Source organism: Phytomonospora sp. NPDC050363, from assembly GCF_040655735.1.
GTDB lineage: Bacteria > Actinomycetota > Actinomycetes > Mycobacteriales > Micromonosporaceae > Phytomonospora.
In genome coordinates this window covers 1-115343 of sequence record NZ_JBFAKK010000010.1, presented here as the reverse complement: position 1 = coordinate 115343, position 115343 = coordinate 1, and the positions used below count along the sequence as shown (strand labels likewise).

The following is a 115343-nucleotide window of genomic DNA, read 5'->3' as shown; positions in this document are numbered from 1 at the left end:
ACGCCATGAAGGCGAGGTCAACGGACACCGTACCAAGCCGAAGCGGCGGAATCATCCGTCGCAATACTTTCAGGGGAGGGTCGGTAGCACTAAAGACCAACTCCATCCCGACGGCAGCACGGCGCCCCGGATGCCACCGGCGAGCGAAGGCCAGCACCTGTTCGGCGACCAGCCGCCCGATCAGCAGCATGAAGAAGAAGTAAAGACACAGGTAGAGCACCTGCCAGAAGATCCCCATGGGAGGCGGCGTCCTCGTCTCAGCTCTGGTTGAAGAACTCGCCCCCAGCGATCTTGGCCTTGTCCTCTGCGGTGACCTGAACATTGGCCGGTGAGAGCAGGAACACGCGGTTGGTCACGCGCTCGAAGCTACCACGCAGCCCGAACACGAGCCCGGCGGCGAAGTCGACCAGACGCTTCGCGTCCGATTCGTCCATCTCCGACAGGTTCATGATCACCGGGACCCCGTCGCGGAAGTGCTCACCAAGGGTGCGCGCCTCGTTGTACGTGGTCGGGTGGAGGGTCGTGATCCGGTAACCGGCACTCTCCTCGGCCATCGGCGACCGCTCGGCGGTCAGCTGGGGCGCCAGCGCGAGGTTGTCCCGCGTCAGCGGTGTGACCGATCCCCCACTGCGGGGGAGCGAGCGGACGTTGCCCCGCTGCACCGGCTCGATCCGGCGCACCCGCGAGGTGCGGGTGGTCGCGACCGGCCGCTGCTGCTCGGCGTCGTCGAACTCGTCGCCGTCGTCGAAACCGTCGTCATAACGGTCGCCTGAGTAGTGGCGGTCATCCTCGTCCTCGATGAGGCCGAGCCAGACACCTGCCTTGCGCATCGCGCCCATCGGACCTTCCCTCCCGTGCCGCAGGTTGAGCCGGGGCCGTCCGGCCCCCCATGGAGGATGCGAACCACATCTGTGTAGTTCGATCCTCGCCGCCAGGCTACCTGAGATGGGAGCGGGATCCGAGCAGTATTGATCCGATCCGTACGAGTGTCGCGCCGAAACCGATCGCCTGGGGGAAATCCCCGCTCATTCCGGCCGAGATCTCGACCGCTTCGGGGACGGCGGCTCTGACCTTTTCGGACAGTGCGGCGACCTGCTCGAAGGCCCGCTCGGGCGTCCAGTCCATGGGCGCCACGGCCATGATCCCGCGCAGCGCGAGCTCGGGCCGGGAGGTGACGCTGTCCACAAGGGCGCCCAGCTCGCTCTCGGCGACTCCACCGCGGGCGGTGTCGCCGTCGACGCTGACCTGGATGAGGCAGCCGAGGGGCGACTCGCGATCCCGGGCGGCGTCGGCCAGGGCGGTGACCAGGCCGGGGCGGTCGACGGAGTGCACGAGGTGGGCGTAGGCGGCCACGGACTTGGCCTTGTTGCGCTGCATCCGGCCGATGTAGTGCCAGTGGACCTCGACGCCGGCCTCGCGCAGGGCGGCGGCCTTCGCCGCGGCCTCCTGGTCGCGGTTCTCACCGATCTCGGTGATGCCGAGCCCGGCCAGCGACATGACGTCGCCGGCCGGGAAGGTCTTGGTGACCGCGATCAGCCTCACCGTGTCCGGTGCGCGTCCCGCCTGCGCGCAGGCGTGCTCGATGCGCTCCCGTACGTCGGCGAGGTTGGCGGCCAGTTCCGACCGCCTCGCCTCACCCCGCTCGTCGGCGGTGGTCATGCCCCGTTCTTCAGGAAGTCGGGGACGTCGACGTCGTCGAAGAGGACCTTCGACGGCTGGGTCGGCGGGTGGTGACGGACGGGCTCGACGGGCTGCTCGACCCGCTCGGCCGGGATCGGCCTGGTCGCTTCGACGGGCTTGTAGGTCGGCTCGCCGCTGTCGAACCCGGCGGCTATGACGGTGACGCGCACCTCGTCACCCAAAGCGTCGTCGATGACCGCACCGAAGATGATGTTGGCGTCGGAGTGGGCGGCGTCGGTGACCAGCTGGGCGGCGTCGTTGATCTCGAAGAGACCGAGGTCCGATCCACCCGCGATGGACAGCAGGACCCCCCGGGCCCCGTCCATGCTCTGCTCCAGCAGCGGGCTGGAGATCGCGGCCTGGGCGGCCTCGACGGCACGGCTCTCGCCACGGGCGCTGCCGATGCCCATGAGGGCCGAACCGGCACCGCTCATCACGCTCTTGACGTCGGCGAAGTCCAGGTTGATCAGGCCAGGGGTGGTGATCAGGTCGGTGATGCCCTGGACACCCGACAGCAGCACCTGGTCGGCGAGCCGGAAGGCGTCCATCATGGAGATGCCCCGGTCGCCCATGTGCAGCAGTCGGTCGTTCGGGATGACGATCAAGGTGTCGCACTCGTTGCGGAGGGAGTCTATTCCCTCCTCCGCCTGCGACTGCCGCCTCTTCCCCTCGAAGGAGAAGGGGCGGGTGACCACGCCGATCGTCAGCGCGCCGATCTTGCGGGCGATGTTGGCGACCACCGGCGCGCCGCCGGTGCCCGTGCCACCGCCTTCGCCGCATGTCACGAAGACCATGTCGGCGCCCTTGAGCACCTCTTCGATCTCGTCGCGGTGGTCCTCGGCGGCCTTCTGGCCGACCTCCGGATTGGCGCCGGCGCCCAGTCCCCGGGTCAACTCGCGGCCGACGTCGAGCTTGACGTCGGCGTCGCTCATCAGCAATGCCTGGGCATCGGTGTTGATGGCGATGAACTCGACGCCTTTGAGCCCCGCCTCGATCATCCGGTTGACCGCGTTGACTCCACCGCCGCCGATGCCGACAACCTTGATGACCGCTAGGTAATTATGTGGAGGTGTCATCGGATGCCTTCCCTTCCCCTGGCCGGCCCGATGTTGAGAGGTGGGCTCGACGCGCAAGCTCTAGATCCTGGTGAGTCCCAATAGGGCGGTCATGTTCAATACGTGCCTGTCCGCAAAGTATGGTGCTCATCCCCGGCAGCCAAGGATGCGCCCCGGCGTGTCGCCGATCTTCGCACATATTCCCCTAATCGCGGACTGTCGGCACCCCGGGGGCACTGACATCGAGATGATCGGCCGACCGTGCCAATAGGACGGTCGCCACCTCCGACTTGGCCACGTTGTCCGTGGCGTCTCCCCAGAAGATAGTCCGTCCGCCCTTGAGCCGCAGCTCAATACGGGTGGGAGCGGGTGCCGAGATGGACAAGAGTTCGGCTCGCAAGCGCTCGCCCAATGAGGACAGAACACTGAGGACGCCGATCGTGGCGGGATCTTGTGGCCCGGGCGTTTTCAGTTCGACCGGCCAGATTCCCGGCGGAATCTCCTCGACCGTGCGGTACGCCACTCCAGAACTGTCCACCAGACCCACTCCCCCATCACCCGGAACGGCGAGATAGGGCGTGCGCTCGGTGATCTCCACGACAAGCGTGTGCGGCCAGTCGCGGGACACGATCGCCTCGGCGACCGGCGCGACGCCCCGTACCCGCTCGGCCACCTCATCGGTGTCGATGGCGGCGAGGGCGGTTCCCTTCGCAACGTCGGCGGCCAGCCGGATCCGGTCGGTCTCGACGAAGGTCGCGCCCTTGACCAGGACCTCGGTGACCGCGAAGGCGCTCGAACCGTAGAGGATCCAGGCCCCGGCGACGGTGAGGACCACCGCCGCCAGGATCCCGAAGCGCATGGCGCGGCTGATTCGCGGCAGTTTCGTGGCCCGGGCCAGTTTGACCAATTGCCAGTCGCGCACTCGCGCCCCCTGTGTGTCGTTGTCCTATGTGTTCGACGGACCGCCCAGCGCCGCGAGGATCACCGGCGGCATGAGCGACAGCGGTGGTGCCCCCATGGTCACCACCAGGTCGCCCGGCCGGACGCGCGAGGCGACCTCGCCGGGCACGTCGTCCCACTCGGGGACGAAGACCTTGTCCTCGTCGGGCAGCGCGACGGCCGCGTGGAGCGCCACGCCGCCCTCGCTGAGCGGCACGTCCTCGCCGGGACCGAAGACCTCCATGACCACGACCTGGTCGGCGATCGCGAGGGCCTCGGCGATCTCGGCGCGCAGGTCCCTGGTCCGGTATGCACGGTAGGGCTGGAAGACCACGATGAGGCGGCCGCCTTCGCGGATGCCGGCCAGCGTCGACAGCGCGGCCTTCATCGCCGTCGGGTGGTAGGCGTACTCGTCGTAAACGCGCGCGCCCCCGGCCTCTCCGCGCAGCTCGAAGCGGCGGCGGACCCCGCTGAACGAGGCGAGACCGGCTCGCACCTGCTCGGGTTCCAGGCCGAGGCGCAGGGCGGCCAGCAGCGCGGCGGCGCTGTTGAGGCCCAGGTGCGCGCCCGGGACGGGCAGGAAGAACTCGCCGAGCGGGGCGTCCTCGTAGGTCGCGTGGTACGACACGCCGTCGCTGGTGGAGTGCACCTTGTCGATGCGCAGGGTCGCGTCGGCGGCGGTCCCGTAGGTGGCGACGTCGCGGCCCTCCGACCGCAGCGTCTCGGCGATGCGGCGGGTGCGCTCGTCGTCGGCGCACAGGATGATCAGGCCGTCGGCGTCGGTGGCGCGCCCGAACTCCGCGAAGGCCGCCTCCAGGTTGTCGATGTCGCCGTAGTTGTTGAGGTGGTCGGCGTCGACGTTGGTGATGATCGCGATGTGGGGCCGGTACCGCAGGAAGGTCCGGTCGTGCTCGTCGGCCTCGATGACGATGAGGTCGCCGTCGCCGTGCTGACCGCTGCTCCCCGACACCGAGGCCTCGCCGCCGTTGACGTAGGACGGGTCGAGGCCGGCGCCGACGAGGATCTCGGTGGTCATCGCCGTGGTGGTGGTCTTGCCGTGCGTTCCGGCGATCACCACCGAGCGGCGGCCGGTCATCGCGGCGGCGAGCGCCTCCGAGCGGTGCATGACGCGAACGCCTCTGCGGTGGGCTTCGGCGACCTCGACGTGGGAGTCGGGGATCGCGGTGGAGCGCACCACGGTGTCGACGCCGTCGAGGTTGGCGGCCGCGTGCTCGCGGTGGATCGTCACACCGAGGGCGGCCAGCTCGGGCAGGGACGGCCAGTCGTGCAGCTCGCTGCCGCCGACCGGCAGGCCGCGGGTGGCGTAGAGGCGGGCAAGGCCGCTCATGCCGACGCCGCCGATGCCGATGAACAGGACACGGCCGAGGTCCTCGGCGGTCACGCCGTCATCTGTGGGTGAGTGCATGGGTTCGATCTTCATCCGCGGGCCACCGATTCGTACATGAACTCGCGCAAGGACTCGTCACCGTTCGTGCGGCCGAAGGCCCGCGCGCTGGCGCCCATCTGCGCCAGGCGCGAGGAGTCGAGCAGGATCGGGATCAGATCGCGCACGACGAGTTCGGGCGAGAGCTGCTCGTCCTCGACGAGCAGGCCGCCGCCGGAGTCGACGATCGGGCGGACGTTGCGGTACTGCTCCTTGTTGCCCCACGGGAGCGGCACGTAGGCGGCGGGCAGTCCGACGGCTGCCACCTCGGCGCAGGTCATCGCCCCGCCCCGGCACATGACCAGGTCGGCGGCGGCGTAGCCGAGGTGCATCTCCGACAGGAACGGCATCGTCACGTACGGCGCCGCCAGGCCCGAGGGAACCTCGACGGGATCGTCGCGGCGGGCACCGATGACGTGCAGGACCTGGATGCCGGCGTCGGTGAGGGCGCGGGCCGAACCGAGGACGGCGTTGTTGATCGAGCGGGCGCCCTGGGAGGCGCCGAACACGAACAGGGTCGGCCGGTACGGGTCGAGCCCGAAGTGCTGGCGGGCGGCGGCGCGCTGCGCGGCCCGGTCGAGCGTGGAGATGTCGCGGCGCAGCGGGACGCCGGTGACGGTGCCGCCTGCCAGCATCGGGACCGTGCGGGTCAGGTGCTCGAAGCCGATGGCGAGGTTGTTGCTGTAGCGCATGGCGAGCTTGTTGGCGAAGCCCGGCGGGTCGTTGAACTCGAAGATCACCATCGGCGTCTTGCGCGACTTCGCCGCGAGGTAGGCCGGCACCGAGACGTAGCCGCCGAAACCGACGACCACGTCGGCGGAGACCTCGTCGAGCAGTTCCCGGGTGACCTTGCGGGCGCGGGCCATGCGCGGCAGGGTCAGCACGAGATCCATGTTGACCTTGCGGGGAAGCTGGTGGGCCGGGACCATCCGCAGGTCGTAGCCGTGCTTGGGGATGATGTCGGCCTCAAGGCCCTTGGGCGTGCCGATGCAGGTGATCCTGATGTCCGGGTCATGCCGCCGAAGGCAGTCGGCGTAGGCGAGGAGAGGGTAGATGTGCCCTCCCGTCCCTCCCCCGGCGAGCACCACGGAACGGATCGGGGTCATCTGCATGCACTCCTTTTGTCGTCTCGCGCCACGAGCACGGCGAGGGGGAACGGCTACTTGGTCCGGGTCCGGGTGGGCTTCCGGTCACCCCGGTCACCGCCTCGCTGCAGCGGGGGCAGGGGTGCCCAGAGTACGCGTACCCACTTACCCGGATTGCGGGCGCGCAACGCGCTCGCGGCCTCGGGTTCGGCTCTCGCGAAGGACGCCAGCATGCCCAGCAGGACCAGCGTGACGACCAGCGCGCTGCCGCCGTCGGAGATCAACGGCAGCGGGACGCCTGTGATGGGCATGAGCCCGACCACGCCCCCGATGTTGATCACGGCCTGCCCGGCGAGCCAGAAGGTCGCCCCCGCGGCGACCAGGCGGCGGAAGGGGTCGTTGACACGGCGGGCGATGCGCAGCCCGGCGTAGGTGAGGACGGCGAACAGGGCCAGGATCACCGCGCAGCCGACGAGTCCGAGCTCCTCGGCGATCAGCGCGAAGATGAAGTCGTTGTGACCGTTGGGCAGCCACTCCCACTTCTGCTTGCTCTCGCCGAGGCCGACGCCGAACCAGCCGCCGTCGGCGATGGCGTAGTAGCCCTGGATGGCCTGGTAGCCCCAGTCGTCGGCGTAGTCCTCGGGGTTCTGGAAGGACACGAAGCGTTCCATCCGGTGGCTGGCCAGCACGACCAGGACCATGGCGCCGACGAAGCCGGCGCTGAGCATTCCGCCGAGCAACCGCAGGCGCACCCCGGCGGTCCACAGCAGGCCCATGAACATGCACAGCATGATCAGCATCGTGCCGAGGTCGCGGAAGCCGACCAGGACGAGGATGATCGCCGTCGTCGGGAACAGCGGGACGGCCAGCTCGCGCCACAGCGCGATCTTGGGGCCCTTGCGGACGAGCAGGTCGGCGCCCCACAGCAGCAGCGCGAACTTCGCCATCTCCGAGGGCTGGACCTGCACCGGCCCGAAGATGATCCACAGCTCCTCGGTGCGAAACGGGCCGGCGCTGACGTAGGGGAACACGACCAGGACGGCGAGCAGGATCGCCGAGGCGACCAGCAGGGGCCGCCCGATCCCGCGGTAGGTGCGCACCGGGAGACGCTGGGCGAACCAGAAGCCGAACAGGCCGACCACGGCCCAGGTCGCCTGCTTGGCGATGGCCGCGAAGGAGCTGCCGACCTCGGCGTAGGCCTCGACCATGGTCGCGGAGAACACCATGACCAGGCCGATGATCACGAGCAGGCCGGCCGAGGACAGCAGGAGGTAGTACGAGGCGAGGGGGCGGTCGAGCAGGCCGCGCAGGGCGGCGAGGGGCTGCGACCGTTCGCTCATCGGGTCAGACCCTCCACCGCCTCGGCGAAGGCGATGCCCCGGTGCGGATAGCCCCGGTACATGTCCTTCGAGGCCCCGACCGGCGCGAGGAGCACCGTGTCGCCGTCGTGGGCCATGCGGGCGGCGGCCGTGACGGCCTCGGTCATCGCCGGCTCCGGCGCGGTGTCGGCGATGTCGACGACCGGCACCCGCGGAGCGTGCCGCCGTACGGCGGCGGCGAGTTCGGCGCGGTCGACGCCGAGAAGCACGACCCCTTGGAGGCGGTGGGCGTGCTCGGCGACGAGTTCGTTGACGTCGACGCCCTTGAGCTGGCCGCCGGCGATCCACACGATCCGCTCGTAGGCGGCCAGCGACACGTTCGCCGCGTGCGGGCTGGTGGCCTTGCTGTCGTCGACGTACTCGACCCCGCCGACGGTGGCTATGTGCGCGATCCGGTGCGGTTCGGGACGGTAGCCGCGCAGGCCCTCGGCGATCGCGGCGGGCTTGACGCCGTGCAGCCGCGCGAGGGTCGCCGCCGCGAGGGCGTTGGCGATGTTGTGCCGCCCCGGCAGGAGGATGTCGGAGGTCCGGCACAGCTCGACGGGTTCGGGTCCGGTGTGGTCGACGAGCGTGTCGTCGATGACGCCGAAGGACCCGGCCGGCGGGTGGGACAGGGTGAAACCGACGTGCAGGCCCTTCGCCTCGGCGAGGGCCGCGGCGGTCAGCTCGTCGTCGAGGTTGCCGATGCACACCCCGGCGCGCCAGATGTTGGTCTTGGCCGAGGCGTAGGCGTCGAAGTCGCCGTGCCACTCCAGGTGGTCCTCGGCGAGGTTGAGGATCGCGCCCGCCTCAGGCGCCAGGTCGCGCGACCAGTGGAGCTGGAAACTGGACAGCTCAACGGCCAGGACGTCGTAGCCGGCGTCGACGGCGGACACCAGCGGGACGCCGAAGTTGCCGAGGGCCGCGCTGCGCAGCCCGGCAGCCGACAGGATCGAGGCGAGCATGGTGACGGTCGTGGTCTTGCCGTTCGTCCCGGTCAGCGCCAGCCACGGGGCACCGCCCTCGGGGCGGATGCGCCAGGCGAGCTCCGGTTCGCAGTAGACGTCGAGCCCTCGGTCGACCGCGGCCGTCGCCAGCGGATGGTGCGGGGCGAAGCCCGGCGACAGCACGACGTCGGTGACCTCGTCGAGGACCGCCAGCGGCGGCTCCTCACCGTGCACGACGCGGGCGCCCGCCTCATGCAGCGCTTCGAGGGCGGGTCCGTCGACGCGGTCGTAGACGGTCACCTCGGCTCCCCGTTCGAGGAGCACCCGCGCACTGGCCGTCCCGGCGATGCCGGTCCCGGCGACGAGAGCCTTCACGCTCATCCCACCACCCTGAGGAAGTCCGCGTAGAACAGGCCGAGGCCGATGGCCACACCGATCCCGGCGATGATCCAGAAGCGGATCACGATGTTGACCTCGCTCCACCCGGCGAGTTCGAAGTGGTGCTGGAGCGGCGCCATCCGGAACACGCGCCGCCCGGTGGTCTTGAAGGAGATGATCTGGATGATCACCGACATCGTGATGATCACGAAGAGCAGGCCGACGATCGGCAGCAGCAGGATCGTCTTCGTGGTCAGCGCGAGTCCGCCGATGAGTCCGCCGAGGCCCAGCGCGCCGGTGTCGCCCATGAAGATGCGCGCGGGCGAGGCGTTCCACCACAGGAAGCCGAAGCACGCCCCGGCGGCGGCCCCGGCGATCAGGGCGATCTCCAGCGGGTCGCGGACCTCGTAGCAGTAGAGGTTCGTGGCCGGCTCGCCGCACCAGTGGCGGTACTGCCAGAACGCGATGACCGCGTAGGCGGTGAGCACCATGATCGAGGCGCCGGTGGCCAGCCCGTCGAGGCCGTCGGTGAGGTTCACGCCGTTGGAGGTGGCGATGATGACGAAGACGAACAGCACGACCGCGCCGATCTTCGTCAGGTCCAGGTAGGGCATGTCCCGCACGAAGGACATGAACTGGCTGCCGACGGTCGTCTGCGGCTCGTAGTCGCTCGGGAAGTACAGCGCCAGGTAGCCGAAGAAGGCGCCCACGATGAGCTGCCCGAGGACCTTCCCGCGCTTGTTGAGGCCGCCGCTGTTGCGCCGGCGGACCTTGAGGTAGTCGTCGAGGAATCCGACCAGGCCCATGAAGAACAGCAGCCCGAGCAGCACCACACCGGTGAGGGTGTAACCGCGCGGGCGGCCCGGGACCTCCGGGATCGTCAGCAGCACCAGGTGCCCGACGACGTAGGCGATGATCGTGGCGAGGATGAAGACGACGCCGCCCATGGTGGGCGTGCCCTTCTTCGCCAGGTGCGCGGCGGGACCGTCGGTGCGGATCGGCTGACCGGCCTTGAGGCGGGTGAAGCCCTTGATCGCCAGCGGGGTACCGAACAGCGATATCCCGAACGCCACGAACGCGGCGACGATTACCGACCTCACGCGACCTCCGCCTTGGACTGGTCGTCCGCCTTGGCGCCGCGGAGTTCGTCCGCGACGATCCACGTACGGTATCGGGAACCCTTGACCAACACGACGTCGCCCGGCCGCAGCTCGCCGGACAGCTTCGCGATCGCCGCCTCCTGGTCGGGCACGTTCACCGCCTCCACACCGCGCGCAGCCGCCGCGTCACTGATCGGCGCGGCGATGTCCTGTACCGAGATCAACAGGGACACGCCCGCGTCGGCCGCCTGGTTGCCCACTGCGGTGTGACACTCGAGTTCGCCCTCGGCGAGTTCGGCCATGTAGCCCAGCACCGCGATCCGGCGCCGGCCCTCGCCGATCGCGGCCAGCGCGCGGATCGCGGCGGCCATCGAATCGGGGTTGGCGTTGTAGCTGTCGTCGATGACGGTGACGCCGTCGACGCGGTCGAAGACGTCCATCCGGCGCTCCGAGGCGACGCGCAGCTCGCCGAGCGCCACGGGCAGGTCCGCGAAGGGCATGCCGAGTTCGAGGGCGACCGCGGCCGCCGAGAGGGCGTTGCCGACCATGTGCGCGCCGCTGAGGCCCAGCCGCACCGCGGCGGTGCCCTCGGTGCCGGTCAGCTCGAAGCTCGCGCGACCGGCCCCGTCGAGGACCACGCCGACGGCGCGCAGCCCGGCGCCCTCCGACATGCCGACGGTGCGGACGCGGGCCTTGGTGCGCGGCGCCATGGCCGACACGAAGGGGTCGTCGGCGTTGAGGACGGCCAGGCCCTCGGCGGGCAGGGCCTCGATGAGCTCGCCCTTGGCCACGGCGATGTTGTCCAGCGAGCCGAAGGTGCCCATGTGGGCGATGCCGACGTTGAGGACGACGGCGACGTCGGGGGGCGCGATGCGCGAGAGGTAGGCGATGTCGCCGATCGCGCGGGCGCTGGACTCCACCACCAGGTAGCGGGTCGTCTCGTCGGCGCGCAGGACCGTGTAGGGATAGCCGAGCTCGTTGTTGAGATTGCCCTGGTTGGCGACCGTCGGTCCGAGCCGCGCGCACATCTGGGCGACGAGGTCCTTGGTGGACGTCTTGCCCTGCGAGCCGGTGATCGCCACGATCGTGAGCCCGTCGAGGCGGTCGACGACGGCGCGGGCGAGTTTCCCGAGCGCGACGACCGGGTCGTCGACCAGGATCATCGGCACGCCTTCGACACGGCGCGTCCCGAGGACCGCCAGGGCACCGTCGGCGATGGCGCCCTGGGCGAAGTCGTGGCCGTCGGAGCGCTCGCCGGTGATGGCGACGAACAGGCCGCCCTCGGCGACCTTGCGGGAGTCGTGCTCGACCGGTCCGGTGATCGTCGCCGACGGGTCGGCCGCTCCGTGGAGCTCACCGCCCACGGCGGTCGCGATCTCGGTCAGTGTCAGCGCGATCATGCCCCGGCCCTCCCGCCGTTTCGTGCCAGGACGCCGTCGAGCGCCTCGCCGAGGACCACGCGGTCGTCGAAGGGGACGACCTCCTCGGCGAGTTCCTGGCCTTGTTCGTGTCCCTTGCCCAGCACGGCGACGGTGTCCCCGTCGCGAGCCTGTGCGACGGCCGAGGCGATGGCCTCGGCGCGGTCGGCGATCTCCAGGTGCCCGCCGTCGCCGATCCCCTCGATGACCCCGCCGCGGATGGCCGCGGGGTCCTCGGTGCGGGGGTTGTCGTCGGTGACGATGACGAGGTCGGCACCGTGCGCGGCGGCCTTGCCCATGAGGACGCGCTTGCCCTGGTCGCGGTCGCCGCCGGCGCCGATGACGGCGATGACGCGGCCGGGTGTGATGGCGCGCAGCGCCTCCAGAACGGCGTGGATCGCGTCGGGCTTGTGCGCGTAGTCGACGACGCCGAGTACCGGTCCCTCACCGACGCGCTCCATGCGGCCGGGGATGCCGCGGCAGGTGGCGACGCCGTCGACGGCGACCGCCGGGTCCACCCCCGCCTCGGCGAGCATCGCGACGGCGAGCAGCGCGTTGGAGACGTTGTGGCGGCCGGGAAGCCGCACGGAGCCGGCCTTCTCGAAGCCGCCGGGGCCGCGGACGGTGAAGCGCTGGTCGAAGCCCTCGCCGGTGATGTCGGCGGCGGCCCAGTCGGCGGAGGAGGCGTCGGCCGGCTGCACGGTGTAGGTGGCGGTCGTGGGTTTGATGAGGCGGCGCGCGGACTGGTCGTCGAGGTTGACGACCTCGCTGCGGCAGCGCCCGTCGAAGAGCTTCGCCTTGGCCGCGAAGTAGTCCTCCATGTCGGCGTGGAAGTCGAGGTGATCGACGCCGAACATGGTGAAGCCGCCGACGGCGAAGGTGGTGCCGTCGGCCCGGCCCTGCGCGAGGGCGTGGCTGGAGACCTCCATGACCACGTCGGTGACGCCCTGTTCGAGGGCGTAGGCGAACAGGGCCTGGAGGTCGGGCGCCTCGGGTGTCGTGCGGACGCTGGTGAGGGTCTCGTCGCCGATCACGGTGGCGACGGTCCCGATGATGCCGACGTCGCGGCCGGCCGCGCGAAGGCCCGCCTCGATCAGGTACGCCGTCGAGGTCTTGCCGTTGGTGCCGGTGATGCCCAGGACCCGCAGGCGCGAGGTCGGGTCTCCGTAGACGCGGGCGGCCACTCCACCGAGGACCGCGCGGGGGTCCTCGATCATCAGTGCCGGAAGTCCGTGCTCGGCGGCGACCGCGGCGCCGCGCGCGTCGGTCAGGACGGCCACCGCGCCCGACGCGGCAGCGTCGGCGATGAACTCCGCCCCGTGCCGCCGCGCGCCCGGCAGGGCCGCGTACAGGTCACCCGGCCGCACCTCCTGGGAGGCGAGGGTCACGCCGGTCACCTCGACCGCTTCCGCCGGGCACGGAACGGACAGGAAGGAGGCCAGGTCGCGTAGCGGACAAGGCCGCACGGAACGGGGACGAGGGTAGCCAGACACGTCGAGACCCTACCCCGCAGAACGCGCCGAACCCGCGCCACCCCGCCAAGGCCGTCTGAGATTCCGCGAATGCCTGCGACCCGGTGACGGCCCTGCTGGAATGGGATCGAGACGATCTTCAGGAGGGGTCACCATGGGCTTCGGCGACAAGATCAAGGAAGGCTTCGACAAGGTCAAGGAGACCGTGTCGCGCCACGACGACAAGGTCGACCAGGGGATCGAGAAGGCCTCGGACTTCGTCAACGAGAAGACGAAGAACAAGCACGCCGGCCACGTCGACAAGGCCAAGGACAAGCTCCAGGGCATGACCGGCTCCGGCGACACCCAGCCCTGACACATCTGCGTTCGCGAGCCCCGCCACTGCCCGTGGCGGGGCCGCCGCGTTTCGCGGGCCCGTCAGCCGTAGATGACGAACTCCGGTTCCGGCTCGGTCGACGGCGGAACCCGGAAGTGCCCCAGCGTGAAGGCCATGATGTCGCGGAAGGCCGGACCGGCGACCGCGCCACCGCCGCCGCCGGGGGTGTAGATGAAGACCGCGACGGTGAAGCGGGGCGCGTCGGCGGGCGCGAAGCCCACGAAGCCCGCGACCTCTCCGGTGGCGTAGCCGCCGTCCTTGGCGAGCTGACCGGTGCCGGTCTTGCCGCCGATGAGGTACCCCTCAAGCCGCGCGGTGTGGCCGGTCCCGTCCGGGACCGCGATGGGCGCCTGGAGCAGGTGCCGCATCTCGTCGGAGGTCTCCTTCGAGACGATCTGCCGCGTGACCGGTGCCTGGGCAGGGGTGACGGTGCCGTCCGGCGCGATGGTCGACTTCACCAGCGACGGCTGGATCCAGGTGCCGCCGTTGGCGAGGGCGTTGTAGGCCGCGGCCATCTGCAGCGGGGTCACCGCGACGCCGAGTCCGATGGGGATGGAACCGAAGTCCGAGCCCTGCCAGGTGTCGGAGGGCCGCACGATCCCCTCGGCCTCACCGGCGACGCCGACACCGGTGGTCGCGCCCAGCCCGAACCGCTGCTGGTACTCGTAGACCTTCTCCGCGCCGAGCATGTCGGCCAGTTCGATCGTGCCGACGTTGGAGGAGTAGGCGAGGATTCCGCCGAGCGTCATCGGGCGCTCGGTGTGGTAGTGGGTGTCCTTGTAGAGGTTGTCGGCGACCTGGAGCGTCGGCGGGACCACGATCGTCTCGTCGGGCTTGATCAGGCCCTCCTCCAGGGCGGCGCTGACGATGATCGCCTTGTGCACCGACCCGGGCTCGACGACCGCGCTGGCCGCCCAGTCCTGCATCAGCTTCGCGTCGTACTTGAAGGGGTCGGCGGCGTCGTACGAGGGCGTGCTGGCCAGGCCGACGACCTCGCCGGTCTTGACGTCCATGATCACCGCGGCGCCGAAGGAGCCGTTGGCCGTCTTCATCTGATCGGTGAGGATCTGCTGTGCGCGGAACTGGAGGTCCTGGTCGATGGTCAGCTGCAGCGAGGATCCGGGACGGGCGGGGTCCTCGCGGTTGAAGCCGCCGGGGATCTCCTGCGGGTCTTCACCCGGTGTCACCTCGTAGGTGCGTTTCCCGTCGACGCCGCGCAGCAGATCGTCGTACTGGGCCTCCAGTCCGGCCAGGCCCTTGGCCTCGTCGCCGGTGAAGCCGAGGATGTTGGCGGCGAGGTCGTGGCCGGGCACCACGCGCCGTTCGTCGTGGCGGACGCGCACGGCCGGGTTCTCCAGCGCGGTGACCCGGTCGCCGACCTCGATGTCGACACCCCGCGCGAGGTACACGAAGCGGATGGCGTCGCCGCCCTCGGTCTTCTGCCGCTGGAGCTTGGGAAGCAGTTCGGAGGCGGGGATGCCGAGCAGGGGCGAGAGCTGGTCGGCGACGGCCTGGGGGTCGCTGATCATCTCCGGGTCGGCGTAGACGTAGCGGGCGTCGGCGCTGAAGGCGAGGGGGTTGCCGTCGCGGTCGAGGATCGAGCCGCGCTCGGCGGGCAGGATCTCCTCGTACAGGCGCTGGTCGAGGGCCGCGGCTGCGTAGGCGGCGGCGTCGGTGACCTGGAGTTCGACGAGCCGGCCGCCGATGACCGCGAAGACCAGCAGGACCAGGACGGTGCCGATCCGCAGGCGCTTGTTCGGGCTGGCCAGGCGCGGGAGCCGGCGCTTGGTCATGCGCCGCTTGGCGGCGGGCTGGTTTCGGTTGCGGCGGGCGGGATTGCGCGGCGGCTGCCGCTGGGTCGGCGTGCCCCTGCCGCGCACGGGAGTCTTGCGGGCCGGGGCGGCCGGCTTGCCGCCGCGGGTGCTCTTGGCGCCGCCGCCGTCGAGGAGTTGCAGCGCGGGCCGAAACGGGTCCCGGTCGACGCGGCGGACCGTGGTGCGCCTGCGGTAGGGCGGCGGATCCACGCGGGGTTCGGCGTCGTCGCGGGCACGACGACGAGCCGCGTCGCCCGCGCTTCGACGGTTCTTGTCGAGCGGGACGACGCGGCGGTCGCCGTTCTTTCCGCGGCGGGGTTTGCCGTCGTCTTGTGCCACCTGCTAGTTCCCACCCGGTTTCGGCATCGTCAGTTCACGGCCGTCGGGCAGCCGGATGTAGGTGACCTCGGCGGCGGGGACCAGTCCGAGCCGCTTCGCGGCGGCGGCCAGGTTCCCCGGGGAGGACAGTTCGGCCAGTTCGTCCTTGAGCTGCTGCTCGTGGGCGTCGAGCGCGGCGCCCTCGCCTCGCAGCTCGTGCAGCGCGAAGGCGTCCTCGCTGATCGCGGTGTTGAGCAGCAGCAGGCCGACGATCCCGGCGGCGACCAGTCCGATCAGGAACACCACGAACGGGGTCCGCGGCGTGGTGACCGGCGCCGGCGGCGCGACCGTGTCAGGGCGCCGGACCGGCCGGCGCTTGGCGGGGGCCTTCGGCTCCACCGCCGGAGGCGCGACGACCGGCTCGGCGATGGGCTCGATGATCTGCGGCTGGAGGGCGAGGGGGCCGTCGGTGACGGGCGCGGCGGAGTCGCCGGCCAGCGCACGGCGGCGCGAGTCGGCCGCTCTGGCGCGCCGGCGGGCCGCCTTGACGATCTCCTCGCGGTCGGCGCGACCCAGGTTCGTACCTTTCTTGTTCACGCTCATGACTGGTCCTCCCCCAAGTTCGCGTGCCTGTGGTGGTCGGCTCGTACACGTTCGGCGGCGCGCATGCGCGCCGAGGCCGCTCGCGGGTTGGCCGCCGTCTCCTCGTCGCCGGGTAGTTCGGCGCCGCGGGTGAGCAGCCGGAAGGTCGGTTCGGTGCCGGGCAGTTCGAACGGCAGCCCGGCGGGCGAACTCGACTTCGTCAGCGGGGCCAGGGCCCGTTTGACCATGCGGTCTTCGAGGGAGTGGTACGACAGCACCACGATCCGCCCGCCTACCGCCAGCACTCCCAGCGACGCCGGGAGAGCCCTCGCCAGGACCTCCAGTTCGGCGTTCACCTCGATCCGCAGCGCCTGGAAGGCGCGCTTGGCGGGGTGACCGCCGGTCCGGCGGGCCGCGGCGGGGATGGATTCCCGGATCAGGTCGGCGAGAAACCTCGACGAGGTGATGCGCTCTTTCGCGCGGGCGTTGACGATGGCCTTGGCGACCCTCGGCGCGAACTTCTCCTCCCCGTACTCGCGCAGGATCCGGGCCAGGTCGCGTGCCTCGTAGGTGTTGACGACCTCTTCGGCGGTGATCCCGGTCGTCGGGTCCATCCGCATGTCCAGGGGCGCGTCCTGCGCGTAGGCGAAGCCGCGGTCGGCCTCGTCCAGCTGCATGGAGGAGACCCCGAGGTCGAAGAGGATCCCGTCGACGGTCTCGACGCCCAGATCCTCGAGGACGTGCGGCATCCGGTCGTAGACGGAGTGCACGGCCCGGAAGCGCTCCCCGAAACCGGCGAGCCGCTCCGAGGCGAGCTTGAGCGCGTTGGGATCGCGGTCGAGGCCGATCACCGTCAGTTCGGGAAAGCGGGTCAGCAGGGCCTCGCTGTGGCCGCCCAGCCCGAGGGTGGCGTCCACGCAGACCTTCGGCCCGCCCTCGAGGGCGGGGCTCAGCAGCCCGAGGACAGGCTCGAGCATCACCGGCACGTGCACGGCGCGCTCCACCATGTCGACCCCCATCATCGCCGCTTCCTTGGCATCCCCGGGCGGTACATACGGCACGCGGGCCTCATCGCCCGCATCGCGGTGTGCCGTACGTGGCCGGAGGCGGCGGGTCCGTTGCCCCGCCGCTTCGCGTCATACCGCCTGGTACAGGCCGGTCCCTGGCACCGGGGAAGAAGTGCCAGGTATCGGCCTGGACCAGGCGGTACGCCGGCCCCGACGATCCCCTATGTCGCTGAGACCACTCACCGGGCCGCTTCCGCGTCCCGGTCAGCCGTGCCGCTCAATTCGTCGCCGAGACCGATCGGCGACCCGCCGGACTTCCGGCCCTGTCCGTGACCGTCGTCCACCGCGTCGCGCTGGTCCTCGCCGTATCGCTTCTGGAGAACCGACTAGAGGGCCGAGGGCAGAACCCCCTCCTCGATGTCGGCGAACGCCTCCTCGTTTTCGGCCAGGTAGGCCTCCCACGCCTGGGAGTCCCACACCTCAACTCGCGTACTCGCACCGATCACGACAAGGTCGCGGTTCAGTCCGGCGTACTCCCGAAGCCTCTGCGGGATGGTGACGCGACCCTGTTTGTCCGGGATCTCGTCGTGCGCGCTCGCGAAGAACACGCGGTTGTACGCCCTGACTGCCTTGCTCGTCAACGGTGCTTGCTGCAACTCCTCCGCGAGTCGCGTGAACTCGGTGCCCGGGAAAACGTAGAGACAGCGTTCCTGTCCTTTCGTCATCACCAGACCACCGGCCAGCTCCTCGCGGAATTTCGCCGGGAGAATCAGCCGGCCTTTCTCGTCGAGGCGCGGGGTGTGGGTCCCGAGGAACATCGGTGACCCCTTCCCCCGGTTGCGCATTGACGAGGAGGCCGGTGAGGCCTCCCGGCTCCACCAGTTCGCCCCACTGTACTCCACTTCCCTCCACTCACAAGGGCCAATTCGGCGAAATCTGCTGGGCGGTTCGGGTATCAGAGCAGGTCAGAGGGGTGGAGGGAAGTGGACTGTGATCAATAGCCCTGCTGCGGGTTGACAAGGCAGGGGTCGCCCGATCGAGTGAACGCCGCCGATGTCCGACAGCGGGAATCGCTTGCGACACAAGGGATCTGGCCCCAATGGAAGGCCGCATACGCTCGGGGAATGCCATTCGGCGGCGCTATCGGACGCCGACGGCCGCAGTGCGGGCGAGTGCGGGCGAACACCGAACGGAAGGGGGCGGGGAGGGATGTGGAGGGAAACGCGGGAGCGAAGTGGAGGGCCGGCGACGGGCTCCGTCTTCACCTCTTTACCCCCGGGATCGGCGCGCGTTCGGCGCGATCGCGGGACGACCCGGTGCACGCGGAGGGGTCGCACCGGCGGGCATGACGGGGGCGTGAAGCGGGGCCCTGCGGTGGGAAGCACCTCAAATCCCGCCATCGGAAGGCCGCCGGACGCCCGTGTGTCAGACTTCCCGTGGCATCACGACGCCTCTTCGAAGGACCGGTACCGATGACGAACCTGTCGCCCCGAGCACGACTGGCGACCGCCCTGCTGCGCACGGCCGCCACTCTCTCGCGTGTGAGCGGACGCGGCGACGGCTCCGTCATCGGCGGGCGCGTCGGCCTCAAGGTCGAGCCCCGCCTGCTGGCCCTCCTCTCGGAGAACCGGCAGGTCGCCCTGATCTCGGGCACCAACGGCAAGACCACGACGACGCGCTTCACCGCCGCCGCGCTCAGCGCGCTCGGCCCCGTCGCCACCAACAGCTTCGGCGCGAACATGCCCACCGGGCACACGACCGCGCTGGCGAAGGCGCCCGAGGCCAGCAACGCCATCCTCGAAGTCGACGAGCACTACCTCGCCCAGCTGCTCGTGGAGGCCAGGCCCCGCGTCGTGGCTCTCCTCAACCTCTCCCGCGACCAGCTCGACCGCGCGATGGAGGTCGGGATGCTCGCCGAGAAGTGGCGCACGGCCCTGACCGCGCACCCCGACATCCACGTCATCGCCAACGCCGACGACCCCATGGTCACCTGGGCCGCACAGGCCGTCCCCCGCGTCACCTGGGTCGCCGGCGGCCAGCGCTGGCAGGAGGACTCCTGGGCCTGCCCCGAATGCGGCAAGCGCCTCGACCGCTACGGCGAGTACTGGCGCTGCACCAACTGCGGCCTGACGCGCCCGTCGCCGCAGTGGTCGGTCGACGGCGACCAGGTCGTCGACCCCACCGGCCAGCGCGCGACGCTGAGCCTGCAGCTGCCGGGCCAGGTCAACCGCAACAACGCCGCCACCGCCCTGGCGATCGCCGCCGAGTTCGGCGTGCCGCTCACCGAGGCCGTGCCGCAGCTGTCGAAGGTCCGCTCCGTCGCCGGCCGTTACGCGGTGGTCCGCCGCGACGGCCGCCGCGCGCGCCTGCTGCTGGCGAAGAACCCGGCCGGCTGGCTGGAGGCCTTCGACATGCTCGACCCGGGCTGCCCGGTGACGCTGTGCCTCAACGCCCGCGAGGTGGACGGCTACGACACCTCCTGGATCTACGACGTGGACTTCTCCCCCGTCCTCGGGCGACAGGTCCTGGTCACCGGCGACCGCCGCTTCGACCTCGCCGTGCGGCTCCAGGTCAACGGGATCGACTTCACCGTCGTGGACAACTTCGCCGCCGCGCTTCGGACCGCACCGGAGGGCAACGTCGAGGTCATCGCCAACTACACCGCCTTCCAGGACATCCGATCGGAGTTCGACCGTGTCAACTAGGCCGTCGCTGAGCACCCTGCGCCTGGTCTGGCTGTACCCGGACCTGCTGTCGACCTACGGGGACCGCGGCAACCTCCAGGTCCTCGCCTACCGCGCGATCGGGCGCGGCATCGACGTCGACATCGTCGAGGTCACCAGCGACAAGCACATGCCGACCGAGGGCGACATCTACCTCATCGGCGGCGGCGAGGACGGTCCGCAGGCACTGGCCGCCGACCGGCTCCGCGCCGACGGGGGTCTCCCTCGCGCGGTGAACCGGGGCGCGGTGATCTTCTCGGTGTGCGCCGGCTACCAGATCATGGGCACGTCCTTCATGGCCAAGGGTGAGCAGCACGCCGGTCTCGGCCTGCTCGACATCCACTCCCAGCGCGGCGACAAGCGCGCCGTCGGGGAGCTCGCCGGGCAGATCGACCCGCGGCTGCACGTGCCGACGCTGACCGGTTTCGAGAACCACGGCGGCCGCACGTTCGTCGGACCGAACGCCGCGCCGCTGGCGACCGTCACGCACGGCATCGGCAACGACGGGGCCACCGAGGGCGCGTGGGCGGGCCGGATCATGGGCACCTACCTGCACGGCCCCGCACTGGCCCGCAACCCGCTGCTCGCCGACCTGCTGCTGAGCTGGGTGACCGGCACGCAGCTGGTGCCGCTGGACGACACCTGGCCCAATGCCCTGCGAAACGAACGGCTCTCGGCGATCAACCCGAAGCAGTTACCGCCCGACGCGAACAACGCGATGGAACTGATCTAGTTCGGCCGGCGCCGAAACGTCCGGCGCCTAGGGTTCGGTCCATGGAGAGCCTGACCGTCACCGATCCCGCACAGATCACCGCCGTCCTCGACGACGAGCGCTTCACCGTGGTCCCGCCCCGATCCGACGAGACCGGCGGGATGGCGTGGGTGCGCCGTACCGTCGGGCGCTTCACCGAAGGCGAGGCGCACCGCAGGCGGCGGGCGATGGCCGTCGCGGAGATCGGCGCACTCGACCCGGCGTCGCTGCGTGAGGAAGCGCGCAAGACCACCCGGACGCTCCTCGACGGTGGTGCGGGCCTCGACCGGCTCGCCGACGAGGTCCCCGTGCGTGTGCTGGCCACGGCGCTGGGCGTCACCGACGTCGACGCCTTCGCCGCCGCGGTCCCGGTCGTCGCGGCCGGATACCTCACCGGGAGCGCCCCTTCGGCCGAGGTCGACGCGGCCGTGGCGACACTGGTGTCGCTGCTCGGTCCCGGCGACGACGAGGAGGTCGCCGCGCGCGTGTCGCTGCCGCTACAGGCCCACGCCGCCACGGCGAAGATCATCCGTTCGGCGGTGTCCTCGCTCCCGGGAGCCCGGGACGCCGCCGACGCGCTCACGCGAGCCTTCCGGCACGACCCGCCGGTGCCCGCGCTGCGCCGCGTCACAAGGGAGGAGACGCCCTTCGGTGACCGGGTGCTGCCACCGGGCACACCTGTCGTCCTCGACGTCTCGGGCGGACCCGAGTTCGCGTTCGGCGCCGGCCGCAGGCCCTGCCCCGGCGAGGCGCAGGCCATGGCCATCGCCACCGGCGTCGTCGAGGAGGTGGCGGCCCGATGACCGCCTTCGCCGACCTGCACGTCCCCGGATCGCCGCTGCTGCTGCCGAACGCGTGGGACTACGCCAGCGCCGCGGTGCTCGCCGCGACCCACCCGGCGGTGGGCACCACCAGCCTCGGCGTCGCCGTCGCGGCCGGGAAGCCCGACGCCGCCGGCGTGACACGCGCCGAGAACATCGCGCTCGCCGGACTCATGGCCCGCCTGCCGGCGCACGTCACCGTCGACGTCGAGAACGGCTTTTCGGAAGACGTCGGCGAGGTCGCCGAACTGGTCGCCGAGCTCGCCGAGCTGGGCGTCGCCGGGGTCAACATCGAGGACGGCCGGGAGGACCGGCTCGTTCCGGCGGAGCACATGGCGGCGGTGGTCGCGGCGGTCAAGGCCGCCGCCCCGGAGGTCTTCGTCAACGCCCGGACCGACACGCACTGGCTGAAGCTCGCGCCGGTCGAGGAGACCCTGCGGCGGGTGCGCGCCTACGTCGACGCCGGTGCCGACGGGGTCTTCGTGCCCGCTCTCGACGACGAGCGCGAGATCGAGACGGTCGTGAAGGCGGCCGGCGTCCCGGTCAACCTCGTCTACGGCAGGCACACTCCCGCCAGGCTCGCCTCCCTGGGCGTGGCCCGGATCAGCACCGGTTCACTGCTGTTCCGGGCGACCCTGCACGCGCTCACCACGACGATGGCCGCCGTCGCCGACGGGACGGTTCAGCCGTCGGTGTTCCCGCCCTATGGCGAGGTCGCCGGCCTGGTGTGACGCGAAGGGGCCGCCCTAGCTCGTAGGGCGGCCCCTTCGCGCTCGTCAGGTCAGGCGACGATCGAGACCATGCGCCCGGCGATCACGATCACCTTGCGCGGCTCCTTGCCCTCCAGCGCGGCGGCGACCTTCTCCTCGGCCAGCGCCGCCTCGCGGACGGTGGCCTCGTCGGCGTCGGCGGCGACCTCGATCCGGCCGCGCACCTTCCCGTTGACCTGCACGGGATAGGTCACCGTCTCCACCACCAGGTAAGCCTCGTCGGCGACCGGGTAGTCGGTGTTGCCCAGCGACTCGGTGTGCCCGATGCGCTCCCACAGCTCCTCGGCGATGTGCGGCGCGATCGGCGCCGTCATCAGGATCAGCGCCTCGGCGACCGCCCGCGGCACCTCCGCCAGACCGGTCACGTGGTTGTTCAGCGTGATCAGCTTGGCGATCGCGGTGTTCAGCCGCAGGTGCTCCATGTCCTCGCGGACGCCCGCGATAGTGTGGTGCAGGATCTTCCAGGTCTCCTCGGCGGGCTCGACGTCGGCGATCAGCACCCGGCCGGTGGCCTCGTCGACGACGTTGCGCCACAGGCGCTGCAGGTAGCGCTGCGAGCCGATCACGGCACGCGTGTCCCACGGCCGCGAGGCCTCCAGCGGGCCCATCGACATCTCGTAGACGCGGAAGGTGTCGGCGCCGTACTCGTCGCACATCTCGTCGGGCGTGACGACGTTCTTCAGCGACTTGCCGATCTTGCCGTACTCGCGGTTGACCTGCTCGCCGTCGTGGTAGAAGTTCCCGTCGCGCTCCTCGACCTCGGCCGCCGGGACGTACACGCCGCGCTTGTCGGTGTATGCGTACGCCTGGATGTAGCCCTGGTTGATCAGGCGCTTGAAGGGCTCGGCGGTGGACACGTGGCCCAGGTCGAACAGGACCTTCTGCCAGAAACGCGCGTACAGCAGGTGCAGCACCGCGTGCTCCACGCCGCCGACGTACAGGTCGACGCCGCCGATGTGCCCGCCGTCGCGCGGGCCCATCCAGTACCGCTCGTTCTCCGGCGCGGCGATCGCCTCGGTGTCGGCGGGGTCGATGTAGCGGATCTCGTACCAGCTCGACCCGGCCCAGTTGGGCATCGTGTTGGTCTCGCGGCGGTACCGCTTCGGCCCGTCGCCCAGGTCCAGGGTGACGTTCACCCAGTCCGTCGCACGCCCCAGCGGGGGCTCCGGCGCGGTGTCGGCGTCGTCGGGATCGAAGGTCTTCGGGGAGAAGTCGTCGATCTCGGGCAGCTCCACCGGCAGCATCGACTCCGGCAGCGCCACCGGCATGCCGGTCTCGTCGTAGACGACCGGGAAGGGCTCGCCCCAGTACCGCTGACGGGAGAACAACCAGTCCCGCAGGCGGTAGGTGATCGCGCCGACCCCGTGGCCGTTCTCCTCCAGCCACGCGATGATGCGGGCCTTCGCCTCGACGACCCCCAGCCCGTCCAGGCTGATGCCCTCGGAGCTGGAGTTGATCGCCGGGCCCTCACCCGTGAAGGCCTTGCCGTCGAAGCCCTCCGTCGGCTGGACCGTGCGGATGATCGGCAGCTCGAAGGCCTCCGCGAAGGCCCAGTCGCGCTCGTCCTGCCCGGGGACGGCCATGATCGCGCCCGTGCCGTAGCCGGCCAGGACGTAGTCGGCGATGAACACCGGCACCTCGGTGCCCGTCACCGGGTTGACCGCGTAGGCGCCCACGAACACGCCCGTCTTGTCCTTGGCGCCCTCCTGGCGCTCCACATCGGTCTTGGCGGCGGCGAACTTCCGGTAGGCCGCGACGGCCTCCGCCGGCGTCGCGTGCCCGTTGGTCCACACCTCGTGCGTGCCCTCCGGCCACGCCGCCGGGACCAGCTCGTCGACCAGGCCGTGCTCGGGGGCCAGGACCATGTAGGTCGCGCCGAAGACGGTGTCGGGGCGCGTGGTGAACACCCGGATCGGGCCGGAGCCGGTGGCGAAGTCGATGTGCGCACCGACCGAGCGGCCGATCCAGTTGCGCTGCATCGCCTTGACCGGGTCGGGCCAGTCCACGCCGTCCAGGTCGGCCAGCAGCCGCTCGGAGTAGGCGGTGATGCGCATCTTCCACTGGCGCAGGTTGCGCGTGAACACGGGGAAGTTGCCGCGCTCGCTGCGTCCCTCGGAGGTGACCTCCTCATTGGACAGCACCGTGCCCAGGCCCGGGCACCAGTTCACCGGGGCCTCGTCGACGTAGACCAGGCGGTGCCCGTCGACGATCTCGCGCCGCTCGACGTCGCTCAGGTCAGCCCACGAACGGCCGCCGGGAACCTCGCGCGTGCCGTCGGCGAAGGACGCGATCAGCTCCGCGACCGGCCGCGCGCGGTCGGCGTCGGGGTCGTACCAGGAGTTGAAGATCTGCAGGAAGATCCACTGCGTCCACTTGTAGTAGTCCGGGTCCGAGGTGGCGAAGCTGCGCTTGGTGTCGTAGCCCATGCCCAGGCGCTTCAGCTGCACGCGGTAGCGGGCGATGTTCTCGGCGGTGATCTCGGCCGGGTGGCGGCCGGTCTGCACCGCGTAGATCTCGGTCGGCAGGCCGAAGGCGTCATAGCCCATCGGGTGCAGGACGTTGTAGCCGGTCATGCGCTTGAAGCGCGCGTAACAGTCGGTGGCGATGTAGCCCAGCGGGTGGCCGACGTGCAGCCCCGCGCCCGAAGGGTAGGGGAACATGTCCATCACGAACAGCTTCTCGGCCCCCGCCCGCGGATGGGACGGGTCGGACAGCGGTCCCGTGGGGTTCACCGCGTCGAAGGTTCCGTGCTGCGCCCAGTGCTCCTGCCAGCGCGCCTCGATCGTGTTGGCCAGGCCGGCGTCGTAACGGTGCGGGGGAATGTCGCCGGGATTGACGTCATTCATGGTCTTGTCACCTCAACAGACAGGTCGATTCAAAGGCATAAAAAAGCCCCTCACGCAGGAGGGGATGCCGTGCCGTCGCGGAAGGTCTACCTCGCGTCAGCACGGCCTACTAAGGAGCAGCCGGGCCGCCTTCATGGGTGCAGTGTAGCGCGCGGCGACCAGCGGCTCTATCCGCATTCGGGAGTGGGGCGACGGGGAGGGCAGGGGGGAGATCGCTTGGAGACGGTGGAAGCGGGTCGGGGATCGCAGGGAGGGGGTGAGCGGCTTCCGCCGGTGGGGTGAAACCGGCGCGGGCGAAGTGTCGGGCATCTGTCTTAGATGAGTACATCTCGCACGATTTCCCTCACAGTCGACGCTTAGTGACCTCGGGCGAACTCAGGGTGGGAATCGCTCCCTCTCAGACGCGCGTCCAGGCACCTGCCCGCAGCGCCGTCCCCATCCGCCGCCCGGCCACGGCCGGCTCGGCCCAGGGCGGCGCCGACCCCGCATGATCCGTCTTGGAGGGCTCCATGTCCGACCAGTTCGCCGCGCCCGACAACGCCGCGCCCGGTTCCGAGTTCGACGCGATGTTCAGCACCGCCCCGGCCACCGTCCCCGATCCCGCCGCGAGCGCGGGAACCGCAGCCGTGCCCGTCGCCTTCCAGCCCGTCAAGATCGAGGTCGCCGAGGACCCCGAGTTCCCGGGAAAGAAGGTGGAGCTCGACGCGTGTGTCGCCCAGCCGGAGAACGCCCAGCCGGGAGCGTGTCCGCTGATCGTCCTGCCGGCGCCGCTGGCGTCGGTCGGATGGCGCGCCTACGCGATGTTCCACCCCGCCCTGCAGACCGGGTTCATGGCCAACCTCGCGTCCCGGGGATACGTCGTCGTGGCCTACAGCGAGCGAGGGCTCGCCCGCTCCAGTGGCAGGATCGACGTCGCCGGCCCACGTGACCAGGCCGACGGGACGGCGGTGCTCGACTGGGCCGCCGAGAACCTTCCCGCCGCGGACATGGACCGTGTCGGCATGGGCGGCGCCTCGTACGGCGCCGGTCAGAGCCTGCTCATCGCCGCGAAGGACCCGCGGGTGAAAGCGGTCGCCGCGATGAGCGCCTGGGGCGACCTTTTCGAGTCGCTCTACGAGAACCAGACCCGGCACATGAAGGCCTTCTACGCGCTGCGGGGCCTGTTCCAGACTTGGCCGGGCGCCCCCGGCGCCACTCCGATGCCGGGGCCGAGCCGGCTGAACCCCGAGACCGAGCAGGTCTTCCAGAACATCATCGACAACGTCGACATCCCGGGTCTTCGCGCCTACGCCGACCGGCGCTCCCCTGTCCAGCCGGAGTTCCTCGACGGGCTCGACCGCGCGGACCTGGCGATCCTGCTGTGCACGTTCTGGCACGAGACGATCTTCTCCAACCGTGCCGTGGTGGATCTCTACAACAAACTGACGGCCGGCCCCAAGAAGCTCGTCGTGCAGATCGGCGACCACGGCAACGGTGAGGGCACCGGCCTCGCCGGTGGTCCGAGCAGGCCCACCAACGCCGCCATCGACTGGTTCGACCTGCACCTGCGCGGTGAGGGCACGGAGGCCGAGCCGATCGTCGTCGAGGCGATGCCTTCGGTCTTGACCCAAGCGCACCGCTACGGCACGTGGGAGGAGTTCGTCAACGCGCCCGTGCCTTTCGCCCTCGGCGAGCCCGGCGCCACCGCCGACGGAACCCTCGACAGCCAGGGCACCGAGTCGCCCTGGTCTCGCACCATCCAGGTCAAGGAGACTCCCGCCGAGATCGCCGACAGCCTCATCTTCCGCGGCGTCCGCGAACGTCTCGGCGACTTCCGCCGGTACAACACCGCCGACCTGCCCCGGCAGCACGCCGCGATCTGGAGCAGCGCACCTCTTGACAAGGACCGGCGCATCAGCGGCGAGGTGCGCCTGCGCCTGACCGTGACGCCCCCGTCCTCCGCCGCGACCATCGTCGCCTACCTCTTCGACGCCACCACCGCACACATCGCCACTCCCCCGGGCCTCAACTTCGACCGCATCATCACCAGCGCCGCCTACAGCGTCCTGGACGGCGAACCCGGCGCCGCGGTGACCGTCGACGTGCCCTTCCAGCTCACCGACTACATCATCCGGGCCGGACGACTCCTGCGGCTCGTCGTCGACACCGGTGACGAGTTCCTCGCCGACGCCAACGCCGACAACCCCGACCTCACCATCTCCAGCACCGGCGCCGAGCCCTCCCGGCTCACCATCCCGATCGCCGAACTCGACTGAGGCCGCACGACCACGGTCCCGCCGCACAGGCGACTCCGCCTCGGCTTGGGCGCACCCACGCCCGAGCCGAGGCGGTGGCCGGCCGGCGGGCGGTAGGGGCCACTGTGGCCGGTAGCGCCATGCGCCACCGCCCCCGCGTCATGGCGCCGGGGAAAGCCGCACATCTCGTCGACGCTTTCCATGAGCCGTGCGACGGTGATGTGCTCGCGAACGCGCCGAACAGCAGATCGAGCAAGGTGTTCGATGCGCCGTTGCCAGGCGCGTCGATTGCGGGGGCCACGTCACGCCGATGATCGGGTCCGGTCAACGCGGCCCGGCCGGGCGTCGGCCGGTGATATTCGACTCCATAGTGGACGATGAGGCCGCGGACGCCCGTCCGGGGTGACTCGCCACGCGCGGAAGCCCGGGAGGCGTCAAGCTGCCGGTGATGTCGTCGAGCAGGCCCCGCACCTGCCGCACGGCACCGGCGGTGTCGCTCTCGTCGCGAAAGCCGGCGGCTCGACGCGGAGGCGGCAGCGGACCGGCGCGGGATGGCGCGACCACGTCGAGGACCAGCCATGCCCGCGGCCGATCGCCACCTCTCTTCGCCCCCTTCACTCGCCGATTCACCAGCTCCGCGCCCTATTGGCCACCCTCTCCATTTCTGCCCGCCGCCGCCCCGCCCCCACTGCTTCCGGCCGCCGCCGCGTGCCCCCCAAACTCTGCGCCGCACGCGTACTGTGTCGAAAAGGGCCCGTTCGGGCCCTAGGACACTACCTAGCCCCACCTGGGATCTCACTACGAGCAACCCGTTGATCGCCACCGGTCGCGGCGGTTTGGTTGTCAACCAACTCGTTATGAACAAATGACCGCTTCGGCGTTTCATGTTCCCGGGAAGTTGCTGACATTATTCAGAGAAGTCCGTACGGGGAGGACGGCTGGCGCGATCCTGGCACGCTGCCCCCCATGGAAACGGCACGACGTCTTCCGCTGTGCGTCGCGCCCCGTGTCGAGGAGGCCGAATGACCGTTCATCCCACCAGGAGCGGCCAGTGGCAGGATCTTGGAGCACCGATGGCACTGCACGAGTTCAAAGCGGCGGCCGACTCCGTGGTCGCCAACATCGAGCGGGTCATCGAAGGCAAGAACGCCATCGTCCGGCTCTCCCTCGCCGTCCTGCTCGCCGAGGGCCATCTCCTCATCGAGGACGTGCCGGGCGTCGGCAAGACGAAGCTCGCCAAGGCCCTCGCCCGCTCCATCGACTGCACCGTCCGCCGCATCCAGTTCACTCCCGACCTGCTGCCCAGTGACGTCACCGGCGTGTCCATCTACAACCAGGACAGCCACGACTTCGAGTTCAAGCCCGGCGCGGTCTTCGCGAACCTGGTGGTCGGCGACGAGATCAACCGCGCGTCCCCCAAGACCCAGTCGGCGCTGCTGGAGTGCATGGAGGAGCGCCAGGTGACCGTGGACGGGGTGACCTACCCGCTCCAGACGCCCTTCATGGTCATCGCCACGCAGAACCCCATCGAGATGGAGGGCACCTATCCGCTCCCCGAGGCTCAGCGCGACCGGTTCACCGCGCGCGTGGCCATCGGCTACCCGGACACCAACTCCGAGCTGGAGATGCTCAACGTCCACGGTGGCGCCGACCCGCTCGACGGGCTCGGCCCGGTCGTCGACGCCAACGTGATCCGCCGGATGATCGCCACGGCCCGCCAGGTGCACGTGTCCGACGCGGTGAAGCAGTACGCCGTCGCCCTCGTCCACGCCACCCGTGAGGCGCCCGACCTGCGTTTGGGCGCGAGCCCGCGTTCGGCCCTGCAGCTGCTGCGCACCGCTCGCGCCGTCGCCGCTCTCGAAGGCCGCGAGTTCGTCCTCCCCGACGACCTCCAGGCGCTCGCCGTTCCGGTCCTGGCACACCGGATCCTGCCCACGTCGGAGGCGCAGCTCGCCCGCCGCACCACCGACGCGATCGTCGCCGACCTCGTACACCGCCTCCCGGTTCAGCGCACGGGTCACGGCAGGTAGCTCATGAGGGAGTCGCTGCGCGGTCTGACGACCCGGGGCAAGGCCTTCTTCGCCGCGGCGGCCTCGATCGGGCTGGTCGCGCTCGTCGTCGGCGAGAAGGACCTCATGCGCGTGGCGGCGCTCATCGCCGCCATGCCTCTGCTGTCGGCGTTCGCCTTGGCGCGGACCCGCTACAAACTGGTCAGCGCGCGGGTCCTCGACCCGCAGCGGACCGAGGTCGGCCACAGCGCCCGGGTGGTGCTGCGGCTGCGCAACTCCGCGCGCCTGCCGACCGGGACGCTCATGCTCGAAGACCGGCTGCCCTACGCGCTCGGTTCACGTCCCCGCCTGGTGCTGGAGCGCCTCGCGGGACTGATGGGAAGCTCGGTCTCCTACACGGTCCGCGCCGAGGCTCGCGGCCGCTACGACGTGGGGCCGCTGGTCATCCGGATGACCGACCCCTTCGGGCTGTGCGAGGTGACGCGCTCGTTCCCGACCACCGACCGGCTGACGGTCACCCCGAAGATCACCGCTCTGCCGCAGATGCGCCTGACGGGCGAGTACGCCGGCAGCGGGGAGAGCCGCACGCGTTCGGTCGCCGTGCACGGTGAGGACGACGTCGCCACCCGTGAATACCGCTACGGCGACGACCTGCGCCGGGTCCACTGGCGTTCCACGGCCCGCGCCGGCGAGCTGATGGTCCGCCGCGAGGAGCAGCCGTGGGAGAGCCGGGCGACGGTCCTGCTCGACGTGCGCGGCGCCGGGCATCGGGGCGAAGGGCCCACGTCGAGCTTCGAGTGGGCGGTCGCCGCGACGGCCAGCATCACCCTGCACCTCAAGGGCGCCGGGTACAAGCTGCGCATGGTCACCGAGACCGTCGACCTCGACGGTCAGCTCGGCGGTGAGGGCGAGATCCTCGACCACCTCGCCGAAGTGCGCCTGCGCAAGCACGGCGAGCTCGACGAGCTGGTGCACCGGGCCCGGCAGGGCGAGCACGGTGGCCTGATCATCGGTGTGATCGGGCAGCTCGACGCGCGCGAGTCGGAGCGCCTGGCGGGTCTGCGGACCTCTGGGGCGAGCTGCATCGCGCTGCTGATCGATTCGAGCACGTGGCTGCCGCTGCCTCCCCCGCAGCGGCAGACGGCCGACGACGCCTTCCAGAAGACGGTGCTGAACCTGATGCGCGCCGGCTGGAAGGTCGTGCCGGTCCGGCGCGGCGACGATCTGGCCCACCTGTGGCCGCTGGTCGGCCGCAGCGGGCAGGGCTTCGCCGTGCGGGCCGCGATGGCCGAGGCCGCCACGCACCTGGGCGGTGCGGGACAGCCCGGGGGAACCAACGCTTCTGGAGGGACCCGATGAACCGCCGCCACAACGTGGCCCTGATCGGCGGGGCGGCGACCCTGCTCTCGACGGCGCCGCTGACCCTGATCTTCGCCGGGCTGTTCGAGTGGTTCTTCCCGATCGTGTTCGCCGTGGCGGTCGTGGTCGGCACGGGCATGGGCCTGCGGACCCTGCGGGCGCCGCTGCCGGTGGTCCTGGGCGGTCAGCTGCTGGCGCTGGGGTTGTTCCTGACCTGGACGAGCGCGTCGAAGGGCGCGATCCTGGGCCTGATCCCGACGGGTGCGACGGCGACGAACTTCGCCGACCTGTTCGCCGAGGCGGGGAGGTCGGCCTCGGAGCAGAGCATCCCGGTGCAGCACTCGACGGGGCTGATCTTCGTGGCCGTCCTCGGGGTCGGGTTGATGGCGCTGCTGGTCGACCTGTTCACGATCGGGCTGCGCACGCCGGCGCTGGCGGGTCTGCCGATGCTGGTGCTCTACATCGTGCCGATGACGGTGATGATGGAGAGCGTCCCGTGGCTGGTGTTCATCCCTGGTGCGCTGGGCTACCTGTGGCTGCTGCTTACCGACAACATCCACCGGGTGCGGAGGTTCGGGCGCCGGTTCACCGGCGACGGCCGCAACATCGACGTGTGGGAGCCGTCGCCGCTGGCGAGCACGGGCCGGTGGCTGTCGGCGGTCGGAATCGTGTTCGCGCTGCTGTTCCCGGTGATCATGCCGGGGATCAACACCGCGGGGCTGCTCGACTCCTTCGGGACGGGCCCGGGCGGGTCCGGTGAAGGGACGGGTGAGGGCAACGGTGCTCGGCGGATCGACGCGATGGTCCAGCTTCGGGGCAACCTGACGCTCGACCAGACCGTGCCGATGGCGCAGATCGTGACCGACGATCCGAATCCGAACTACCTGCGGCTGTACGTGCTCGACACGCTCGACAGCGACGGCATCCGGCCTGCCCCGATCGCCGACCAGACCGCCTATCCCGTCGCGGAGGGCATTCCCAACCCCCAGTTCAACCCGGAGCTGACCTGGCAGGACTATTCCGCCCAGGTGCAGATCCTGGGAATGCTGGACAGCACGCTGCCGCTGTACGCCAACGCGACCTCGGTGGAGGTCGCGAAGTCGTGGCTGTACAACCCCAGCACGTCGACGGTGTTCTCGAACTCCAGCAACACCGAGGGGCTGTCGTACTCGTTCACGTTCCGCCGCTACAACTTCACCGCCGCGCTGCTGCGCGGTGCGCCGGCAGCCACTCAGGACACCGACTTCTACGACCTGAACACGCAGGTCGATCCGGTCGAGTCGGTGGACCGGCTGGTGGAGGAGCTGACGGCGGGCCTGGACAACGACTACGACAAGGCCATGGCCATCAACGACCACTTCTCCACCGAGAACGGCTTCACCTACCAGACGTCCACCGACGTGGGGTCGTCGGCGACGGCGATCGAGGACTTCCTGGCGAACAAGAAGGGTTTCTGCGAGCAGTACTCGGCGGCCATGACCTGGCTGCTGCGCAGCGCGGGAATCCCGGCTCGCTCGGTCATCGGGTTCACCAAGGGCAGTTCGGTGAACGACTCGCTGGTGGTCAGCAACTTCAACGCGCACGCCTGGGTCGAGGTGTGGTTCGAGGGCTTCGGCTGGGTTCCCTTCGACCCGACGCCGTCGAGCAACGTCCGGGCCGCGGTGGACTCGCCCTGGGCTCCCGACCCCAACCGGGTCGAGGACCCCAACGACCCCAACCCGAGTGACCCCAACGAGGACCCCAACGGGCCGAACGGGGGGCCGAGCGGGGGTCCGACGGACATGCTCGCCCCCGCTCTCGGTGACTTCGGCGCGGGCGCGGCCGGTGCCGACGCGGCGAAGCCGGCGATGTGGCCGTACTGGCTCGGCGGCGGGCTCGCGGCGCTGTTCGTGCTCGCGATGCCCTCACTGAACCGCGGGTCGCGCCGCAAGCGCCGGCTGCGGTCCGGTGAGGACACGGTCGGCTCGGCCCACCAGGCGTGGCTGGAGCTGCAGGACACGCTCGTGGACTACGACTTCCCCGGCGGGGCGTCGGAGACACCGCGAAGTACCGCCGAGCGGCTCATCGCGCGACCGCGGCTGACCGGCCCGGCCGCCGAGGGCGTCCGCTTCCTGGCCTCGGCCGAGGAGCAGGCGAGGTACTCGCCGAAGCCGCCGCCCGCTCAGGATCTGACGGGCGCGCTGAAGTCGGTGCGCGCCGAACTGGCCGAGCACACCGGTCGCTGGCGGAGGCTGTGGATCGTGCTCGCGCCGCCTTCGGTGCTGCGCTCCTGGCGCCAGGGCCTGTCGCGAACGATCGCGCGGACGGTCAACACGGTCGGGCGTGCTCGCACGCGTCTGGCGCGCAAGGTGTCGAGGAGTCTCGGCTCGAAACGCGGCCGGAGGTACTAGCCGCACGCTGCGGAAACGATGATGGGCGCGGAACCCGGCGGGTTCGGCGCCCATCGCGCCGTCCGGGACGAGAACCCGGCGGGATACCACCCGGCACATCCGCTGAAACAGGCGAACGAGCCCGGTTATTCAGTGAATAGAATCCGCCTTCCGGTCAACATCCCTCCGTTTACCTGGCCCTACGTGTCCAGGTTGGACCGTCCATAGCGGATCCTCCAACTTCCCCTATCCGGTAAGTGATAGCTAGATTCAGCAACCGCACGAACACGTTCCGATCCGCGCCACTTCTCACCTGGGAGGACAACCCAACGGGGGTGGCGCGTTGTCGTGTCTTCCCCCCTCGACAAGAAAGGATCCACTTCGTGACTCACCCCGAAGGGATCGAGAGGTTCGGCTACCGCCAGGAGCTTCGGCGGACAGTCGGTTTCGCCGACCTCGTCTTCTACGGTCTGATCTTCATGGTCCCGATCGCGCCGTTCGGTATTTTCGGCAGCGTCTTCCAGGCCGCGCACGGAATGGTCGCCCTGGCCTACCTCGTCGGCATGTCGGCGATGATCTTCACCGCGTGGTCCTACTCGCAGATGGTCCAGGCCTTCCCGATGGCCGGGTCGGTCTACAACTACGCCGGGCGCGGCATCAAACCGCCGGTCGGCTTCCTGGCCGGCTGGTCGATCCTGCTCGACTACATCCTCGTGCCCTCGCTGCTGTACGTGATCGCCAGCGTCGCGATGAACGGAATCGTCAGCGCGGTCCCCGTCTGGGCCTGGCTGATCGGGTTCCTCGCCCTCAACACCGTCGTCAACATCCTCGGCATCAAGCTGACCATGGGCGTCACCCGCCTGCTCCTGCTCGGCGAGCTCATCGTCCTGGCGATCTTCCTCGTGGTCGGCATCAACGGCCTCATCGAGGGCCGCGGCGAGGGCTTCTCCTGGAGCGCGTTCTACAACAGCGACACCTTCACCTGGAGCGTCGGCTTCGGGGCCGCGTCGGTGGCCGTGCTGTCCTTCCTCGGCTTCGACGGCATCTCGATGCTCGCCGAGGAGAACAAGGGCGACGCCCGCCAGATCGGCAAGGCCATGGCCGGCGCGCTCGGCCTGGCCGGGCTGCTGTTCGTCGCCCAGACCTGGGTCGCGGCGATGTACATCCCCGCCGAGAAGGCCGCCAGCATCATCTCCGAGGGCGACGCCGACGGTGTGGCGTTCTACGACGCCGCCGAACTCGCCGCGGGCGGCAAGTGGCTCGCCACGCTGACCCTCGCGGCGACCGCGATCGCCTGGGGCTTCGCCGACTCGCTCGTCGCGCAGGTCGCGACCTCGCGTCTGCTGTACGCGATGTCGCGCGACCGTCAGCTGCCGCGCTTCCTGTCGAAGGTCTCGGTGCGCCACGGCGTCCCGTCGAACTCGATCCTGCTGGTCGCCGCGGTCTCCCTCGGTGTCGGCCTGTGGGCCGTGGTGGACGCCGACAAGATCGGCGACAACATCGGGACACTGTCGGGGCTGATCAACTTCGGGGCGATGATCGCGTTCCTCGCGCTGCACGTCTCGGTGGTCTGGCACTACATCGGGCGCAAGAAGAGCAAGCGCTACTTCGCGCACCTGGTCATGCCGGTCATCGGCTTCGCGATCCTCACCGCCGTGGTGATCCACGCCAACATCGCCGCGCAGATCGTCGGCCTGATCTGGCTCGGTCTCGGCGTGCTGGTGCTGATCACGCTGTACATCATGGGCCGCGGACCGAAGCTGCCCGCGCCGATCAGCGGCGACAGCCCCGAGCCCGACAAGAAGCCCGCCTTCTCCGGAGAGAGCGCATGACCGAGGTCCACACCTACAAGCCGACCCCCGAGCAGCTCGCCTACACCTTCGGCGGACAGCGGGAGCCGGTCTTGCGGGTCAACCCCGGTGACGTGCTGCGCGTCTACACCGAGGACTGCTTCGGTGGAGCGGTGCGCGGCGTCGACGACCTGCCCACGCAGGTGTGCACGTTCCCGTACCTCAACCCGGTCTCGGGCCCGTTCTACGTCAACGGCGCCGAGCCCGGCGACACCCTTGCCCTGCACTTCGTGTCGATCACGCCCGCTCGCGACTGGGCGGTCTCGTCGACGTTCCCCCACTTCGGGGCGCTGACCGGGACCTCGCACACCGCGACGCTCCAGCCTCCGCTGGAGGAGCGGGTGTGGAAGTACGACGTCGACGTCGCCGCCGGCGTGGTGCGCTACCACGCGCGCAAGTCCGACTTCAGCGTCGAACTGCCGCTCGATCCCATGCACGGCACCGTCGGCGTCGCCCCGGGCGCCAACGAGTCGCGGATGACGATCGTGCCCGACGCGCACGGCGGCAACATGGACAGCCCGCAGCTGCGGGCCGGCGTGACCGTCTACTTCGGCGTCAACGTGGACGGTGCCCTCTTCGCCCTCGGCGACGGGCACTGCCGCCAGGGCGCCGGAGAGGTCACCGGCGTGGCCGTTGAGGCGGCGATGAACACCGTCGTCGCCGTCGACCTGATCAAGGGCGTGAGCACGCCCTGGCCGCGTTTCGAGTCCGACGCCGAACTGATGTCGACGGGCTCGGCGCGTCCGCTGGAGGACGCCTTCCGGATCAGCCAGCACGACCTCGTCGGCTGGGTCGGGGGCCTCACCGGGCTGGAGCAGCTCGACGCCTACCAGTTGATCGGGCAGGCGGGACAGGCCCCGGTAGGCAATGTGTGCGACCCCAACTACACAATGGTGGCTAGTGTCGAGAAGGCTTACCTGCCAAGCATCAGCGCCTACGAGGGCGCGCACGACCGACTACGGGGAATTGGCCGCGAGTACGGACAGGAGTAAACGGTGGACGACCGGTTGCCGGTACGCGACGAGCTGTTCCTGCTCTCACACGAAGAAGGCGGCAAGCCGCTCATCCACGTACCGTCACTGTCGGCCGGGCTCGCCGGTGCGCTGCTGATCGACCTGGCCCTGCGCGGCCTGGTCGACGGCACGCACGGCCGGATCAGCGCCTGGCAGCGGGAGCAGACCGGCGACCGGGCACCCGGACTCATCGGTGAGGGCATGGAGGGACAGGCCGTCACCGAGGTCCGGGGGGCCGTGAGCACGCGCGGCGCCTACGACTGGATCATGACGTGGCACCCGGGAATGTACGAACGGGTGTGCGCCGAGATGGTCACCGTCGGCGTGCTCATGCCGAAGACGACGCGCCGACTCGGGCTCGTGCCGGTCACCCGGCACGTCCCGACCCAGGAGGCGTACGTGTCGCGAGCGCGTGGGGCGCTCCGGCGGACCGTGACGGGCGTCGTGGCGCCCGACGCGGGCTACGCGGCCCTCTGCGGGCTGCTGTACGTCCTCCAGCTCGAAGGATCGCTGCACCTGTCGACCGGCGGGACGGCGCTGCGCAAGCAGCTGTTCGCCATCGCCGACCGGCACACGCCGACGATCCGCGAGATCCTCTCGGCGGTGGACAAGGCCGTCGGGGAACTGGCCACCTCGGCCTTCTAGAGAGCACCACACGCCGCGAGGGGCATGGACGCGGCGGACGCACCGATGGCCGCCCGGGTGGGGACCTGGGCGGCCTGGCGCGGGCCGGGGGGCCGAAAGCCGGACCGGACGAGCGCCGTGGCTCGTACGCTGGCGACGGGGGGCGATCGGACGCCGGCGTCGGCGGAACCGTCGCCGAGCGACCGAGGGGGCGGGCGATGCCGAGAGCCGACGTGATCAAGGCCGTTACCGAGTTCGCCGGGCCGCGCGGGCCGTTCCGGAACGACGGCGACCTGCTGGGCGACATCGACGTGTGGGTGGCCGGGCAGGGCCCCGGGCTCGTCGCGGCGCTCGCCGACCTGGTTCTGCGCCCACCGGCCGAGGACGAGTTGTGCGGGCTGCTGCGCGAGGATTTCGACAATGGTCTCGGCGAGCTGCTGTGCACCGCCGCCGGGCGCTGGCCGGACAGCGGCGCCCTGACTCCCCTGCTGATCGACGAGCGGAGCCGTCCCTACGCGGTGGACGCCCTGGGGTGCACGGCCGAGCCGGGGGCGCTGGCGGTCCTGCGAGGGCTGCGGGCGAGGAACGAGGGCGAGGCGGAGCGGATCACCGACGCGATCGGCGAGCTCCGGGAGCGTCTGGGGGCCTAGCCACGGACCGGAGTCATGGCGCGGCCGCGGCGTCGCCGCGGCCGGTGAACCACATTCCTCGTTTTCGCGGCCCGGACGGCGTTGGACCGGGACGGGACGCGAGCGCTTTCGTCAGCGCAGTCCGCGCCGGCGCCACCGCTCTTCGAGCCGGTCGGCGAGCGAGCCCCTGCGCGAGACCTTCCGCGAAGAGGTGCCGCCGACGGAGCGCAGGCGCCCCTTGCGGTTGCGACGCGGCGGCCGCAGGACGAACAAGGCGCCGAACATGACCACCGCGCCGGCCACTCCCAGGGGAATGAACCGGTTGACGGCGCCCAGTACCAGCAGGGCGAGCCCGGCGAGCACAATGAGGCCGGCGATGACCAGGCGGCGTTTGGCGTGATGACGTGGGTCGCTCGCGCGAACCGCGGAGGCGAATTTGGGGTCGTCGGCGAGCGACCGCTCGATCTCCTCGAACAATCGCTGCTCATGCTCAGAAAGCGGCACGGCACTCCTCCCCGGTTGCGACGTCGGCCATCCGACAGGGAACGTTGGAGCGTAGACACCTGTTGGAGTGTCCACACGCCAGTCTACGGTCGGTCACACGCATCCGGTACCCGGATGTCAATGCGACTTTACCTAGTGATCGCCCGCGGCGGGGTCGAGCAGGCTAGCCGGCCGGACAACCTTCGCGCCGAAGCGCTCACGGAGGCTGTCGACGGTCTGCTCGGCGTCGCGCCAACCGTGCTCGCGTTCGCCGAGTACAGGCTGGCGGGCGACGCTGCCGGTCTCCACGAGCCCTTCGAGGCGGACCCCGATGAGGCGCAGCGGCGCACCGCCGGAATGCTCGGTGACCAGGGCGTTGGCGAGGGTGAAAAGTTCTCGGGCGACGTCGGTGGGGGTGTGCAGCGTCCGGCTGCGGGTGATCGTCCGGAAGTCGTCGAAACGGATCTTGACGGTCACGGTGCGGCCGACATAGCCCGCGCGTCTGGCCCGCACGGCGACCTTGCCCGACAGCTCCAGCAGTGCCCTCCGCAGGACGTCGGGGTCGGATACGTCGGTGTCGAAAGTCGTCTCGGCCCCGACCGACTTCTCCTCGCGGGTGGTGTTCACCGGGCGCGGGTCGCGGCCCGAGGCGAGTTCGTGGAGGTGGAGCGCGGCGGCCTGCCCGACCGCGGCCCGCAGGCGCGCCACGGGCAGCGAGGCGACGTCTCCGACGGTATGGAGCCCCAGGCGGGCCAGGGAGGCCGCCGTGCGCTCCCCTACGCCCCACAGGTCGGTCACGGGAAGGGGGTGGAGGAAGTCCAGGACGCCCTCGGGCTCCACCACGAGGAGGCCGTCGGGTTTGGCCTTGGTCGAGGCGAGCTTGGCGATGAACTTGGTCGGGGCGACGCCGACGGTGCAGGTGATGTCGTGCTTCTCGGCGATGCGCCGTCTGATCGCCTCGGCGATCTCCCGGGGGTCGCCGAACAGGCGCCGGGCTCCCCGCACGTCGAGGAAGGCCTCGTCGACAGACAGCGGCTCGACCAGCGGGGTGACGTCGCGGAAGATCGCCATGACCGACTCCGAGACGCGCTTGTACTCGGTGAAGTCGGGTGGGAGGAAGACTCCGCGCGGGCAGCGCCGCCGGGCCAGCGCCATCGGCAGGGCGCTGTGCACGCCGTAGGCGCGGGCGGGGTAGTTCGCCGCGCTCACCACGCCGCGGGCGCCCAGCCCGCCGACGATGACCGGCCGCTCGCGCAGTTCGGGACGGCGCGCGGTCTCGCACGAGGCGAAGAACGCGTCCATGTCGACGTGCAGGATGCCGCTGGTCACCGCCGCAATCTAACCGGTGGGTGTGACGTTTCCGCGCAGCGTCAGCAGCGGGATCTCCATCTCGGCGGCGGTGATCGACCCGTGGTAGGCGCGCAGCACGCCGGTGCTCTCCATGTCGGCCTCGGGCACGTTGATGATCACCTCGCGCCCCACGCACACGGCGATCACGTCGCCGAGGCGTTCGGCGTTGGCCGGCAGGACCGGCCCGAACCAGCCTGTGTCGACGGCTTCCTCGCGGGTCATGACCAGGGCGCGCTCGCCGAGAACGGCTCGCCAGGTGTCGCGGACGTCACCGGCGGCGCCCGCCTGGACGTGGACGTATCGGACCCTCGGCTCACCGGCGATCAGGCGCACCCCCTGGCGCATCTCGGGGTGGGCGGCCACGTCGACGCGGCCGTCGGCGGGGACGTCGATCATGCCGTGGTCGGCGGTGACGATCAGCGCGGTGTCGGCGGGAAGACCGTCGGCGAGCATGGTGATCAGGCGGTCGGCCTCCGTGACGGCGCCGCGCCACTGCGGGGAGTCGACGCCGAAGTAGTGGCCGTTGGCGTCGACGTCGGGCAGATAGCCGTAGACGAAGGAGCGCTCGCCCTCGGCCAAGGCCGCGCGCATGCCCGAGGCGAGCTCGTCGGGGCCGGAGGCGCCCCGGTAGGACGCTCCGCGGAAGGCCGAGGTGGTCAGGCCGGAACCGTCGTAGTCGGGGCGGCTGACGACGCTCACCGCGACGCCGTCGGCGGCGGCCCGCTGGAAGCGCGTCTCCAGCGGCTGCCACAGCATCGGGTCGGGGTCGCCGTCCCAGCGGATGTGGTTGAGGACCCGCTCGGTCTCGGGGATGTTGAGGGTGAAGCCGACGACGCCGTGCGCGCCGGGAGGCATGCCGGTACCGAGCGTGACGAGGCTGACCGGTGTGGTCGAGGGGAACCCGGCGGTCAGCGGCCGCAGTGAGCCGAGCCGGCCGGAGGTGAACTCCGCGAGGGTCGGCGCGACGGCCGCGGCCTGGTCGAGCAGCCGGTGGCCGAGGCCGTCGACGAGCAGGACCGCGACCCGCCGGGCGCCGGCGAGGGGGCCGTCGGTGAGGCCGAGGACGTCGGGGTTGCCGGGCACGCCGAGGACGGCCAGCGCCGACGGCAGGATGTCGGCGAGGCTGGCCGACCCATAGCGCGGCGGGTAGGTGTCGAGCTCGTTCATGTGCCGTCCGCGAGCGTGAGGGGGCGGCGGGCGAGCAGGTGGAGCTGGCTGGCGATGTCGCGGTAGGGCAGCCGCGCGGCGGTGGCGAGCTCGAAGTCGCGCAGGGCGTCGGCGGTGGCGCCCTCGGTGTCGGAGCCGCCGGGAACGAGGTCGGCGATGACGCGCACGCCGTGCACCTGTTCGATCGCCAGTCCGGACTGCTCGACGAGGGCGGTGATGCCGGTGAGCTCGAAGCGCCGGGACAGCGTGTCGCGGGTGCCGGCGCGGCCGTCGGCGTCGCCGAGGATCTCCTGGGCGAGGCGCAGGTGGCCACCGAGGGCGCGGGCGAGGACGGCCGCGGCGCGGTTGGCGACCAGGACGCTGACGGCGCCACCGGGGCGCAGGACCGAGGCTACCGAGGTCATGGCCTTGTCGGGGGCGTCGACCATCTCCAGCACGTTGTGGCAGAGCACGAGGTCGGCCGACTCGGCGTCGACGACGTCGGCGAGGGCGTCGGCGTCGCCCTGCACGGCGCGGATGCGCTGGGCGACGCCGGCCTCGGTGGCGCGGCGGGTGAGGCCGGCCAGGGCGTTGGGGCTGGTGTCGACGACGGTCACGTGGTGGCCGGCTTCGGCCAGGGGCACTGCCATGCCGCCGGTGCCGCCGCCGACGTCGACGATGGTCAGCGGCTTGTCGTGCGCGGCGAGTTCCGCGTCGAGCACCGACCAGACGACCACGTTGCGCGGGGTTGTGTGCGCGAGGATGCGGTGCACTTCGGTCCCTTTCGGCGATGCGGCTGCTGCTGGGCAGCTTAGCCGTTCACCGGCGCGCCGGGCCGTGTCGCGCGCAGGTCCCCGCGCTCGCTCAGGACTCCCGGTCGGCGGCCAGCCAGCCCTCTACCTGGCGTTCGACGTCGGCGAAGAAGATCTCGAGTTCGGCCTCGGAGAGCCGCTCCTCGCGCAGGATCGCCACGGCGAGGGAGATCTGCGGGGTGATGACCTCCTCGAAGCCGAGCTCGGGGTCGAGCTCGGACTCGCCGAGGGCGACCAGGACGAGTTCCTCGGCGACGTCGGCCGACATGGTGGAGGGGTCGTGGCTGGCGACGCGGACGTCGGCGACGAAGCGGACGACGTCGGCGCGGGTGTAGTCCTCGGGGAAGCGGAGCTGGACGGCCTTGCCGAAGACGGCGAAGACGTGCCGGACCGAACCGGCCCAGCCGTCGGCGTCGAGCCGGGAGGTGGCGATGTCGATGGCCGCGTTGTCCCCCGCGACGGCGGCGCGGAAGAGTTCGGTGACGGCGGTGGGCGCGTTGGTCATCGTCCTACTCTGGCAGGTTCGGGTGGAGCGGGGCTCGCGGCCCGGGCGTTCGGCCCGGGCCGCGAGGTGTTGCGGGCGGGTGTCAGCGGTGCGAACCGGCCAGGACCTCGACGGGCGGCGGTACGGCCGTCGCCGGGGCGGTGCCCGGGGTGAGGCGCCCGAGCTTCGAGGGCCACCAGTTCGCGCGGCCCAGCAGCGTCATGATCGACGGGAGCAGGAAGATCCGCACGACGGTGGCGTCGATGAGGATCGCCACCGACAGGCCGACACCGATCTGCTTCATCTCCACCATGCTCAGGCTGGCGAACACCCCGAACACCGCGACCATGACGATCGCCGCGCTGGTGACCACGCCCGCGGTGCGGCTGATGCCGTAGGCGACGGCGTCGCGGGTCGTCATGCCCTGCTGCACGGCTTCGCGGATGCGGCTGACGACGAACACGTGGTAGTCCATCGACAGGCCGAACAGGATCACGAACAGGAACAGCGGGATCCAGGTGACCACGTGCCCGTTGGAGTTGAAGTCGAGCAGCTTCTCGGCCCAGGTCTTCTGGAACACCAGGACCAGCACCCCGAAGGCGGCCGCGGCCGAGATCATGTTGAGCACGGCGGCCACGGCGGCGACCACGATCGACTTGAAGGCCACGGCCATCATCAGGAAGGTCAGCAGCACGACGAAGCCGATGACCAGGGGCAGCGCGGCCCGCTGGTGCTCGACGTAGTCGATGTCGCCGGCGATGCCTCCGCCGACGGCGTAGTCGGCGCCGTCGACCGTCCCGACGGTTTCGGGCACGAGGATGCCGCGCAGCTCGTTGAGCGAGTCGGTGGCGCCGTCGGTCCCGGTGCTCCACACGACGGGCAACGCGAGGGTGGTCACGGTGCCGTCGGCGGAGACCTCGATGCGGGGCTCGGCCTCGGCGGCGAAGAGGTCGTCGGCGTCGGCGCGGGCGTTGAGGTCGGTGAGGGCGGCGTTGACCTCCTCGGCCTGGGAGGCGTCGGCCTTCACCATGACCCAGTGGGTGTTGCCCTCACTGGGGAAGGCGGTGGTGAGCCGGTTGTACGCCTGGATGGTGGGCATGTCCGGCGGGAAGTCCTCCAGTTCGCTGTTCTTGGGCTTCATGTCGAGGGCGAACACCGCGAGGGCCGCCATCGCCGCGAGGGCGAGCACGAGGGTGATCTTCGGGGCGCGCAGGGCGGGCTTGAGCAGGGCGGGCCACATGCGCGGCTGGTGGTCGGGGCTGTAGGCGCGGTTGGTGAGCCGCCAGACGAAGGGGACGCGGGGGCGGTCCACGGCGCGGCCGAGCTTCGACAGGGCGGCGGGGAGCACGGTCAGCGAGCCGAGCATGGCCACGGCGACCACGATGATCGCGCCGGAGCCGAGGCCGTTGAAGACCGGGTCGCCGGCGAGGTACAGGCCCGCCATGGAGACGATGACGGCGAGACCGGAGACGACCACGGAGCGGCCGGAGGTCTCGGCGGCGATGGCGACGGCGTCGAGGTGGCTGCGGCCCTTCGCCCGTTCCTCTCGCTCGCGCTTGAGGTAGAAGAGGGAGTAGTCGACGCCGACGGCCATGCCGACCAGCAGGATGACGTGCATGACCGTGCCCGGGTCGGGGAAGACCTGGGAGGCCACGGCCCACAGGCCCATCGCGGAGAACACCGCCGACAGGGCCAGGAGCAGCGGCACTCCGGCGGCGATGATCGCGCCGAAGGCGAGCAGGAGGATGCCGAGGGTCAGCGGGAGGCTGATGATCCCGGCCTTGCCGAGGTCGCTGTCGACGAGGTCGTTGATGCCCTTGTCGATGGAGGCGCCGCCGATGAGTTCGACGCGCAGGTTCGCGTGTTCTCCGGCCACGGCGGTGACGTCGGTCTGGAGCAGAGGCACGGTCTCCTCGCCGTCGACGTCCTCGCCGAAGGTGACGGGCACCAGCAGCGCCTCTCCCGTGGGCGAGGGAGTGGGGTCGCCGACCTCGGCGACCTCGGGGTGGGCGGCGAGGCGTTCGGCGACGTCCTCGGCGGCGGCGGTCGCCGCGGCCTCGTCCCAGGCGCCGTTCAGCGGTGTGATCAGGACGTTGTCGGTGTCGGGGTCGGGGAAGTCGCCGGAGTCCCTGATCTCGTCGGCGTGCTGCGACTCGCCGACGCCCAGCTCGGTCCCGGTGGCCTCCTTCGTCTCCACGACGTTGCCGAGCGCGAAGGTCGCGGCCACGAATATCAGCCACAGCCCCACCGCCCAGCCAGGGTGCCGCGCGCTCCACTGCGCCATGCGCGTGGTCACGGACCTCTTCATCGTCTTTCTCCCCTCCGAGCGTCCCCATTGGACGAACTCCGGTGTCGTGCCCAACACTCGCCGGGCCGAGAGCCCGCGTCATTGGGCTCAGGCTCCCCATCGGCGGGGGCTCAGACGCCCGATCACGAGGGGGGCTAGGCCCACCGCCGCCGATCACCGCGGACGGGAACAATGAACGACATGGAGGGAGACGCAATGGTCGAAGATCGCAAGCGGGTCGCGGGCCGATTCGAACTGCTGGGCATGTCGTTCATGCTCATGTTCACCGCCCTCGGCGGAATCGTGCTCGGAGTCCTGGTGATCGTGGCGCTCGGCCTGGTCCCCCTGTGGGTCGGGCTGCCGATACTGCTGGCACTGGCGCTTTTCACCCGGAACTTCACCGACATGCACCGGCTGTGGATCGGCCGGCGCCTCGGAATCCGGATAGAACGCCCCTATCTCCCCGACCCCGACCGCGGACTGCACGCGCGGGTGTTCGCCGCCCTCAAGGACCCCGCGACCTGGCGTGACCACGCCTGGCTGTGGGTCAACGGGACCGCCGGGGTCTCGATGATGGTGATCAACTGGACGATGTTCGTGGCCGGCCTCGGCGCGCTGACCATGCCGCTGTGGTGGCGGGCGCTGCCGGAGAACGCCGCCGTCGAGATGATCGGCGTCACCGGCTTCGTCGAGGTCCACGACAGCGGCTCGGCCGCCGTCTACGGCATCCCGATGGGCCTGATCTACCTCGGGCTGTGGTTCTGGCTCAGCCCGCTGCTCATGAAGCTCTACGGGCTGCTCTCGTCTTCGCTGCTGGGCCCGACGACCGAGACGCGGCTGGTCGACCGGGTCCGTGTGCTGACCGTCTCGCGCGCCGAGACCGTCGACACGCAGGCCGCCGAGATCCGGCGCATCGAACGGGACCTGCACGACGGCGCGCAGGCACGCCTCGTGGCGCTCGGCATGAGCCTCGGCATGGCCGAGGAGATGATGGAGCGCAACCCGAAGGCGGCGGCGAAACTGCTCGCCGAGGCCCGCGACAACAGCGTCGAGGCCCTCGTCGAGCTGCGCAACCTGGTCCGCGGCATCCACCCGCCGCTGCTCGCCGACCGCGGCCTCGACGGAGCCGTGCGGGCACTGGCGCTCAACCACTCCGGCGAGGTCGAGGTCGACATCAGCCTCAGCGGCCGCCCGCCGCAGCCGGTGGAGTCGGCGGCCTACTTCGCGATCGCCGAGCTGCTGACCAACTCCACCAAGCACGGCGGGGCACAGCGCGCCTGGGTGCGGGTCATGTACGTGCGGGGGCAGCTGGCGATCCTGGTCGGCGACAACGGCCCCGGCGGTGCCTCCATCACGCCCGGTGGCGGGCTCGACGGCGTCGCCAAGCGCCTGTCGGCCTTCGACGGGACCCTCACTGTCAAGAGCCCCGTGGGCGGTCCGACGATCGTGACCATCGAGATCCCCTGCGACCTGGACGTCGACCTGCTCCCCGACCGCGAGCCGAGATAGTCGGTGACGCCTGTGCGGCCGCCCTGACGGCGGCCGCACAGGCGTTCGGCGCGACTGGATACGCTTCGGTCCCAAGCGTCGACACCTACCGATGGAGTCTTTGTGCGAGCGGTACTGGCCGAGGACCACGCCCTGCTGCGGGACGGACTGATCCGCCTGCTGTCGGCCCACGACATCGAGGTGGTCGACGCCGTCGACAACGGCCCTTCGCTGCAACGGTCCCTGCTCACCCACCGGCCCGACGTCGCCGTCGTCGACGTGCGGCTCCCCCCGACCTTCACCGACGAGGGAGTGCGCGCGGCCATCGAGGCCCGCCAGCAGATCCCGGGCCTGCCGGTGCTGGTGCTGTCGCAGTACGTCGAGCAGCTCTACGCGCGCGAGCTGATGTCGGACCGCACCGGCGGCGTCGGCTACCTGCTCAAAGACCGTGTCTCGAACATCGCGACCTTCATCGACGCCGTGCACCGGGTCGCCTCCGGCGGCACCGTGATGGACCCCGAGGTCGTCGCTCAGCTCCTCAGCGGGCGCGGGCAGCACGCGATGGACGCGCTGACCGCCCGCGAGCGCGAGGTGCTCGGGCTGATGGCCGAGGGCCGGTCGAACGCCTCGATCGCGGCCAGCCTGTACATCACCGAGAAGGCCGTGGGCAAGCACACGGCCAACATCTTCCGCAAGCTCGACCTGCCGCAGTCGGAGGACGACAACCGGCGCGTGCTCGCGGTGCTGGCCTACCTCAACGGCTGACCGGCGCCGCCGGGGGTCGCCCTTGGTGATCTCGACGTGCCCGGCCTGTTCGAGGCGACGATGTGGTTCGACAGCAGCGAGCCGCTCACCTCGACGGGTCGCGCAGGAGCGCGACCGTGGCCGGGCAGGACGCGAGGATGGACGTCTTCGCGGCACGATCGTTCGTTCACTACGCTTGACCCATTCCCGGAAAGGAGGCCGTCCATGGACACCCCATCGGCGGACGGACGCGTCGAGCGCGGCAACCAGACCCGCCGCACGGTCCTGCGCCACACCGCCGACCTCGCCTCCGTCGAAGGGCTCAGCGGCCTCACCATCGGGCGCCTGGCCACCGAACTCTCCCTGAGCAAGAGCGGCGTCTTCGCGCTGTTCGGTTCGAAGGAGGAGCTGCAACTGGCCACGATCCGCGCGGCCCGGCGCATCTTCCTCGACCACATAGCCCTGCCCGCCATGAGCCTCGACGACGGGCTGCCGCGCCTGCGGGCGGTGTGCGCGAACTGGCTGGCGTACTCACGCGAGCGGGTCTTCCCCGGCGGCTGCTTCTTCTTCGCCGTGGCGGCCGAGTTCGACTCACGGCCGGGCCCGGTGCGCGACGCCGTCGTGGCCGCGCGGATCGAGTGGACCGCCTTCGTCGAACAGACCGCGGCCGCCGCGATCGGCAAGGGCGAACTGCCACCCGACCCCGACGGCCCGCAGCTGGCCTTCGAGCTCATCTCGATGATGGAGGGCGCCAACGGCGACTCGCTGCTGCGCGAGCCCGGCGACGCGAGGCCCTACGAATGGGCCGCGCGCGCCATCGAGCGGATGCTCGCCTAGGGCGTGTTTGCAAAGGGGTGGGATGATGGGTGGGTGATTCGTCGGTATGAGTTGTCGGATGCTGAGTGGGATGTGCTGGTGGGGTTGCTGCCGCCGGTGATGCAGGGTGGCCGGCCGCGGATGGACGACCGGCGGGTGTTGAACGGGATCGTGTGGAAGATCCGGTCGGGTGCGCCCTGGCGGGACGTCCCCGAGCGTTATGGCCCCTGGCGGAGTGTCTATGCGCGTTTTCGCAGGTGGGCGTTGGATGGGACGTTTCAGCGGCTGCTGGCCGGGCTCCAGGCCGACGCTGACGCGCGTGGCGACGTGGACTGGCTCGTCTCGATCGATTCGACGATCACGCGTGCTCATCAGCACGCGGCTGGCGCTAAAGGGGGCGGAGTGATTCGGGCGAATCGGTTCACGCCATCGGACGATCCCGTGGTGGATTAACCACGAAGATCCACCTCGCCGCCGATGGGAACGGCCGCCTTCTGGCCTTCGTGCTCTCGGCGGGCAACGTCAATGACTGCACCCGCTTCGAGCAGGTCATGGACTCGGTCAGCATCGCCCGCATCGGACCGGGGCGGCCCCGCACCCGGCCCGACCACGTCATCGCCGACAAGGGCTACTCCACCCGAGCCATCCGGCGATACCTGCGCAGGCGCGGCATCGCCCACACCATTCCCGAAAGGCGTGACCAGCAGGCAGGACGCGCCCGCCGAGGCAGCCGGGGCGGCAGACCACCCGCCTTCAACCAGCACACCTACAAACATCGCAACGTCGTCGAACGCTGCTTCAACCGATTGAAGCAATGGCGCGGCATCGCCACCCGATACGACAAGACCAGCCAGTCCTACCAGGCAGCCATCACCCTCGCCGCCATCCACCAATGGCTACCCACCTTTGCAAACACGCCCTAGCCCCTGTCCTGTGGATCATGGGAACCGGACCATGATGGCGGCGATGATGAGGCCGGCTTGGCAGAGAGATGCGCGCACCACGCTCTCCCCGCGACGAGGCGCAACCTCGACCGGAAATCCCGCGACGCCTGAACCGAACGCTCACTGCGGACATCGCCGAGCAGGCGCAGGGCACGCCCTCCCGCAGCCGAGATCGCGGTGAACGAGTGCCGCGTCGGCGTCCAGATAGTGGAGGTCGAGGAACCGCACCCACCGCGACTCCACCGGTTGGCGATCCCCGGGGCCTCGATCAGAAAACCTTGTTTCAGTTGGCCGGATTTCGCTGTGAGCACGCCGGGTGGTCAACCCTTCGTGTCGAGAATTCGGGCGATACGGATTCTGTCGGGCACGCCCTGGGGAGCCAGATCGGCGAGGTGGTCTCGAATGAGCAGATGGACGAACAGGTAGTCCTGACCCACGCGCCGAAGCAGGAGGGCTTCGCCGGCGTGGTCAAGCCATGGGCGCGCAGGATAAGCGAGGAGTCCCGCGCCTGCCAGACGCTGTCGGGTAGCTCGCTGTTCCGTCACGGCCCGGCCACCAAGGCAATGCATCATGTAGCAGAACACCGTCGAGCCGATCAGCGTGGCGAACGGCACCGCCGAGGTGAATCCGTTGAACACGCTCGCCGTGAGGCCGAACGCGAACGTGGTGACTGCACCGAACAGGGCGTGGATGAGGCCGCGCTCCCTGGCACCCCGAGCCTTCCGAGACGGTACCTCCCTGAACGACGCTCTCGGTGCCGCGTACTGGACCCACGCGCCTCTCACTGTGGCGGCGGTCAGCCAGACGGCCGCCCAGGCGATTGCTCCGCACCACAAGGCGGCGAACACACCGTGATGTACGAGGGTGACCAGCGCTGTTGTCGCGCTGAAGAACCAGCTGTATTTAATGACGCCTCGAAAGGCCCATTTCCTGAACATGAGCGCGCGATCACGTCTTAGCTCCACGCGCCCGATCCGCAAAGCCTCCAAGACTCCCCTGTGGAGGTACGAGCCTCGGATACTGGATCGGGAAGCGGCACTGAGGTCGACGGTATTGACCTTCCGGTCATTTGGGTTGAGGAACGCCAGCCCGGTGGCAACACCGAGGAGGAGTCCCAGCCAACCTGCCCACCACCAGCCGAGAAGCCCGAGCACCCCCGTGTAGCCGACAGCCCGGAGGCTTCCCGGTGACACGTTGACGCCCGACCCGGGGCGCCAAGTCGAGTCGATGGCATCGAAGGCGAACAGCGTTTGATGGGTGCGCCGCAACCGTTCGGCGATAAATGCCAGCTGGATCAGTAGCCGCTCGGATGGGAAGCGGCTACTGGTTCGCTGGGCGAGCACGCGCCTGATGTACTGGGTGAACAGTCTGCTCATCGGTTCCTCATCGCAAGCAGGCCTGTCCGGAGCATCGCGATAGGCGAGCATCAGCACACTGAGCAGTAATGGCGAGGTCACCAGGGCGCGCAACTCGGTGTCGGAGTCCAGGACTGCAATGGCGTGTCGCAACCCGTGTTTGTGCAGGAAGGCATCGACGTCCCCAGGTGTCAGCGGCTTGATGCGTACCCGACCGCGTAGGCGCAACTTCGTTTCCAGGGCGCCGTACTGCTCCTCGCGACAGCAGACTGCGATAGCCACCGTCGGATGGATCGCACGGAACTCGTTGATCGCTGCCACACACGATTCTCGCGCGCCATCGGCGACCTCGTCGAGCCCGTCCAGAAGCAGAATGAGTTCGTCACCCGTGATCCACTCCTGGACTTGAGCGGCCGGGACCTGATACCGGGAAGCTGCCTCGGCAGCCAGCCATTCGCTGAAGGACATGTTCGAGTTGCCCCATGCCGACAGGTTGATCATCAGTGGCAGGCGTTCGCCGGGATCCTGTGCCGCGTCGAGGAGCGCCACGAGGACTTCGAGCATCGTCGTGGTCTTGCCGGAGCCGGGGGCACCGACGATGAGCATCTGTTCACGAAGGTCGTCGCGGAAGATCTCGACAATGTCCGTGCCCTGTGGGACTGGTCGCGGTTCGCTGCCGGCTTCGGCGATATCGATGCCCCAAGGGTGAGGCTCAGAAAGGTCGGTATCCAGGGCGAGTTGAATGCGGGCTTCGGCGTACAGGGACCGATCGAGCAGCCCTCCGATCCAAGCCGCCCGCTGGTTTCGTGCCAGCACCTCGCGAGTCCGGCGTGGGTTGCCGCTGAGACGGACGTCCTGCATGCGTTCTGAGCGGAGGGTCAACCAAATCACCGCGCCCGTCACCAGGCAGAGGAGGACCCACGACCATCCCCGGTACGGCAGCAGTGGGGCGGGCAGCTCGGAGCTTGCCACGTTGGTTACGAGCCCGAGCGCCACCGATCCGAGCAGAATCAGGGCCACGGTCGACGAACCCGGAGAGCGACGCATCCGTCCTTTGTAGCCGATCGCATCCACTGGCGGGTCCACACGACGGTGGGCGGTGCAGCGTGCCCGGCGGATCACTGCGGGGCCCACAAGACCCACCGGACAAGCCCTAGCTGTCGAGAAAGTGCAGGACCGTGTCGACCACGCCCGGGTCGGCGAGGATCTTGTTGTGCCCCAGGCCGTTGGTGACGATGAGCCGTACCCGGTCGCCGTGGGCGGCGGCGATCCGCCGGGACTGCTCCGGCAGCACCATCGAGTCCCCGTCGTCGTGGATCAGCAGGATCGGCAGGTCGAACTCCTCGGGCCGGTGGGTCGCCGAGAAGTTGCGCCAGATGTCGGGACGGCCGGGGAACAGCCCGTCCTCGATCAGGCGCCGCAGCTCGCCGGAGACCCGGTCGCGCAGCTTCAGATGCCCGGAGAACTTCTCCAGCAGGTAGCCGAACTCGCCGACGCCGCTGACGCCGACCAGGCGGCCGGCCCTCACCTCGTCGCGCAGCGCGTAGAACGAGGCCGCCACACCGAAGGAGTGCGCGACGATGGCCTCGAAGTCGCCGTACTCGGCGTGCAGACGGCGGATGATCTCCCGGTACTCCATGATCGTGGTGCTGCGCCCGCCCGACTCGCCGTGGCCGGGCGCGTCGAAGGAGATCGGACTGTAGCCGCGGGCGAGCAGGCCGGGAACGAGGGGCGCGACGCGCGAACCCCGCGACCACCATCCGTGCACGAACAGGATCGGCCGCTCACCGCTCCCCCATCGGTAGGTTCGGACGGACTTGCCCTCGACGGTCATCGTGGCGGTCCGGGCTCCGGCGATCTGGTCGAGTTCGGCCGGGCGGAGCCGTCCCCGGCGCAGGGGGGTGCTGAACAGGGCGAAAGCGCCCCGGCCGGCCAGGCGGCGACTGGCCAGGGACGTGGTGTTCAGCGTGCCCCCGACGAGGGCGGCGGCGATGCTCATGTGGACTCTCCTCGTTCGCGGGGTGTCGGGCGAAATATTAGCACGATCGTTCGTGTAGTTTTTCGCTCCGATACCCCGCGAGACAAGGAGACCGGCGGTTCAGTGCGGGCGCAGGCCGTCGAAGACGATCGACAGCACGCGTTCCTGCAGCTCCGGGTCCCACCCGACGGCCAGCGCCGCCTGGCAGGTGCCGAGCAGGACCGCCAGCACTTCCGGCGGGCGCACGTCCTCGCGGACGCCCCCCGAAAGCTGCGCCCGGACGAGCAGCGCCTCGATCGCCTGACGCCAGGCGTTGACGGGATTGGCCGCGTTCATGCCGGAAGCGGCGTCGCCCAGCAGGTCGACGATCGCCTTCTTCCCGGCGGCCTGCTCGACCATGCCGGCGAAGAAGGCGAAGAACGCCTCCTGCGGCTCGCCCTCGGCGAGCAGGATCTGTGTCTGTTCGGCAAGGCGCAGCACGCTGGCGGTGACGATGGCCTTGAGGAGGTCCTCTTTGGTCGGGAAATGCCGGAACACGGTGCCGATGCCGACTCCGGCGAGCCGGGCGACCTCCTCGGTGGAGGCTCCGGCACCTTTCGCGGTGAACACTTCTTCGGCGGCGGCCAGGATCCTGGCTCGGTTGCGGCGGGCGTCGGCACGCATCGGTCGGTCGCCCGAGCCGGTCGGGAACTGGCCGTTTCGGCCGGGCGGCGATACCGGTGTCATGTGGCCTCCAGGAGGGGGCAGGAGGTGGGGCTGATAGGTGGCGGACACTCGGTGAGCTCACAGTGTGGACAGTGCTCAAAGGCGTTAACAATGCAGGATCCGACAGCGCACAAGGGTGACGTTGGCGTTGACAAAGCCCCTGACCAGTGCCGATAGCAGGTTGCGACCTCGCTATGACGTACATCGGACAGGCTGCCGCGGGCCTACTGGAAGTCGCGGGAGGGCCCCGGCCGCAGCGGCAGGTCGAGCGGTTCGAGGAGGTCGGCGACGAGGTTGATCACCACACCGGGCGGACGTTCGTCGCCGGGGGCGGGCTTGGTGATCTTCTTCTCGGCCATCCCCCGCACGACCACGCCCACCGCCGTGCGGGCGAGCCTGCGCTGGCGCCGCCACAGCCCCGGCGAGCAGATGACGTTGAGGATGCCGGTCTCGTCCTCCAGGCTCAGGAAGGTGATGCCGCCGGCCGTCCCCGGGCGCTGCCGGTGCGTGATCAGGCCCGCCACCCGCACGCGGGTCTTGTCCTCGATCCCGGCGAGGTCGGCGACGCGCAGGACACCGGCGGCGTCGAGGGTCTCCCGCACGAACTCCACCGGATGGGACTGCGGGGAGACCCCGGTCGCCCAGAAGTCGGCGCCGGCGAGTTCGACCTGGCTCATCGCCGGCAGCGGCGGCGCGACCAGGCCGGTCGCGGTGCCGGGGAGCGTGTCGGGGCGCTCGCGGGCTGCGGCGCCGGCCGCCCACAGGGCTTGGCGGCGGTCGAGGCCCAGGCAGGTGAAGGCGTCGGCGACGGCGAGGGCCTCCAGTTGCGCGGTGTTCAGGCCGGCGCGGCGAGCCAGGTCGGGGAGGTCGGTGTAGGGCTGGCCCTCGGCGATCCGCTCGGCGGTGGCGGTGCTTATCGCGCGCACCGAGGACAGGCCGAGCCGGATCGCCGGCTGCGGGATCGGCCGGGAGGTGAACTCGGTGAGCTGCGCGCAGGGGTCGAGAGTGTCGGCGGGGACGGGCTGCTCCCCGGCGCCGGGCAGGTCCTCCAGGACCGCGTCGGCCTCGCTGAGGTTCACGTCCGGGCGCAGGACGGTGATCCCGTGCCTGCGCGCGTCGGCGATGAGCGTGTTGGGGCTGTAGAAGCCCATCGGCTGTGAGTTGAGCAGGGAGGCGGTGAAGGCCGCCGGGAAGTGCCTCTTGAGCCAGGCGCTGGAGTACACCAGGTAGGCGAAACTGATCGCGTGGCTCTCGGGGAACCCGAAGTCGGCGAAGGCGTGCAGCTGCTGGAAGATCTCGTCGGCCTGCGCCCCCACGACGCCGTTCTTCGCCATGCCGGCGTACAGCCTCGCCTTGAGGGCGTCCATGCGTTCCTCGGAGCGCTTCGAGCCCATCGCCCGGCGCAGGGCGTCGGCCTCCTGGGCGTCGAAGTCGGCGATGTCGATGGCCATCTGCATCAGCTGCTCCTGGAACAGCGGCACCCCGCAGGTCTTGCCGAGGGTCTCGCGCAGCTTCTCGGGGACCTTGTGCTTCCACGGCTCCCCCGCGCGGCGGGCCAGGTAAGGGTGCACCGACCCGCCCTGGATCGGGCCCGGGCGGATCAGCGCGACCTCGATGGCCAGGTCGTAGAAGTTCTGGGGCCGCAGCCTCGGCAGCGTCGACATCTGCGCCCGCGACTCGACCTGGAAGACACCGACGGTGTCGGCCTCGCACAGCATCTCCATCGTCGCCGGGTCCTCCTGCGGCAGCCGCGCCAGGTCGATGTGGACGCCGTGATGGCGCGCGACCATCTCCACCGCCCGGCTCAGCGCGCTGAGCATGCCCAGCCCGAGCAGGTCGAACTTCACCAGGCCCGCCGAGGCGCAGTCGTCCTTGTCCCACTGGAGGACCGTGCGGTCGGGCATCGTGGCCGGCTCCACCGGGCACACCTGCGCGATCGGGCGGTCGCAGATGACCATCCCGCCGGGGTGGATGCCGAGGTGGCGGGGAAAGCGGCGGATCTCGTCGGCGAGGCCGCTGACCTCGGCCGGGATCTCGTCGACCTCGGACTCCCCGACGGTCCTGGCGCGGTCGAGCTGCTTGCTCCACCCCTCGGCGCGCTCGGAGGTGTGCCCGAGGGCCTTGGCGACGTCGCGGACGGCCGAGCGGGGGCGGTAGGAGATCACGTTGGCGACCATGGCTGCGTGGCTGCGGCCGTAGCGCTTGTAGACGTACTGGATGACCTCCTCGCGGCGGTCGGAGGCGATGTCGAGGTCGATGTCGGGATAGCCGTCGCGGGCCGGGGACAGGAAGCGCTCGAAGAGGAGCTTGTAGGCCACCGCGTCGACCTTGGTGATGCCCAGCGCGTAGCAGACCGCCGAGTTGGCCGCCGATCCCCGGCCCTGGCACAGGATCTTGTTGTCCCGGCAGAACTTCGCGATGTCGTCGACGATCAGGAAGTAGCCGGGGAAGCCGAGCTCCTCGATGACGGCGAGCTCGGTCTCGAGCTGCTGGTAGGCCTCCTTCACCCGGGGGGCGGCGGGTGGGCCGTAGTACTCGCGGGCTCCTTCCAGGACGCGTTTGGCCAGCCAGGACATCTCGGTGTGCCCTGGCGGGGCGAACTCCGGCAGGCGGGGCGCGATCAGTTCCAGGTCGAAGGCGCACTCGGCGGCGAACTCCGCGGCCCGTTCGACCGCGCTGGGATGGGTGGCGAAGCGCGCGTACATCTCCTCGGCGCCGCGCAGGTGCGCCCCGGCGGCGGCCGGGAGGTACCCGTCGAGGGTGTCAAGGGGGCGGCGGGCCCGGATCGCGGCGAGCGTGGCGGCGACGGGCTGGCGGGCCGGCTGGGCGTAGTGGACGTTGTTGGTCGCGACGGTGGGGACCCTGAGGCGCGCGGCGATCTCGGCGAGCGCGTCGACGCGTTCGTCGTCGTCGGGAAGGTCGTGGTCGGTGAGCTCGACGGCGACGTTCCCGCGCCCGAACAGCGCGACGAGCCGGTCGAGTTCCCGCACGGCCGCCTCGGTCCCCCCGGTCGTGAGGGCGGCGGGCAGGAAGCCCTTGCGGCAGCCGGTGAGGACGAGCCAGTCGTCGCCCGCCCCGGCGGCCAGCGATTCCAGGTCGTAGACCGGCCGTCCCTTCTGTCCGCCGCCCGACTCCTCGTAGGCGGCGCCGATCGCCGCCGACAGCTTCGCGTACCCGGCGGCGTTGCGCGCCAGGACGAGCAGGTGCCGCCCGGCGGGGTCCGGGACTCCCGTCTGGCGGGAGGGCAGCTCGAAGCTGAGCTCGGCGCCGAAGACCGTCGGCAGGCCCCGCTCGCGGGCCGCCTCGGCGAACTGGACGACCCCGTAGAAGCCGTCGTGGTCGGTCACGGCGAGGCCGCTCAAGCCGAGCCGCACGGCCTCGTCGACGAGTTCGGCGGGGGAACTGGCCCCGTCGAGGAAACTGAAGTACGAGTGGCAGTGCAGTTCGGCGTATCTCCTGCCGCGGTCAGTCATAGCTCGCCTCCAGCCACCACGCGCCCGCCTCGATCCGCACCAGCAGCGCCCGCCCGTCGGACAGGCCCAACTGGAGGCGCGCGTAGCGGCGGGCGTCGGAGCGCCACCAGCGTTCGGCGACCGGCCACGGCCCCGCCCAGGTGACGACGTCGACGGGAACCTCCCGCCCGATCCGCACGCGCTTCGGCGAGGCCGTCAGCAGGCAGCGCCCGGTCACGCCGACCTCCCCGCCCTCGGCGTCGAGCACCTCCATCGCGAAGGGCTCGGGCAGCACGACGGCCGGGTTCGGCGCCGGGAGGCTCCCCGGCCACGGCTCGCCGACCGTGTCGGGCTCACCGTCGGTGGTGTCCCAGGCGACGCGGCGGGTCCGCTCCCGCTGGCCGCGCCCGCCACCGGGCTGGGCGGTGACGACCGCGTCGGGACCGAGCAGGCCCTGGACGTGCGTGAGGGCGCGGTGGGCGCGGTCGCGACCCTCCCCCGCCTCGCCCCACAGGCCGGTCTGGGTGCCCGAGTAGGGGATCACGTCGTCGGGCATCAGCGTGATCCGCACGATCCCGCCGGTGGGCCGCGCGCCGCCGTCGCCGGTGGAGCCGCCGGTGAGCCAGCCGTCGAGCTGCCAGCGGACCCGGTCGGCGACGGCCGCCGCCGAGAGGACCCCGTCGTGCCGCCACGTCCGGGTCAGCTGCTCGCCGCCCTCGGTGGTGGCCTGCACGATGAGGCGGGTGCAGGCCAGCCCGTAGGAGGTCAGGCGGCGCTGCAACTGCTCGGCGAGGGCCCGGCCGGTGAAGGCGGCGGCGTCGAGGCGGTCGATGGGCGGGTCGCACTCGGCGTCGACGGTCAGCTCCGGAGGAGGCTTGCGCGCCACCGTCGGGCGCGGGGGCTCCCCGGCGGCCAGGCGGTGCATGTAGGCGGCGTCGAAGCCGAAGCGGTCGAGGACGTCGGAGGCGGGCAGGGCCGCGAACGCGCCGAGCGTGTAGACGCCCAGTCTCCGCAGCAGCGCGACCAGCTCCGGCCGGCCCGACGCGGCGACGTCCACGTCGGCCAGGAACGCCGCGTCTCCCCCGGGCGGGACGACCACGCCGGCGCGGGCGGCCAGCCAGCCCGCGAACAGGCCGTCGGCGATGCCCACCTGGCACTCCCGCAGGCTCACCGAGGCCGCGGAGCGCTCGCCCGCCTCGCCGTGTTCGGCGTACTCGCCGGCGAGCGAGGCGACCGCGTCGATCAGCTGCTCCGCGGCGCTCTCCTCGCTGCCGTAGAAGCGCGCCGCGCCCCTCGCCGGGCAGGCCGCGAGGCCCGGGCGAAGGATCTCCACGCCGGGGGTGACCGCGTCGAGGGCCGCCGCGACGGGTTCGAAGCTCTCCTCGGCGGGCCAGCGCGGGCACCACAGCACCATCGACCGTGTCAACGTCCGGTCTCCCTTCGGGTCAGGGGAAGTACGCGCGCGAGGGCCGCGTCGGCGACCTCGCCGTAACCGGGGAGCCGGAGCGTGACCTGCACCGGGCGGCCGCGGACCCGGGAGGCGACGACCAGGTCGCGTTCCCGCAGCCGCCCCCGCCCCACGCCGAGGCCGCGCCACTCGCCGCCCACGACGCGCAGGACCACGTCGGCGCCGGCGAGGCGGTCGGGCGGGGCCCCGTACGGGACCAGGACCGCTTTGCGTTTCCGCGCGCGCGCCGCCAGCCGCCGGGCCGTCTGCGCCGTGAGGCCCTGCGGGACGTGCACGGCGACGACGTCGAGGCCGTCCAGCAGTGCCGCCGTCACCTCCGGCCACTTCGTCCCCGGCTCGGGGACCAGGGGCAGGCGCGAGGCGTCGACCCCCGCCTCACCGATCGCCATCGCGGACAGTTCGCCCGTTCCACCGACGATCCCGCACCACGACCCCGCCGCCGAAGGACCCGCCAACAGGGCGAGGAGCAGGGAGGTCATGCCCGGCGCGTCGCCGGCGGCCACCCCCACCACCGCTCCCCGCCGCAGCCCGCCCCACGGGAGCAGGCCGCCGAGCCCGTCGACGACGGGAAGGGCGGTCTCGGTAGAGGTGGGGGCGTCGGTGTGGCGGGGGAGCTCGCTCGCACGCCGGATGGCGGGGAGAGGGGAGGTGGCGGTGGGGGCGGCGGGGTTGGGCAGGTGCGGGGCGACGAGGGCGAGCGCGCCGGCGGTGGGGTGGGGGTTGGGCGGGGAGGGCGTAAGGGGGGTGGGTGTGGGGGTGGGGCGGGGCGTGGTGAGGCCGCGAAGGGCACGGGTACGGGGCGAAGAGGGACGGCTGAGGGTGGTGGATGCGGTGGGAGGAGCCGACCCGGTCGACGCGGCGGGCGAGGCGAGCGACGGCTGCGTGCTGGTGGCGGCTTCGAGACCGGGCAGGGCGGGAGGCGCGGAGGGAACGGCGGACACGGTGGGCGAGGCGGAAACGATGGACGCGACCCCACGAAAGACACCCGGCGGAAGTGGAACGGTCTCGGACCGGGCAGGCCTGGGGGGCTCAGCCGGCGCCTTGGCGGTGGCGCGGCCATCAGCCGAGGCGAGGCCACGGCGAACACCGGCCCGGAATGGGCCGACCTCAACCGTGCCGGACCCCAGGGACTCGTCCGGCGCAGCTCCAACTCCAGCCGTGGCACGGCCACCGGCCTCGCGACCGCCGGCCAAGGCGAGACCACGCTGGATACCGGTCCGGGGTGGATCCGCCGCATCGGCATTGGCATCTGCGTCGCCGTCACTCCCGTGGCTGGTCACGGTGGACGGCGCGGCGGAAGCGAACAAGGCGCGGCCGCGAAAGTCACCAGATGGCAGCGGGGTGAGGCCGTCGTTCGCCGGAGGAACGCTGGGTGGGACGGCGGCGGTCGTAACGGTCAGGCCATCGCTCCCCCAGGCCAGGTCGGGGGTGGGTGAGGGCTGCGTGGGGTTCGGTGAGCCGGCGGTGGGGGCGGCTCGTTCTGCGCGGCGGAGACCGCGGGTGAGGACGGAGACGGTGGCGTGGGCGCCGGGCATGCGGGAGCGCAGGACGGGCGTCCTGGGTTCCTCGCCTTTTTCGACCACGGACAAAACAACCACCGAACTCGGCACGACCCCCGTCAATGAATCTCCCCCGGAGACGGCCGTCTCCCATCCGGGCGGCACTTCACCGCCCGGTCGTCACAGTTCCGGCGCGCGTCGGGGCCACCGGATCGTCGCGGTCACGGTCGTGACCGCGGCGTCTCGTCGCGGGTGGGGGACGGGCGGTGGGGTGGGACGGCGGCGCCGACTTGGCGTGAAGCGCCCCGCCGACCAGGCCACGGGCCCGGAGCCTCACGGCCCCGCGGCCTGGCACGGCCCCACCGATCCACCGGTCCACCGCCTCCCTGCCTTACCGCCTACGAGTCCCCGGGCTTCGGGGACCGGGCGGCCGAGGCAGCCCGAACGTCCGAAGCCGCCGAGGCACCGAGGCAGCTCGCACGACCCACCGCTCAGGCGGCCCGAGCCCTGGCCGGAACCAGAACCACCCTGCCGGGCTGCGACCCCCGCGAACCGCGTGAACCCGCACCCCTGAGCAGCCCCGCCGAAACCGCACCTGCCGGAGGTGCGACCCCCGCGAGCCGGCACGCCCACCTGCGGCGAGAGCGGGGCGACCGCGGGGCACTGTGGCCCCGCGTCGCCATCACCCTCGGCGCAGGCCGAGGACTTCGGCGACGACCACCGCGAAGCGGTCGGCGTCGCGGACGAGGTCGTCGGCTTCCCGTTCGGTCACGATGTGCGCGACACCCGCCTGCGCGGCGGCGCGTTTGACGGCGGTGTGCGAAAAGTAGTCGGCCCACTCCCGCAGCTCCGGGGCGACCGCGGCGAGCAGTTCCCAGACGTTCTGCGGACGACTGCGCCGGCGTGGCGCGGGGCGGGCTCTGGCGGCGAGGACCGCCGCGGCGGCACGCAGTGCGGCCAGGTGCGCGGTGGCGTACCGGAGCCCCTCGTGGGGCTCGTCCACCGCGTCGCTCAAGCCTCGCCGGGCGAGGATGAGCAACTCCAGGGGGGACCGTTGCGGTAGGGAATGAGCGGGCACGGCCAGCTCGGTGTGCGGACTGGCGTTGAGGTACGCGTCCGGGCGGTGCGTGACTGCTGTCTTCAACGGAAGATCCCCCTGTCTGAGGCTCGTGATGGGTGACAGGTGTGAACCGCCGGCGTGCCCTCGGGGTGAGACACCCGGACAGGTGTGCCTCACGTCCTTGAACGACCGGCCTGCAATGGCGGCCAGCGGCCGGATGCAACGCTTCCCCGGGGTTGTCTCTCCCCCGCTACATCCGGCCGCAGCGAGCCGCCGCTGACACGCGCGCCAGAAATGAGGCCCAGCCCGCCGGGGGTCGGTGGGAGGCGGACTGGGCCGCGATCAAGCGCCACGATCAATGCGGCGGCACGAGCATTACGGCTCGCCATTTTCTGGTGGAGCATCCCCGGGCCTCGGCCCGCGACAGCTTCTTCCCGAGGAGTGTTCGAACAACGGTTCGAACACTCTGATAGTAAACCTCGCCTCCGACGGAACCGCAAGGGACACGCGAACATTCGTTCGATGTTTTTTCGAACAGAGGGGTATGTGCGCAGGTCAACCCGTTCGAACACGGGTCTCCCGTGTCACCGAACGGGTGACTCGGGCCGCAACGGTAAGCTCACGCCCCATGCGTGTCCTCGTCACAGGCGGAGCCGGGTACGTCGGCTCGACCCTCGTCCCGATGCTCCTCGCCCGGGGGCATCACGTCCGGGTCCTCGACTCGCTGCGCTACGGCGGCCACGGCCTCCTCGCCGCCGCCACCGACGAGCGCTTCGACTTCATCCAGGGCGACATCTGCGACGACGAGGCCGTCACCCGCGCCACAGACGGCGTCGACGCGATCATCCACCTCGCGGCGATCGTCGGATACCCCGCGTGCAAGAAGGACCCGCGTCTGGCCACGCGCGTCAACGTCGAGGGCACCCACACCCTCCTGCGCGCCCGCAGACCCGACCAGAAGCTCCTCTACGCCTCGACCGGCAGCATCTACGGCCGCGTCCCGGACTACCTGTGCCACGAGGGCACGCCCCGGGCCCCCATCACGCTCTACGGCGAGACGAAGGCCGCCGCCGAGACCGCCGTCCTCGACGCGGGGAACTCCGTGGCCTTCCGCTACGCCACCGCCTTCGGCGTCTCCCCCAGGATGCGACTGGACCTGCTGCCCAACGAGTTCGCCTACCAGGCCGTCGCCAACCACAGCCTCATCGTCTACGAGCGGGGCTTCAAGCGGACCTTCCTGCACGTATCCGACCTCGCCCGGTCCATGGTGTGGGCCCTCGACCGCTGGGACGACGTCGTCGACGAGGCCTACAACGTCGGCAGCGAGGACATGAACCTCACCAAGGAGGACCTGGCCCGCCGGCTCCTCGACCACGTCGACTACTACCTGCACTTCGCCGAGGTCGGGACCGACGCCGACATGCGCGACTACGAGGTCTCCTATGCCAAGATCCGCGCGAAGGGCTTCGCGCCGCGCGTCAGCGTCGACGCCGGCCTCGCCGAGCTCGTGCGCGGTGTCCGGCTCATCGACTTCCGCAACCCCTACGGCAACGTCTGAGCGCACGAAAAGGCCCCCTCCGAGGAGGGGGCCTTTTCGTTGTCTGCCGGCGCCTCAGCCCTTGCGGGGGCGGCGCTTGCGGGCGTCGGGACGCGCGCCCGGACGCGGCGCGGAACCGGAGGTGCGCGTCGTCGGGACGCGCGAACCGGAACCGGCCAGGACCTCGTCGTCGGAGTCCGAGACGGGCCCGTCCTCCTCGGTCTCGGCGACCGCGACGGGCTCGGCCGCGGTGGCGGCCTTGCGCTCCGCGGCGCGGCGCTTCTCCTTGACCTTGCGGTCGTGCTCCTTGACGCGCGGCTCCAGGTACTTCAGGTCCGAAAGGACCGGCGTCGCCAGGAAGATCGAGGAGTAGGCGCCGGTGAGCATACCGACGAACAGGACGAGCGCCAGGTCCTTCAGGGTGCCGACACCGAGGATGCCCACGCCGACGAACAGCAGCCCGGCCACCGGCAGCAGACCGATGATCGAGGTGTTGATCGAACGCATGAGGGTCTCGTTGAGGGCCTTGTTGGAGGCCTCGGCGTAGGTCGACTTGAACTCGCCGAGCAGTCCCCTGGTGTTCTCCTGCACGCGGTCGAACACCACGACGGTGTCGTACAGCGAGTAACCGAGGATCGTCAGGAGGCCGACCACCGTTCCCGGCGTGACCTCGAATCCGACCAGGGAGAACACTCCGGCGGTGAGCACGACGTCGTGCACCAGCGCGACGAGCGCGGCGACGGCCATCTTGCGCTCGAAGCGCAGCCACAGGTACCCGGCGACGAACACCAGGAACACCAGCAGCGCGATCAGCGCCTGACGGCTGACGCTCTTGCCCCACGACGAGCTGACCTCGGAGACGGTGATCTCGTTGGCCGAGACGCCGATGGCCTCGGCGATGTCGGCCCGGACGCTCTCGCTCTCGGCGTCGCTGAGCGGGCCGGTCTTGACGACGAACTTCGTGTCCGCGCCCGTTCCGGCGGTCTGCGAGGAGGCCACCTCGACACCGCTCGCCTCGACGGCGTCCTCGGCCTCGGTCAGGGTCGCGTTCGCCGGGGCGTGCACGGTGAACTGGTTGCCGCCGGCGAACTCGACGCCGAGGTTGAAGCCCTTGATCGCCGTGCTCGCGCCGATGATGACCAACAGGATCGCCGAGATGATGTACCAGGTCTTGCGGCGGCCGACGATGTCGAAGTGCGTGTCACCGCGGTAGAGCTGCTTGAAGATGCTGACGCGGGGGGTGCCGCGTACCGAACTCTTGTCCGACATGACGTCAGCTCTCCTTCGTGCGCATCGCGCCGCTGCCGCCGACCCGTCGGCGGCTCGCGCCGAGGCCGGCCAGCCTCGTCGAGCTCATCACCTTGTAACGGGACAGCCAGGCCACGAGGGGGTGTGTGAACAGGAAGACCACGGCGATGTCCATGAGGGTCGACAGACCCAGGGTGAACGCGAAGCCGCGGACGGCGCCGATGGCCAGGAAGTACAGGATGATCGCGGCGAGCATCGAGACCGTGTTCGCCGACATGATCGTGCGGCGGGCGAGTGCCCACGCGCGCGGCACGGCGCTGCGCATCGACCGGCCTTCCTGCACCTCGTCCTTGAGCCGTTCGAAGAACACGACGAAGGAGTCGGCCGTGATGCCGATGGCGACGATGAAACCGGTGATGCCGGCCAGGGTCAGCGTGAAGCCGACCTGCTTGCCGAGCAGGGCGATCGACGGGTAGATCAGCGCGGCCGAGGCGCCAAGGCTGGCGATGACGACGAGGCCGAGCAGGCGGTAGTACAGCAGGCAGTAGACGATGACCAGCGCGACGCCGATGAAGCCGGCGAGGATGCCCGCCTCCATCTGCGAGGTGCCCAGCGTGGCGCTGACCTCTTCGATGGACTCGACGTTGAACGCGACCGGGAGGGCGCCGTACTTCAGCTGCTCGGCGAGGGTCTTGGCCTCTTCGGAGTTGAAGTTGCCGGTGACCTGGGCCGAACCGCTCATGGCCTCGCGGATCTCGGGGTCGGAGACGACGAGGTTGTCGAGGACGATCGCGACCTGCTTGCCGACGGTCGCGTTGGTCAGCTCCGACCACTTGTCGGAACCGCCGCCGGTGAACTCCATGTTCACCATCCACGAACCGGGGTTCTGCGAGTCCGGGCCGGCGCCGGCGTCGGAGACGTCCTCGCCGACGACCTTGGCGACGTCCAGCATCGACTTGATGAAGGCCGCCTGGCCCTTCTCGATCTGCTCGGCGTCGGGCTTGTTGCACGCCACGACCTGCTGGTCGACGGCCGAGATGCTGCCCGGCGGGCGGCCGTTGAGCTGGTCGCAGGTGATGGTCGGGACGTTGAACTGCATGTTGATCGGCAGCGCGGCGACCTGGACGGCCGTGAGGTCGCCGAAGGGCTTGAAGACCTCGAGGGCGGTGGCGTCGGCGGCCGGCTCGGTGAGGGCCTCGGCCTGCGCGTAGAGGTCCTTGCCGACCTGCTCGGCGATCTCCTTGCGGAGCTGCTCCTGGTCGGCGGTCGGCTCGGCCGGCTTCGTCTCGGCCGGCGGCGGGGCCTCCTCGTCGGCGGAGGACTCCGGGTCGGCGCTCTCCTTGTCCTTGTCCTCGTCGCCGGGAGAGGCGGAGGCGGACGGGTCGCCGGAGGTGGAGGGGTCGGGCTGGACGACGTCTTCGGGCGTGCCCGAGCCGGCGGTCTGGTTCAGCACCTCGCGGAAGCGCAGCGTGGCCGGGTCACCGACCTTGCGCAGCTGCTCGGTGTCGGCGTCCTTGCCGGCCACGTTGACGACGATGTTGTTCGCGCCCTCGATGACGATCTCGGGCTCGACGAGGCCGGTGCCGTTGACGCGGTCGTCGATGATCTGGCGGGCCAGCTCCATCTTCTCCGCGTCGGGCGTCTGGCCGCCCGGCAGGGTCGCGGTGAGCGTCATGCTCATGCCGCCCTGCAGGTCGAGGCCGAGCTTCGGCGTGGGGAACTTCCATCCCGCCCCGGCGAAGGCGATCAGCCACAGCACCAGCAGCAAGGCACCGAAGGCGAAGAAATATGGAAATACCTTCAACCGTCCGGTCTGAGGTAGTCCCGAAGGTCCACGAGCCACGGTCGTCATCTCTCCTTGCTGCTGTCTCGGCCGGCGACACGAAGCCGGCGCGCCTCCGCCTGTGAGGCGGAGTACGCGTCCGGCGTGCGTCTCGCGGTCACCGGCACGGGGGTGGCGCCTGGCCATGGGGGTGGACCGGCGAACGATGTGCTTCCATGTCGGACGCTACGGGCAGTAACCGTAGCGCGCCGGATTCAGTTCTTCTTCGGAGCTTCGTCGGGGTGCGCGGCGGTGTCGGCCGTGACCTCGTCGGCGGGCTCGTCGACCACGGCGGACTCTTCGACCTCATCGGCGGCGTCGCCGGCCGTTTCGGTGGGGAGCACTCGGCCGATCGCCTGACGTGCGAAAACGACCTGGACACCGTCGCTGATGTCGAGCGTCACGGTGTCGTCGTCGACGGACACGATGGTGCCGTGCAGGCCGCCGATGGTCACGATGCGCGAACCGGGGCCGGCTCCCTGCTGCATTTCCTGCTGCTCGCGCTGACGCTTCTTCTGGGGGCGGATCATGAAGAAGTACATCGCGACGAACATCAGGGCCAACAACCCGATGAGAATGAAGTTGTTGCCCCCGCCGGACTCACCTGCAGCTTGTAGCACGACTACCTTCCGAACGCACTCGACGATTACTAACGATCGCGGGAAGTCTAGTCGCTCGCCCGAACACGCTTTGAAGCGACACGGGTCACAGCTTCGCCACGATTACGGCAAGAGCACCCGGAGGGGATTCCATTCACCTATAGGACCGCTGCGGGCCACCGCCGTCAGCCGTTCGGGTCGTCTCCGAAAAGCTCGTCCTGCACGGCTCCGAACAGGCCCGACGGCGGGTTCTTGCCCAGGTGGCGCCAGCCGAGGGCGGTGGCGACCCGGCCCCGAGGGGTGCGCGCCAGCAGTCCCGCGCGGACCAGGAAGGGCTCGCAGACCTCTTCGACGGTGTCGGGCTGCTCCCCCACGGCGACCGCGAGGGTGTTGAGGCCCACGGGCCCGCCGCCGAAGGACTCGACGAGCGCCGAGAGCACCGCGCGGTCGAGGCGGTCGAGGCCGAGGTCGTCCACGTCGTAGACGGCCAGCGCGGCCTTGGCGACCTCAAGGGTGATGACGCCGTCGGCGCGGACCTGGGCGAAGTCGCGGACCCGCCGCAGCAGGCGGTTGGCGATGCGGGGTGTGCCCCGGGAGCGGCCGGCGATCTCGGTGGCGCCGTCGGGGCGGACGGGAACGTCGAGGATGCGAGCGGAGCGGGTGACGATGGCCTCGAGTTCGGCGGTGCCGTAGAAGTCGAGCTGGCCGACGAAGCCGAAGCGGTCGCGCAGCGGTCCGGTGAGCAGCCCCGAGCGGGTGGTGGCGCCGACGAGGGTGAAGGGTTCGAGGTCGAGGGGGATGGCGGTGGCGCCTGGCCCTTTGCCGACCATGACGTCGACGCGGAAGTCCTCCATGGCCGTGTAGAGCAGTTCCTCGGCGGGGCGGGCCATGCGGTGGATCTCGTCGATGAAGAGGACGTCGCCCGTGTTGAGGCTGGTGAGGACGGCGGCGAGGTCACCGGAGCGTTCGATGGCGGGGCCGGAGGTGGTGCGCAGGGAGGCGCCGAGTTCGGCGGCGACGATCATGGCCATGGTCGTCTTGCCGAGGCCGGGAGGGCCGGACAGGAGGATGTGGTCGGGCGGGGCGCCCCGGCCGGTGGCACCGGCGAGCAGCAGTTCGAGCTGTTCGCGAACGCGCATCTGGCCGATGAGCTCGTCGAGGCTTCGGGGGCGCACACCGCCCGCCTCGGCGTCGTCGTCGCCGGGCTGGACGCGGGCCGAGACCAGGCCTAGCTCTCCGCCGGTGTCGCCGTAGTCGCCGAACTCGACGATCTCGTCGAAGTCCTCGCTCATCGGGTCTTGCCCAGCAGCCGGATCGCCTGTTTCAGCAGGGCGGGGACGTCGGGGCGTTCCTCGGTGACGTCGTCGGCGAGGCGGGTGATGGCGCTCGCGGCGTCCTTCTGGGTCCAGCCGAGGGCGATGAGGCCCTGCTGGACCTGTTCGCGCCACTGCGGGCGGTATTCGCGGGCGGCGGGGGCCTCGCCGGTGACGGGACCGACGCGGTCCTTGAGTTCGAGGACCAGGCGTTCGGCGCCTTTCTTGCCGACCCCGGGGATCTGGGTGAGGGTGCGGGTGTCGCCGGTGGCGATGGCGCGGCGGACGGTGTCCGGCGGGTGCACGGCGAGCGCCGCCTGGGCGAGGCGGGGGCCGACGCCGCTGGCGGTCTGGAGGAGTTCGAACAGGTCGCGTTCGCTCGCGCCGGCGAAGCCGTAGAGGGTGAGCGAGTCCTCCCGCACGACGAGGCTGGTGTGGAGGGTCGTCTCGACGCCGACGGACAGTCCGGCGAGGGTGCCGGGCGTGGCGCGCACGGAGAATCCGACGCCGCCCACCTCCACCACGGCCGCGTCGGGGGCGAGGGCGAGCACCTGCCCGCGCACGCTGGCGATCACTGTCGTACTCCCGTTCTGGTGGTGTTCTGGGTGCCGCCGGTCAGGCGGGCCTTGGTGCCGCCGCGCCAGACGTGGCAGATGGCCAGGGCGATGGCGTCGGCGGCGTCGGCGGGTCTGGGCGCTTCGGTGAGCCGCAGGAGGCGGGTGACCATGGTGGTGACCTGGTTCTTGTCGGCGTCGCCGTAGCCGGTGACGGCGGCCTTGACCTCGCTGGGCGTGTAGGTCGTGACGGGGAGGCCGCGGCGGGCGCCGGCGAGCATGGCGACGCCGGATGCCTGGGCGGTGCCGATGACGGTGCTGACGTTGTGCTGGCTGAAGACGCGTTCGACGGCGACGGCGTCGGGTTCGTACTTGGTGAGCAGGGCGGTGAGTTTGCCCTCGATGGCCAGCAGGCGTTCGGCGAGTTCGGTGCCGGGGTCGGTGCGGATGACGCCGCCGACGATGAGGCGGCAGGTGCGTCCGGGCTCGCCTTCGACGATGCCGACGCCGCAGCGGGTGAGGCCGGGGTCGACGCCGAGTACGCGCACCTCGACCCCCTCCTTCGCACCGTTCGGTGCCACCGGCGCGCGGTGGCGTACACAGGTTCGATCCGCTTTGCTCGTGACCATACCCGTGGGGGCCGACATGGTCGCGTCCGACGCGCACCCCGTTGTCCTCGTTGCGATCGGCCGCGGAGTGGACTGAATCTCAACCTCGCCGGGCGCCATTGACGATCTTGGGCTTGAGGGTAAGGATCAGGATCGTGTCCATCTCTTACACCAAACTGCGCGGCTGCGACGCTGTCCGGGCCGCGTCGAACAACTCGCACTTCGTCGCGTGCTTCACCACCGGCGGCGACGACGGGTACGGGTACGCCGCGGACGGGGCGCTGGCCTGGGGCCGGGAGTTCCAGGGGCGCCGGATGCTGCTGGCCGACGGGGATCCGGAGGTCGCCGCGGCGCTGGTCGCGGCGGTCGTCGCCGAGGAGCCGCCGCAGCGGCTGAGCCTGCCGCGCGAGATCATGCTGCGCCTGCCCGAGCACCTCCGGCCGGCGCGCTTCGGTGAATGGCGCTGGTTCTACACCGACACCGCGCCCGAGCCGGTGCCCGGTGAGGAGCGCGCGACCTGGCTGCCGACCGACGAGGCCGGGCGGGCCGCGATCGAGGGGTTGCTCGACGAGGCATTTCCCGACGCCAGCACCCGCACCGGTGACGCTCAGGTGAAGTCGTGGTTCGGCGCCTACGGCGAGGACGGGACGACACCGGTCGGCTGCGGGGCGGTGTCCGGCCCGGCACCCGAGGTGCCGTTCCTGGCCTCGGTCGCCGTGCACCCGTCGGCGCGCCGGCAGGGGCTCGGCGCGGCGATGACGGCGTGGGCGACCCGGTCGCTGCTGGCGGCCGGGCATCCCTTCGTGGCGCTGGGGTCGATGGAGGGCGAGGAGGCCACCCACCGGTTGTACCGGCGTCTCGGCTACCGCGACACGCACGCGCTGATGTCGGGTTCACTGGAGCCGGTCGGCTAGATCGCCGTCAGGCGAGCAGTTCCCGGCCGAGCGCCGCGCCCCACCAGGCCTCGACGCGCTCGGCCGTCCAGCCGCGTTCGACGGTGAGCGTGGTGTACACGTCGATGTTGCAGACGGCGGCGTAGACGTCGACGGCCGTCCGGATGTCCAGGCCCGGCCGCAGGGTGCCCTTCGGCCAGGACAAGAAGACCTGTTCGCGGGTGCGGTCGCCGCGCCCGCGCCCATCGAGGTAGGCGGCGGCGAAGTCGGGGTCGGTGCGACCGGCTTCGCGGATGAGGGCGATGACGTCGCCCGCGCGCTCGAACAGCCGCCGGTCGTAGGCCGCCATCGCGGCGAGCTGGCGGCCGGGGCCGGCGGCGGGGTCTTCGAGTTCGTCGAGCTGCGCGCCGATGTCGGCGGCCAGGCCGGTCGAGTCGGCGAGCGCGCGCAGCAGCCCGGCCTTGTCTCCGTAGGCGGAGTAGACCGTCGGCACGGACACGCCCGCCTCCTTGGCGACGTCGCGCACGGTCGTGGCGGTCCATCCGTGCGCGACGAAGAGCCGCCGCGCTGCCTCGGCTATCCCGGCGCGCGTGAGCAGCGCCTGCTCGGTGCGGCGCAGCGAGTCGTACTTGCGGCGTTCTGGTTCCCGGCTCATCCCTTGACCTTTTGACTTTCCGCTTCGTATATTCAATATATGCCAAGTAAATTGAATACTCCGGAACTCGCCCGGAGCCACGGCCTCGCCGGTGTCGGCTTCGCCGCCCTGATCGTCCTCGGCAACGTCATCCTGGTTCCTGCCGGGATGCCCCGCACCGGTGCCGCGACCGGCGAGGTCCTGGCCTTCTTCACCGCGGAGAGGCCCGCCGTCGCCGTCGTCACCGCGCTCACCCCCCTCGCCTGGGCACTGGCCGCGCTGTTCGGCGCAGGCGCGGTCCGGGCGCTGTGGGAGGCCGAACGAGAGGCCCGCCAGGCCTGGGCACTCGCCGGCTTCGCCGGGATCCTCCTCCAGAACACGCTGTTCGCCGGGGTGGTCGCACTCCGGCTCGCGCTCGCGTCGACCAGTCACGGAGAGGACGCGGCGCAGGCCCTGTGGGCCCTGCACGACGCACTCTTCGCCCTCAACGGGACCTTCCTCGCCCTGGCCATGACCGGACTGTCCCTGGCGGGGCTGCGCGCCCGGATCATCCCCCGCTGGCACGCCGTCCTCGGCCTGCTCGGCGCCGCGCTCCAGTTCTCCTCGGCGACGCTGGCGTTCTGGGTCGTCGACGAGCCGGGCCCGCTGGGGCTGCTCGGCCTGACCGGCTGGCTGCTGTGGGTCCTCTGGATCGTCGTGTACGGCCTCACCCTCGCGCGTCTGACGCCGTGGCGGCGACCGGCCGCGGCCTGAGGCCGTCGGCACAGGCGGTCATGTGGACGCGGGCTGGATCCGGCCGGTGAGATGGTCGACCGCCACCGTCGCGTGCAGCCGCGCGCCGATCGGGAGCACGGCGTCGTCGGCGTAGAAGGCCGGGTTGTGGTTGAACACCATCCCGCGTCCACCCTCGACCGGGACTATGCCCTCGGGCGTCAGTTCGACCTCTTGGCAGCCGAGGCCGACGTACAGCCCGCCGTACTTGTTGACGAACACCGAGACGTCGTCGTAGCCGAGCCCGGGCTCCATGGCGATCGCGCGGTCCTCCCCCACCACCCGCCTGAGCGTCGGCAGGGCCGCCTCGACCCAGGCCGGCTCGTTGTGCACCGCGGGGATCTCGACCGGGAAGTCGACCTCCGCCGCCGCGCCGTGGGCCTGCGCGTAACCGGCGACCATGCGCCGCATCGCGTCCTGAAGGCCCGCCATGTCCTTCTCGACCGTGGCTCGGATGGTGCCCAGCAGGGTCGCCTGGGCGCCGATGATGTTGAACCGGCCCACGTCCTCGACGTGGCCGATGGTGACCGTGAACGGGTCGGAAGCCGGGAACTGCCGGTACAGCTGCCCGCAACCGGTGATGACCTCCGCCGCCACCGGCAGCGGGTCGATGCCCTCCCACGGGGTCGAGCCGTGGACCTGCTTGCCGTGGATCACGATCCGGACGGTGCACGAGGCCGCGTACTGGTTGCCCACCTTGTAGCCGATCACCCCGACCGGAAGTGGCCCCACGTGGTGCCCGTACACCATGGTCGGCTCCGGGTCGGCGAGCGCGCCCTCGGCCTCCATCTGCGCGGCGCCGCCGGGTTCACCGAGCGGCGGCCCCTCCTCGGCGGGCTGGAACACGAACAGCACCGTCCCGGGCAGCTCCGCCTTGAGCTGGGTGAGAACGCTCGCGGCGCCCATGAGCATCGCGGTGTGGCAGTCGTGGCCGCAGGCGTGGGCGACGGGAAACGGTCCGCCCGGGTAGTCCTCGTCGACGACGGTCGAGGCGAAGTCGACGCCGGAGGTCTCCTTGACGGGCAGCGCGTCGAAGTCCGCCCGGAGCGCCATGACCCTGTCGCCCGGAAGGCCGCCGCGGAGCACGCCCACCACGCCGTGCCCGGCGATGCCGGTGCGGACCTCGTCCAGGTTCAGGGAGCGCAGGTGCTCGGTGATCTTCCGGGCGGTCCGGGCCTCGCGGTTCGACAGCTCCGGGTGCCGGTGCATGTCATGGCGCCAGGCCGTCATCGGCTCGCCGAGCGCCTCGGCCAGCGCGTCGATGCGGGCGTAGATCGGGTCGTCCCCCATGGCGGTTCCCCCTCCGCTGGGCGCCCCGGCGGGCCGGAACGCACCCCGACGCTACCGCCGGTCCACCGACGCCGGGCGCTTTCGCGCAGGCGGCGGGATCGGAGGGCCCGATGAGGCCGGTGGGACAGACGCAAAGCGGCCCCCGGGAGCTTTTCCCGGCTCCCGGGGGCCTTGCACCACCCGTACCGCGCCTCGCTTTTAACCGGTCCGGTCAGGCGTCACATCACATCGCGCTCTACCGTTGAAGCTACCGGGCCAGGAGGAGACCCAGACGGGAGTCGAACCCGCAACCTCGATGATGAAGCCGGAACGGGGTCGTCCGGCGCCGGGTGGCAATGCTGAAGCTAGAGCGAGAATCTGAGTTTGAGCGGCTTGCCTCTGCCAATTGGGCCACCCCGCCAGGTGAGGCGGGGGGCGGAATCGAACCGCCATCTCTACCGCGTTTCAGATGTGAGACTCATTTTCAGCTTGCGCTCTCGCGCACCCCGGCGCGCCCTGGACGAAGCCAGCGGCGCCGGGGGGTTCTGGTCGGCTACCGCAACAGGTAGCCGAAGACCTTGTCGCCGACCTTGCGGTCGAGCAACTCGGTGTTGTTGGCCTCCTCACGGGCGAACTTGACCGCGTGCTGGAGCTTCTCGATCCGCTCGATCAGGACCGAGACGCGCTTGGCGGGAAGGGCACCGGAGAACTTGACGGTCGTCCAGTAGCCGATCGCGACGTCCTCGAAGTACACGTCGACCTGCGCCGGGTGCTTCTCGGTCGCCTCGGCCTTGACGTGGTTGAACGGCACCTTCTTGGTGCGGACCGTGCGCACCGGCTCGGTCGACCAGCAGTCGGCGGAGTCGTTGAAGACCCACGACTCGGAGTTGTCGAGCACCGGGAGCTTGCGCACGAAGGCGTGCAGCTCGGTGAGCTGCTTCTCCAGGAAGAGCAGGTAGGTCACCGGCACGCCCGACAGCAGCACCTCGTCGCCGACGACCACGTCGGCCGTGGCGACGCTGTTGGTGGCGTCCTTCGAGGCGGTCACGTCGAACAGGCGGGTCAGGCTCGCGCCCAGCCCCTTCAGGATCTCGTCGGCGCGCACCTGGACCCGGGTGGACTCCGGCGGCAGCTGCTCGCCCTCCTCGTCCTTGGCCTGGTAGGTGCGGGCGATACCGGAGAGGAGCGCGGGCTTGTGCACCTCGCGCTGGGCGTCGGCGAGCTCCTGGGCGGACTTCGCCTTGACGCTCTTCTCGACGGCGATGATCTGGTTGAGCTTTGCCATGGACCGAACCGTAGAGGGCCCGCGCAACCCCCGGCAATCCGTTATGCCGCAACGATCACCGAAGCCGCGGCCGGGCCATCGCCGCGCGTCGTCGACGAACCGGTCCTCCTCGAACCGGCCATGCGGGCGAGAAACGACCGACGGCCCCCGGGAGACCGGGGGCCGTCGGCGAAGAACGGGGAGGGTCAGTCCTCCTCGAGTTCCTTGGCGACCTCGTCGGAGACGTCCATCGAACTCCAGACGTTCTGCACGTCGTCGGAGTCCTCAAGGGCGTCGATCAGCTTGATCACCTTGCGCGCGCCGTCCAGGTCGACCGGGACCGTCACGCTCGGCACGAAGCTCGCCTCGGCGGAGTCGTAGTCCAGACCGGAGTCCTGGAGCGCCTTGCGGACCGGGACCAGGTCGGTCGCCTCGCTGATGACCTCGAAGGAGTCGCCGAGGTCGTTGACCTCTTCGGCGCCCGCGTCGAGGACCGCCAGGAGCAGGTCGTCCTCGGTGAGGCCGTCGGACTTCGGGACGATCACCACGCCCTTGCGGGTGAACATGTACGAGACGCTGCCCGGGTCGGCGAGGTTGCCGCCGTTGCGGGTCAGGCCGACGCGCACCTCCGCCGCCGCGCGGTTGCGGTTGTCGGTCAGGCACTCGATGAGCACCGCGACACCGCCGGGGGCATAGCCCTCGTACATGATCGTCATGTACTCGGCGCCGCCCGCCTCAAGGCCCGAACCGCGCTTGACCGCGCGGTCGATGTTGTCGTTGGGAACCGAGCTCTTCTTGGCCTTCTGGATGGCGTCGTAGAGCGTGGGGTTGCCCGTCGGGTCGCCACCGCCCGTGCGGGCCGCGACCTCGATGTTCTTGATGAGCTTGGCGAACATCTTGCCGCGCTTGGCGTCGACGACGGCCTTCTTGTGCTTGGTGGTGGCCCATTTGGAGTGGCCGCTCATGGTTCCCCTATTCGTCCGCGCTGCCGATCAGTACGCCCCGCGCCAGGTCAACGAAGGCTTCATGCACACGCAGATCCCCGGTGACCTCCGGATGGAACGCGGTCGCCATCACCCGGCCCTGGCGCACCGCGACGATCCTACCGTCCGCCGGTCCGCCCTCGATACGCCCGAGCACCTCGACCTGCGGACCGACCTCCTCGGCCCAGGGGGCGCGGATGAACACGGTACGAAACGGCCGCCCCTCGATGCCGGTCAAGACGACGTCGGTCTCGAAGGAGTCGACCTGCCTGCCGAAGGCGTTGCGCCGCACGACCATGTCGATACCGCCGAAGGTCTGCTGGTCGGGCCGCCCGTCGAGGACGGAGGCGCCCAGCATGATCATCCCCGCGCAGGAGCCGTAGGCGGGCATCCCCTCGGCGATCCGCTTGCGGATGGGCTCCAGCAACCCGAAGTCGACCGACAGCTTGCTCATCGTCGTCGACTCGCCGCCCGGGACGACCAGGGCGTGCACCGACTCCAGCTCGTCGGCCCGCCGGACCGGCCGGGCGAGCACGCCTAGTTCGGCGAGGGCGAGCAGGTGCTCGCGCACGTCGCCCTGAAGGGCCAGGACACCGATAGTGAGATCCACACCCGCAGCCTACGCAGGGGGCCCGTGCGCGCCTCCCCGGGCTGCGCTCTGTTGTGCGACCCGCTACCCTGCCACATCAGCGAGTGTCCATCTACAAGGAGCGGTCATGGCCAAGACTTACAACCCGATGCCTAAGCAGGCGAAGGTCGCTCGCGCGTTCCTGTGGGTACAGGGCGTCGCGGTGCTGCTCCTTACCGGTGTCGTCGCCTGGCCGGTCGTGACCGGGCTCGGTGAGATCTCGAACTTCGAGAAGTTCCTCGTTCACGTCCTCGGCGTCCCCGCCGGTGTCGCCGTTCCCGACAAGGTGCCCGCCTTCGTCCGCGAGCAGCACTGGCAGGTCGTGGCCGCCGCCGGTGTCGCCGCACTGCTGTGGCTGCTGTTCGGCCTGCTCATGCGCACCCAGAAGCGCATCCTGTGGCTGCTGATCCTGATCGGCGAGTTCGCGCTCATCGTCGGCAACATCGCCGCCATCTGGGTGATCGACGCCCCCGTCTACGGCGCGGTGCTCGGCCTGATCATGCCGATCGTCGTCGCCGGGAACCTTCTCGCGCGCATCTGCCGCAGGTGGTTCCACCACTAAACCCACCGAAGGAAAGTGCCCGCAATGATGCCCCAGAACGCCCCCGCCCCCAAGAAGCCCGGCCAGGTCCTGGCCGTCCAGATCATCTTCTGGATCCAACTCGGTCTCGGCCTGTGCATCGGTGGCCTCGCCGCCCTCGGCGGCGCCGCCGTCGGCTCCCTCAGCGACGCCGAACTCGCCGACGCCGGTGTCTCGACCTCGGACGTCCCCCTCATCATGACCGCGGCGATCGTCACGATCATCAGCTCGCTCGTGGCCGGGTACCTGGCCTTCATGGTCCCCAGCCGCAAGAAGTGGGTCCGCACCGCCGGCCTGATCCTGGTGGCCGTCACGCTCGCCGGCAACATCGTCTCGGTTCTGATCCAGCCCGGCGCCAGCTCGTTCGTGTCGTTCGTGCTGCCGATCGTGCTCATCGTGCTGCTGGTGAGCCGGCCCGCCAAGGAATGGTTCACCGAATAGCACCAAGCGCCCGCCCGTGAACCGGTCAGGACACCGGTCACGGGCGGGCGACGTGTAACGGAGCCTCGCCGGAATCGTCGCCCGCGGCCTTCGTCGCCGTCCTTGCCGAGCTCGCCCGCGATCTCTCCGCGGCACCTGACGCCGAACAGAGGAGGCGCGCGAACCCTTGCGCCCCTTATCCTCGGCGATACGGAAAAGGGGGTGCGCATGGCGCTCCACGACGATTCCCACCCCTGGCCGGTCTCCCTCGCCCGGCTCGTCCTGTGGGTCCAGGCGGCCATCAGTTTGCTCTCGACGTGCGTGCTCGCGGCCTTGTGGAACGGCCTGGCCGGGGGCGGGTTCCCCAACGGACTGATCGCGGTCCTGCTGTCGGCCCTCCTGACCGCCGCCGTCGCCGACATCGCCTCCGCCAAACGGCTCGGCTCGCGAAGCAGAAGCGCCCGGTACCTCGCGATCACCGTCCAGACGCTCACCATGGCCGCCATGGCACTGGCCCTCGTCGCCGCCCAGAACGCCGGCTCGGGCGGGCTGATCTGTCTGTGCGCACTCGTGTTCGGACTGGCGCTGACGGTGGTCCTCGGGCTAAGCAGGCCGAGCGCGCGGAGCTGGCTGATCTACTGAGGGCGCCGGGCACGCGGAAGGGCGGCCCCTTTCGGGACCGCCCTCGACACTGCGGGATCGGCTACCAGCCGCGCTTGGCGAACTGCTCCGACTCCGGCAGGGTGCTCACGTTGATGCCGACCATGGCCTCACCGAGTCCGCGGGAGACCTTGGCGATCACGTCGGGGTCGTCGTGGAAGGTCGTGGCCTGGACGATCGCGCCGGCCCGCTTGACCGGGTCGCCGGACTTGAAGATGCCCGAACCGACGAACACGCCCTCGGCGCCCAGCTGCATCATCATCGCCGCGTCGGCGGGGGTGGCGATGCCGCCGGCGGTGAACAGCACCACCGGGAGACGGCCGGAGCCGGCGATCTCGGCGACGAGCTCGTAAGGCGCGCGCAGCTCCTTGGCCGCGGCGTAGAGCTCGGTCTCGTCGAGGGTCGACAGGCGGCGGATGTCGGCGCGGATCTGGCGCATGTGGCGGGTCGCCTCGATGACGTTGCCGGTACCGGCCTCGCCCTTCGAGCGGATCATCGCCGCGCCCTCGGAGATGCGGCGCAGGGCTTCGCCGAGGTTCGTCGCACCGCACACGAACGGAACGGTGAACGGCCACTTGTCGATGTGGTTGGCCTCGTCGGCCGGAGAGAGCACCTCGGACTCGTCGACGTAGTCGACGCCGAGGGACTGGAGGACCTGGGCCTCCACGAAGTGGCCGATGCGGGCCTTGGCCATGACGGGGATCGAGACGGCGCTGATGATGCCGTCGATCATGTCGGGGTCGCTCATCCGGGCGAGACCGCCCTGCGCGCGAATGTCGGCCGGGACGCGCTCAAGGGCCATGACCGCGACCGCACCCGCGTCCTCGGCGATCTTCGCCTGATCGGGGGTGACGACGTCCATGATCACGCCGCCCTTGAGCATGTCGGCCATGCCTCGCTTGACCCGGGCGGTACCGGTGGTCGCGGTGCTGCTGTCGTCGGTGGACACTCGGTCGCACTCCTCGGCTTGAGATTGGGGGTGTGGGAACACCTCCATCGTACTTCTTGATCTAGGTCACTCCGCCTGGCCAATCAGGGGGACATTGGCCACTCTCTGCGCAGGTGCCGGGGGTCACACCGGGTCGTCGATGTCGAAGAATCGGGGCTCGGGATGGCGCCTGGCGAGACCGAAGACACGGACCATCCGGCGCCAGCGGCTCGACCGGGCGTCGCGCACGACGTCGCTGTGCAGCTGCCGGGCGATCGACAGCCGGCGGTTGGCCCGCAGCACGGCGGCCAGTTCGGGCGCGTCGGGTGACAGGGGCAGCTCCCGCAGGACCCGGGTGAGGTCGTTCTGGGTGTCCTCGCGCTGCCCGTCGACCGATTCGAGGGCGGCCCGCGCGGCCGCGTCGAGCGCGTCGGCGTAGCGGCCCAGCGTGGGACGCTCCTTCGACGCCAGCGCGGCAGCCGCCAGGGCTCGCGCGGTCAGTTTTCCGTCGAGGGCCTCACGCGCCGCCGCCGAGCGCCGGTGCAGGCGTTCCACCCGCGTCGCCGTCCAGGTCAGGTAGGTCGACGCGAGGACGATCAGCGCGACGACTCCCACCACCCACCACATGGCGGCTGATCGTAACGGATCGCGTCGCCCCGCGCCGACGCGTGGTCAGTCGCTCTGCGCTCGCTCCAGGGCCTTGTCGTCACCGGTGACGACCCCTCCACTGGCCTCGATGGCGGCCTCGTAGACGTCGAGGATCTGTCCGGCCAGGACCGGCCAGTCGTAGGCGGTCACGACGCGTTCGCCGTGTTCGACGTAGCGGGCGCGCAACTCGGGGTCGTCGAGCAGGTCGCCGGCCTGCTGCGCGAGGCCCTTCGGGTCGCCGACGGGGAAGAGCGCGCCGGCGGTGCCGTCGTCGAGGACCCGGCGGAAGGCGTCGAGGTCGCTGGCCACGATCGCCGTCCCGGCGGCCATGGCCTCGGTGAGGATCATGCCGAAGGACTCGCCGCCGGTGTTGGGGGCGACGTAGATGTCGACGCTGCGGAGCATCCGCGCCTTGGTCTCCTCGCTGACCATGCCGAGGAACTCGATGCGGGAGGCGATGTCGGCGGGCAGCCCCGCGACGGCCTCGTTGGGATCGCCGCGCCCGGCGACGAGCATCCGCAGGCCCGGGCGCTCGGCCGCGAGGATGGCGAAGGCGTCGCGCATGATCGCGAAACCCTTGCGCGGTTCGGTGAAGCGGCCGAGGAAACCGATCGCGCCGCCCTCGCCGGGCCAGCCGTCGAGGGGTTCGGCGCCGGCGAAGTGGCGGATGGTGACGCCGTTGGGGATCTCCACGCCGCCGCCGTCGAGGTGCTCGACCTGCACCCGGCGGGCGAGGGCGCTGACGACGATGCGGGCACTGATCTTCTCCAGCACGAGCTGGGCGATGGCGTGCCCGGCGGCGAGGATCCGCGAACGCGTCATGGCGGTGTGGAAGGTCGCCACGACCGGGCCGCGAGCGGCCACGACCGCCAGCAGGGAGAGGCTGGGAGTCAGCGGCTCGTGGACGTGCAGGACGTCGAAGCGGCCCTGGTAGAGCCAGCGGAGCACCCGCGTGGCCGAGATGGGCCCGAAGGAAAGGCGCGCGACCGATCCGTTGTAGCGGACCGGGACGGCCTTCCCGGCGGGCACGACGTAGGACGGCAGCTTCGGGTCGTCGCGGTCCGCGGGCGCGAGGACGCTCACCTCGTGCCCGAGGTCGATGAGCGCGTCGGCGAGGTCGCGGATGTGGAACTGAACGCCGCCGGGCACCTCGAAGGAGTACGGGCTGACGATCCCGATCTTCACGCGGGCTCCTGACCCCGTCCGGCGCTCTGGGGCACTCCCCCGTCCGGGCCGGCCGCGGGCGAGTCGAGCCACATCCGCTGGAGCATGTGCCAGTCGGCGGGGTTGGCGGCGATCCCGGCGGCGAAGTCGTCGGCGATGTACTGGGTGATCGCGGCGACCCGCTCGGTCTGGGTGCCCTCGGTGGGGATCGGGACCGGGCCCTTGAGCGCCCCGCAACTGCGGTCGGCCTCGTTCCACATGTTCACCGTGTAGATCGGCGCTCCCGTGCGCAGCGCGAGCAGCGCGGGGCCGGCCGGCATGCGGGTGCGGCCGCCGAAGAAGCTGACCTCGACACCGCGGGCCGACAGGTCCCGGTCGCCCAGGAGCGGAACGATGTGCCGGTCGGCGACGGCCTCGGCGAGCAGGTCGATGGGGGCGCGCTCGCCGCCGGCGTGCGGGACGATCGTCATGCCGAGCGAGCGGCGGAAGTCGAGGAAGCGCTCGTAGACGGCCTCGGGCTTGAGGCGCTCGGCGACGGTCGTCAGCGGCCAGCCCCGGGCGCAGACCCAGGCTCCGGCCAGGTCCCAGTTGCCGGCGTGCGGGAGGGCGACGATGATGCCCTTGCCCTCGGCGCGGTGGACGTCGAAGACCTCGCAGCCCTTCAGGTCGAAGCGGCGCAGGAGTTCGGTCTTGTCCATCGTCGGCAGGCGGAAGGCCTCCAGCCAGTAGCGCGCGTAGGAGCGCATGCCGTCGCGGACGAGCAGGTCCAGCCGCTCGTCGGGGACGCTGTCGCCGACAACGCGGCGGAGGTTTCCCCGCAGCCGCTCGACGGACCTGCCGCGCTTGCGGGCGGCGCGGTCGGCGCCGGCGCGAAACAGCGCGGCGGCGATCGGCTCCGGCATGGCCCGCACCAGGCGCCAGGCGGCGCCGTAGGACCATTCGACGAGTTTGTCCTTCACCGTGCGCTCACCGCTCCTTCTCGACGCGGCCGACGGATTCACCGACGAGCTGCTCCCTGACGTGCAGGACCCGTTGTACCACCGTGACCACGCTCAGGGCCGCCAGGAGCCACAGGACGACCTCAAGGGCGTAGGGCACGCCCAGGCCCGCCAGGAGGGTGCCCACGGCGATGATGAGGAGGCGTTCAGGGCGTTCGGCGATGCCGACCGAGCAGTCGGCGCCGAGGCTCTCGGCGCGCGCTTTCGCGTAGGACACGACCTGCGCGGCGACCAGGCACAGCAGCGCCGCCGCGGCGGCGCGCTCCTGCCCCTCGGACAGCAGCCAGAAGGCCACGGAGCCGAAGATCGCGCCGTCGGCGATCCGGTCCATGGTCGAGTCGAGGTAGGCGCCGAAGCGGTTGGTGACGCCTTTGACGCGGGCCATGGCACCGTCGACCATGTCGGTGCACGCAGAGAGGGTCACGACCACCAGGCCGCTGAGAAGGTATCCGCGCGCGACGAGCGCCACGGAACCGGTGATCACGCCGAGGGTGCCGATCACGGTCACCGCGTTCGGGGTCACGCCGACTCTGACCAGGAACCTGCCGAGGGGGTCGATGATCCGCGCCATGAAGGCCCTGCCGACCGTGTTGAAGCTCTTCGCCATGCCGCCAATCTCCACCGGGCCCGCCGGCGCCCGGTTCGGACAAGTCGAGACGGCCCACGCGCTCCACCACGATAGCGGTCGGCGCCCTCGGCACTGATCCCACTCTCCCGGTTACCGTGCGACACGCCGCGTCGGACTTGTGCTCGCTGTCCTGCGGGTGTGTGATCGAGGTTCCATAACTTCACCTCTCCACGAGGAGGCCGCCATGGGCAAATCAGCAGGCAAGCCTCAAGAGAAGGGGGTCACCGGTCCCGCGCCGGTGGTGAACGAGCCCGGCAAGGTACGCAACGTGGTCGTGGTCGGGCATTCCGGGGTCGGGAAGACGACCCTCGTGGAGGCCCTCCTCGCGGCCACCGGCACGATCGACCGGGCCGGGACGATCACCGACGGAACCACGACCTGTGACACCGACCCGGCGGCGGTCAAGCAGCAGCGTTCGGTGACGCTGTCCTGCGCACCGATCGTGTTCGACGGCGTGAAGATCAACCTCCTGGACACTCCCGGTTACGCCGACTTCGTCGGCGAGCTGCGGGCCGGTCTGCGCGCCGCCGACGCGGCGGTGTTCGTCGTGTCGGCCGTGGACGGCATGGACGCCGCGACGCAGTCCCTGTGGGAGGAGTGCGCGATGGTCGACATGCCTCGCGCTGTCGCCGTCACCCGCCTCGACCACCCTCGCGCCGACCTCGACGAGACCGTGGCCCTGTGCCGGCGGGTCTTCGGCGAGGGCGTGCAGCCGCTCTACCTCCCCCTGCACGACGACACCGGTGAGCAGATCGCCGGGCTGATCGGCCTGCTCACCCAGAAGGTCTACGACTACAGCGAGGGCTACCCCCCGACCGTTCGCGAACCCGACCCCGAGCACGAGTCGGCCATCGCCGAGGCCCGCGGCGGGCTCATCGAGGGCATCATCGCCGAGAGCGAGGACGAGTCGCTCATGGACCGCTACCTCGGCGGCGAGGAGATCTCCGTCGAGACGCTCGTCGACGACCTCGAGACCGCCGTGGCGCGCGGCACCTTCCACCCGGTGATCCCGGTCAACGCGCCCAGCCTCGTCGGTCTCGACGCGCTCCTGGAGGTCATCACCCAGGGGTTCCCCTCTCCCCTGGAACACGAAGTGCCGCCGGTGACGACGGTCGACGGCGACCCGGTCGCGCCGCTGACCTGCGATCCCGACGGGCCACTGGTCGCCGAGGTCGTCAAGACCACGATCGACCCCTACGTCGGGCGCGTCTCGCTCGTGCGGGTCTTCTCCGGCACGCTCACACCGGAGTCGGTGGTGCACATCAGCGGGCACGGTCTCGGCGAGCGCGGCCATCCCGACCACGACGCCGACGAGCGGGTCGCGCACATCTTCACGCCGCTGGGCTCGTCGCTGCACGGAGTGCCGCACTGCCTGGCGGGCGACATCTGCGCGATCACGAAGTCGGGCAGCGCGGAGACGGGCGACACGATCTCCCTCAAGGAGAATCCGCTGCTCATCGCCCCCTGGCACATGCCGGAGCCGCTGCTTCCGGTGGCGGTGGTGGCCAAGACGCGCTCCGACGAGGACGCGCTCGCCAAGAACCTGGGGCGCCTGGTCGCCGGGGATCCGACACTGCGCCTTGAACGCAACGCCGAGACCCACCAGATCGTGCTGTGGTGCATGGGCGAGGCGCACGCCGACGTGGTCCTCGACCGTCTGCGCGCCGGGGGCGTCGACCTCGACACGGAGCCGGTGCGGGTGGCGCTGCGGGAGACGTTCACGGCAGGCGCTCAAGGCCACGGCCGGCACGTGAAGCAGTCGGGCGGGCACGGCCAGTACGGCGTGTGCCGCATCGAGGTGGAGCCGCTCCCGCGAGGGGGCGGTTTCGAGTTCGTCGACAAGATCGTCGGCGGGGTGGTGCCGCGCCAGTTCATCCCGAGTGTGGAGAAGGGCGTGCTCGCGCAGATGCGGCGCGGCCTCGACTCCGGGTACCCGGTCGTCGACATCCGGGTGCGGCTGGTGGACGGCAAGGCGCACTCGGTCGACTCCTCCGACGCGGCGTTCCAGAGCGCCGGCGCGCTGGCCCTGCGCGACGCGGCCGAGTCGGCGCAGATCACGGTGCTCGAACCGGTCGACGAGGTGCGCATCAGGGTCCCGGAGATGTACGTCGGGACGGTGATGGGCGACCTGTCGAGCCGTCGCGGGCGGGTGCTGGGCACCGCGGCGGAGAGCGACCGCACGGTGATCAGCGCCGAGGTCCCGGCGATCGAGCTGGTGCGCTATCTGATCGAGTTGCGTGCGATGACCTCGGGGACGGGATCGTTCACGCGGGAGTTCGCGCGCCACGAGCCGATGCCGGCGCATCTGGCCGACCAGGTCCGCAAGGAGGCCGGTTCGGAAGGGTGAGCCCGGGAAGGGGGCGCGCAACCGTCGCGCCCCCGGCCTGGCGGCGCCTCCGTAGGCTTCGCGGATGGCCGACCAGCACCCGCCCGAGCAGGGTTACCCCTCCGGCGGATTCACCGTCCCGCGTCCGTTCCAGATCGCCAAGAGGATCCCCGAGGACCTGCCCTTCGTCCTGCGGCCCAGCAAGGGACGCACGGCCCTGATCCAGGGCGGGTCCATGAGCGTGGCGCTGCTGCCGTTCCTGTGCTGTATCGGGGTTCTCACCTCCGGCGCCGGGATCATGGACACGCCGTCGATCCTGCTGGCGCTCCTGCTCCCGCTCGTACTGCTCGCTCCGCTGTTCCTGCTGGTCTGGCTGCTCGCGGTGCTGGGCGGGCCGACCTTGGCAGCCGACGAGCACGGGCTGTGGATCCGGGCGCGCAAGATGCCGGTGAAGGCGATCTGGCTGCCGTGGGAGTCGATCGCGCGGATCTACACGCGGCGGTGGATGCTCGACCGTGCCGTGTGCGTCCAGCCGCACGACCCGGCCGCCGGCAGCGGAACGGGCATCTGGGCGGCGATGGACCAGGGAATGGCGCAGACGCTGCTGGGTTCGAAGTTCAACGCCTCGGCGACCCTCGGCGACAAGCGCGAGCCGGAGATCCTGGCCGCCCTCGCGCACTTCTCGCGCGGCCGCACCTACATCGGCTGAGGTACCGCGACGCCCGCCGGGCGGTGGCGCAGCGCCCAGGCCGTCAGCGGCCGGGCGAGCAGTCCCAGACCGGCCGACAGGCCCGCCAGGATGAACCAGCCCGGTCCGCCGAGCCCGATGGCCAGTGCGGTGACCAGTGCGGGGCCGACACTGTTGTGGATGGCGCTGCTGAGCCCGAAGACGCCCTGATAGGCGCCGAGGGCGTGCTCGGGCGCGAGGTCCATGGAGATGGTGAAGCCGCCGGCGGAGTGCCACAGTTCCGCGCCGGTGAGCATGACCGCGGCGACGGTGAGAACGGCGACGGCGACCCAGGTGCTCGCGTACAGGCTCAAGGGGAACAGCAGGCACGCCAGCCCGGAGGCGAGGCCGGCGCGGCGGACCAGGCCGGCGGCGCCCGGGACGCTGTCGGCCGTGCGGGTCGCGCGGACCTGGAGGGTCACGGCCATGACGGTGTTGAGCAGCATGAGTCCGGCGACGGTGGCCGGCGGCGCCTCGGTGAACCGCAGGATCCAGATCGGCAGCGCGACGTGGAAGATCGACACGTCGATCGACAGGAGTCCGATGAGGATGGTCAGGCCGATGAAGGGGTAGTCGCGCCAGACGCCGCCCTTGGGGGCGTCGGCGGGCTTCGGGATCGGCGCGACCCGGGGAACGCGCAGGTAGAAGAACATCCCGGCGAGGAAGGTCGCGGCGTTGCCGAAGATGACCAGCAGGTAGGCGGTGCGGGTATCGACGGTGAGGACGACCCCGGCGAGCAGCGTGCCGACGGAGAAGCCGACGTTGAGGACGCTGCGCAGGTAGGCGCGCGTGCGGACCCGGTCGGCGGCGGTGACGGTCGCCGCGACCAGCGCGTTGCGAGCGGTGCTGCCGCCCCGCCGGGAGAACTCGAAGAGCACCGAGACGACCAGGAAGGACCAGAAGCCGCCGACGAGGGCGAAGGCCGCCATGCAGGCCGCCTGCGCCACGGAGAGGGCCACGGCGAACTCGCGCAGGCCGTGGCGGTCGGCGAGGGTGCCGACGAGGGGCCCGGCGAGGAAGCCGGCCAGTCCGGCGACGGCGATGCCCGCGCCGACCTGCCCGGCGGGCAGCCCGACGGAGTTGATGAAGAAGACGACCGAGGCGGTCAGCCACAGCCCGGTGCCGGTGGAGTCGATGAGCTGGTTGATCGCGAAGACGCGCGGCGCTCCGGGTTCGGGGAGGAGGGCGCGCAGGCGTGGGGTGGAGATCATGCCGCCATTAAACAAGACGGACGTACGGTTTGGGAAATCCGCACGCCGCCTAGAGGACTAGACCTCGCCCGGCCACGCCTCCGACAGCAGGTCGCGCGTGTCGGCGAGGATCTGCGGCAGTACCTTCGTCCGCCCGATCACCGGCATGAAGTTGGCGTCGCCGCCCCAGCGCGGGACCACGTGCTGGTGCAGATGCCCTGCGATGCCGGCACCGGCGACGCTGCCCTGGTTGAGGCCGATGTTGAAGCCGTGCGCCTGCGATACCTCGCGGACGACCCGCATCGCCGTCTGCGTGTAGGAACCGAGCTCGGCGACCTCGTCGACGTCGAGGTCGGTGTAGTCCGGCACGTGGCGGTAGGGGCAGATCATCAGGTGCCCGGAGTTGTACGGGTACAGGTTCAGCACCGCGAAGACCAGTCGGCCGCGCGCGATGATGAGCCCGTCGCGGTCGGGGAGCTTCGGCATCTCGCAGAAGGGACAGCCGACCGGTTCGTTGTCCGGGCCGAGGGGCTTGCCCTCGTCGCCCTTGATGTACACCATCCGGTGCGGTGTCCACAGACGCTCCAGAGCGTCGGGCACCCCCACTCCGGTCGGTTCCTTCGGCTCGCCGTCTCCCGTCTGCGTCACGAGAGCGATCCTATGCGCACCGGGATCGTCACGCACCTCGCCGAAAAGTCTGGCGATCATGTGAGGCGGGTCACTATCCTCCCGATCAATGGAGATATCGACGTTCACAGATGAGTACGAGCTCGCCGCCGCGCTCTACGGCGTCACCCCCGAGCGGCTCCGCGAGATCGACGGACTCCACAAGGAGCGCCGGCCGCGCTGGATCGCCGCCGACGACGGCGACGCCCTCGGCGTCGTGACCTCGCATCTTCGCGGCGACGACCGCCTATTCGGCTACTTCGGCGGGGACCTGGCCAGAACCGCCGGGCCGCTCGCCGCCACGGTCGCCGCCGCGCTCCGGCGCGACCTGCACGTCTCCGTCGACGAGACCGACACCCCGGCCTTCCTCGCCGCCGGCTTTCGCCGTGTACGCGCCGAGGACCGATTCCGCGTCCCCTTCGCCGCCGTCCTCGACCGCCTCGGCGAGCACACCGTGCCCGAAGGGCACACGCTGCTCACCGCCGACGCCGCCGATCCGGCCCGGCTCCTCGAACTCGACACCGAGCTGCGCCAGGACGTGCCGGGCTCGGAGTGCTGGGCGCCCGACCCGGTCTGGTTTCGCGAGGAGACCTTCGACTCGCCCTGCTTCTCCGCCGACGGGTACCTCGTCGCCGTCGACGACGAGACCGGCGAGTACTGCGGCCTCGCCCGCTTCTGGCGCAACACCGACGGCCCGCGGCTGGGCCTGCTGGCGGTCCGGGCGACCCATCGCGGACGCGGGCTCGGGGCGGCGCTGCTGTGGCAGGCCGCGCGGGCGGCCTCGCGCTGGGGCTTCGACGAGTTCACCGCGGAATCCGATCCCTCGACCGATGTGATGCACGGCTGGCTCACCCGGCTCGGCGGGATCCGCACCGGCGCCGACGTCGAACTGGTCCGCGAACGCCTCACCCTGGAACCTGTGGCCACCCGGCACGGCCACGGTTACGTGTCGATGATCGAGGAGTGCGACCTCGGCGGCGAGGGCTACCCCTGGAACAACGCTCCCCTGGCCTGTACCGACTTCCCGGCCTTCGCCGCCGAACTCGCCGACGAGGCCGCCGGCATCGGCCTGCCCGACGGCGTGGCGCCGCAGCGGACCTTCGTGCTGGTCAAGGACGGCATCGAGGTGCTCGGCGAGTTCCGCCTGCGGCCGGTGATCAGCGAGCCCTACGAGGAGCACAACGGGCACGTCGGGTACAACATGCGGCCATCGGTTCGCGGTCGCGGTTACGCCACTCGCGGCCTCGCGCTGCTGCTCGACGAGGCCCGCAGGCTCGGTGTGCCGGGCGTGCTGGTGACCGTCGAGGGGGACAACGACGCCTCCGCTCGGGTGATCGAGAAGAACGGGGGCCGGGTGATCAGGTCCTTCGAGGGCGCCCGCTCCTTCTGGATCGACCTCTAGAGGACCACGCCGCCGGTCGGTTCCTCGATGCGGCCGTGGCGGCCCTTGACGCGGAAGCCGAGGACGATCTGCATGATGCCCAGGAAGATGGCGTAGACACCGATCAGCCAGATCACCGCGAGCACGCCGCTGACCGGCCAGAACATCAGCAGCAGACCGAAGATCACGGAGATGGCGCCGCTGAGGATCAAGACCCATTCGCCTTGGAGTTCCTTGCGCAGCCGGATGGCGCCGTAGACGGTGATGACGCCGCGCACGATCGCCCACACGGCGATGATGTAGAGCAGGACGAGGGCGGTGACGCCCGGCCAGAACAGTGCGATCAGGCCGATGATGACGCTGGCGATGCCGATGAAGGCGAGCCAGCCGCGTCCGTTGCGGTCGGTTCCCTTGACGGCGGCGACGATCGCGAAGATGCCCTCGACGAGGGTGTAGGCGCCGAACAGGATGACCAGCACGAGGACCGTCGCGGCGGGCCAGACCCAGGCCATGATGCCGAAGATGATGGCGAGGACGCCCTGTGCGACCAGGACCCACCAGTTTCGCGAGAGCTGCGTGAGCATGATCCCCCTCCTTCGCCGGACGGGCGCATGGGGACCGTGTCCACAACCGACCGTCAATACACCTCAATCGGAAACATTACTCCGAAAACGGCGGGCGGGCGGGCGAAGCGGTACAGACCGGGGCGCCCGGTGTGGGGGGCGCCCCGGTCCTCTCAGGGGAGGGTGGGTCGGTGGGCTAGAAGCCGGCGGTGATGCGGGTGAACTCCCAGTCCGGCTGGGCGATGCCCGAGCAGTTGGCGGTGACCCCTCCGCCCGGGCACGGCCGGTCGCGGTTGACCGCCCAGAACGCGAGCCTGGCCAGGCCGCGCGCCTTGGCCCAGTCGCGGATCTGCGTCCAGGTCGCCAGGCTGGTGAGCTCCTGCTGGTCGGACAGGCCGTTCATGCCCGAGATGCCCATGTGGGCGTAGGCCTGCGCGTCGGTCCAGCCGTTGACGGACTTGAGCTTGTTCTTGAGGCCCTCGGAGGCGTTGACGGTGTTGCCGTACATGTCGGCGCCGCCGCCGAAGTCGAAGGGCATGATCGTGAAGACGTCGATCGGCACGGCCAGGGCCTTGGCCTGCTCGATGAGGCGGTTGCCCCACGAGGTCGGGCCGCTGGTCGAGGTGCCGAAGGTCAGGATCGTGGTGATGCCCGGGTTGTTCTGCTCGATGATCTTCAGAGCCCCGAGGACCCGGTCCTGGACGACGGCGTTCTCGAACTCGTCGGTGTTCTCGATGTCGACGTCGATGGCCTTGAGGCCGTAGGCGTCGATGACCTGCTGGTAGGCGCCGGCCAGGGCCTGCGCGCTGGAGCAGTTCGGGCCGAGCTTGTTGCCCGACCAGCCTCCGATCGACGGGACGATGTCGCCGCCGGCCGCCTTGATCTGCGCGATCGTGGTGGCGTCGATGCTTCCCTGGAGCGGCCGCTGGCCGTCCCACGCCGGGTTGCAGCCGCCGGAGGACAGGATGAAGGCCATGGTGAACCACTTGACGCCGGTGGCGTTCATGACCGTCGAAGGACTGGGCGGGTTGCCCCAGCCCAGGTAGAGGTACGGCGCGGCGGCCTTGGAGCCGCCGCCGGTGCAGCCCGACGTGGTCGCCGAGACGGGTCCGCTCTTGGCCGACTCGCCGGAGGAGTTGTAGGCCGCGACGGTGTAGGTGTGGCCGGAGCAGACCGCGAGGCCGCTGATGGCCGTCGAGGTGCCGGTGACGGTCGCGCGGACCGTGGTGCCCTCGTAGACGCGGTAGCCGGTGGGTCCGCCGGAGGACGCCGACCAGGAGAGGGAGATCGACGTGTTCGTGGCGCCGGTGACCGTGGGGTTCCCGGGAACGCCCGGCGCTCCGGGCGTGCCGCCACCCGTACACGAGCCGCCGTTGACGGTGCAGTTGGCCGGGGCGCCCGAACCGCTGACGATGAAGCCGAAGGACACCGAGGCGCCCACGGCGATGGTGCCGTTGTACTCGCGGTTGGTGAAGGTGTTGTGGTTGCCGCTCTTGGTCAGCAGGGCGTCCCAGTAGGTGCCGACGCCGGCGAGGTCGAACTCGACGCGCCAGCCGCTGATCGCGCCGGGACCGGGGTTGGTGATCGTGTACTTGGCCTCGTACCCGCTGCCCCAGTCCTGGGTCTTGGTGAAGGCGGCGGTCGGGGCCGCCGCCTGCGCGGCGGGTGCGGCCACCAGAACGGTGGCGAAGGTTAATGCCGCTATCGCGGCGAACCGGAGGATCCTTCGCATGGTGTCTCTCCCATGTGGATGGTGCCCGCGCGGGCGGCGCCGCGTCGGGGGCCGGGCGCGTCGCGGGCGGTGAATGCCGGGTCGGATGGTGCGCGTGGAACTACCGCCGGCGGGGCAGGTCGTATCCCGCCGATGTTCACTAAAGACTGTTTCCTTAAGTGTTGGCGCCAATGTAGCCCCACCGCAAACCCGCGTCAATGGGCGGACGGCACCTCGCCGGGACGAGAATCGGCCCCGTGGTCTCCCACGGGGCCGATGCGTCGAACGGACGGCGGCGCGCTACTCGGCGGCCGCCGGGACCTCGTCGGTGAGCGGGGCCGTCGGCCCCACGTTGGTGCGCGACTCCACGACCTCCCGGACGTGCGCCACGGCCTCGTCCAGCGGCACGCCGTTGCGCTGCGAGCCGTCCCGGTAGCGGAACGACACGGTGCCGGCCTCCTGGTCGGTGTCACCGGCCAGGACCATGAACGGGATCTTCTGCAGTTGGGCGTTGCGGACCTTCTTCTGCATGCGGTCGTCGGAGACGTCGACCTCGGCCCGGATGCCCGCGCCGCGCAGCCGCGCCGCGAACTCCTCCAGGTAGGGCACGTTCTCGTCGCGGATCGGGATGCCGACCGCCTGCACCGGAGCCAGCCACGCCGGGAAAGCCCCCGCGTAGTGCTCGGTGAGGACACCGAAGAAGCGCTCGATCGAACCGAACAGGGCACGGTGGATCATCACCGGCTGCTGGCGGGTCCCGTCGGCGGCCGAGAACTCCAGACCGAAGCGCGCCGGCTCCATGAAGTCGAGCTGGATCGTCGACATCTGCCAGGTGCGGCCGATGGCGTCGCGCGCCTGCACCGAGATCTTCGGTCCGTAGAAGGCCGCGCCGCCCGGGTCGGGGACCAGATCGAGGCCAGAGGCCTCGGCGACCGAGCGCAGGGTCTCGGTGGCCTCCTCCCACAGCTCCGGCTCGCCGATGAACTTGTCGGAGTCGTCGCGGGTCGACAGTTCCAGGTAGAAGTCGTCGAGCCCGTAGTCCTTCAGCAGCCGCAGCACGAAGTCGAGCAGCGAGGCGATCTCGCCGGTCATCTGCTCCTTGGTGCAGTAGATGTGCGCGTCGTCCTGGGTCAGGCCACGCACACGGGTCAGACCGTGGACCACGCCCGACTTCTCATAGCGATAGACGGTCCCGAACTCCGACAGCCGCAGCGGCAGCTCCCGGTAGGAACGGCCCCGCGAACGGAAGATCAGGTTGTGCATCGGGCAGTTCATGCCCTTGAGGTAGTAGTCGGCGCCGTCGAGGTGCATCGGCGGGTACATCGAGTCCGCGTAGTACGGCAGGTGACCGGAGGTCTCGAACAGCTGCGCCTTGGTGATGTGCGGGGTGTTGACCACCTCGTAGCCGGCCTCGGCCTGCTTGGCCCGCAGGTAGTCCTCCATCTCCCGGCGGATGATGGCGCCCTTCGGGTGGAAGACCGGCAGGCCCGATCCCAGCTCGTCGGGGAAGCTGAACAGGTCCAGCTGAGCGCCGAGCTTGCGGTGGTCCCGCTTGGCGGCCTCCTCAAGGAGGGTCTGGTAGGCCTTGAGGGCGTCGCGGGTCGGCCAGGCGGTCCCGTATACGCGCTGGAGCTGCGGGTTCTTCTCCGAGCCCATCCAGTACGCCGCCGCGCTGCGCATCAACTTGAACGCGGGGATGTGGCGGGTCGACGGCAGGTGCGGGCCGCGGCACAGGTCGCCCCAGCACCGCTCGCCCGACTTCGCGTCGATGTTGTCGTAGATGGTCAGCTCGCCCCCGCCGACCTCCATGACCTCGTCGGCGTCGACGTCGCCCTTGGTGTCGACCAGGAGGAGCTTGTAGGGCTCGTCGGCGAGTTCGGCGCGGGCCTCGTCGAGGGTGCCGAAGACGCGGCGGGAGAAGCGCTGGCCGGCCTTGACGATCTCCTGCATCCGCTTCTCGAGCTTCTTCAGGTCCTCGGGCTGGAACGGGTTCTCGACGTCGAAGTCGTAGTAGAAGCCGTCCCGGATCGGCGGGCCGATGCCGAGCTTGGCGTCGGGGAACAGGTCCTGCACCGCCTGGGCGAGGACGTGCGCGGTCGAGTGGCGCAGGACGTTGAGGCCGTCGGGCGAGTCCAGCGGGACCGCCTCCACCTCGGTCTCGGCGTCCGGTGCCCACGACAGGTCCCGCAGGCGGCCCTCGCCGTCGCGGACGACGACCACGGCCTTCGGGCCGGTGGTCGGCAGGCCCGCCTGTTCGATCGCGTCGGCGCACGTCGTCCCGGCCGGAACGACGACGCGGTCGGTCACAGCCGGTGAGTGAGGTGCAGACGACACGATGGTTCTCCTTCGAGATGGGCGCGGCACGGATGGCCGCTGGGACGCCAAGGCTGCCTTGGCCTCGCTCATCGTAGTCGCCGCCGTTCGGCCCACTCGACCCGATTACCGCCCGCACCGCACGGGCCGGGTGCACCGCCGTGAAGGCGGAACACCCGGCCCGCGGGTTGGTTGGGCGGTGCTACGGGTTGCAGCTCTTGCTCTTGTCGCAGACGACGACGATTTCGCCCTCGACCAGCTGCGGGCAACACGGGAAGCACTTGTCGAGGCAACGGCACTCGCACTTGACGGCCCGAGCCGTGCGGCTTGGGACGAAGCGGGTGAGCAGGCGGTCGCCTAGACGGCCGAACATGGTGGACATGAGGGCTCCTCCCAGAGTGAGTGGTGTCACTCTACGCAGGGGAAATACACCGGACCGCACATCTGGGGCGGGTAGGTGTCAGCCGCACTCGCCGGTGTTGGCGACCCGGCAGGTGTAGGTGGGGATGCCGCCGGGTTCGGCCGTGCCGGTCTGGCAGCAGCGGAAGCAGGCGTCGCTGCACTGGCAGAAGCAGTTGTCCCCGCGGGAGGCGGAGGCGGAGGTCGCGGGGACGAAACGGGCGAGGAGGCGGTCGGCGGCACGGGAGAAGGGGCGGGTGAGGGGATGGGCGGGGCGGGAGGGGAAGGACGGGAGGGATGGCATGGGGGTCCTCTCGGGGAGGTATTGGGGGCCGGAAGTGCGGGTCCACTGTGGATGGACCGGCAGGGGGAGCGTATCGACGGGCGGGGACGGGGGGAAGGGATTCGGTGAGGAGTTGGAGGAGCGGGTGGGGTGGGAACGGCATCGACCATTCGAGGCGTGGTCGATCGTGACGCGACGAGCCACAGGGCGTGAACACACCGGGTCGGTCCGAGACGAGCAGCAGCCGCACTCCCGACCGAGTGGGCGGCCCGGCGGCACAGCGGCACAGCGGCACAGCGGCACAGCGGCACAGCGGCACAGCGGCACAGCGGCACAGCGGCACAGCGATTATCGGGCGGTTCGGTGCGGGTCAGGGGCGGCTGCGGTGGCGCTGAGCTCGGCCTGTCGGGGAGCTGGCAGCGGGTTGTCGTCTGAGGGATGGTCGGGCTGGGCGGATCGTGGGAGCTTCGCAGCGGGCGGGCACACGTCCACGTGGGAACCGGTGAGCCGTCGACGAGGTAGGTGAGGCGGGGGCATGCACGAGGAACGTGCCGGTGGCGGCAAGCGCGAACCCAGCGCCGGGTGGATCGAGCAAGGCCCCGGACGGCGGGCTGGCGTGCGGAGAAGCCGCTGAGGTGTGAGGCGAGCATCCGCCGAGCCCCAGGAGTGCCGGGCGTGCGCTCTCCGTGGGTTTTGGCGTGGGGCAACGGCGGCGGCCAGCAAGCCGGATAGCGCGGGCCGCGGCGCGGGGCGGGCTGGACGCGTGCGTTGCACGGCCCGCAACGGCGGTGGGCCAGGCGTCCCTGGACGGGCGTGCAGCGAACGGTCGACGCTGAGACAGACCGTAGGAGCGGCCGGCTAACGATGCGCGGTGGCACGAGTGGTGGCGCCCGAACAGTCCGCATTGGCGGTGGAGCAGGCATCCCGGCGAGCTGGCGGACGTATGGCCGGCCATACGCGCAGGCACGAGCGGACCGGACGGTGGCGGACGGACGGTCCACCATCGGCGGCGGGACAGTAGCCCCAGCGGGCGGGCTGGAGGGCGAGGCGCAGAGGTGGACCGGGCGGTAATGGCCGGAAGGCCCACATCGGCGGCAGGACAGCGATGACAGCCATCCCCAACCGGCGGGCGGGCGATGGACCGCGGGCTCAGGGCGAAGCGCGGGGTGGCAGGCGATACCCGAAGAAGGCACGGGCAGACCGACGGTAACGGACGCTCCGCCACATCGGCGGTGGGACAGGAATCCCGGCGGGCGGATGAAGGACGGGTGATGTGCGGGGGGCAGAGGCGGGCCGGGTGGTGGCTTCCACGCGAATCGTTCGGGCGGCGGGAGAGGCGAGCTGGGGCCGGGCCAGGCGGCGCGTGCAGCCATGCGGATGGTCGTGCAGGGCAGGTGGGACGGCCATTCGTGCCGTGCGGGCGGTGGGGAGACGGCCCCTCACCACATCGTCATGCGAGGCGAGGCATGGATCGGTCACCGTCGCGTTGGCCTGCGCCGCTGCTGTGAGGCCTCGGTCAAGCCCGGCGGGAGGCGGGCGTGGGGTGCGGGTGCGGGTGGAACGGGGCGAGCGGCGGCAGTCCATGTCCGCCTGACCGTCCCTCAATCCCCGATCCCCGATCCCCGCCGACCGTCTACACCGCAGACACCGCCCGGCGGTGTCTGCCCGCGTGACCGTTCGGTCGCCCGGAAGGCGGAGCGGCGCGAGCCGGCGGGGTGCTTATGTGGCGGGGCAGGCAGACGGGCGGGCGGGCGGACGGTGGGGCTGCGAAGCGGCCCAAGCGGGTGGTGTGACTGCGGGCCGGGCAGACGGGCGGGCACGCGGTGAGAACTCGGGGCGGCGCGAGCCAGCGGAGTGGCTGCGAGGAGGGGCAGGGCGGCGGACGGGGAGGTGGGAAGACGGGGCGGGCGGTGGCGGGTGGTGGCGGGTGGGCGGCGGGGGTGCAGGGCGGATAGGAGCGCGGGGGATGCGAGTGGAAGGCGGGTGGCCGTACGGCCCACGCGGGCGCGTGGGCCGTACGGGTGGGGCGGGGTAGTGAGGGTGTGGTGCGGGTGGAGCTGGTGGGTGCGGGTGGGTGCGGCTGGCCGTGGGGGTCAGCCTTGGCGTTTCCAGAAGGCGCGGCGGCGGGGTGGGGTGGGGTCGCCGTTCGCGGGTTGGGTTGTGTCGGTCTCGGTGGGTGGGGTGGGGTCGCCGCCGGTGGGTGGCGTGGCGGCGGTGTTCGGGGTCTTGGGGGTGGTCTTGGGCTTGGACTTGGTGTTCGGGGTGGTGAGTTTGGTGAGGGTTTCGATGGTGGTGCGCCAGAGGGCGTCGAGGGCGGTGGCGCGGGGAGGGTTTGGTCTGTCGCAGACGGTGAGCGACAGGGTGAGGGTGCGCAGCGTGGCGTAGCGGTCGGGGTGCGAGGTGACCGCCGAGGTGGTGAGCAGAGCCGTCAGCCGGCTGGCCAGGTCGCTGAGGAGATCACGGCGCTCGTGTTCCGGCGTGCTGTCCACCGGGACGGCGAGGAGGGCGGAGAGTTCCTCGGCGAGCTGAGTGCGGATGGCCTCATGCGGGTCGGGTCCGGCGATCTGGCCGGGCATGCGGATCATCCCGCCGACACCGCCACCGCCCCCACCGCTCGGCGGCTGCACGGCCGGACGGGCGAAGGCTCGGCGGCGGGGGGCCGCCTTCGGCGGAGGCGGTGCGCCCTGGCCGCCGTAGGCGGGAGCCGGAGGCGGCGGCGGTGCCGACGCGCTGCCGGGAGCGAGCGGTGGCGGAGCACCGAAGAAGTCGACGCCGGCGTCGGCCGAGACCGAACGCTCCAGGAAGGCGTCCGCGGACGCGAAGGTCTGCGACGTCATGGCGGGGCTTCCGGGAGCACCGGCCTGGGCGCCGCCCCAGGCCTGCGGCATGGGCGCGCCGGCTGGTGGCCGGGGCATCTCCCAGCCGTCCGGCAGCTCCACCGGCTGTGTGACGCGGTGGGGGTCACCGCCCTCGGCGACCACGCGGCTGTCGACGGCCACGAAGGCCGTGAAGCGGCACAGCACCGAGTGCTTCAGCGAGACGCCGACGATCTGCTTCTCCAGTGAGGACAGGTCCCCGACGCCCACGGCGTAGCGGTCCTCCAGGTCGCGCAGGTGCGCACGCGCCCAGGCGACGGAGATGGCGCCCTTGTCCTCGGCGTTGGAGGCTCCGACGGTGGCCTGCCACGGGTCTCCCGTGATGGCCTGGCCGCTGAGGTGCATGGCGGCGTCCGGTGCGACCTGGCCGTGGTAGCGGCCGGAGACGACGACGGGCGCCCCGGTGAACAGGTCCGGGACGCGGGTGGGCGCGAGGGTGGTCTGGTCCGGCGTGAAGCCTTCCGCACGCCAGGACAGTTCGGTCACGACGGGAGAGGCGATGCGGCGGTGGATGCGGGCGGTGGCCTCATCGAGGCGGTCCTCCGACTCGACGAGCTCGCAGCGGCCGCGGCCGGTCACGGCCAAGCGGTTGAGGAAGCCGGCGTTGACCGCGCGGTCGATGCCGACCACGTGCACGCGGACACCGGTCAAACCGCCGGCGAGTTCGGCGAGGATCTGGTCCTCGTTGCCGACCTGGCCGTCGGTGACCAGGATGAGGACCCGGTCGCGCGGGGTCTCACCGGCGGTATCGGCGCCGAGCAGGCGGACGGCCTCGCGCAGTGGTTCGAGCAGCACGGTCCCTCCCCTGGCGTCGGCGCGGGCGAGGTATTCCACGGCGCGGTAGCGGTGGCGGTCGGTGGCCTCGACGAGGCCGGGACCGAGCTGGTCGGGGCTCTCGACGTCGTGGTCGAAGCAGCGCAGCGCGAAGCGGTCCGCGGTGGTGAGGGTGTCGATGATCCGGGCGGCGGCGCGGCGGGCGGCGATCATCTTCCAGCCGGACATGCTGCCCGAGCGGTCGAGGAGGACGACCACGTCGCGCGGCCGGACGCCCTCGACACCCGAAGGGGGCAGGACGGTGAGCTGGAAGGTGCCGCCCTCGTTGTCCTCGTCCGGCTCACAGGCGAGGGTCTGGCTCACGGCCTCGGCCTCGCCGTAGGCCAGGCGCAGGATGAAGTCGCGGTTGACCCGCTCCCCCGGCTGCACGCGCAGGACGGTCGCGCCGCCCTCGCCTTCGGAGGTGACGACGGTGTGCAGGCTCGACCGGGCGCCCGACAGCGGCAGGCCGCCCGGGTCGACGACGGTCTCCATGGACAGGGCGACGGGATTCGGGAAGCCGGGCAGGAGGACCGGAGGCGTGATCCGGGAGGCGTCCGGGACGGCGTCGGTGTCCTGCGCGGTGCCGTCTCCGACCGGCGCGCCGGACAGCGGGTCGCCGGGGATGAAGCGTGGCGCGACGACCAGCGGGATCCGCAGGGTCGCCTCTCCATCCTCATAGGACAGCGGGCCGCTGAGGGTCAGGCTCACGGTGACGTCCTCGCCGGGGAGGATGTTGCCGACCCGCATGGTGAACACGTCGGCGCGCTCGGCCTCGGCGATGGAGGCGCGCCGGCCCGAGGCGATGGCCTGGTCGTAGACGGCGCGGGCCTGCTCGCGTTCGTGCAGTTCGGCCTCGACGGTGCGCCCGTCGGCGGTCATCCGCATCGCGGTCACCGCGGCCCGGTCCGGCAGCGGGAAGATGTAGGTGGCCTCGATCGGGACGTCGTGGGGATTGTGGAAGCCCTGGACGACCTCGATGCGCGCGGTCAGGCCGGTGATGTGGGTGTTGACGTCGAGGCTGCGCAGCGGGAGGTTGCCCCGCTCGGTGCGCAGCACTCCCAGACCGGCGTCCGGGTCCGGTTCGGCCCGCTCCGGGGCTACCGGTAGCGGCGTGACGGTGAGGCTCATGAGGAGGCTCCTTCGGTGAGACCGCGCGCGGCGGGGGTGCTCGTGGTGGGTGACGGTGAGGCTTGAGGTCGCGGTGGGCTCTCCGGCGCGAAGGCGCCGTCCTGCCGGTGGGTCGCCACTTCGGCGACGAGGGGGGCCGCGGCGGCCCGGATGGCCGCGATCGCGTCGGGGCCGGGCGGGTGCGGCAGTTCGACGAGCACGGTGAGGCCCGGGGCGAGCGGGATGCCGTAGGAGACTTCGGGGACGACCTCATCTGACAGTGACAGACGCCCGACGGCTTTCGATACCGCGACTTCCGACACTGCAACATGCGGCTTGGCCACCGCCCGGTCCGCCCAGAAGCGCCCCCGCGCGGGCTCTTCACCGTCCGCACCGTCCACCTCGACCGGGATGGACGGCGACTCGAGGTCGACCATCTCGGCGGTGGGGCCGGAAGCGTCGGCGAACACCGCCGTCTCCCCTTCGGGAATGCGGGCGATCCGTTCGAGGACCTCGTCGGGCGCGCCGACCAGGGCCTCCTGGATCTCGGCGAGACTGCGCCCCGCCGACTGCAGGCGTTTCACGGCGACGATCTGCCGCAGGTGGCGCGGACCGTAGAGCGCCGTGCGCCCGCGCATCTCCACGGGACGGTCGACGAGGCCGATGGTTTGGTACCAGCGAATCACGCGCACGCCCGGCACGTCCCGCACACGCCCGTTGCCCGCACCGGCGTAGTCATGCGACAACGCGCGCGCCACCGCGGCCGCGAGCTCGGCGACTGTCCACAGTCGCGAAGCCCCGGCACGCGGTGGCGAGGTCAAGCGTTCGTCGGTCATGCATCGACGATAACACTGTCATCTGACAGTGTCAAATAGCGCCGGTGAATCAGTGCGCTCCGGCGCCGGTGAGCGAGCGGACCTCCAGTTCGGCGTACTTGTCCACGTCGGCCTTGTCCTTCGACAGGATCGTGCCCAGCCACCCGAACAGGAAGCCAAGCGGAATCGACACCAGACCCGGGTTGGTCAGCGGGAACACGTCGAAGGCGGCGCTCGGGAAGAGCGAGTTCGCCGTCCCGGAGGTCACCGGCGAGAACACCACGAGCAGGACCGCCGAGCCGAGGCCGCCGTAGATCGCCCAGACCGCGCCGCTGGTGTTGAAGCGCCGCCAGAACAGGCTGTACAGGATGGCCGGCAGGTTGCCCGAGGCGGCGACCGCGAAGGCCAGACCCACCAGGAACGCCACGTTCAGGCGCTGCGCGAAGATGGCCAGCACGATCGAGAACAGCCCGATCCCGAGCGCCGACCACCGCGCGACCTGGACTTCCTCGCGCTCGCTGGTCTTGCCGCGCTTGAACACGTTGGCGTAGAGGTCGTGCGCCAGGGAGGACGACGAGGCCAGCGTCAGGCCGGCCACGACCGCGAGGATCGTCGCGAACGCCACCGCGGCGATCACCGCCAGCAGGATCGCGCCGCCGAACTCGCCGCCGAGGAACTTCTCCCCCAGCGCTCTGGCCAGCAGCGGTGCGGCGACGTTGCCCGCGCCCTTGTCGGCGTTGAATATCTCGTCCCGGTTGACCAGCGCGGCCGCGCCGAAGCCGAGGGCGAGGGTCATCAGGTAGAAGGCGCCGATGATGCCGATCGCCCACAGCACGCTCTTGCGCGCCGACTTGGCGTTCGGGACGGTGTAGAAGCGGATCAGGATGTGCGGCAGGCCGGCGGTGCCCAGGACCAGCGCGAGGCCCAACGACAGCAGGTCGAGCTTGTTGACGGTGGTCTGCCAGGCGTCCCCGGCCACTTCGACGCCGTACTTGAGGCCCGGCTCCAGGAACTGGTCGGGCTTGCCGGAGTCGTTGGCGGCGTCGGCGAGCAGGTCGGAGAAGTTGTACTTGAAGGCCGCGAACACCAGCACGGTCATCACGCCGGCGCCGATGATCAGCAGGACGGCCTTGACGATCTGCACGTAGGTCGTGCCCTTCATCCCGCCGACCACCACGTAGGTGATCATCAGGACGCCGACCAGGATCACGGTCATGATCTTGGCGGTCTCGGCGTCCATGCCGAGGAACTCCTGGCCCTCCTTGATGTTGAGCAGGAGCGCGACCAGCGCTCCCGCGCCGACCATCTGCGCCAGGAGGTAGAACACCGAGACGGTCACGGTGGAGACCGCGGCGGCGGTGCGGACCGGGCGCTGCCGCATCCGGAACGCCAGGACGTCGGCCATCGTGTACTTGCCGGCGTTGCGCAGGAGTTCGGCGACCAGCAGCAGGGCCACCAGCCATGCCACCAGGAAGCCGATCGAGTAGAGGAAGCCGTCATACCCGTTGAGAGCGATGATCCCGGCGATGCCCAGGAAGGACGCCGCCGACATGTAGTCGCCGCCGATGGCCATGCCGTTCTGGAAGCCGGAGAAGGAGCGCCCGCCGGCGTAGAAGTCGCTGGCGCCGCGTGTGCGCCGGCCGGCCCAGACGGTGATGACCAGGGTCGCCGCGACGAACACGAGGAAGAGCGCGATGGTCCAGGTGCGGGAGGTGGAAGCCGAAGTCGCCGCGATCACGTTCACGCTGAGTCCTCCGCTTTATTACCACCCGCCACGAAGGGGGTGCCGTTTTCCATGCGCTCTTTGATGGCCTCGGCCTTGGGGTCGAGATTCTTAGCGGCGTACCGGGAGTAGAGCCAGGCGATGAGGAAAGTCGAGACGAACTGCAAGAGCCCGAAGATGAGGGCCACGTTGATTTCGCCGAAGACTTTGACGCCCATGAAGTCGCGCGCATAAGCCGACAGGACAACGTAGAGGGCGTACCAGAGCAGGAAGACCACCGTCGCGGGGAAGACGAAGACTCGCAATGAGCGGCGCAGCGCGGCGAACTCCGGGCTGCGCTGAATCTCAAGGCTGTCGGCGTTTCCGCGCTCTCCGGAGGTCTCTGATGACGTCTGTGTCATGGCAGGTCCTATTTGGAGCGAGCGGGGTATTTGGTTTGGTGCACCGTATCGCCGCCGAAGGGGATACGCCAGACCCCCAACTAACAAACATGAACTGTCTTTGTGATCTGGATCACAACTTAACGGACCGGTAGAAGTCCCCACCAACCGGGCGAGCACCGCACAACCATGACGGATCGGCTCCATCGAAACACCGAATGCACCTCGACGAGACGGCCTCCGACCAGCGCCGCAACAGCCCGTGAGTCCATCCTGGACGTATTGACAGTAAAGTTTCCCGAGAGTAGCGTCGATCCTCATCTCCGCAGGCCATCCCCTGCCTGAGCAGAGAGAGACGAGCCATGAAGCGATCCCTCGTGCGGCACTGGACCCGGGTCCTCGCCGTCGGCACGGCCATCCTGTTAGCACTGTCCTCACTGGTCGTGACGGCCGCTCCGGCCGCCGCCGCGGCCGGTCTGACCGCCACCTTCTCGGCCACCAGCTACGGGTCCTGGTGGATGGGCAAGTTCGTGGTCGCCAATCCCACCGCCGCGGCGATCAACGGCTGGACGCTCGAGTACCGGCTCCCGGCCGGCACCGGCGTCGAGGGCCACTGGAACGGCACCGGCACCGCGAAGGCCGACAACACCTACTCGGTGGTCAACGCCCACTACAACGGCAACCTCGCGGCGGGCCGCAACACCGAGCCCTACAGCTACTACTTCATCTCCTACTCCCCCATGACCTCGCCGGTCTCCTGCCGCGTCAACGGCAACAAGTGCGACGGCTCGGCCGACGCCCCGCCCGGCACGCCCTCCGGTCTGGCCGTGGGCGCCCGCACGACGACGCGCATCACGCTCAACTGGACCGCCGCGGCCGGCGGCGACTTCCCGGTGGCCGGCTACGACGTCTTCGTCGGCGGCGAACAGAAGGCGTCGACCACGACCCCCTCTGCCACCCTCACCGGCCTGACGCCCAACACGTCCTACCAGATCACCGTGAGGTCGAAGGACACCCGCGGCAACACCTCGCCGCAGAGCGCGCCCGTGACCGGCGCGACCAGGAACCCCGCCGACGACACCACCGCCCCCACCGCGCCCGGCAACCTGCGCAGCACCGCGCGCACCTCCACGACCGTCGACCTCGCCTGGAACCCCTCGACCGACGCCGGCGGGATCTTCGCCTACGAGGTCTACGTCAACGGCGCCCTCAACAACACCGTCACGGGAACCGCCTACAAGGTCTTGAACCTCCAGCCCTCGACGGAATACGCCTTCACGGTCAAAGCCCGCGACGTCTACGACAACCTCTCCCCCGCGAGCGCGGCGTTGAAGGTGACCACCGACGACCCGATCGGCGCGGGCGCGTACGCGCGCGTCGGGTACTTCCCGCAGTGGGGCATCTACGGTCGCCAGTTCTTCGTGCGCAACCTCCAGACCTCTGGGGCGGCGGCCAAGCTCACGCACATCAACTACGCCTTCTCGAACCTCAATCCGACCAACTTCACCTGCATGAACGGTGTCACCAAGGGCACGACGCAAAATCCCGCCGATCCCGACCAGGGCACCGGCGCGGGTGACGCCGAGGCCGACTACGGCCGCGGTTTCAGCGCGGGCCAGTCCGTCGACGGCGTGGCCGACACCGGATGGGAGCCGCTGCGCGGGAACTTCAACCAGCTCAAGAAGCTCAAGAAGCTCAACCCGAAGCTCAAGGTCATGATGTCGCTCGGCGGCTGGACCTACTCGAAGTTCTTCCACGACGCCGCCCTCACCCCGGCCCGCCGGGAGGCCTTCGTCAAGTCGTGTGTCGACCTCTACATCAAGGGCGACCTGCCGCTCTACAACGGCGCGGGCGGCCCCGGGACGGGCGCGGGCGTCTTCGACGGCATCGACCTCGACTGGGAGTGGCCGGGCGCCGAAGGGCATCCGGGCAACCACTGGGGCCCCGAGGACAAGGCCAACAACACCGCCCTGATCGCCGAGTTCCGGCGGCAGCTCGACCTCGCCGGAGCGGCCACCAACACGCACTACCAGCTCACCGCGTTCACACCCGCCGACCAGGCGAAGATCGACGCCGGCTGGGACATCACCACCGCCGACGGCACTCCGAGCGTCTTCGACTACCTCGACTTCGCCAACGTCCAGGGCTACGACTTCCACGGCGCGGGCAGCGACAACTCGTGGGAGCCCAACCGGACCGGCCACCAGGCCAACATCGACGTCGACGCACAGGACCCCTACGACTTCCACTTCTCGGTCGTCGACGCGATCCAGATCTACCTCGACGCGGGCGTCAACCCGCGCAAGCTCACCATCGGCATCCCGTTCTACGGCCGCGGCTGGCAGGGCGTCGCCGACGGCGGGGTGCACGGCGAATGGCAGGCGGCCAACGGCGCGGCCCCCGGCCAGTTCGCCGAGGAGGCGGGCGTACGGGGGTACGCCAATCTCCTCGCCTCGGTCCCCAACTGCACCGTGTATCACGACGAACAGGCCATGGCGACCTACTGCTACACCGGGAACGGCGGCCAATGGTGGTCGTATGACGATCCCTGGCTCATCGCCAAGAAGACCGCCTGGCTCAAGCAGCAGAACCTGCTCGGCGTGATGATCTGGGAGATGTCGGGAGACAACGGCACTCTCATGAACGCGGTCCACAGTGGTCTGTGACCGAACGGCGGTGGCGCCCGGGGACCCGGGCGTCACCGCCACCCTCGCGCGAGTTCAGATCTTCGGCCGGTAGGTGCCGAAGTACCACTCGTTCCCTTCGAGGTCGAGGGCGGCGTAATCCCGCGAACCGTAGTCCTGGTCGCTGAGCTCGCGCGTGACGCGCGCCCCGGCCGCGACGGCACGGGCGTGGTGGGCGTCGGCGTCCTCGACGACGACGTACACCCCCGAGGTCTCCTTGTGCTCGCGGCCGAGCATGATCACGCCGTCGCCGTAGCTCATCTCGGCGTGCACGATCTCGCCCTCGGCCTCGTGGACCTCCAGCTCCTGGAAGCCGAACGCCTCCGCGAGCCACTTCAGCGCGGCTCGCTGGTCGCGGTACCCGATGATCGGGCTGATGGTCACCATGTCGTCTCCTCGTCAGTGGGCGGACGACCCCGAGCCCATTGTCGCCAGCGGGTACGACGAAAGTGCGGCCTTGCCGGATAAGCACCGGCGAAATCCTGTGGTTACTAGTTGGTAACGAGGTCTGGTGCGCGAGCCCCGCACGGCGATAGCCTGCGGGCATGCCTGATCTGCCGGATGTCGTGCTGTGGTCGATCCCGGCGTTCGTGCTGCTCACGATCGTCGAGATCATCTCCTTCCGGATCCATCCCGACGACGACGAGGCCGGCTACGAAACGAAGGACACCGCCGCCAGCCTCTCCATGGGGCTCGGCAGCGTCTTCTTCGACCTGCTCTGGAAGATCCCCATCGTGGCCGTGCTGACCGGCTTCTACGCGCTCACACCGGCCCGGATCCCCCTGGAGTGGTGGACCTTCCCGCTGATCCTTCTGGCACAGGACTTCTTCTACTACTGGTCGCACCGGGGCCACCATGTGATCCGTGTGCTGTGGGCCTGCCACGTCGTGCACCACTCAAGCCGACGGTTCAACCTGTCGACTGCCCTGCGCCAGCCGTGGACCTCGCTGACCTCGTGGATCTTCTATGTCCCGATGGTCCTCGCCGGGGTCTCCCCCGCGGTGCTGGCCTTCTGCTCCTCGGTGAACCTCGTCTACCAGTTCTGGATCCACACCGAGCGCGTCGACCGGCTCCCCCGGCCCTTTGAGTTCCTCCTCAACACCCCCTCGCACCACCGGGTGCACCACGCCTCCCAGGGCGGGTACCTCGACCGCAACTTCGGCGGGATCCTCATCGTCTGGGACCGGATGTTCGGGTCCTTCGCGCCCGAGGTGGAACGGCCGGTGTACGGCCTCACCAAGAACATCGAGACCTACAACCCGCTGCGTGTGGCCACCCACGAGTACGTCTCCATCACCCGCGACGTCGTGGGCGCCGCGAACTGGCGCGACCGGCTCGGCTACCTCTTCCGCGGCCCCGGCTGGCGCCCCGCGACCGCCCCCGACAGCGAACGGACGACCGCGTGAAGGCCTCCATCCCGCGGGCGGCGCTGTTCGCCGTCACCGCCGTCCACCTCCTCGCGCTCGCCGTCGACTGGGACCTCGCCGCGACGATCACCAAGCCGCTGCTCATGCCGCTGCTGGCCGCCTACGCGTGGCTGGCCGCGCGTCCCGACCGGCCGCGACTGCTGGTCGCGGCCGTGCTGTGCGGCTGGGCCGGCGACGTGCTCCTCCAGTTCGACGTCGAGACGGCCTTCCTCGCCGGAATGGGCGCCTTCGCCGCCGGGCACGTCTGCTACCAGGTGCTCTTCGCCAAGGGGTGGCGCACCCGCCGCGCCAAGATCGCACTGATCCCGTACGGCATCGTGTGGGCGGCGATCCTGGCGGTCCTGTGGCCGGGACTCGGCGACCTGCGCGTCCCGGTCGCCTTCTACAGCCTGCTGCTGGCCGCCACCGCCGTCGTCGCCGTCGGGATCAGCACGCGGGCGGCCGTGGGCGGGGCGCTGTTCCTCGTCTCCGACACGCTCATCGCGTTCGGCATCGCCGACCTCCCCCGGCCGCCGGCGGTCGATGTGCTGATCATGGCGACCTACGTGGCCGGACAGTACCTGCTGGTGACGGGAGCGCCCGTGATGAACAGGCGAGCGCCGGCACTGACGCCGTCCCGTCATGACGTGGTCACCCAGCCGGGCACTCCCCCGGAGAGCTGAGTCGGGTCGACTGAACCTGGGCGTCCGTGGCGCGGTCGGGTAAGAATGCAGATCCTCCGCAAGAACGGATCCGCTCATGAGCAACCCCGCAGCGCCGCCCCCGGCGTTCGTGTACGCCGGACCGGAGTCCTCCGTCGGCGACGCCACCGGCCTCATCGAGGCTCACGAGGAGTTCGCCGAGATCCTCGACCGCTGCGCGGTCGCCTACCGGGAGGTGACCGGCGCCAACCTGCGCGGACGCCTCGCCTTCCCCGACCCCGAGTGGCCGACCGACATCGCCCAGCCCGTGCTGGTCTCGCTCCAGCTCGCGCTGACCGCCGTCCTCGACGTGGTCAAGATCCGGCCGGGCGTCGTGCACGGCCACGGCGTCGGCGAGCTGGCCGCGCTGGTCACCGCGGGGGCGATGGACCTGGAGGACGCGGTACGACTGGCGGCCTACCGAGGGCGCCTGATGCAGGAGTACGGCGAGCCGGCCGGGCTGCTCGAAGTGCGCGTGGACGCCGCCGGCGCCGACAACCTGCTGGCGCACCTGCCCGGCCTCGAACTCGCCGCGGTGGTCGCCGACGAACTGCGGATCGTCGCGGGCCCCCTGGAAGTGGCCGAGAGCGCCGAGCGGTGGTGCGAGTCGGTGGGCACGTCGTTTCGGCGGCTGCCGGGAACGCGCGCGTTCCACACCTCGCTGGTCGAGCCCGCCCTCGCCGAACTGGAGCCGACGCTGGCCGCGATCAGGTTCCGCCCGACGCTGCTACCGGTCGTCAGCGGCGTCGACGGCTCGGTCCGCGAGCCCGGCTGGCTGCCCGACGCCGACTACCTGCGCGACCAGTCGCGCCTGCCGGTGCGCTTCGACCTCGCGCTCAACGCGCTGCTCGGCTCGGGCGCCGAGACGGTCTTCGAGGTCGGTCCCGGCGGCGTGCGCGCCGACATCGCCGGCCACGACGAAGCGGGAACCATCATCACGCAACGGCACGAACGGGGGCGGTTGCGGCCGAGGTGGCACGGGGAAGGCAATCTGTACTACGCGGGTGCTCCCCTGGACGCGCCGGCCGACCAGTCCGTCTCCGAGACTTCACCGAGGAACGCCACTGTGACACCCACGGCCACCGGCACGACGCTTCACACGGACGAGCCCGTCACCGTCCGGCTCGACCCGCCGGTGGACGCGACCCCCGCCCCGGTCCGGTACGAGCTCATCGACCGGCACCGTGCGCTGATGGCCGAGCAGTCGCGGATCCTCGCCACGCTCACCGCCGCCACCGACACCCGCGAGGCGCCGTTCGCGGTGAGCCTGTGGCTCACCGGCGGCTGCGCCGAGCCGTTCCCCCGCGTCCGCGACCTCGTCGCCTTCGCCGACGAGTACGGGCTGCGCGCGGTCTGGCTGCCCGACCCGGCCGCGCCCCTCGCCGCGTCGATGGCGCCGGCGACCTCGACGGTCCTGCTCAACGGTCTCTACGACGGCGGCAAGGCCGCGCGGACGGTCGCCGAGTGGTCCATCGTCGCGGCCGCCTCGGGTGGGCGGACCGCCATCGGCTTCCCCTCCCGCGACGGACACGACGTGTATCCAGGGGTGGCGCAGATCCGGCGGCTGTGGAAGTCGCCGCCGCCGATGTTCGCCGTCCTCGACGGGGAGACGGAGAGCCTGCGGCGAGCGGCGAAGCTCGGACTCGACGTGCTCGCCGACCTGCGCGGCCGCGACGTCGTCGACCTCGCCCGCGACCTGGCGCTCTACCGCCGCGCCCGCGAGGAGAACGGCCACGACCGCGACGGCGGCCGGGTCGTGGTCATCGCTCCCCCGCCGTCGAGCGTGCCGGAGGCGTCGGCGCTGCTCACCGACCTGCGAGCCGCAGGGGCGCACGAGTTCGCCTGCGTCGTCGACCTCGAACTCGACCTCGGCCTCGAACCGCTCGTCGTCGCCGAGGCCGTGCTGGCGCCGAAGACCGCTCCGCTGGCGGTCGCGCCCGCGCCGGAGCCGCCTGCGGCGCTGGCGCTGCCGCCCGCCGAGCCGCCGGTGGTGCCCGCTGCCGAGCCCGAACCGGAACCGGCGCCCGAAGTAGTCGCGGCCCCCGAGCCGGAGCCCGAACCCGCGCCAGAACCAGAACCTGAACCCGAAGAGGAGCCCGAGGAGGAACCCGGCCCCGAACCGGTCTCCGCCCCGCTCTCCCCCGCGCAGCGCGCCCTGTGGCACACGCGCTCCGACCAGCCGGGCCGTTCGCGTGCCGTCCAGTTCGACGGCCCCCTCACCGTCTCGGCCCTCGCGAAGGCCGTCCAGACCGTCGTCGACCGCCACGACACCCTCCGCTCCGTCTTCACCGAGGTCGACGGGGTCCCCGTGCAGACCGTGTGGCCCAAGACCTCCGTAGAACTCCCCGTCATCGAACTCGGCGGCTACCACGAGGGCACCGCCGTCCGGCACGCCCTGAGCACCGCCAACTCCACCGATCCCGGCGACGGCCCGGCCGTGGCGTTCCAGCTGCTGCGCTTCAGCTACACCAGGCACGTCCTGCTGTGCGCCTTCCACCCGCTGGCCACCGACCCCTGGTCCTACCCCGTTCTGGCGCGCGAGGTCTCCGAGGTCTACCGGGCCGCGCTGGCCGACGAGGACGCCGGGCTGCCGCCCCTGTCGATCGGCTACGCCGACTACTCCGCCGAGCGGGCCGAGGTCCCCACCGACCCCGCCTCACTGGCCTACTGGACGCAGAGGTTCGCCGACCCCGTGCCGCCGCTCGACCTGCCCACCGACCGGACGCGACCGGAGAACCCGTCGACGGCCGCCGCCAGCGTCACCGTCGAGGTCTCCGCGCAGCTGACCGAACGGATCCGCGCGCTGAGCGCCGAGGCGATGGTCGCGGTGCCCACGACCCTGCTGACCGCCTTCGCGGCCATGCTCTACCAGCATTCCGGCCGCACCGACGTGGTCGTCGGCGCCGACATCCCCGGCCGCGACGAGCGTTCCGAGCCGCTGTTCGGCCCCTTCTCCCGGGTCATCCCGATGCGACTCGACCTCACCGGCGACCCCAGCTTCCGCGAACTCGTCGACCGTGTGCAGGAGACGACCGGCTCGGCCTACTCGCACTCCTCGGTGCCGCTCGACGAACTCACCGAGGCCGTCACCGCCAAGGGCGGCACCCCGCCCGAGGCGGTCATCGAGTTCGACGGCGGCGTCTTCGATCCGGCCCTGCCGGGCGTGCGGACCACCGTCCTCGACGCGCCCGCCGACCCGCTCGCCGGCGACCTGCGCCTGCGGGTCTGGCAGCGCGACGGCCTGCGCTGGTGGCTCGACTACCGCACCGACGTCTTCGGCGAGGAGGTCGCCACCGCCTACCTGACCTCACTGCTGGAGCTGCTCCACCTCGCCGTCGAGGAGCCCGACGCTCCGCTGTCGACGATCCTCGGACTCGGCCGCCGCCCCGCGCCCGCGCTGCTCGGCCCGCTGATGCCGCCGTCCACCGACAGCCTCCACCGCCTCTTCGAACTCCAGGTCGCCGCGACCCCGCAGTCCGAGGCGATCGTGGCCGGCGAGGTCCGCTGGACCTACCGCCGCCTCCAGGAGCGCGCCGCCGAGCTCGCCGAGTTCCTCCAGTCGCACGGGATCGTCGCCGGAGACCTCGTCGGAGTGTGCCTGCCGCGAACGCCGGACCTGATCGCGGCTCAACTCGCCGCACTGCGGCTGGGCGCGGCCTTCCTTCCTCTCGACCCGGGGCAGCCCGAGGAGCGGCTGCGGTACATGGTCGCCGAAAGCTGGGCGCGACTGGTGCTGTCCACCCGCGAGCTGTCGTCGGTGCAGGCCGGTGAGTCCATCGTGTACGTCGAGGACGCCGTCGCGGGCATCTCGGCGCTGCCGGAGGTCGCCGTCGACCCCGAGCAGACCGCCTACGTCGTCTACTCCAACCAGCCCGGCGAACCGTCGCGGCCGGTCGCCGTCCCGCACCGGGCGGTGGTCAACACCGTCCGCTGGGGCATGACGACCCTCGGGCTCGCCTCCGGCGACAACGTCAGCCACCAGCTGGGCCTCGACATGGACGTCAATCTCGCCGAGATCTACCCGGCGCTGATCGCCGGGGCGACCGTCCACATGGCACCCGAGGGCCTCGGGAACGACCCGGTCGAGGTGACGCTGTGGTGGACCGAGCACAACATCACCGTGGCGTGCCTGCCCACGCGCCTCGCCGAGAAGGTGTTCGCCCGGCCCCTCCCCGACGGCAACCGGCTGCGGTTCCTGCTCGTCGGGGGCGGGCGGGTCCGCAGGCGCCCGGCGATCTCCTTCCCGACCGTGTTCAGCATGTACGGGGTGCCGGAGAACGCGATAGTCACGATCGTGTCGATCCTCGCGCAGGACGGCGAGGACTCACCGGACATCGGCCTGACCGTGGACAACAACCGTCTCTACATCGTCGACCGCCACGGCGGCCCGGCCCGGCCCGGTGTGCCCGGTGAGCTGTGGATCGGCGGCGCCGGTATCGCCCGCGGGTACCCCGGCGACGCCGACGCCACCCGGGAGAGGTTCATCCCCGACCCGGAAGTGCCCGGCGGCCTGCTCTTCCGCACCGGCGACCAGGTGCGGCTGCGCGGCGACGGGGATCTGGAGTTCTGCGGACGGGTTCCGGCGCGGTCGTAAGCTCTTCGGCATGCGAATGGTCAAGTACACCCACGCCTGCGTCCGCTTCGAGAAGGACGCGGTCCTGGTCGTCGACCCCGGTTGCTGGTCCGAGCCGGAGGCGCTGAGCCAGGTGTCGGCGATCCTCGTGACCCACGAGCACAACGACCACGTCGACGAGCGGCTCGTCGCCGAGGCGGTCGCGGCGAATCCTGAACTGCGGATCTTCGGCCCGGGACAGGCCCTCGCACCGCTGGCCGGCCTCGGCGCTCGCGTGACCCCGGTGGAGACCGGGGAGTCCTTCGAGGCCGCCGGTTTCCGGATCCGGGCCTTCGGGGGACGCCACGCCGACGTGTGGGACGGGCGGCCCGGCGTGGCGAACCTCGGCTACCTGATCGAGGACGCCGTCTACGTACCCGGAGACTCGCTCGAACCCCCGGGGGTGGAGGTGGAGACCCTTTTCGTTCCCCTCCAGGCGTCGTGGATGAAACTCGCCGAGGCCATCGCCTTCGCCAGGGCCGTCGCTCCTCGCCGTGCACATCCCATCCACGACGGCCAGATGCACGATCGCGGCCACGGCAGCGCCGACCACTGGCTCACCCGCGAGTCGGGCGCGGACTACTCACGGCAACCGATCGGGGTTGCGTTCGGCCTGTCCTGACCGGGGTACATCATTGCCGCGTGGAACTGATCGGGAAAGGCCGCGACGCCGACGTATACGCGCTCGACGACGCGCGAGTCCTCCGCCGATACCGCGCCGGCGGGTCGACCGACGACGAGGCCCGGCTCATGGAATACCTGGCCGGGCACGGCTTTCCCGTCCCCACCGTGCACGACTCCGACGGCGCCGACATCGTCCTCGACCGCCTGCGCGGCCCGACGATGACGAAGGCCGCCACCTCCCGGCCATGGCTCGTCGCCCGCCACGGCCGCGTCCTCGCCGACCTGCACAACCGCCTGCACCGCATCCCGGCGCCCGGCTGGCTGCGCGGCCACGGCGAGTCCGGCGACCGGGTCCTGCACCTCGACCTGCACCCCGACAACGTCATGCTCACCCCCGACGGGCCGGTCGTCATCGACTGGCGCACCGCCCGTGCGGGCGATCCGGGCGTGGACGTCGCAGCGGTCCTGGTGCTGTTCAAGGTGATGCGCCCGCCGGTGCCCTGGTACCTCCAGGGGCCGATCGCGCTGGCGAAAGCGCCACTGCTGGCGGCGTTCCTGACGAAGGTCGAGGACGAACCGCGCGACGAGCACATCCACACAGTCCTCGGCCAGAAGCTGCACGACCCGAACCTGAGCCCCGCCGAGCGCGCGCGGCTACGCGACTGGTGGGAACGGATGGCCTGACAGCAGGGCCTCCAGTACGACCGCGACGCCGTCCTCCTCGCAGCCGAGAGTGTGGTCGGCGACGGCCGCCCTTACGTCGGGGTGGGCGTTGCCCATCGCGTAGGCGCGTCCGGCCCAGGCCAGCATCGGCAGGTCGTTCGGCATGTCCCCGAAGGCCACGACGTCGGCGGCGGTGAGACCACGGGCGGCGCAGAACTCGGCGAGGGTGGTGGCCTTGGTGACCCCGGCGGCGCTGATCTCCAGCAGACCCCGGCCACCGGAGTGGCTGACGACCACGTCGGCGGGGCCGACGGCCAGCGCGGCGGCGAGCATGTCGTCGACGTGCGCGGTGGTCGAGTGGGCGAGGACCTTCACGATCTGCCCGGCGGTGCTCAGCACGTCCTCCATGGTGGGCACGTGGACGCGCCGGTCGCCGACGCTGTCGACGCGGCTGTAGCCGGATTCGGCGACGACCTCGTAGCCGGTCTCGACGCCGAAGTGCGTGTCGGGAAGGGCCGGACGCAGCGCCTCGACGGCCTTGCGGGCGACGGGGACGGTCATGGTGCGCGTCTCCAGGACCTCACCGGTGGCGAAGTCGACGACCAGGGCGCCGTTGGAGCAAATGGCCAGGTCGCAGAACTCGGCGACGTCGGTGATCTCGGTGAACACCCGGGGTGGACGGGCGGTGACCGCGGCGAGCGTCATCCCTGCGGCACGCGCGGCGGACAGAACGGCACGGGTTCGGGCGGAGATCGTGCGATCGGCGAGGAGCAGGGTGCCGTCGAGATCGGTGGCGAGCAGGCGGGGAGGCGTCACCGGTCGATTATGGCGAATGATCTCGGTAGGGTGTCGGGCGTGACCGCCACCCAGTACGCCCCCAACGGAATGGTCTGCTCGGCCGACCGCCTCGCCTCCTCGGCCGGCGTCGCGGCTTTGCGCGCGGGCGGCTCGGCCGTCGACGCGGCGATCGCGGCCAACGCCGTCCTCGCCGTCACGGCCCCGCACCTGTGCGGGCTCGGCGGCGACCTGTTCGCCCTCGTGCACGACGGCGACGGGCCACCGGCGGCGCTGAACTCCTCCGGGCGGGCCGGGTCGGGCGCCGACCCGGCGGCGCTGCGCGCCGAGGGGCACGCGTCGATGCCGCTGTTCGGCGACATCCGCACGGTCACCGTCCCCGGTTGCGTCGACGGGTGGTTCGCCCTCCACGAGCGCTACGGGAAACTGCCGCTGACCGAACTGTTCGCCGAGGCCGTCGGCTATGCCGAGAAAGGGTTTCCCGCCTCGCCGCTGCTGGCCGGCGCCGTGGAACGGATCGCGGCGAACCCCGACGCGCGGGATCTCACCGCCGCCTCGAAGCCCGGCGCCCCGGTGCGCCGCCCCGGGGTCGGCCGGACCCTGCGGGCGATCGCCGAAGGCGGGCGGGACGCTTTCTACGGCGGCGAATTCGGCGCGGGGCTGCTGCGGATGGGCGGCGGACTGTTCTCCTCCGAGGACCTGGCCGGCCCCGTCGCCGACTGGACCGAGCCGTTGCGAGTCGCCGCGCTCGGACACGACGTGTGGACGATCGGCGCGAGCTCGCAGGGCTACCTGCTCCTCCTCGCGCTCGCCGTCGCCGACGGGCTCGACGTTCCGGCGGACCCCGACGACGCCGGGTGGGCGCACCTGCTCGTCGAGGCGGCCCGAGTCGCCGGCCACGACCGGCCCTCGGTCCTCCACGAGGACGCCGACCTCGCGGCGCTGCTCGCTCCCGGACATGTGGCCGAGCGCCGGGCGGCGATCGCGCCGGACCGGCGCCTGGACGTGCGCGACCTGACCGGTGACGGGGACACCACCTACCTCTGCGCGGTGGACGGCGACGGGATGGGGGTGTCGCTGATCCAGTCGAACGCGTCGGGATTCGGGTCCGGTCTCTTCGAGGCCGCCACGGGCATCGGGCTGCACAATCGCGGTCTGGGCTTCAACCTTCTCGATGGCCACCCGGCGGAGTTCCGGCCGGGCCGGCGGCCGCCGCACACGCTCGCACCGGCGCTCGTCACCCGCCCGGACGGGTCACTGCGGGCGGTGACCGGCACGATGGGCGGCGACACCCAGCCCCAGATCCTGCTGCAGCTGCTCACGCGGCTCCTGCGCGACGGGCAGTCGCCGGGTGCGGCGATGCGCGCCCCGCGCTGGCGGGTCGGCAATGTCACCGGCTTCGACACCTGGGCCGACGCCGACGCACCGATCGAGCTGGAGGAGGCGGCGCCGGTCTCCTGGGACGGCCTCGCCGAGCGCGGCCACCGGGTCGTGCGGACGGCGGCGACCTACGGGCACGCGCAGCTCATCGAGGTCCGTGAGGACGGGACGCGCGCCGGCGCGAGCGACCCGCGCGCGGTCGTCGGCGGAGCGGTGGGGCACTGACCTGCGCCTAGACCTCATCGTCGAGGCGGCGGCGGTCCAGTTCGTCGAGCATTCTCGGCATCAGGGCGTGCAGCGCCATGAAGGTGTCGGCGGCGTCGGCCAGGCGCCTGCCCGGGGCCGTGTCCTCGCCGAGGGTGTCGGCGCCCTCCTGCATCTTCTCGCCCCAGACGCGCAGGATGTCGTCACGTCTGCGCAGCATGGAGCTGAAAGGGTCGTCGTAGAGGCGGAAGACGTCCCGGCGGGAACCTGGCTCGCGGTCCCGTCGCAGCATGTCGACCTGGATCAGGTACCGCACGGCGCCCGAGATCGCGGCCGGGCTGGCCTGCAGCGCCTCGGCGAGTTCGGCGGCGGTCATGCCGTCCCCGTCGGCGACCATGAGCGCGCTGAACACGCGGGCGGGCATGCGGGCCATGCCCGCGACCACGAACTGGGAGGCGAGGCCTTCCCGGTATTCCGCCGCCCTCTCGTCCCGCTCGCTGGACGTCGGCGTCTCCTTCGGCATTTCGCCCCCTCGTCTCCGCAAATCCCGGCAAGGTTAGCCGGATACACGATCTTGACGGAATATTGACGCATCACAAGATTCATGAATTTGTGAAATAAGTGTAGCTTGAGAGGCATGGATACAGCCATCTCCGTATCAGGAGTGCACAAGCACTTCGGCCGCACACACGCCCTCGACGGCCTCGACCTGACGGTCGCCACCGGCGAGGTCCACGGCTTCCTCGGGCCCAACGGCGCCGGGAAGTCGACCACGATCCGCGTCCTGCTCGGCCTGCTGCGCGCCGACTCCGGCACGGCGACCCTGCTCGGTGGCGATCCATGGCGCGACGCCACCGCACTGCACCGCCGCCTGGCCTACGTGTCCGGCGACGTCACCCTCTGGCCGGGCCTGTCCGGCGGCGAGATCATCGACCTCCTCGGGCGCCTGCGCGGCGGCCTCAACAAGAAGCGCCGCGACGACCTGGTCGAACGCTTCGAACTCGACCCGCGCAAGAAGGCGCGCACCTACTCCAAGGGCAACCGGCAGAAGGTCGGCCTCATCGCCGCCCTCGCCTCCGACGTCGAACTGCTCCTCCTCGACGAGCCGACCTCAGGGCTCGACCCGCTGATGGAGGCCATCTTCCAGGACTGCATCAAGGAGGAGAAGGACGGCGGCCGCACGGTCCTGCTGTCCAGCCACATCCTCGCCGAGGTCGAGTCCCTGTGCGACCGGGTGAGCATCATCCGCAACGGCAAGACCGTCGAGACCGGCACCCTCTCGGACCTGCGGCACCTGACCCGCACCTCCATCTCGGCCGAACTCGCCGCTCCCCCGACCGGACTGGAGGGCCTCACCGGCATCCACGACCTCGCCGTCGACGGCAGCCTGGTCAAGTTCGAGGTCGACACCCACGAACTCGACGCCGCGATCAAGGCCCTCACGGCCTTCGGTATACGCGGGCTCACCAGCCAGCCCCCTACCCTTGAGGAACTCTTCCTGCGCCACTACGAGGACGAGCTCAACGGGGGGCGAGCCGCATGACCGCCCTCGCGGGCACCGGCTCGCTGATCCGCCTGGCGCTGCGACGCGACCGCGTCCTCCTGCCGATCTGGCTGGTGCTGTTCGTCCTGATCGTCCAGTCCTCGGCCTCGGCCTGGGGCGCGCTCTACGACACGGCCGAGGAACGGGCCTCGATCATCGCCCAGATCGGCACCAACCCCACCTTCAAGGCGCTGTACGGACTCAACTACGGCGACAGCTCCGAGGCGCTCTTCGTGTGGCGCTACGGTGCCACGATCGGCGTGTTCGTCGCCCTGATGAGCCTGCTCATCGTCGTGCGCCACACCCGGGCCGAAGAGGAGAGCGGACGGCTCGAACTGGTCAGCGCCGGCGTGGTCGGAAGGCTGGCGGCGCTCACGTCCAGCCTGATCGTCGTCTTCGCCGCCAACCTCGTGCTGGCGGCGGCCGTCACCGCAATCCTCGCCGGGGCCGGATTCGACGCGGTCGGATCGCTCGCCTTCGCGCTCGGCCTCGCGCTGGCCGGAATGCTCTTCGCGACCATCGCCGGCCTCACCGCGCAGGTCACCGAGTCGGCGCGCTTCGCCAACGCCCTGGCCGGGATCGTCCTCGGCGCGACCTACCTCCTGCGCGCCCTCGGCGACACCTCCGCCGACAGCGGCCTCGGCTGGCTGTCGTGGCTGTCCCCGACCGGCTGGGCGGCACGGCTCAAGCCCTTCGCCGGCGACGAGTGGTGGGTCGTCGGGCTGTTCGCGGTGAGCATCGCGGTGGTCGCCGCGGTCGCCTACGCGCTGAACCTCCGCCGCGACTTCGGCGCCGGGCTCATCGCGCCGCGCCCCGGCCCGACGCACGCCCGTCCCGGCCTCAAGTCCCCGCTGGCCCTGGCCTGGCGCCTCCAGCGCGGCCTCCTCTACGGGTGGATCGGCGGCTTCGTGTTCCTCGGCCTGGTCTTCGGCGGCGTCGCCAACGGCATCGACGACATCCTCGGCTCCAACCCGCAGATGACCGAGATCATCGCCAAGCTCGGCCAGGGCAGCCTCATCGAGATCTACATGGACATGGTCATGGGCATCGTCGCCCTGATCGTCTCCGTCTACTCGATCCAGGCGGCGCTGCGGCTGCGCGCCGAGGAGACCGGGCTGCTCGCCGAGCCGGTACTGGCGACCGCCGTCGGCAGGGTCAAGTGGGCGGCGAGCCACCTCGTCTTCGCCGTCCTCGGGCCGGCGCTGCTGCTGCTCGTCGGGGGCCTGGTCATGGGCCTCATCTACGGACTGGCCATCGACGACGTCGGCGGCCAGATCACCACGAGCGTCAAGAGCTCCCTCGTGCAGCTCCCGGCGGTGTGGGTTCTGACCGGCTTCGCGCTGTTGCTCTTCGGCTTCCTTCCGCGCCTGATCGCGGCCGCCTGGGCGGCGCTGGTGGTGTTCGTGCTGCTCGGACAGCTCGGCCCGATCCTGGAGCTCTCGCAGGGCGCCATGGACGTCTCGCCCTTCACGCACATCCCCAAGACCGGCGGCGACACGTTCAGCGCCGTCCCGCTGATCTGGCTGGTCGCCATCGCGCTGATCCTGTGCGCGGCCGGCCTGTTCGGATTCCGCCGCCGCGACCTCGCCACGGCCGGCTAGAAACCACGGCGGACGCATCGGCACGCAGTGGAGAGGCGGCCCCGGCAGATGCCGGCGGCCGCCTCGTCATCGCGGCAGCTCGCGGAAGTGGCACGCCGACCTCGATGCCCCCTCAGCCCCACCCCGGGGTATCGACGCGACGGGGCCGAGGGGCATCCGGTACAGTGATGCAGCGCCAGCGCGATTAGCTCAGCGGGAGAGCACTTCGTTCACACCGAAGGGGTCACTGGTTCGATCCCAGTATCGCGCACCATAGACGGCCAACTAGAACCACGGGCCAGTTCGACGCCCTGCAACAGGGTGGAAACACCGTTTGGCGCATTAGGGCCGCTTCCCGCAAGGGAGGCGGCCCTAATGCCGTCCTGGGCCACTTTGTTGCCAAACACAATCTCCTCGACCGACCTTGTCCGTGACCGCAGCTCATCCAGCTGCGCAAACGGCTCCCTCATCGCATGCCCAACGACCACATCGTCCTCGATCAGCAACTTCTCAAAGATCGCCTGGTTCAGCAAGCGACGCTGGTACCCACTGCACCGCCGGTACAGCTCCTGAGGTTCCCCCGGTTTGTCGGAGGGTTATGCGGGTGTTGGGATGGGTTGGTTCTGGTTGAGCCAGGCGGTTTCGTACTCGGCTGGCGATAGCCAGCCGAGACGCTGTTGGATT

91 protein-coding genes, 1 tRNA gene and 4 pseudogenes (1 of these 96 running past the window's edge) are annotated in these 115343 nt (G+C 70.7%); 36 read left to right on the top strand and 60 right to left on the bottom strand.

Annotation, left to right across the window (positions count from 1 at the left end; genetic code table 11):
* From AB0I28_RS25790 to AB0I28_RS25735, 12 genes and pseudogenes are all read right to left on the bottom strand, one after another.
* On the bottom strand, positions 1-238 hold the 5' portion of the coding sequence (locus tag AB0I28_RS25790) for a YggT family protein (RefSeq protein WP_357497437.1). Its footprint begins 68 nt before the window's first position; the window shows 238 of its 306 coding nt (coding positions 1-238); it begins with the start codon at positions 236-238; its stop codon lies off the left edge, out of view.
* 19 nt (positions 239-257) lie between these two features.
* Positions 258-839: a cell division protein SepF gene (gene sepF, locus AB0I28_RS25785; protein WP_357497436.1), complete on the bottom strand. Its 582-nt coding sequence runs from the start codon at positions 837-839 to the stop codon at positions 258-260.
* Between the two features lie 97 nt (positions 840-936).
* Positions 937-1659, bottom strand: coding sequence for a YggS family pyridoxal phosphate-dependent enzyme (locus AB0I28_RS25780; protein ID WP_357497434.1), 723 nt, complete (start codon positions 1657-1659; stop codon positions 937-939).
* Positions 1656-2756 carry a cell division protein FtsZ gene (ftsZ, locus tag AB0I28_RS25775; RefSeq protein ID WP_357497432.1) on the bottom strand — a complete coding sequence of 367 codons (1101 nt, stop codon included), beginning with the start codon at positions 2754-2756 and terminating at the stop codon, positions 1656-1658. The genes AB0I28_RS25780 and ftsZ overlap by 4 nt, the downstream gene beginning before the upstream one ends.
* Before the next feature lie 184 nt (positions 2757-2940).
* Positions 2941-3657: an FtsQ-type POTRA domain-containing protein gene (locus tag AB0I28_RS25770; RefSeq protein WP_357497430.1), complete on the bottom strand. Its 717-nt coding sequence runs from the start codon at positions 3655-3657 to the stop codon at positions 2941-2943.
* A 24-nt stretch (positions 3658-3681) separates the two neighbouring features.
* Positions 3682-5100, bottom strand: a complete 1419-nt coding sequence (gene murC, locus AB0I28_RS25765) for a UDP-N-acetylmuramate--L-alanine ligase (protein WP_357497428.1) — start codon at positions 5098-5100, stop codon at positions 3682-3684.
* Between the two features lie 11 nt (positions 5101-5111).
* Entirely contained in the window at positions 5112-6224 is a 1113-nt protein-coding gene (gene murG, locus AB0I28_RS25760) for an undecaprenyldiphospho-muramoylpentapeptide beta-N-acetylglucosaminyltransferase (protein ID WP_357497426.1), read from the bottom strand.
* 93 nt (positions 6225-6317) lie between these two features.
* Positions 6318-7543: pseudogene (gene ftsW / locus AB0I28_RS25755) on the bottom strand (putative lipid II flippase FtsW).
* Positions 7540-8889 carry a UDP-N-acetylmuramoyl-L-alanine--D-glutamate ligase gene (murD, locus tag AB0I28_RS25750; RefSeq protein ID WP_357497424.1) on the bottom strand — a complete coding sequence of 450 codons (1350 nt, stop codon included), beginning with the start codon at positions 8887-8889 and terminating at the stop codon, positions 7540-7542. Before murD ends, ftsW begins: the two are co-directional and overlap by 4 nt.
* The gene (gene mraY / locus AB0I28_RS25745) at positions 8886-9986 is read right to left on the bottom strand and encodes a phospho-N-acetylmuramoyl-pentapeptide-transferase (RefSeq protein WP_357497422.1); all 1101 of its coding nucleotides are present in this window, start codon (positions 9984-9986) and stop codon (positions 8886-8888) included. The genes murD and mraY overlap by 4 nt, the downstream gene beginning before the upstream one ends.
* Positions 9983-11386 (bottom strand): UDP-N-acetylmuramoyl-tripeptide--D-alanyl-D-alanine ligase, encoded by a 1404-nt coding sequence (gene murF / locus AB0I28_RS25740; protein WP_357497420.1) that lies wholly within the window; start codon positions 11384-11386, stop codon positions 9983-9985. The genes mraY and murF overlap by 4 nt, the downstream gene beginning before the upstream one ends.
* The gene (locus AB0I28_RS25735; protein WP_357497772.1) at positions 11383-12870 is read right to left on the bottom strand and encodes a UDP-N-acetylmuramoyl-L-alanyl-D-glutamate--2,6-diaminopimelate ligase; all 1488 of its coding nucleotides are present in this window, start codon (positions 12868-12870) and stop codon (positions 11383-11385) included. Before AB0I28_RS25735 ends, murF begins: the two co-directional genes overlap by 4 nt.
* A 160-nt stretch (positions 12871-13030) precedes the next feature.
* Between AB0I28_RS25735 and AB0I28_RS25730 the strand changes: the two genes are divergently transcribed.
* Positions 13031-13231 (top strand): antitoxin, encoded by a 201-nt coding sequence (locus tag AB0I28_RS25730; protein ID WP_357497418.1) that lies wholly within the window; start codon positions 13031-13033, stop codon positions 13229-13231.
* Positions 13232-13293: 62 nt separating this feature from the next.
* On the opposite strand, the gene AB0I28_RS25725 is transcribed toward AB0I28_RS25730, so the two are convergent.
* From AB0I28_RS25725 to mraZ, 4 genes and pseudogenes are all read right to left on the bottom strand, one after another.
* Entirely contained in the window at positions 13294-15405 is a 2112-nt protein-coding gene (locus tag AB0I28_RS25725; protein ID WP_357497416.1) for a penicillin-binding protein 2, read from the bottom strand.
* Positions 15406-15408: 3 nt separating this feature from the next.
* The gene (locus AB0I28_RS25720; protein WP_357497794.1) at positions 15409-15987 is read right to left on the bottom strand and encodes a hypothetical protein; all 579 of its coding nucleotides are present in this window, start codon (positions 15985-15987) and stop codon (positions 15409-15411) included.
* 34 nt (positions 15988-16021) lie between these two features.
* A pseudogene (rsmH, locus tag AB0I28_RS25715) lies at positions 16022-16985 on the bottom strand (16S rRNA (cytosine(1402)-N(4))-methyltransferase RsmH); the annotation flags it as partial.
* Positions 16986-17359: 374 nt separating this feature from the next.
* Positions 17360-17791 (bottom strand): division/cell wall cluster transcriptional repressor MraZ, encoded by a 432-nt coding sequence (gene mraZ / locus AB0I28_RS25710; protein ID WP_357497414.1) that lies wholly within the window; start codon positions 17789-17791, stop codon positions 17360-17362.
* A 654-nt stretch (positions 17792-18445) separates the two neighbouring features.
* Here mraZ and AB0I28_RS25705 point away from each other — a divergent pair.
* From AB0I28_RS25705 to AB0I28_RS25690, 4 genes are read left to right on the top strand one after another with little or no spacing between them, the layout of a single operon-like run.
* Positions 18446-19678, top strand: a complete 1233-nt coding sequence (locus tag AB0I28_RS25705) for a MurT ligase domain-containing protein (protein WP_357497412.1) — start codon at positions 18446-18448, stop codon at positions 19676-19678.
* Complete coding sequence (locus AB0I28_RS25700; protein ID WP_357497410.1) at positions 19668-20429, top strand: glutamine amidotransferase; 762 nt, start codon at positions 19668-19670, stop codon at positions 20427-20429. The genes AB0I28_RS25705 and AB0I28_RS25700 overlap by 11 nt, the downstream gene beginning before the upstream one ends.
* A gap of 41 nt (positions 20430-20470) precedes the next feature.
* Positions 20471-21250 (top strand): cytochrome P450, encoded by a 780-nt coding sequence (locus AB0I28_RS25695; protein WP_357497409.1) that lies wholly within the window; start codon positions 20471-20473, stop codon positions 21248-21250.
* The gene (locus AB0I28_RS25690; RefSeq protein WP_357497407.1) at positions 21247-21999 is read left to right on the top strand and encodes an isocitrate lyase/phosphoenolpyruvate mutase family protein; all 753 of its coding nucleotides are present in this window, start codon (positions 21247-21249) and stop codon (positions 21997-21999) included. Before AB0I28_RS25695 ends, AB0I28_RS25690 begins: the two co-directional genes overlap by 4 nt.
* A 50-nt stretch (positions 22000-22049) precedes the next feature.
* Here the strand turns inward: AB0I28_RS25690 and leuS are convergent, their stop codons facing one another.
* On the bottom strand, positions 22050-24884 hold the full coding sequence (gene leuS / locus AB0I28_RS25685) for a leucine--tRNA ligase (RefSeq protein WP_357497405.1): 2835 nt from the start codon (positions 24882-24884) through the stop codon (positions 22050-22052).
* Positions 24885-25393: 509 nt separating this feature from the next.
* On the opposite strand from leuS, the gene AB0I28_RS25680 reads away from it, so the two are divergent.
* From AB0I28_RS25680 to AB0I28_RS25645, 8 genes are all read left to right on the top strand, one after another.
* Positions 25394-27139: a CocE/NonD family hydrolase gene (locus AB0I28_RS25680; RefSeq protein ID WP_357497403.1), complete on the top strand. Its 1746-nt coding sequence runs from the start codon at positions 25394-25396 to the stop codon at positions 27137-27139.
* Positions 27140-28191: 1052 nt separating this feature from the next.
* Positions 28192-29148: a MoxR family ATPase gene (locus AB0I28_RS25675; RefSeq protein ID WP_357497770.1), complete on the top strand. Its 957-nt coding sequence runs from the start codon at positions 28192-28194 to the stop codon at positions 29146-29148.
* A gap of 3 nt (positions 29149-29151) precedes the next feature.
* The gene (locus AB0I28_RS25670; RefSeq protein WP_357497401.1) at positions 29152-30486 is read left to right on the top strand and encodes a DUF58 domain-containing protein; all 1335 of its coding nucleotides are present in this window, start codon (positions 29152-29154) and stop codon (positions 30484-30486) included.
* Positions 30483-32876: a DUF3488 and transglutaminase-like domain-containing protein gene (locus AB0I28_RS25665; protein WP_357497399.1), complete on the top strand. Its 2394-nt coding sequence runs from the start codon at positions 30483-30485 to the stop codon at positions 32874-32876. The genes AB0I28_RS25670 and AB0I28_RS25665 overlap by 4 nt, the downstream gene beginning before the upstream one ends.
* A gap of 362 nt (positions 32877-33238) precedes the next feature.
* Positions 33239-34687, top strand: coding sequence for an APC family permease (locus AB0I28_RS25660; RefSeq protein ID WP_357497397.1), 1449 nt, complete (start codon positions 33239-33241; stop codon positions 34685-34687).
* The gene (locus tag AB0I28_RS25655) at positions 34684-35697 is read left to right on the top strand and encodes an acetamidase/formamidase family protein (protein WP_357497395.1); all 1014 of its coding nucleotides are present in this window, start codon (positions 34684-34686) and stop codon (positions 35695-35697) included. The genes AB0I28_RS25660 and AB0I28_RS25655 overlap by 4 nt, the downstream gene beginning before the upstream one ends.
* A 3-nt stretch (positions 35698-35700) precedes the next feature.
* Complete coding sequence (locus AB0I28_RS25650) at positions 35701-36363, top strand: GPP34 family phosphoprotein (protein WP_357497394.1); 663 nt, start codon at positions 35701-35703, stop codon at positions 36361-36363.
* A 197-nt stretch (positions 36364-36560) separates the two neighbouring features.
* Positions 36561-36992 carry a hypothetical protein gene (locus AB0I28_RS25645; RefSeq protein WP_357497392.1) on the top strand — a complete coding sequence of 144 codons (432 nt, stop codon included), beginning with the start codon at positions 36561-36563 and terminating at the stop codon, positions 36990-36992.
* Between the two features lie 111 nt (positions 36993-37103).
* On the opposite strand, the gene AB0I28_RS25640 is transcribed toward AB0I28_RS25645, so the two are convergent.
* From AB0I28_RS25640 to AB0I28_RS25615, 6 genes are all read right to left on the bottom strand, one after another.
* Positions 37104-37475 carry a DUF3040 domain-containing protein gene (locus tag AB0I28_RS25640; RefSeq protein WP_357497390.1) on the bottom strand — a complete coding sequence of 124 codons (372 nt, stop codon included), beginning with the start codon at positions 37473-37475 and terminating at the stop codon, positions 37104-37106.
* Positions 37476-37607: 132 nt separating this feature from the next.
* Complete coding sequence (locus tag AB0I28_RS25635; protein WP_357497388.1) at positions 37608-38783, bottom strand: DNA polymerase IV; 1176 nt, start codon at positions 38781-38783, stop codon at positions 37608-37610.
* A gap of 9 nt (positions 38784-38792) precedes the next feature.
* Positions 38793-39971 carry a nucleotide pyrophosphatase/phosphodiesterase family protein gene (locus tag AB0I28_RS25630; protein WP_357497386.1) on the bottom strand — a complete coding sequence of 393 codons (1179 nt, stop codon included), beginning with the start codon at positions 39969-39971 and terminating at the stop codon, positions 38793-38795.
* Positions 39968-40723, bottom strand: coding sequence for a methyltransferase domain-containing protein (locus tag AB0I28_RS25625; protein WP_357497385.1), 756 nt, complete (start codon positions 40721-40723; stop codon positions 39968-39970). Before AB0I28_RS25625 ends, AB0I28_RS25630 begins: the two co-directional genes overlap by 4 nt.
* 91 nt (positions 40724-40814) lie before the next feature.
* Positions 40815-41267, bottom strand: a complete 453-nt coding sequence (locus AB0I28_RS25620; protein WP_357497383.1) for a hypothetical protein — start codon at positions 41265-41267, stop codon at positions 40815-40817.
* Between the two features lie 82 nt (positions 41268-41349).
* Positions 41350-43554, bottom strand: coding sequence for an MMPL family transporter (locus AB0I28_RS25615; protein WP_357497381.1), 2205 nt, complete (start codon positions 43552-43554; stop codon positions 41350-41352).
* A gap of 180 nt (positions 43555-43734) precedes the next feature.
* Between AB0I28_RS25615 and AB0I28_RS25610 the strand changes: the two genes are divergently transcribed.
* From AB0I28_RS25610 to AB0I28_RS25595, 4 genes and pseudogenes are all read left to right on the top strand, one after another.
* The gene (locus AB0I28_RS25610) at positions 43735-45042 is read left to right on the top strand and encodes a sensor domain-containing protein (RefSeq protein WP_357497379.1); all 1308 of its coding nucleotides are present in this window, start codon (positions 43735-43737) and stop codon (positions 45040-45042) included.
* A gap of 102 nt (positions 45043-45144) precedes the next feature.
* Entirely contained in the window at positions 45145-45786 is a 642-nt protein-coding gene (locus AB0I28_RS25605) for a response regulator transcription factor (protein ID WP_357497377.1), read from the top strand.
* A 204-nt stretch (positions 45787-45990) separates the two neighbouring features.
* Positions 45991-46602, top strand: coding sequence for a TetR/AcrR family transcriptional regulator (locus AB0I28_RS25600; RefSeq protein WP_357497375.1), 612 nt, complete (start codon positions 45991-45993; stop codon positions 46600-46602).
* A 36-nt stretch (positions 46603-46638) separates the two neighbouring features.
* A pseudogene (locus tag AB0I28_RS25595) lies at positions 46639-47504 on the top strand (IS5 family transposase).
* Positions 47505-47845: 341 nt separating this feature from the next.
* On the opposite strand, the gene AB0I28_RS25590 reads toward AB0I28_RS25595, so the two are convergent.
* The 7 genes and pseudogenes from AB0I28_RS25590 to AB0I28_RS25560 form a co-directional block, all read right to left on the bottom strand.
* Positions 47846-49954, bottom strand: coding sequence for an NACHT domain-containing protein (locus AB0I28_RS25590; RefSeq protein WP_357497373.1), 2109 nt, complete (start codon positions 49952-49954; stop codon positions 47846-47848).
* A 79-nt stretch (positions 49955-50033) separates the two neighbouring features.
* A complete protein-coding gene (locus tag AB0I28_RS25585; protein WP_357497371.1) occupies positions 50034-50879 on the bottom strand; it encodes an alpha/beta hydrolase in 846 nt (281 codons plus the stop codon).
* Between the two features lie 99 nt (positions 50880-50978).
* Positions 50979-51584, bottom strand: coding sequence for a TetR/AcrR family transcriptional regulator (locus tag AB0I28_RS25580; protein ID WP_357497370.1), 606 nt, complete (start codon positions 51582-51584; stop codon positions 50979-50981).
* Between the two features lie 203 nt (positions 51585-51787).
* Positions 51788-55015: pseudogene (locus AB0I28_RS25575) on the bottom strand (error-prone DNA polymerase); the annotation flags it as partial.
* Between the two features lie 13 nt (positions 55016-55028).
* Complete coding sequence (locus AB0I28_RS25570; protein ID WP_357497368.1) at positions 55029-56441, bottom strand: DNA polymerase Y family protein; 1413 nt, start codon at positions 56439-56441, stop codon at positions 55029-55031.
* Positions 56438-57424: a hypothetical protein gene (locus AB0I28_RS25565; protein ID WP_357497366.1), complete on the bottom strand. Its 987-nt coding sequence runs from the start codon at positions 57422-57424 to the stop codon at positions 56438-56440. The genes AB0I28_RS25570 and AB0I28_RS25565 overlap by 4 nt, the downstream gene beginning before the upstream one ends.
* Positions 57425-58664: 1240 nt before the next feature.
* Complete coding sequence (locus AB0I28_RS25560; protein WP_357497768.1) at positions 58665-59066, bottom strand: SAV_6107 family HEPN domain-containing protein; 402 nt, start codon at positions 59064-59066, stop codon at positions 58665-58667.
* Positions 59067-59670: 604 nt separating this feature from the next.
* Here AB0I28_RS25560 and AB0I28_RS25555 point away from each other — a divergent pair.
* Positions 59671-60600: an NAD-dependent epimerase/dehydratase gene (locus tag AB0I28_RS25555; RefSeq protein ID WP_357497365.1), complete on the top strand. Its 930-nt coding sequence runs from the start codon at positions 59671-59673 to the stop codon at positions 60598-60600.
* A gap of 54 nt (positions 60601-60654) precedes the next feature.
* Here the strand turns inward: AB0I28_RS25555 and secF are convergent, their stop codons facing one another.
* From secF to ruvC, 6 genes are all read right to left on the bottom strand, one after another.
* The gene (secF, locus tag AB0I28_RS25550) at positions 60655-61848 is read right to left on the bottom strand and encodes a protein translocase subunit SecF (protein WP_357497364.1); all 1194 of its coding nucleotides are present in this window, start codon (positions 61846-61848) and stop codon (positions 60655-60657) included.
* A gap of 4 nt (positions 61849-61852) precedes the next feature.
* Positions 61853-63631, bottom strand: a complete 1779-nt coding sequence (gene secD, locus AB0I28_RS25545; RefSeq protein WP_357497363.1) for a protein translocase subunit SecD — start codon at positions 63629-63631, stop codon at positions 61853-61855.
* A gap of 233 nt (positions 63632-63864) precedes the next feature.
* Positions 63865-64269 carry a preprotein translocase subunit YajC gene (gene yajC, locus AB0I28_RS25540; RefSeq protein ID WP_357497362.1) on the bottom strand — a complete coding sequence of 135 codons (405 nt, stop codon included), beginning with the start codon at positions 64267-64269 and terminating at the stop codon, positions 63865-63867.
* A gap of 164 nt (positions 64270-64433) precedes the next feature.
* The gene (ruvB, locus tag AB0I28_RS25535; protein WP_357497361.1) at positions 64434-65540 is read right to left on the bottom strand and encodes a Holliday junction branch migration DNA helicase RuvB; all 1107 of its coding nucleotides are present in this window, start codon (positions 65538-65540) and stop codon (positions 64434-64436) included.
* Positions 65537-66136: a Holliday junction branch migration protein RuvA gene (ruvA, locus tag AB0I28_RS25530; RefSeq protein ID WP_357497359.1), complete on the bottom strand. Its 600-nt coding sequence runs from the start codon at positions 66134-66136 to the stop codon at positions 65537-65539. Before ruvA ends, ruvB begins: the two co-directional genes overlap by 4 nt.
* The gene (ruvC, locus tag AB0I28_RS25525) at positions 66133-66663 is read right to left on the bottom strand and encodes a crossover junction endodeoxyribonuclease RuvC (RefSeq protein ID WP_357497357.1); all 531 of its coding nucleotides are present in this window, start codon (positions 66661-66663) and stop codon (positions 66133-66135) included. The genes ruvA and ruvC overlap by 4 nt, the downstream gene beginning before the upstream one ends.
* 215 nt (positions 66664-66878) lie before the next feature.
* Between ruvC and AB0I28_RS25520 the strand changes: the two genes are divergently transcribed.
* Positions 66879-67637 carry a GNAT family N-acetyltransferase gene (locus AB0I28_RS25520; RefSeq protein ID WP_357497355.1) on the top strand — a complete coding sequence of 253 codons (759 nt, stop codon included), beginning with the start codon at positions 66879-66881 and terminating at the stop codon, positions 67635-67637.
* Between the two features lie 7 nt (positions 67638-67644).
* Here the strand turns inward: AB0I28_RS25520 and AB0I28_RS25515 are convergent, their stop codons facing one another.
* On the bottom strand, positions 67645-68271 hold the full coding sequence (locus AB0I28_RS25515; protein ID WP_357497353.1) for a helix-turn-helix domain-containing protein: 627 nt from the start codon (positions 68269-68271) through the stop codon (positions 67645-67647).
* 39 nt (positions 68272-68310) lie between these two features.
* Here AB0I28_RS25515 and AB0I28_RS25510 point away from each other — a divergent pair, with 39 nt between their 5' ends.
* Positions 68311-69003 (top strand): hypothetical protein, encoded by a 693-nt coding sequence (locus tag AB0I28_RS25510; RefSeq protein ID WP_357497352.1) that lies wholly within the window; start codon positions 68311-68313, stop codon positions 69001-69003.
* Between the two features lie 18 nt (positions 69004-69021).
* Here AB0I28_RS25510 and AB0I28_RS25505 read toward each other — a convergent pair whose 3' ends face one another.
* The 4 genes from AB0I28_RS25505 to pdxT all read right to left on the bottom strand — a co-directional run bounded on the left by AB0I28_RS25505 (position 69022) and on the right by pdxT (position 73147).
* A complete protein-coding gene (locus tag AB0I28_RS25505; protein WP_357497350.1) occupies positions 69022-70311 on the bottom strand; it encodes an amidohydrolase in 1290 nt (429 codons plus the stop codon).
* A gap of 532 nt (positions 70312-70843) precedes the next feature.
* Entirely contained in the window at positions 70844-71575 is a 732-nt protein-coding gene (locus tag AB0I28_RS25500; protein WP_357497348.1) for a hypothetical protein, read from the bottom strand.
* 185 nt (positions 71576-71760) lie between these two features.
* The gene (locus AB0I28_RS25495; RefSeq protein WP_357497346.1) at positions 71761-72519 is read right to left on the bottom strand and encodes a YebC/PmpR family DNA-binding transcriptional regulator; all 759 of its coding nucleotides are present in this window, start codon (positions 72517-72519) and stop codon (positions 71761-71763) included.
* Positions 72520-72526: 7 nt separating this feature from the next.
* Positions 72527-73147 (bottom strand): pyridoxal 5'-phosphate synthase glutaminase subunit PdxT, encoded by a 621-nt coding sequence (gene pdxT / locus AB0I28_RS25490; RefSeq protein ID WP_357497344.1) that lies wholly within the window; start codon positions 73145-73147, stop codon positions 72527-72529.
* Between the two features lie 106 nt (positions 73148-73253).
* Here pdxT and AB0I28_RS25485 point away from each other — a divergent pair, with 106 nt between their 5' ends.
* The 3 genes from AB0I28_RS25485 to AB0I28_RS25475 all read left to right on the top strand — a co-directional run bounded on the left by AB0I28_RS25485 (position 73254) and on the right by AB0I28_RS25475 (position 74807).
* Complete coding sequence (locus tag AB0I28_RS25485; protein WP_357497342.1) at positions 73254-73727, top strand: hypothetical protein; 474 nt, start codon at positions 73254-73256, stop codon at positions 73725-73727.
* 24 nt (positions 73728-73751) lie between these two features.
* Complete coding sequence (locus AB0I28_RS25480; protein WP_357497340.1) at positions 73752-74186, top strand: hypothetical protein; 435 nt, start codon at positions 73752-73754, stop codon at positions 74184-74186.
* Between the two features lie 207 nt (positions 74187-74393).
* Complete coding sequence (locus AB0I28_RS25475; protein ID WP_357497338.1) at positions 74394-74807, top strand: hypothetical protein; 414 nt, start codon at positions 74394-74396, stop codon at positions 74805-74807.
* 61 nt (positions 74808-74868) lie between these two features.
* Here the strand turns inward: AB0I28_RS25475 and pdxS are convergent, their stop codons facing one another.
* From pdxS to pgsA, 5 genes are all read right to left on the bottom strand, one after another.
* Positions 74869-75774 (bottom strand): pyridoxal 5'-phosphate synthase lyase subunit PdxS, encoded by a 906-nt coding sequence (gene pdxS, locus AB0I28_RS25470; protein WP_357497337.1) that lies wholly within the window; start codon positions 75772-75774, stop codon positions 74869-74871.
* Positions 75775-75897: 123 nt separating this feature from the next.
* Positions 75898-76380 (bottom strand): hypothetical protein, encoded by a 483-nt coding sequence (locus AB0I28_RS25465; RefSeq protein WP_357497335.1) that lies wholly within the window; start codon positions 76378-76380, stop codon positions 75898-75900.
* 45 nt (positions 76381-76425) lie between these two features.
* Entirely contained in the window at positions 76426-77586 is a 1161-nt protein-coding gene (locus AB0I28_RS25460; protein ID WP_357497333.1) for a glycosyltransferase family 4 protein, read from the bottom strand.
* Positions 77583-78524, bottom strand: coding sequence for a phosphatidylinositol mannoside acyltransferase (locus AB0I28_RS25455; RefSeq protein WP_357497331.1), 942 nt, complete (start codon positions 78522-78524; stop codon positions 77583-77585). The genes AB0I28_RS25460 and AB0I28_RS25455 overlap by 4 nt, the downstream gene beginning before the upstream one ends.
* A gap of 7 nt (positions 78525-78531) precedes the next feature.
* On the bottom strand, positions 78532-79170 hold the full coding sequence (pgsA, locus tag AB0I28_RS25450) for a phosphatidylinositol phosphate synthase (RefSeq protein WP_357497329.1): 639 nt from the start codon (positions 79168-79170) through the stop codon (positions 78532-78534).
* Between the two features lie 205 nt (positions 79171-79375).
* On the opposite strand from pgsA, the gene AB0I28_RS25445 reads away from it, so the two are divergent.
* Positions 79376-81538 (top strand): elongation factor G-like protein EF-G2, encoded by a 2163-nt coding sequence (locus AB0I28_RS25445; protein WP_357497327.1) that lies wholly within the window; start codon positions 79376-79378, stop codon positions 81536-81538.
* Positions 81539-81602: 64 nt separating this feature from the next.
* A complete protein-coding gene (locus tag AB0I28_RS25440; RefSeq protein ID WP_357497325.1) occupies positions 81603-82226 on the top strand; it encodes a hypothetical protein in 624 nt (207 codons plus the stop codon).
* Here AB0I28_RS25440 and AB0I28_RS25435 read toward each other — a convergent pair.
* Together AB0I28_RS25435 and AB0I28_RS25430 are read right to left on the bottom strand one after the other, a co-directional pair.
* The gene (locus tag AB0I28_RS25435; protein ID WP_357497323.1) at positions 82214-83455 is read right to left on the bottom strand and encodes an MFS transporter; all 1242 of its coding nucleotides are present in this window, start codon (positions 83453-83455) and stop codon (positions 82214-82216) included. The genes AB0I28_RS25440 and AB0I28_RS25435 overlap by 13 nt on opposite strands.
* 57 nt (positions 83456-83512) lie before the next feature.
* Complete coding sequence (locus AB0I28_RS25430) at positions 83513-83995, bottom strand: HIT domain-containing protein (RefSeq protein ID WP_357497766.1); 483 nt, start codon at positions 83993-83995, stop codon at positions 83513-83515.
* Positions 83996-84170: 175 nt separating this feature from the next.
* On the opposite strand from AB0I28_RS25430, the gene AB0I28_RS25425 reads away from it, so the two are divergent.
* The gene (locus AB0I28_RS25425) at positions 84171-85502 is read left to right on the top strand and encodes a GNAT family N-acetyltransferase (RefSeq protein WP_357497321.1); all 1332 of its coding nucleotides are present in this window, start codon (positions 84171-84173) and stop codon (positions 85500-85502) included.
* Here AB0I28_RS25425 and AB0I28_RS25420 read toward each other — a convergent pair.
* The 9 genes from AB0I28_RS25420 to AB0I28_RS25380 all read right to left on the bottom strand — a co-directional run bounded on the left by AB0I28_RS25420 (position 85499) and on the right by AB0I28_RS25380 (position 98488).
* Positions 85499-86065 (bottom strand): HdeD family acid-resistance protein, encoded by a 567-nt coding sequence (locus tag AB0I28_RS25420; protein ID WP_357497319.1) that lies wholly within the window; start codon positions 86063-86065, stop codon positions 85499-85501. The two genes, AB0I28_RS25425 and AB0I28_RS25420, sit on opposite strands and share 4 nt — an antisense overlap.
* A gap of 175 nt (positions 86066-86240) precedes the next feature.
* Positions 86241-87776: a cellulose binding domain-containing protein gene (locus AB0I28_RS25415; protein WP_357497317.1), complete on the bottom strand. Its 1536-nt coding sequence runs from the start codon at positions 87774-87776 to the stop codon at positions 86241-86243.
* A gap of 279 nt (positions 87777-88055) precedes the next feature.
* Entirely contained in the window at positions 88056-90089 is a 2034-nt protein-coding gene (gene thrS, locus AB0I28_RS25410; protein WP_357497315.1) for a threonine--tRNA ligase, read from the bottom strand.
* Between the two features lie 181 nt (positions 90090-90270).
* On the bottom strand, positions 90271-90450 hold the full coding sequence (locus AB0I28_RS25405) for a hypothetical protein (RefSeq protein ID WP_357497313.1): 180 nt from the start codon (positions 90448-90450) through the stop codon (positions 90271-90273).
* Between the two features lie 78 nt (positions 90451-90528).
* Entirely contained in the window at positions 90529-90771 is a 243-nt protein-coding gene (locus AB0I28_RS25400; RefSeq protein ID WP_357497311.1) for a hypothetical protein, read from the bottom strand.
* Between the two features lie 2072 nt (positions 90772-92843).
* Entirely contained in the window at positions 92844-95570 is a 2727-nt protein-coding gene (locus AB0I28_RS25395; protein ID WP_357497309.1) for a VIT domain-containing protein, read from the bottom strand.
* The gene (locus AB0I28_RS25390) at positions 95567-96385 is read right to left on the bottom strand and encodes a helix-turn-helix domain-containing protein (RefSeq protein ID WP_357497307.1); all 819 of its coding nucleotides are present in this window, start codon (positions 96383-96385) and stop codon (positions 95567-95569) included. The genes AB0I28_RS25395 and AB0I28_RS25390 overlap by 4 nt, the downstream gene beginning before the upstream one ends.
* 49 nt (positions 96386-96434) lie before the next feature.
* Positions 96435-98108, bottom strand: a complete 1674-nt coding sequence (locus AB0I28_RS25385; RefSeq protein WP_357497305.1) for a cation acetate symporter — start codon at positions 98106-98108, stop codon at positions 96435-96437.
* Positions 98105-98488, bottom strand: coding sequence for a DUF485 domain-containing protein (locus AB0I28_RS25380; RefSeq protein ID WP_357497303.1), 384 nt, complete (start codon positions 98486-98488; stop codon positions 98105-98107). Before AB0I28_RS25380 ends, AB0I28_RS25385 begins: the two co-directional genes overlap by 4 nt.
* Positions 98489-98829: 341 nt before the next feature.
* On the opposite strand from AB0I28_RS25380, the gene AB0I28_RS25375 reads away from it, so the two are divergent.
* Entirely contained in the window at positions 98830-101133 is a 2304-nt protein-coding gene (locus AB0I28_RS25375; protein WP_357497301.1) for a glycosyl hydrolase family 18 protein, read from the top strand.
* A 54-nt stretch (positions 101134-101187) separates the two neighbouring features.
* Here the strand turns inward: AB0I28_RS25375 and AB0I28_RS25370 are convergent, their stop codons facing one another.
* Positions 101188-101538, bottom strand: a complete 351-nt coding sequence (locus AB0I28_RS25370) for a VOC family protein (protein WP_357497299.1) — start codon at positions 101536-101538, stop codon at positions 101188-101190.
* A 158-nt stretch (positions 101539-101696) separates the two neighbouring features.
* Between AB0I28_RS25370 and AB0I28_RS25365 the strand changes: the two genes are divergently transcribed.
* The 5 genes from AB0I28_RS25365 to AB0I28_RS25345 all read left to right on the top strand — a co-directional run bounded on the left by AB0I28_RS25365 (position 101697) and on the right by AB0I28_RS25345 (position 109178).
* A complete protein-coding gene (locus AB0I28_RS25365; protein ID WP_357497297.1) occupies positions 101697-102557 on the top strand; it encodes a sterol desaturase family protein in 861 nt (286 codons plus the stop codon).
* Positions 102554-103240 carry a lysoplasmalogenase gene (locus AB0I28_RS25360; protein WP_357497295.1) on the top strand — a complete coding sequence of 229 codons (687 nt, stop codon included), beginning with the start codon at positions 102554-102556 and terminating at the stop codon, positions 103238-103240. Before AB0I28_RS25365 ends, AB0I28_RS25360 begins: the two co-directional genes overlap by 4 nt.
* A gap of 76 nt (positions 103241-103316) precedes the next feature.
* Complete coding sequence (locus AB0I28_RS25355; RefSeq protein WP_357497293.1) at positions 103317-107852, top strand: condensation domain-containing protein; 4536 nt, start codon at positions 103317-103319, stop codon at positions 107850-107852.
* A gap of 10 nt (positions 107853-107862) precedes the next feature.
* Positions 107863-108492, top strand: a complete 630-nt coding sequence (locus AB0I28_RS25350; protein ID WP_357497291.1) for an MBL fold metallo-hydrolase — start codon at positions 107863-107865, stop codon at positions 108490-108492.
* Positions 108493-108512: 20 nt separating this feature from the next.
* Positions 108513-109178: a phosphotransferase gene (locus tag AB0I28_RS25345; RefSeq protein ID WP_357497290.1), complete on the top strand. Its 666-nt coding sequence runs from the start codon at positions 108513-108515 to the stop codon at positions 109176-109178.
* Here the strand turns inward: AB0I28_RS25345 and AB0I28_RS25340 are convergent.
* The gene (locus AB0I28_RS25340) at positions 109149-109973 is read right to left on the bottom strand and encodes an HAD hydrolase family protein (protein WP_357497286.1); all 825 of its coding nucleotides are present in this window, start codon (positions 109971-109973) and stop codon (positions 109149-109151) included. The genes AB0I28_RS25345 and AB0I28_RS25340 overlap by 30 nt on opposite strands.
* Positions 109974-110012: 39 nt before the next feature.
* Between AB0I28_RS25340 and AB0I28_RS25335 the strand changes: the two genes are divergently transcribed.
* Positions 110013-111557 carry a gamma-glutamyltransferase gene (locus AB0I28_RS25335; protein ID WP_357497284.1) on the top strand — a complete coding sequence of 515 codons (1545 nt, stop codon included), beginning with the start codon at positions 110013-110015 and terminating at the stop codon, positions 111555-111557.
* Between the two features lie 7 nt (positions 111558-111564).
* Here the strand turns inward: AB0I28_RS25335 and AB0I28_RS25330 are convergent, their stop codons facing one another.
* Positions 111565-112059, bottom strand: a complete 495-nt coding sequence (locus AB0I28_RS25330; RefSeq protein ID WP_357497282.1) for a MarR family transcriptional regulator — start codon at positions 112057-112059, stop codon at positions 111565-111567.
* Between the two features lie 114 nt (positions 112060-112173).
* Here AB0I28_RS25330 and AB0I28_RS25325 point away from each other — a divergent pair, with 114 nt between their 5' ends.
* The 3 genes from AB0I28_RS25325 (at position 112174) to AB0I28_RS25315 (ending at position 114933) form a co-directional block, all read left to right on the top strand.
* The gene (locus AB0I28_RS25325) at positions 112174-113079 is read left to right on the top strand and encodes an ABC transporter ATP-binding protein (protein WP_357497280.1); all 906 of its coding nucleotides are present in this window, start codon (positions 112174-112176) and stop codon (positions 113077-113079) included.
* Complete coding sequence (locus tag AB0I28_RS25320; protein ID WP_357497278.1) at positions 113076-114680, top strand: ABC transporter permease; 1605 nt, start codon at positions 113076-113078, stop codon at positions 114678-114680. The genes AB0I28_RS25325 and AB0I28_RS25320 overlap by 4 nt, the downstream gene beginning before the upstream one ends.
* 178 nt (positions 114681-114858) lie before the next feature.
* A tRNA-Val gene (locus AB0I28_RS25315) sits at positions 114859-114933 on the top strand.
* Positions 114934-115343 lie beyond the last annotated feature (410 nt).

What these genes read in the sequence shown, in the direction of transcription:
- sepF (WP_357497436.1), bottom strand. Translation starts at nt 839, where the DNA reads ATGGGCGCGATGCGCAAGGCAGGTGTCTGGCTCGGCCTCATCGAGGAC.
- AB0I28_RS25780 (WP_357497434.1), bottom strand. Translation starts at nt 1,659, where the DNA reads ATGACCACCGCCGACGAGCGGGGTGAGGCGAGGCGGTCGGAACTGGCC.
- ftsZ (WP_357497432.1), bottom strand. Translation starts at nt 2,756, where the DNA reads ATGACACCTCCACATAATTACCTAGCGGTCATCAAGGTTGTCGGCATC.
- murC (WP_357497428.1), bottom strand. Translation starts at nt 5,100, where the DNA reads ATGCACTCACCCACAGATGACGGCGTGACCGCCGAGGACCTCGGCCGT.
- murG (WP_357497426.1), bottom strand. Translation starts at nt 6,224, where the DNA reads ATGACCCCGATCCGTTCCGTGGTGCTCGCCGGGGGAGGGACGGGAGGG.
- murD (WP_357497424.1), bottom strand. Translation starts at nt 8,889, where the DNA reads ATGAGCGTGAAGGCTCTCGTCGCCGGGACCGGCATCGCCGGGACGGCC.
- murF (WP_357497420.1), bottom strand. Translation starts at nt 11,386, where the DNA reads ATGATCGCGCTGACACTGACCGAGATCGCGACCGCCGTGGGCGGTGAG.
- AB0I28_RS25730 (WP_357497418.1), top strand. Translation starts at nt 13,031, where the DNA reads ATGGGCTTCGGCGACAAGATCAAGGAAGGCTTCGACAAGGTCAAGGAG.
- AB0I28_RS25720 (WP_357497794.1), bottom strand. Translation starts at nt 15,987, where the DNA reads ATGAGCGTGAACAAGAAAGGTACGAACCTGGGTCGCGCCGACCGCGAG.
- mraZ (WP_357497414.1), bottom strand. Translation starts at nt 17,791, where the DNA reads ATGTTCCTCGGGACCCACACCCCGCGCCTCGACGAGAAAGGCCGGCTG.
- AB0I28_RS25705 (WP_357497412.1), top strand. Translation starts at nt 18,446, where the DNA reads ATGACGAACCTGTCGCCCCGAGCACGACTGGCGACCGCCCTGCTGCGC.
- AB0I28_RS25695 (WP_357497409.1), top strand. Translation starts at nt 20,471, where the DNA reads ATGGAGAGCCTGACCGTCACCGATCCCGCACAGATCACCGCCGTCCTC.
- AB0I28_RS25690 (WP_357497407.1), top strand. Translation starts at nt 21,247, where the DNA reads ATGACCGCCTTCGCCGACCTGCACGTCCCCGGATCGCCGCTGCTGCTG.
- leuS (WP_357497405.1), bottom strand. Translation starts at nt 24,884, where the DNA reads ATGAATGACGTCAATCCCGGCGACATTCCCCCGCACCGTTACGACGCC.
- AB0I28_RS25680 (WP_357497403.1), top strand. Translation starts at nt 25,394, where the DNA reads ATGTCCGACCAGTTCGCCGCGCCCGACAACGCCGCGCCCGGTTCCGAG.
- AB0I28_RS25675 (WP_357497770.1), top strand. Translation starts at nt 28,192, where the DNA reads ATGGCACTGCACGAGTTCAAAGCGGCGGCCGACTCCGTGGTCGCCAAC.
- AB0I28_RS25670 (WP_357497401.1), top strand. Translation starts at nt 29,152, where the DNA reads ATGAGGGAGTCGCTGCGCGGTCTGACGACCCGGGGCAAGGCCTTCTTC.
- AB0I28_RS25665 (WP_357497399.1), top strand. Translation starts at nt 30,483, where the DNA reads ATGAACCGCCGCCACAACGTGGCCCTGATCGGCGGGGCGGCGACCCTG.
- AB0I28_RS25655 (WP_357497395.1), top strand. Translation starts at nt 34,684, where the DNA reads ATGACCGAGGTCCACACCTACAAGCCGACCCCCGAGCAGCTCGCCTAC.
- AB0I28_RS25645 (WP_357497392.1), top strand. Translation starts at nt 36,561, where the DNA reads ATGCCGAGAGCCGACGTGATCAAGGCCGTTACCGAGTTCGCCGGGCCG.
- AB0I28_RS25630 (WP_357497386.1), bottom strand. Translation starts at nt 39,971, where the DNA reads ATGAACGAGCTCGACACCTACCCGCCGCGCTATGGGTCGGCCAGCCTC.
- AB0I28_RS25620 (WP_357497383.1), bottom strand. Translation starts at nt 41,267, where the DNA reads ATGACCAACGCGCCCACCGCCGTCACCGAACTCTTCCGCGCCGCCGTC.
- AB0I28_RS25615 (WP_357497381.1), bottom strand. Translation starts at nt 43,554, where the DNA reads ATGAAGAGGTCCGTGACCACGCGCATGGCGCAGTGGAGCGCGCGGCAC.
- AB0I28_RS25610 (WP_357497379.1), top strand. Translation starts at nt 43,735, where the DNA reads ATGGAGGGAGACGCAATGGTCGAAGATCGCAAGCGGGTCGCGGGCCGA.
- AB0I28_RS25600 (WP_357497375.1), top strand. Translation starts at nt 45,991, where the DNA reads ATGGACACCCCATCGGCGGACGGACGCGTCGAGCGCGGCAACCAGACC.
- AB0I28_RS25585 (WP_357497371.1), bottom strand. Translation starts at nt 50,879, where the DNA reads ATGAGCATCGCCGCCGCCCTCGTCGGGGGCACGCTGAACACCACGTCC.
- AB0I28_RS25580 (WP_357497370.1), bottom strand. Translation starts at nt 51,584, where the DNA reads ATGACACCGGTATCGCCGCCCGGCCGAAACGGCCAGTTCCCGACCGGC.
- AB0I28_RS25555 (WP_357497365.1), top strand. Translation starts at nt 59,671, where the DNA reads ATGCGTGTCCTCGTCACAGGCGGAGCCGGGTACGTCGGCTCGACCCTC.
- secF (WP_357497364.1), bottom strand. Translation starts at nt 61,848, where the DNA reads ATGTCGGACAAGAGTTCGGTACGCGGCACCCCCCGCGTCAGCATCTTC.
- ruvB (WP_357497361.1), bottom strand. Translation starts at nt 65,540, where the DNA reads ATGAGCGAGGACTTCGACGAGATCGTCGAGTTCGGCGACTACGGCGAC.
- AB0I28_RS25515 (WP_357497353.1), bottom strand. Translation starts at nt 68,271, where the DNA reads ATGAGCCGGGAACCAGAACGCCGCAAGTACGACTCGCTGCGCCGCACC.
- AB0I28_RS25510 (WP_357497352.1), top strand. Translation starts at nt 68,311, where the DNA reads ATGCCAAGTAAATTGAATACTCCGGAACTCGCCCGGAGCCACGGCCTC.
- AB0I28_RS25505 (WP_357497350.1), bottom strand. Translation starts at nt 70,311, where the DNA reads ATGGGGGACGACCCGATCTACGCCCGCATCGACGCGCTGGCCGAGGCG.
- AB0I28_RS25500 (WP_357497348.1), bottom strand. Translation starts at nt 71,575, where the DNA reads ATGGCAAAGCTCAACCAGATCATCGCCGTCGAGAAGAGCGTCAAGGCG.
- AB0I28_RS25495 (WP_357497346.1), bottom strand. Translation starts at nt 72,519, where the DNA reads ATGAGCGGCCACTCCAAATGGGCCACCACCAAGCACAAGAAGGCCGTC.
- AB0I28_RS25485 (WP_357497342.1), top strand. Translation starts at nt 73,254, where the DNA reads ATGGCCAAGACTTACAACCCGATGCCTAAGCAGGCGAAGGTCGCTCGC.
- AB0I28_RS25480 (WP_357497340.1), top strand. Translation starts at nt 73,752, where the DNA reads ATGATGCCCCAGAACGCCCCCGCCCCCAAGAAGCCCGGCCAGGTCCTG.
- AB0I28_RS25475 (WP_357497338.1), top strand. Translation starts at nt 74,394, where the DNA reads ATGGCGCTCCACGACGATTCCCACCCCTGGCCGGTCTCCCTCGCCCGG.
- AB0I28_RS25465 (WP_357497335.1), bottom strand. Translation starts at nt 76,380, where the DNA reads ATGTGGTGGGTGGTGGGAGTCGTCGCGCTGATCGTCCTCGCGTCGACC.
- pgsA (WP_357497329.1), bottom strand. Translation starts at nt 79,170, where the DNA reads ATGGCGAAGAGCTTCAACACGGTCGGCAGGGCCTTCATGGCGCGGATC.
- AB0I28_RS25445 (WP_357497327.1), top strand. Translation starts at nt 79,376, where the DNA reads ATGGGCAAATCAGCAGGCAAGCCTCAAGAGAAGGGGGTCACCGGTCCC.
- AB0I28_RS25440 (WP_357497325.1), top strand. Translation starts at nt 81,603, where the DNA reads ATGGCCGACCAGCACCCGCCCGAGCAGGGTTACCCCTCCGGCGGATTC.
- AB0I28_RS25435 (WP_357497323.1), bottom strand. Translation starts at nt 83,455, where the DNA reads ATGATCTCCACCCCACGCCTGCGCGCCCTCCTCCCCGAACCCGGAGCG.
- AB0I28_RS25430 (WP_357497766.1), bottom strand. Translation starts at nt 83,995, where the DNA reads ATGGTGTACATCAAGGGCGACGAGGGCAAGCCCCTCGGCCCGGACAAC.
- AB0I28_RS25425 (WP_357497321.1), top strand. Translation starts at nt 84,171, where the DNA reads ATGGAGATATCGACGTTCACAGATGAGTACGAGCTCGCCGCCGCGCTC.
- AB0I28_RS25420 (WP_357497319.1), bottom strand. Translation starts at nt 86,065, where the DNA reads ATGCTCACGCAGCTCTCGCGAAACTGGTGGGTCCTGGTCGCACAGGGC.
- AB0I28_RS25415 (WP_357497317.1), bottom strand. Translation starts at nt 87,776, where the DNA reads ATGCGAAGGATCCTCCGGTTCGCCGCGATAGCGGCATTAACCTTCGCC.
- AB0I28_RS25405 (WP_357497313.1), bottom strand. Translation starts at nt 90,450, where the DNA reads ATGTCCACCATGTTCGGCCGTCTAGGCGACCGCCTGCTCACCCGCTTC.
- AB0I28_RS25400 (WP_357497311.1), bottom strand. Translation starts at nt 90,771, where the DNA reads ATGCCATCCCTCCCGTCCTTCCCCTCCCGCCCCGCCCATCCCCTCACC.
- AB0I28_RS25395 (WP_357497309.1), bottom strand. Translation starts at nt 95,570, where the DNA reads ATGAGCCTCACCGTCACGCCGCTACCGGTAGCCCCGGAGCGGGCCGAA.
- AB0I28_RS25390 (WP_357497307.1), bottom strand. Translation starts at nt 96,385, where the DNA reads ATGACCGACGAACGCTTGACCTCGCCACCGCGTGCCGGGGCTTCGCGA.
- AB0I28_RS25380 (WP_357497303.1), bottom strand. Translation starts at nt 98,488, where the DNA reads ATGACACAGACGTCATCAGAGACCTCCGGAGAGCGCGGAAACGCCGAC.
- AB0I28_RS25375 (WP_357497301.1), top strand. Translation starts at nt 98,830, where the DNA reads ATGAAGCGATCCCTCGTGCGGCACTGGACCCGGGTCCTCGCCGTCGGC.
- AB0I28_RS25370 (WP_357497299.1), bottom strand. Translation starts at nt 101,538, where the DNA reads ATGGTGACCATCAGCCCGATCATCGGGTACCGCGACCAGCGAGCCGCG.
- AB0I28_RS25365 (WP_357497297.1), top strand. Translation starts at nt 101,697, where the DNA reads ATGCCTGATCTGCCGGATGTCGTGCTGTGGTCGATCCCGGCGTTCGTG.
- AB0I28_RS25355 (WP_357497293.1), top strand. Translation starts at nt 103,317, where the DNA reads ATGAGCAACCCCGCAGCGCCGCCCCCGGCGTTCGTGTACGCCGGACCG.
- AB0I28_RS25350 (WP_357497291.1), top strand. Translation starts at nt 107,863, where the DNA reads ATGCGAATGGTCAAGTACACCCACGCCTGCGTCCGCTTCGAGAAGGAC.
- AB0I28_RS25330 (WP_357497282.1), bottom strand. Translation starts at nt 112,059, where the DNA reads ATGCCGAAGGAGACGCCGACGTCCAGCGAGCGGGACGAGAGGGCGGCG.
- AB0I28_RS25325 (WP_357497280.1), top strand. Translation starts at nt 112,174, where the DNA reads ATGGATACAGCCATCTCCGTATCAGGAGTGCACAAGCACTTCGGCCGC.
- AB0I28_RS25320 (WP_357497278.1), top strand. Translation starts at nt 113,076, where the DNA reads ATGACCGCCCTCGCGGGCACCGGCTCGCTGATCCGCCTGGCGCTGCGA.